General features: G+C 41.4%; 102 protein-coding genes, 1 tRNA gene and 1 pseudogene (2 of these 104 only partly in view). 34 read left to right on the top strand and 70 right to left on the bottom strand.

The features are described from left to right. On the top strand, positions 1-1,030 hold the 3' portion of the coding sequence (locus tag ACQ2HE_RS15305) for a UDP-N-acetylmuramoyl-tripeptide--D-alanyl-D-alanine ligase (protein WP_430901101.1). It extends 248 nt beyond the left edge of the window; only the last 1,030 of its 1,278 coding nucleotides appear in the window; its start codon lies off the left edge, out of view; it ends in the stop codon at positions 1,028-1,030. 153 nt (positions 1,031-1,183) lie between these two features. On the opposite strand, the gene ACQ2HE_RS15300 is transcribed toward ACQ2HE_RS15305, so the two are convergent. The 7 genes from ACQ2HE_RS15300 to ACQ2HE_RS15270 form a co-directional block, all read right to left on the bottom strand. Next, positions 1,184-1,876: a pirin family protein gene (locus tag ACQ2HE_RS15300; RefSeq protein ID WP_430901102.1), complete on the bottom strand. Its 693-nt coding sequence runs from the start codon at positions 1,874-1,876 to the stop codon at positions 1,184-1,186. Continuing rightward, on the bottom strand, positions 1,821-2,372 hold the full coding sequence (locus tag ACQ2HE_RS15295; protein ID WP_430901104.1) for a hypothetical protein: 552 nt from the start codon (positions 2,370-2,372) through the stop codon (positions 1,821-1,823). Before ACQ2HE_RS15295 ends, ACQ2HE_RS15300 begins: the two co-directional genes overlap by 56 nt. 10 nt (positions 2,373-2,382) lie before the next feature. Continuing rightward, positions 2,383-3,111, bottom strand: a complete 729-nt coding sequence (locus ACQ2HE_RS15290) for a dioxygenase family protein (protein ID WP_430901106.1) — start codon at positions 3,109-3,111, stop codon at positions 2,383-2,385. Between the two features lie 161 nt (positions 3,112-3,272). Continuing rightward, entirely contained in the window at positions 3,273-3,908 is a 636-nt protein-coding gene (locus tag ACQ2HE_RS15285; protein ID WP_430901108.1) for a hypothetical protein, read from the bottom strand. A 363-nt stretch (positions 3,909-4,271) separates the two neighbouring features. After that, entirely contained in the window at positions 4,272-5,234 is a 963-nt protein-coding gene (locus ACQ2HE_RS15280) for an MlaD family protein (RefSeq protein WP_430901110.1), read from the bottom strand. Between the two features lie 12 nt (positions 5,235-5,246). Beyond that, positions 5,247-5,996, bottom strand: coding sequence for an ABC transporter ATP-binding protein (locus ACQ2HE_RS15275; protein ID WP_430901112.1), 750 nt, complete (start codon positions 5,994-5,996; stop codon positions 5,247-5,249). A gap of 10 nt (positions 5,997-6,006) precedes the next feature. After that, positions 6,007-6,774 carry an MlaE family ABC transporter permease gene (locus tag ACQ2HE_RS15270; protein ID WP_430901114.1) on the bottom strand — a complete coding sequence of 256 codons (768 nt, stop codon included), beginning with the start codon at positions 6,772-6,774 and terminating at the stop codon, positions 6,007-6,009. 152 nt (positions 6,775-6,926) lie between these two features. Between ACQ2HE_RS15270 and ACQ2HE_RS15265 the strand changes: the two genes are divergently transcribed. Continuing rightward, the gene (locus ACQ2HE_RS15265; RefSeq protein WP_430901116.1) at positions 6,927-7,751 is read left to right on the top strand and encodes a universal stress protein; all 825 of its coding nucleotides are present in this window, start codon (positions 6,927-6,929) and stop codon (positions 7,749-7,751) included. Positions 7,752-7,755: 4 nt separating this feature from the next. After that, positions 7,756-8,766, top strand: coding sequence for a metal-dependent hydrolase (locus ACQ2HE_RS15260; protein ID WP_430901118.1), 1,011 nt, complete (start codon positions 7,756-7,758; stop codon positions 8,764-8,766). Here ACQ2HE_RS15260 and ACQ2HE_RS15255 read toward each other — a convergent pair. Continuing rightward, entirely contained in the window at positions 8,763-9,908 is a 1,146-nt protein-coding gene (locus ACQ2HE_RS15255; protein ID WP_430901120.1) for a phospholipase D-like domain-containing protein, read from the bottom strand. The genes ACQ2HE_RS15260 and ACQ2HE_RS15255 overlap by 4 nt on opposite strands. Before the next feature lie 99 nt (positions 9,909-10,007). Here ACQ2HE_RS15255 and ACQ2HE_RS15250 point away from each other — a divergent pair, with 99 nt between their 5' ends. From ACQ2HE_RS15250 to ACQ2HE_RS15235, 4 genes are all read left to right on the top strand, one after another. Continuing rightward, positions 10,008-11,093, top strand: coding sequence for a baeRF3 domain-containing protein (locus ACQ2HE_RS15250; protein WP_430901122.1), 1,086 nt, complete (start codon positions 10,008-10,010; stop codon positions 11,091-11,093). 57 nt (positions 11,094-11,150) lie between these two features. Then, positions 11,151-11,513 carry a DoxX family protein gene (locus ACQ2HE_RS15245; protein ID WP_430901124.1) on the top strand — a complete coding sequence of 121 codons (363 nt, stop codon included), beginning with the start codon at positions 11,151-11,153 and terminating at the stop codon, positions 11,511-11,513. A 122-nt stretch (positions 11,514-11,635) separates the two neighbouring features. Next, positions 11,636-12,103, top strand: coding sequence for an IS200/IS605 family transposase (gene tnpA, locus ACQ2HE_RS15240; RefSeq protein ID WP_430901126.1), 468 nt, complete (start codon positions 11,636-11,638; stop codon positions 12,101-12,103). Positions 12,104-12,934: 831 nt separating this feature from the next. Further along, entirely contained in the window at positions 12,935-13,069 is a 135-nt protein-coding gene (locus ACQ2HE_RS15235; protein ID WP_430901128.1) for a hypothetical protein, read from the top strand. Between the two features lie 294 nt (positions 13,070-13,363). On the opposite strand, the gene ACQ2HE_RS15230 is transcribed toward ACQ2HE_RS15235, so the two are convergent. Continuing rightward, a complete protein-coding gene (locus ACQ2HE_RS15230) occupies positions 13,364-13,540 on the bottom strand; it encodes a hypothetical protein (RefSeq protein WP_430901130.1) in 177 nt (58 codons plus the stop codon). A 235-nt stretch (positions 13,541-13,775) separates the two neighbouring features. Here ACQ2HE_RS15230 and ACQ2HE_RS15225 point away from each other — a divergent pair, with 235 nt between their 5' ends. After that, positions 13,776-15,080 carry an AAA family ATPase gene (locus ACQ2HE_RS15225; protein ID WP_430901132.1) on the top strand — a complete coding sequence of 435 codons (1,305 nt, stop codon included), beginning with the start codon at positions 13,776-13,778 and terminating at the stop codon, positions 15,078-15,080. A gap of 6 nt (positions 15,081-15,086) precedes the next feature. Then, positions 15,087-16,331 (top strand): tetratricopeptide repeat protein, encoded by a 1,245-nt coding sequence (locus tag ACQ2HE_RS15220; protein ID WP_430901134.1) that lies wholly within the window; start codon positions 15,087-15,089, stop codon positions 16,329-16,331. 42 nt (positions 16,332-16,373) lie between these two features. Here the strand turns inward: ACQ2HE_RS15220 and ACQ2HE_RS15215 are convergent. Beyond that, positions 16,374-16,460, bottom strand: a tRNA-Ser gene (locus tag ACQ2HE_RS15215). Positions 16,461-16,503: 43 nt separating this feature from the next. Further along, positions 16,504-17,277 carry a TatD family hydrolase gene (locus ACQ2HE_RS15210; protein ID WP_430901136.1) on the bottom strand — a complete coding sequence of 258 codons (774 nt, stop codon included), beginning with the start codon at positions 17,275-17,277 and terminating at the stop codon, positions 16,504-16,506. A gap of 100 nt (positions 17,278-17,377) precedes the next feature. Here ACQ2HE_RS15210 and ACQ2HE_RS15205 point away from each other — a divergent pair, with 100 nt between their 5' ends. Further along, positions 17,378-18,295, top strand: coding sequence for a hypothetical protein (locus ACQ2HE_RS15205; RefSeq protein ID WP_430901138.1), 918 nt, complete (start codon positions 17,378-17,380; stop codon positions 18,293-18,295). A gap of 121 nt (positions 18,296-18,416) precedes the next feature. Here the strand turns inward: ACQ2HE_RS15205 and ACQ2HE_RS15200 are convergent, their stop codons facing one another. Further along, complete coding sequence (locus ACQ2HE_RS15200; RefSeq protein WP_430901140.1) at positions 18,417-19,046, bottom strand: polysaccharide deacetylase family protein; 630 nt, start codon at positions 19,044-19,046, stop codon at positions 18,417-18,419. 22 nt (positions 19,047-19,068) lie between these two features. Beyond that, positions 19,069-19,995, bottom strand: coding sequence for an ARPP-1 family domain-containing protein (locus ACQ2HE_RS15195; RefSeq protein WP_430901142.1), 927 nt, complete (start codon positions 19,993-19,995; stop codon positions 19,069-19,071). Between the two features lie 93 nt (positions 19,996-20,088). Here ACQ2HE_RS15195 and gltX point away from each other — a divergent pair, with 93 nt between their 5' ends. Then, positions 20,089-21,675: a glutamate--tRNA ligase gene (gene gltX / locus ACQ2HE_RS15190; RefSeq protein ID WP_430901144.1), complete on the top strand. Its 1,587-nt coding sequence runs from the start codon at positions 20,089-20,091 to the stop codon at positions 21,673-21,675. 22 nt (positions 21,676-21,697) lie between these two features. Here gltX and ACQ2HE_RS15185 read toward each other — a convergent pair whose 3' ends face one another. From ACQ2HE_RS15185 to ACQ2HE_RS15105, 17 genes are all read right to left on the bottom strand, one after another. Next, positions 21,698-22,384 carry a hypothetical protein gene (locus ACQ2HE_RS15185; protein ID WP_430901146.1) on the bottom strand — a complete coding sequence of 229 codons (687 nt, stop codon included), beginning with the start codon at positions 22,382-22,384 and terminating at the stop codon, positions 21,698-21,700. A 68-nt stretch (positions 22,385-22,452) separates the two neighbouring features. Continuing rightward, entirely contained in the window at positions 22,453-23,229 is a 777-nt protein-coding gene (locus ACQ2HE_RS15180; protein ID WP_430901148.1) for an enoyl-CoA hydratase/isomerase family protein, read from the bottom strand. Between the two features lie 9 nt (positions 23,230-23,238). Then, positions 23,239-23,646: a cobalamin B12-binding domain-containing protein gene (locus tag ACQ2HE_RS15175; protein ID WP_430901150.1), complete on the bottom strand. Its 408-nt coding sequence runs from the start codon at positions 23,644-23,646 to the stop codon at positions 23,239-23,241. A gap of 118 nt (positions 23,647-23,764) precedes the next feature. Next, positions 23,765-24,349, bottom strand: coding sequence for a YceI family protein (locus tag ACQ2HE_RS15170; RefSeq protein ID WP_430901152.1), 585 nt, complete (start codon positions 24,347-24,349; stop codon positions 23,765-23,767). Positions 24,350-24,850: 501 nt separating this feature from the next. Next, positions 24,851-25,651: a metallophosphoesterase family protein gene (locus tag ACQ2HE_RS15165; protein ID WP_430901154.1), complete on the bottom strand. Its 801-nt coding sequence runs from the start codon at positions 25,649-25,651 to the stop codon at positions 24,851-24,853. Between the two features lie 5 nt (positions 25,652-25,656). Then, positions 25,657-27,936: a glycosyl hydrolase family 95 catalytic domain-containing protein gene (locus ACQ2HE_RS15160; protein WP_430901156.1), complete on the bottom strand. Its 2,280-nt coding sequence runs from the start codon at positions 27,934-27,936 to the stop codon at positions 25,657-25,659. 6 nt (positions 27,937-27,942) lie between these two features. Continuing rightward, complete coding sequence (locus ACQ2HE_RS15155) at positions 27,943-29,325, bottom strand: c-type cytochrome domain-containing protein (RefSeq protein ID WP_430901158.1); 1,383 nt, start codon at positions 29,323-29,325, stop codon at positions 27,943-27,945. Position 29,326: 1 nt separating this feature from the next. After that, positions 29,327-30,250 carry a sugar phosphate isomerase/epimerase family protein gene (locus ACQ2HE_RS15150; RefSeq protein WP_430901160.1) on the bottom strand — a complete coding sequence of 308 codons (924 nt, stop codon included), beginning with the start codon at positions 30,248-30,250 and terminating at the stop codon, positions 29,327-29,329. Between the two features lie 10 nt (positions 30,251-30,260). Next, positions 30,261-31,772 (bottom strand): DUF1501 domain-containing protein, encoded by a 1,512-nt coding sequence (locus ACQ2HE_RS15145; RefSeq protein WP_430901162.1) that lies wholly within the window; start codon positions 31,770-31,772, stop codon positions 30,261-30,263. Positions 31,773-31,782: 10 nt separating this feature from the next. Beyond that, complete coding sequence (locus ACQ2HE_RS15140) at positions 31,783-34,509, bottom strand: DUF1553 domain-containing protein (protein WP_430901164.1); 2,727 nt, start codon at positions 34,507-34,509, stop codon at positions 31,783-31,785. 59 nt (positions 34,510-34,568) lie between these two features. Further along, a complete protein-coding gene (locus ACQ2HE_RS15135; protein WP_430901166.1) occupies positions 34,569-35,417 on the bottom strand; it encodes an MBL fold metallo-hydrolase in 849 nt (282 codons plus the stop codon). Position 35,418: 1 nt separating this feature from the next. Next, positions 35,419-36,444: a hypothetical protein gene (locus ACQ2HE_RS15130; RefSeq protein ID WP_430901167.1), complete on the bottom strand. Its 1,026-nt coding sequence runs from the start codon at positions 36,442-36,444 to the stop codon at positions 35,419-35,421. Positions 36,445-36,449: 5 nt separating this feature from the next. Then, positions 36,450-37,235 (bottom strand): sugar isomerase domain-containing protein, encoded by a 786-nt coding sequence (locus ACQ2HE_RS15125; RefSeq protein WP_430901169.1) that lies wholly within the window; start codon positions 37,233-37,235, stop codon positions 36,450-36,452. An 8-nt stretch (positions 37,236-37,243) separates the two neighbouring features. Continuing rightward, entirely contained in the window at positions 37,244-38,131 is an 888-nt protein-coding gene (locus ACQ2HE_RS15120; RefSeq protein ID WP_430901171.1) for an ROK family protein, read from the bottom strand. A 2-nt stretch (positions 38,132-38,133) separates the two neighbouring features. Beyond that, positions 38,134-38,895 (bottom strand): SDR family NAD(P)-dependent oxidoreductase, encoded by a 762-nt coding sequence (locus ACQ2HE_RS15115; protein ID WP_430901173.1) that lies wholly within the window; start codon positions 38,893-38,895, stop codon positions 38,134-38,136. Between the two features lie 2 nt (positions 38,896-38,897). After that, positions 38,898-41,048, bottom strand: a complete 2,151-nt coding sequence (locus ACQ2HE_RS15110) for an alpha-L-fucosidase (protein WP_430901175.1) — start codon at positions 41,046-41,048, stop codon at positions 38,898-38,900. 13 nt (positions 41,049-41,061) lie between these two features. Then, positions 41,062-43,221 carry an alpha-galactosidase gene (locus ACQ2HE_RS15105; RefSeq protein WP_430901177.1) on the bottom strand — a complete coding sequence of 720 codons (2,160 nt, stop codon included), beginning with the start codon at positions 43,219-43,221 and terminating at the stop codon, positions 41,062-41,064. 217 nt (positions 43,222-43,438) lie between these two features. On the opposite strand from ACQ2HE_RS15105, the gene ACQ2HE_RS15100 reads away from it, so the two are divergent. Further along, positions 43,439-44,464, top strand: coding sequence for a LacI family DNA-binding transcriptional regulator (locus tag ACQ2HE_RS15100; protein ID WP_430901179.1), 1,026 nt, complete (start codon positions 43,439-43,441; stop codon positions 44,462-44,464). 288 nt (positions 44,465-44,752) lie between these two features. On the opposite strand, the gene fumC is transcribed toward ACQ2HE_RS15100, so the two are convergent. From fumC to ACQ2HE_RS15055, 9 genes are all read right to left on the bottom strand, one after another. Continuing rightward, on the bottom strand, positions 44,753-46,153 hold the full coding sequence (gene fumC / locus ACQ2HE_RS15095) for a class II fumarate hydratase (RefSeq protein WP_430901181.1): 1,401 nt from the start codon (positions 46,151-46,153) through the stop codon (positions 44,753-44,755). A gap of 31 nt (positions 46,154-46,184) precedes the next feature. Beyond that, positions 46,185-46,883, bottom strand: coding sequence for a lipoprotein signal peptidase (locus tag ACQ2HE_RS15090; protein WP_430901183.1), 699 nt, complete (start codon positions 46,881-46,883; stop codon positions 46,185-46,187). An 80-nt stretch (positions 46,884-46,963) separates the two neighbouring features. Then, positions 46,964-49,555: a bifunctional UDP-N-acetylmuramoyl-tripeptide:D-alanyl-D-alanine ligase/alanine racemase gene (locus ACQ2HE_RS15085; RefSeq protein ID WP_430901185.1), complete on the bottom strand. Its 2,592-nt coding sequence runs from the start codon at positions 49,553-49,555 to the stop codon at positions 46,964-46,966. Positions 49,556-49,561: 6 nt separating this feature from the next. Continuing rightward, entirely contained in the window at positions 49,562-50,533 is a 972-nt protein-coding gene (locus tag ACQ2HE_RS15080) for a TerC/Alx family metal homeostasis membrane protein (protein WP_430901187.1), read from the bottom strand. 21 nt (positions 50,534-50,554) lie between these two features. Next, positions 50,555-52,258: a gliding motility-associated ABC transporter substrate-binding protein GldG gene (gene gldG, locus ACQ2HE_RS15075; RefSeq protein ID WP_430901189.1), complete on the bottom strand. Its 1,704-nt coding sequence runs from the start codon at positions 52,256-52,258 to the stop codon at positions 50,555-50,557. A gap of 7 nt (positions 52,259-52,265) precedes the next feature. Continuing rightward, positions 52,266-52,988, bottom strand: coding sequence for a gliding motility-associated ABC transporter permease subunit GldF (gene gldF, locus ACQ2HE_RS15070; RefSeq protein ID WP_430901191.1), 723 nt, complete (start codon positions 52,986-52,988; stop codon positions 52,266-52,268). Between the two features lie 887 nt (positions 52,989-53,875). After that, on the bottom strand, positions 53,876-54,229 hold the full coding sequence (locus tag ACQ2HE_RS15065; protein ID WP_430901193.1) for a HesB/IscA family protein: 354 nt from the start codon (positions 54,227-54,229) through the stop codon (positions 53,876-53,878). 22 nt (positions 54,230-54,251) lie between these two features. Continuing rightward, a complete protein-coding gene (gene iscU, locus ACQ2HE_RS15060) occupies positions 54,252-54,671 on the bottom strand; it encodes a Fe-S cluster assembly scaffold IscU (protein WP_430901195.1) in 420 nt (139 codons plus the stop codon). A 75-nt stretch (positions 54,672-54,746) separates the two neighbouring features. Beyond that, the gene (locus ACQ2HE_RS15055) at positions 54,747-55,964 is read right to left on the bottom strand and encodes an IscS subfamily cysteine desulfurase (protein WP_430901197.1); all 1,218 of its coding nucleotides are present in this window, start codon (positions 55,962-55,964) and stop codon (positions 54,747-54,749) included. A gap of 138 nt (positions 55,965-56,102) precedes the next feature. Here ACQ2HE_RS15055 and mce point away from each other — a divergent pair, with 138 nt between their 5' ends. Then, positions 56,103-56,504 (top strand): methylmalonyl-CoA epimerase, encoded by a 402-nt coding sequence (mce, locus tag ACQ2HE_RS15050; protein ID WP_430901199.1) that lies wholly within the window; start codon positions 56,103-56,105, stop codon positions 56,502-56,504. 63 nt (positions 56,505-56,567) lie between these two features. Here mce and ACQ2HE_RS15045 read toward each other — a convergent pair whose 3' ends face one another. The 6 genes from ACQ2HE_RS15045 to ACQ2HE_RS15020 form a co-directional block, all read right to left on the bottom strand. Further along, positions 56,568-57,557 carry a G8 domain-containing protein gene (locus tag ACQ2HE_RS15045; RefSeq protein WP_430901201.1) on the bottom strand — a complete coding sequence of 330 codons (990 nt, stop codon included), beginning with the start codon at positions 57,555-57,557 and terminating at the stop codon, positions 56,568-56,570. A gap of 238 nt (positions 57,558-57,795) precedes the next feature. Next, positions 57,796-58,992: a T9SS type A sorting domain-containing protein gene (locus ACQ2HE_RS15040; protein WP_430901203.1), complete on the bottom strand. Its 1,197-nt coding sequence runs from the start codon at positions 58,990-58,992 to the stop codon at positions 57,796-57,798. Between the two features lie 1,220 nt (positions 58,993-60,212). Further along, on the bottom strand, positions 60,213-61,400 hold the full coding sequence (locus ACQ2HE_RS15035) for a T9SS type A sorting domain-containing protein (protein ID WP_430899986.1): 1,188 nt from the start codon (positions 61,398-61,400) through the stop codon (positions 60,213-60,215). A gap of 284 nt (positions 61,401-61,684) precedes the next feature. Further along, a complete protein-coding gene (rnc, locus tag ACQ2HE_RS15030; RefSeq protein ID WP_430899988.1) occupies positions 61,685-62,422 on the bottom strand; it encodes a ribonuclease III in 738 nt (245 codons plus the stop codon). Positions 62,423-62,514: 92 nt separating this feature from the next. Continuing rightward, a complete protein-coding gene (gene fabF / locus ACQ2HE_RS15025) occupies positions 62,515-63,768 on the bottom strand; it encodes a beta-ketoacyl-ACP synthase II (RefSeq protein ID WP_430899990.1) in 1,254 nt (417 codons plus the stop codon). Positions 63,769-63,879: 111 nt separating this feature from the next. Next, on the bottom strand, positions 63,880-64,116 hold the full coding sequence (locus tag ACQ2HE_RS15020) for an acyl carrier protein (protein ID WP_430899992.1): 237 nt from the start codon (positions 64,114-64,116) through the stop codon (positions 63,880-63,882). Between the two features lie 229 nt (positions 64,117-64,345). Between ACQ2HE_RS15020 and ACQ2HE_RS15015 the strand changes: the two genes are divergently transcribed. Together ACQ2HE_RS15015 and ACQ2HE_RS15010 are read left to right on the top strand one after the other, a co-directional pair. Beyond that, complete coding sequence (locus ACQ2HE_RS15015) at positions 64,346-64,774, top strand: GNAT family N-acetyltransferase (RefSeq protein WP_430899994.1); 429 nt, start codon at positions 64,346-64,348, stop codon at positions 64,772-64,774. Between the two features lie 49 nt (positions 64,775-64,823). Further along, positions 64,824-65,810 carry a hypothetical protein gene (locus ACQ2HE_RS15010; protein WP_430899996.1) on the top strand — a complete coding sequence of 329 codons (987 nt, stop codon included), beginning with the start codon at positions 64,824-64,826 and terminating at the stop codon, positions 65,808-65,810. Between the two features lie 954 nt (positions 65,811-66,764). Here the strand turns inward: ACQ2HE_RS15010 and mfd are convergent. Continuing rightward, complete coding sequence (mfd, locus tag ACQ2HE_RS15005) at positions 66,765-70,133, bottom strand: transcription-repair coupling factor (protein WP_430899998.1); 3,369 nt, start codon at positions 70,131-70,133, stop codon at positions 66,765-66,767. A gap of 147 nt (positions 70,134-70,280) precedes the next feature. Continuing rightward, the gene (locus ACQ2HE_RS15000) at positions 70,281-70,745 is read right to left on the bottom strand and encodes a carboxypeptidase-like regulatory domain-containing protein (RefSeq protein ID WP_430900000.1); all 465 of its coding nucleotides are present in this window, start codon (positions 70,743-70,745) and stop codon (positions 70,281-70,283) included. An 81-nt stretch (positions 70,746-70,826) separates the two neighbouring features. On the opposite strand from ACQ2HE_RS15000, the gene ACQ2HE_RS14995 reads away from it, so the two are divergent. Continuing rightward, entirely contained in the window at positions 70,827-74,600 is a 3,774-nt protein-coding gene (locus ACQ2HE_RS14995; RefSeq protein ID WP_430900002.1) for a S8 family serine peptidase, read from the top strand. 189 nt (positions 74,601-74,789) lie between these two features. Beyond that, on the top strand, positions 74,790-75,512 hold the full coding sequence (locus tag ACQ2HE_RS14990) for a ferredoxin--NADP reductase (protein ID WP_430900004.1): 723 nt from the start codon (positions 74,790-74,792) through the stop codon (positions 75,510-75,512). A gap of 54 nt (positions 75,513-75,566) precedes the next feature. On the opposite strand, the gene ACQ2HE_RS14985 is transcribed toward ACQ2HE_RS14990, so the two are convergent. The 4 genes from ACQ2HE_RS14985 to dtd all read right to left on the bottom strand — a co-directional run bounded on the left by ACQ2HE_RS14985 (position 75,567) and on the right by dtd (position 78,353). Continuing rightward, positions 75,567-75,836, bottom strand: a complete 270-nt coding sequence (locus ACQ2HE_RS14985) for a hypothetical protein (protein ID WP_430900006.1) — start codon at positions 75,834-75,836, stop codon at positions 75,567-75,569. 89 nt (positions 75,837-75,925) lie between these two features. After that, positions 75,926-77,374 (bottom strand): glycine--tRNA ligase, encoded by a 1,449-nt coding sequence (locus ACQ2HE_RS14980; RefSeq protein ID WP_430900008.1) that lies wholly within the window; start codon positions 77,372-77,374, stop codon positions 75,926-75,928. Positions 77,375-77,568: 194 nt separating this feature from the next. Then, the gene (locus tag ACQ2HE_RS14975) at positions 77,569-77,901 is read right to left on the bottom strand and encodes a nucleotide pyrophosphohydrolase (protein ID WP_430900010.1); all 333 of its coding nucleotides are present in this window, start codon (positions 77,899-77,901) and stop codon (positions 77,569-77,571) included. Then, a complete protein-coding gene (dtd, locus tag ACQ2HE_RS14970; RefSeq protein WP_430900013.1) occupies positions 77,901-78,353 on the bottom strand; it encodes a D-aminoacyl-tRNA deacylase in 453 nt (150 codons plus the stop codon). The genes ACQ2HE_RS14975 and dtd overlap by 1 nt, the downstream gene beginning before the upstream one ends. 17 nt (positions 78,354-78,370) lie before the next feature. Here dtd and arfB point away from each other — a divergent pair. The 3 genes and pseudogenes from arfB to ACQ2HE_RS14955 form a co-directional block, all read left to right on the top strand. After that, positions 78,371-78,778: pseudogene (arfB, locus tag ACQ2HE_RS14965) on the top strand (alternative ribosome rescue aminoacyl-tRNA hydrolase ArfB); the annotation flags it as partial. Position 78,779: 1 nt separating this feature from the next. Then, positions 78,780-79,541, top strand: coding sequence for an MbnP family protein (locus ACQ2HE_RS14960; RefSeq protein WP_430900015.1), 762 nt, complete (start codon positions 78,780-78,782; stop codon positions 79,539-79,541). After that, positions 79,541-80,584 carry a cytochrome-c peroxidase gene (locus ACQ2HE_RS14955; RefSeq protein ID WP_430900017.1) on the top strand — a complete coding sequence of 348 codons (1,044 nt, stop codon included), beginning with the start codon at positions 79,541-79,543 and terminating at the stop codon, positions 80,582-80,584. The genes ACQ2HE_RS14960 and ACQ2HE_RS14955 overlap by 1 nt, the downstream gene beginning before the upstream one ends. Here the strand turns inward: ACQ2HE_RS14955 and ACQ2HE_RS14950 are convergent. After that, entirely contained in the window at positions 80,581-81,243 is a 663-nt protein-coding gene (locus tag ACQ2HE_RS14950; RefSeq protein WP_430900018.1) for a hypothetical protein, read from the bottom strand. The two genes, ACQ2HE_RS14955 and ACQ2HE_RS14950, sit on opposite strands and share 4 nt — an antisense overlap. Positions 81,244-81,342: 99 nt before the next feature. On the opposite strand from ACQ2HE_RS14950, the gene ACQ2HE_RS14945 reads away from it, so the two are divergent. Next, on the top strand, positions 81,343-82,857 hold the full coding sequence (locus ACQ2HE_RS14945; RefSeq protein ID WP_430900020.1) for a lipopolysaccharide biosynthesis protein: 1,515 nt from the start codon (positions 81,343-81,345) through the stop codon (positions 82,855-82,857). On the opposite strand, the gene ACQ2HE_RS14940 is transcribed toward ACQ2HE_RS14945, so the two are convergent. Then, the gene (locus ACQ2HE_RS14940; RefSeq protein ID WP_430900022.1) at positions 82,854-83,504 is read right to left on the bottom strand and encodes an MBL fold metallo-hydrolase; all 651 of its coding nucleotides are present in this window, start codon (positions 83,502-83,504) and stop codon (positions 82,854-82,856) included. The genes ACQ2HE_RS14945 and ACQ2HE_RS14940 overlap by 4 nt on opposite strands. Before the next feature lie 79 nt (positions 83,505-83,583). Between ACQ2HE_RS14940 and ACQ2HE_RS14935 the strand changes: the two genes are divergently transcribed. Next, positions 83,584-87,060: a BamA/TamA family outer membrane protein gene (locus ACQ2HE_RS14935; RefSeq protein ID WP_430900024.1), complete on the top strand. Its 3,477-nt coding sequence runs from the start codon at positions 83,584-83,586 to the stop codon at positions 87,058-87,060. A gap of 45 nt (positions 87,061-87,105) precedes the next feature. On the opposite strand, the gene ACQ2HE_RS14930 is transcribed toward ACQ2HE_RS14935, so the two are convergent. From ACQ2HE_RS14930 to ACQ2HE_RS14900, 7 genes are read right to left on the bottom strand one after another with little or no spacing between them, the layout of a single operon-like run. Beyond that, a complete protein-coding gene (locus ACQ2HE_RS14930) occupies positions 87,106-87,780 on the bottom strand; it encodes a DUF1361 domain-containing protein (protein WP_430900026.1) in 675 nt (224 codons plus the stop codon). Further along, on the bottom strand, positions 87,777-88,142 hold the full coding sequence (locus tag ACQ2HE_RS14925; protein WP_430900028.1) for a diacylglycerol kinase family protein: 366 nt from the start codon (positions 88,140-88,142) through the stop codon (positions 87,777-87,779). Before ACQ2HE_RS14925 ends, ACQ2HE_RS14930 begins: the two co-directional genes overlap by 4 nt. An 8-nt stretch (positions 88,143-88,150) precedes the next feature. Further along, the gene (locus ACQ2HE_RS14920; protein ID WP_430900030.1) at positions 88,151-88,378 is read right to left on the bottom strand and encodes a hypothetical protein; all 228 of its coding nucleotides are present in this window, start codon (positions 88,376-88,378) and stop codon (positions 88,151-88,153) included. Positions 88,379-88,388: 10 nt separating this feature from the next. Continuing rightward, entirely contained in the window at positions 88,389-89,693 is a 1,305-nt protein-coding gene (gene xrtN, locus ACQ2HE_RS14915) for an exosortase N (RefSeq protein ID WP_430900032.1), read from the bottom strand. A gap of 9 nt (positions 89,694-89,702) precedes the next feature. After that, complete coding sequence (locus ACQ2HE_RS14910) at positions 89,703-92,147, bottom strand: XrtN system VIT domain-containing protein (protein WP_430900034.1); 2,445 nt, start codon at positions 92,145-92,147, stop codon at positions 89,703-89,705. A gap of 53 nt (positions 92,148-92,200) precedes the next feature. Then, entirely contained in the window at positions 92,201-92,500 is a 300-nt protein-coding gene (locus ACQ2HE_RS14905; RefSeq protein ID WP_430900036.1) for a winged helix-turn-helix domain-containing protein, read from the bottom strand. Between the two features lie 9 nt (positions 92,501-92,509). Beyond that, complete coding sequence (locus ACQ2HE_RS14900; RefSeq protein ID WP_430900038.1) at positions 92,510-93,163, bottom strand: hypothetical protein; 654 nt, start codon at positions 93,161-93,163, stop codon at positions 92,510-92,512. Between the two features lie 124 nt (positions 93,164-93,287). Here ACQ2HE_RS14900 and ACQ2HE_RS14895 point away from each other — a divergent pair, with 124 nt between their 5' ends. From ACQ2HE_RS14895 to ACQ2HE_RS14875, 5 genes are all read left to right on the top strand, one after another. Beyond that, entirely contained in the window at positions 93,288-95,810 is a 2,523-nt protein-coding gene (locus ACQ2HE_RS14895) for a DUF5686 family protein (protein WP_430900040.1), read from the top strand. A 60-nt stretch (positions 95,811-95,870) separates the two neighbouring features. Further along, on the top strand, positions 95,871-97,373 hold the full coding sequence (gene glpK, locus ACQ2HE_RS14890) for a glycerol kinase GlpK (RefSeq protein WP_430900042.1): 1,503 nt from the start codon (positions 95,871-95,873) through the stop codon (positions 97,371-97,373). An 86-nt stretch (positions 97,374-97,459) separates the two neighbouring features. After that, on the top strand, positions 97,460-99,013 hold the full coding sequence (locus ACQ2HE_RS14885; RefSeq protein ID WP_430900044.1) for a glycerol-3-phosphate dehydrogenase/oxidase: 1,554 nt from the start codon (positions 97,460-97,462) through the stop codon (positions 99,011-99,013). Positions 99,014-99,025: 12 nt separating this feature from the next. After that, positions 99,026-99,739 carry an MIP/aquaporin family protein gene (locus tag ACQ2HE_RS14880; RefSeq protein WP_430900046.1) on the top strand — a complete coding sequence of 238 codons (714 nt, stop codon included), beginning with the start codon at positions 99,026-99,028 and terminating at the stop codon, positions 99,737-99,739. 3 nt (positions 99,740-99,742) lie between these two features. Beyond that, positions 99,743-100,258: a RidA family protein gene (locus ACQ2HE_RS14875; RefSeq protein WP_430900048.1), complete on the top strand. Its 516-nt coding sequence runs from the start codon at positions 99,743-99,745 to the stop codon at positions 100,256-100,258. Between the two features lie 76 nt (positions 100,259-100,334). Here the strand turns inward: ACQ2HE_RS14875 and ACQ2HE_RS14870 are convergent, their stop codons facing one another. Next, complete coding sequence (locus ACQ2HE_RS14870; RefSeq protein ID WP_430900050.1) at positions 100,335-100,796, bottom strand: TM2 domain-containing protein; 462 nt, start codon at positions 100,794-100,796, stop codon at positions 100,335-100,337. 362 nt (positions 100,797-101,158) lie between these two features. Next, complete coding sequence (locus ACQ2HE_RS14865; protein WP_430900052.1) at positions 101,159-101,527, bottom strand: cupin domain-containing protein; 369 nt, start codon at positions 101,525-101,527, stop codon at positions 101,159-101,161. Between the two features lie 122 nt (positions 101,528-101,649). Here ACQ2HE_RS14865 and tnpA (ACQ2HE_RS14860) point away from each other — a divergent pair, with 122 nt between their 5' ends. After that, positions 101,650-102,108 carry an IS200/IS605 family transposase gene (gene tnpA / locus ACQ2HE_RS14860; RefSeq protein ID WP_430900054.1) on the top strand — a complete coding sequence of 153 codons (459 nt, stop codon included), beginning with the start codon at positions 101,650-101,652 and terminating at the stop codon, positions 102,106-102,108. Between the two features lie 619 nt (positions 102,109-102,727). Here tnpA (ACQ2HE_RS14860) and ACQ2HE_RS14855 read toward each other — a convergent pair. Continuing rightward, a complete protein-coding gene (locus ACQ2HE_RS14855) occupies positions 102,728-103,912 on the bottom strand; it encodes an aspartate aminotransferase family protein (RefSeq protein WP_430900056.1) in 1,185 nt (394 codons plus the stop codon). Positions 103,913-103,998: 86 nt separating this feature from the next. On the opposite strand from ACQ2HE_RS14855, the gene ACQ2HE_RS14850 reads away from it, so the two are divergent. From ACQ2HE_RS14850 to ACQ2HE_RS14840, 3 genes are all read left to right on the top strand, one after another. Continuing rightward, positions 103,999-104,520 carry a gamma carbonic anhydrase family protein gene (locus tag ACQ2HE_RS14850; protein ID WP_430900058.1) on the top strand — a complete coding sequence of 174 codons (522 nt, stop codon included), beginning with the start codon at positions 103,999-104,001 and terminating at the stop codon, positions 104,518-104,520. An 82-nt stretch (positions 104,521-104,602) separates the two neighbouring features. After that, the gene (locus ACQ2HE_RS14845; RefSeq protein ID WP_430900060.1) at positions 104,603-104,788 is read left to right on the top strand and encodes a hypothetical protein; all 186 of its coding nucleotides are present in this window, start codon (positions 104,603-104,605) and stop codon (positions 104,786-104,788) included. A gap of 47 nt (positions 104,789-104,835) precedes the next feature. Continuing rightward, a complete protein-coding gene (locus ACQ2HE_RS14840; RefSeq protein WP_430900062.1) occupies positions 104,836-105,168 on the top strand; it encodes a DUF3630 family protein in 333 nt (110 codons plus the stop codon). A 40-nt stretch (positions 105,169-105,208) separates the two neighbouring features. On the opposite strand, the gene rsgA is transcribed toward ACQ2HE_RS14840, so the two are convergent. From rsgA to ACQ2HE_RS14815, 5 genes are all read right to left on the bottom strand, one after another. Then, positions 105,209-106,150, bottom strand: coding sequence for a ribosome small subunit-dependent GTPase A (gene rsgA / locus ACQ2HE_RS14835; RefSeq protein ID WP_430900064.1), 942 nt, complete (start codon positions 106,148-106,150; stop codon positions 105,209-105,211). Positions 106,151-106,326: 176 nt separating this feature from the next. Then, complete coding sequence (locus tag ACQ2HE_RS14830; RefSeq protein ID WP_430900066.1) at positions 106,327-107,271, bottom strand: vWA domain-containing protein; 945 nt, start codon at positions 107,269-107,271, stop codon at positions 106,327-106,329. A gap of 2 nt (positions 107,272-107,273) precedes the next feature. After that, positions 107,274-108,161 carry a hypothetical protein gene (locus tag ACQ2HE_RS14825; protein WP_430900068.1) on the bottom strand — a complete coding sequence of 296 codons (888 nt, stop codon included), beginning with the start codon at positions 108,159-108,161 and terminating at the stop codon, positions 107,274-107,276. Between the two features lies 1 nt (position 108,162). Continuing rightward, the gene (locus tag ACQ2HE_RS14820; RefSeq protein ID WP_430900070.1) at positions 108,163-109,035 is read right to left on the bottom strand and encodes a DUF58 domain-containing protein; all 873 of its coding nucleotides are present in this window, start codon (positions 109,033-109,035) and stop codon (positions 108,163-108,165) included. A 25-nt stretch (positions 109,036-109,060) separates the two neighbouring features. Continuing rightward, entirely contained in the window at positions 109,061-110,062 is a 1,002-nt protein-coding gene (locus ACQ2HE_RS14815; protein ID WP_430900072.1) for an AAA family ATPase, read from the bottom strand. Positions 110,063-110,327: 265 nt separating this feature from the next. On the opposite strand from ACQ2HE_RS14815, the gene ACQ2HE_RS14810 reads away from it, so the two are divergent. Then, complete coding sequence (locus tag ACQ2HE_RS14810; protein WP_430900073.1) at positions 110,328-110,783, top strand: hypothetical protein; 456 nt, start codon at positions 110,328-110,330, stop codon at positions 110,781-110,783. A gap of 36 nt (positions 110,784-110,819) precedes the next feature. On the opposite strand, the gene ACQ2HE_RS14805 is transcribed toward ACQ2HE_RS14810, so the two are convergent. Beyond that, positions 110,820-112,532, bottom strand: coding sequence for an NAD+ synthase (locus tag ACQ2HE_RS14805; RefSeq protein WP_430900074.1), 1,713 nt, complete (start codon positions 112,530-112,532; stop codon positions 110,820-110,822). A 78-nt stretch (positions 112,533-112,610) separates the two neighbouring features. On the opposite strand from ACQ2HE_RS14805, the gene gldB reads away from it, so the two are divergent. Beyond that, entirely contained in the window at positions 112,611-113,651 is a 1,041-nt protein-coding gene (gldB, locus tag ACQ2HE_RS14800; protein WP_430900075.1) for a gliding motility lipoprotein GldB, read from the top strand. A 163-nt stretch (positions 113,652-113,814) separates the two neighbouring features. After that, positions 113,815-114,900 carry a fatty acid desaturase family protein gene (locus tag ACQ2HE_RS14795; protein ID WP_430900077.1) on the top strand — a complete coding sequence of 362 codons (1,086 nt, stop codon included), beginning with the start codon at positions 113,815-113,817 and terminating at the stop codon, positions 114,898-114,900. 2 nt (positions 114,901-114,902) lie between these two features. Here ACQ2HE_RS14795 and ACQ2HE_RS14790 read toward each other — a convergent pair whose 3' ends face one another. After that, positions 114,903-115,343 carry the 3' portion of a YcxB family protein gene (locus ACQ2HE_RS14790; RefSeq protein WP_430900079.1) on the bottom strand. Its footprint extends 36 nt past the window's final position, so 441 of the gene's 477 nt are visible here — the last part of the coding sequence; the start codon falls outside the window, past its right edge — the gene reads right to left on this strand; its stop codon occupies positions 114,903-114,905.

Raw genomic sequence — 115,343 nt, 5'->3', positions numbered from 1 at the left:
TCACCGAGAACAATTCACAATTCCATTTATTGCAATTACCGGTAGTAATGGAAAAACCACTACTAAAGAACTCATTCATACCGTGCTTTCAGGGAAGTACAAAACTTATACAACAGAAGGAAACTTAAACAATCATATCGGCATCCCACTCACTATTCTTAAAGTTAGAAAAGATGCAGAAATCGCTGTTATTGAAATGGGTGCCAATCACCAGAAGGAAATACAAGGTTATTGTACCTACACCTTACCAACACATGCCGTAATTACCAACTGCGGGAAAGCCCATTTAGAAGGATTTGGCGGCGTTGAAGGCGTTCGAAAAGGAAAGGGCGAACTCTACGATTTCATTCGTGCAAATAATGGAACCGCCTTTGTAATGTGGGATTACGACTATTTACAAACGATGAGTAAAGGCATCAGAGAAGTGATCACTTATGGAACGGCCAATGCTCAATTAAATGGTCATTTAATTCAAAGCGATCCATTCCTAGAAGTAGGCATTGACGGAGAAACTCCCTTTTCCATACAAACACATTTGGTGGGCTCTTATAATTTACCCAATGTGTTGGTTGCCGTTTCCATTGGCAAATACTTTAAAGTAGCAGATGAAGTAATAAAAAATCAAATTGAACAGTACATTCCTTCAAACAGTCGATCTCAATTAGTTAAAAGAGGGAGCAACTCATTTATTCTTGATGCGTACAATGCCAATCCAAGCAGTATGAAATTAGCCATCGAAAATTTCGCCGGCTTGCCAGGAGATAAAAAAGTATTGTTATTGGGTTCGATGGCCGAATTGGGAGAAGAGTCGGCTGCTGAACACGATGCCATCATTGCTTTGATCGGGAAATACAAATGGGAAGAAGTTGTTTTAGTAGGACCCGGATTTCAAACGGCTAAACATGCTTACAAGAAATTCGCAAACAGTGAAGAGGCTGCTCAATGGTTCAACAACGAAAGCTTTGAAAACACCCAATTTCTAGTGAAAGGCTCCAGATCTACGAAGATGGAAAAAGTGATCGGGGCTTAAAAATGCACGGTCCCGAGATCGGGACCGTCTTGCCAACTCAACTGCTATTTGTTGTATTTGAGAGAGACTGCTAAATACGATACGAAGATAACAGTGGTGGCAGGACCCATTTTATGACCATTGTAAGATTGATGACTGATTTTTATCAGGTATTTATTTTTTTACTTCTAGTAAAAGGATGATCGCATTTTCACTTAGGGCCTCTAAGTCCAGTTCTTCTAAATTCCACAAGGCAAGTCCGTCGCCTTTTTCCAACAAACGATATTGTACTTCAAAAGCTCCTTGAATAACAAAGCAAAACACTCCTTTTGAAGAACTGCTTATTGGAACCAAAGCTTCACTTCTACCTGAAAATTTACCTATTGAAACTTGCAGGGCTGCTTGTTCGGATGTTAACTTAACCAGCTCATCCATTCGATCATTGATGGCCACATTAACGGTTTGGGGAATAGCGTTGGTTTCAATTTCTTCAATAGCAACCACTACTTGAAGGTATTGCGCCAATGAATCGTCTTCATATGGATTGAACACACAAAGCGAAGCTCCCTTTTTCACTTCTTGTTTGAACATAGAACCGGGTTCAAGGTAATGCACATTGGCATTAGCGTCGGTGATCTCAATAGTGCCCACCAATGGAATCCAATAATATTCACTATCTTCTGCTACATACCAAGCACGCTCCGATTGAGCAGCCAATGTATTTTCTTCGAATACAAGAATGGATTGCCAATGAGGCGGAATGCGATCAGATGCTGCCTCAAGCGACTTCAAGGCTCGAAACGCAGCATTTTCATGATGAATACGATCTTGATTCAAATAGATGATGCCCGGTGTTTGCTTGATCATGATCAAAAGGTTTAAAAGAATCGATGCTTAAGTTCGATCCCAGTGAAATCAATGCTGTTTTGTACTCTCCTGTTTCTGATACGGGTGCCACTAATAGTTTTTCACCAATGGTTTCTATCCAAACCAAGGGCTCTGATAAGAAGTAAATACTGATATTATGAACAGACAGATCGCTCAAATGAGAGTCGATCAACTGAAAACGATAGTTTTTAAAAGGAAGCGCCGGAAGCCCAAGGTTATTTGAGACGAAGGGCATTTTACCTCCCAAATTTCTCAAATAACCTAACATACCGGCGCTCACCAAATGAGGCAGACGTTCAGCCTTTGGCTGCACTTTTAGCAGGGCCGAATATTGAGGAAACTCTTTCGATTCTGCAAAGTTTTGAACTTGCAGTTTGTATTCGAAATGAGTAGACTCCCACACCGCCTTCGCCCATGCGTCGGTAGTATTTCGATCTATCTTCAACGTATACCCTATTTGAATGATACCTTTCATAACTTATATATTAAGCACTAACTACAATCGTGTGAGTAAGGGTGTAACCCGCTGAAACGGACCCTGTAACTGTTGCCAATTCGTTGGCTATTGAATCGGAGAACACAGTATCTGCAGCATTTGAAGTATCCTGCGTACCCTTTGTGTAATAGTTTGTTGCAGTAGTATACACAGTATTACATACATCTGTAGGAAATGCAATTTGAGTAACCAACAGTGAAGTACCGGATGCATTGTAGATGTGTACGTGAATATGTGGCGCACGTGATGAATACCAGCCGGGGAAAATGGATTTGAAAGTAACCAAGCCATTTGAGTCGGTGGTTTGACGACCTCTTAAGAAGTGAACAGAGGTAAAGTCAACAGATTGCATTGAAGTGCCGCCGTATTCTGAATAGTAGCCATCTCTATCGCAATGCCAAATATCAACAATAGCATTGGCCAGTGCAGCGCAACTATTGTTTTTGTTTTGAATGGTGATTTTAATGGTGAAGGGCACACCGGTTCTGTCGCTGGTTATATCAGTAATTACCAATGAAGACGGCGACTTTGTTGGGAATGGACCTTCGGTTTCAGACGATGTAGAAGTACAGGTTCCGGTAGTTCCTCCTGAGCCTGTATCCGTACCTGAACTAGATCCAGATCCGGTATCTTTTTTACAAGAGCTGGCGAGTGGTGCCACAAAAGCAGCAATACCTAATGCCGATATTCCGCTGCGTAAGAAATCTTTTCTTTCCATACATGTAGATTTAATTGACATTCTGATGCAAAGGAATATCCAAAGTTTAGTCGAACCCTATAGTGCAGGGTCAAGAATCGACGAATTCGGCTAATGCACCGACGAATGGATGTCTCAAAAAATCTTCGCAGCCTGAAAAAATTGTGAGGTCGTTATAAATGTTAATTTTTTAACAGTTTTATTACACCATCTTTCACCATGCTTTCTACAATTTTCTTTCCATAGTTGTGGCTGAGTGCTTCTAAACTGAGCGGATCAAAGGCTTGTGTTTGAATTGAATATTGAAGTGTTTTTGATTTCAAATCATAGAGATTGCTTTCCCAGAAATACCTCGTGTCAACAGAATAGTAACCCGGTTCATAAATTCTATTGTACATCGTTCCATAATACCCCCAGAAATTATTCTGATAAACAGCATAGGGCGAATACATTACACGGGCGGGAATATAATATTGCTCGCGCTTTTTATCGAGCAACACAACCGTTAAAACTCCATCTATTCCTGCTGTTTCAAATAACCGAAGCACCTGTATTTCATTCATCCCCTTAAAGGATGTTGGCCCCATTAATTTATAGGAACTAACTGCTTTAAGGCCTAAACGCGATAAATCGCCCACAATATGTTCTTCCATTCGTTCTCTTAAATTCCCCTCCGATTCGAATTTCGTAAGCGCCACAACTACTATGTTTTCATAAGTACGACCCACTGCCGTGGTATTCGTCCAAGTGGACGTAATTTTCATTGGTGCGCAGGATGCTATAAACAAGATTCCCACAACAGCACTAATTTTTTTCATACTAAAAATTTTACGTTTCAATTTTGCCGGTAGTTGTAAAAAAGCGGAATTGAAACTGGTTCTGATAATATATTCAATTAAAAAATGGTTCACCAAAGTTGAAAGCAAATTTCATAACAGCAGAAGGACAACAACCGCGACCGAAAGTGTATCATTTCGAGCATCTGATCTGAAAAACAAAAAAATGAAACCAAGGGCAACACTTGTGATAACTGGGCCTAATAACAAATTCATGCACACCTCGAATGACGTGAACAATTGGTTAAGTTGAATGAATTTATTGCTAGTAAGTTCGTTCATCAGCGCATGCGATAATTATGATTCCGGATTTATAGCACCATGATCCTACTCATATTAGAACGCTTACTCTTTGTTCCTTTTAAAATAGCCCCTAAACAAGAAACTTTTTTGCAATGCTGTTGACAGATCCTGAATCTGCTTACTGCTTCTATTGATTTGACGAAGCGTACTGTCTACTTGTATTTTCCAACTGGAATCTATAAAAGCGGCGGGAACAACCCCTTTTCCCTGAAGTAACGTTGAATCAACCTTAGTTAACAGTACTTGGGCGGCATTCAAAGTTTGACGTGCATCTGATCCGGCTCGTTTGAATTCTTGCATCAAAGAAAGCAATGACTGATAGGCGGCACTATCTTTAAAAAGCTTACCCAGGTTCCCCTCGCCTTTTTGTACACCACTAATCAATACCTCAATTTCTTCTGCCGTAAGCGATGTTTTCTCTGTAAGCTTTTTGAAGTTCGAAATACTCTCTCGAATTATAGTAAATAATTTCGGGTCGTTCGTGAGAGACCAAAGCGGTTTCGACTGATTTAGTTTTGAAAAACTGGCAGTTGCAGTATCAGCCAATCCTTTTATAGACTTCACTGTACTCAAAAAGGAATGAATGATTTCGTCTGTGTCGATGGGTGCTTTGGTTTTCAACAAATCGTTATCAATGGCATAAGCAGCATCCGGACTCGTAGGCATTATTAAAACCACCTTATTACCAACGAATCCATCCATGCCAATAGAAACCTGTGCGTTTTTGCGAATGAACTTCTTCATGTTTGCTTTAACGAGCATCGATACTTCAACCGTAGTATCATCGATCATCTCAATCGATTTTACAGTGCCAATATCAATTCCTGAATAGCGCACATTATTTCCCTTTTGCAATCCTTGTACATTCTGAAAACGGGCTTTTAAGATATAGTTTGAACCGAAATACGACTTATTGACTCCAATAAAATAAAGCAACACAATAAGAAATATGAGACCGGCCAGTACAAAAATGCCCAGTTTTATATAGTTAAAAAATTTCTCCATTTTTTTATTGAGTTAGTTAAAGTAAGGAACTATCAGTTCGTCTTTTGAGTGCAGGAGATTAGAATAGGAATCTTCTGCATAACAAGTGCCATTGATGAGCATGACCACTGAATCTGAACATTCGCGCACAACATTCATATCGTGTGAAATAATCAGCGAGGCGGTTCCGTGTGTTTTTTGAATGGATGTAATCAAAGACATTATTTCTTTGGATGTAATGGGATCCAGGCCCGTTGTAGGCTCATCATAAAGTATGATTTGAGGTTTCAAGATTATGGTTCTTGCCAGGGCGATTCTCTTTTTCATGCCTCCGGAAAGTTCAGCAGGCATCATATTCCCTGTATGCTCCAGTCCAACTTCTCTCAGGGCTTCCTGCATCAATAGGGACTGATCCTTTGAAGAAAGAGTGCGTTTCAATCTACGTAAAGGAAAGGCCAAGTTTTCATAAACAGTCATAGAGTCGTATAGCGCATTGCTTTGAAACAGAAAACCAACATTTTTTCGAACGAGGTTCCAATCGGGAGTTCCAAATTCCGGAATCGGCTGTCCGAGAATTTGAATGCTTCCTTCGTCGATAGGAAGCAATCCGATTATGCATTTAATTAAAACGGATTTACCGGAACCGGATCTTCCAAGTATCACTTTATTTTCTCCTTTGAACAAATCGAGGTTCACATTGTCTAATACTTTATTCGATCCAAAAGATTTATGCAATCCTCGGATCGAAAGAAGTGGCTGAGTTGTATGAATATTAAGATCCATAAGCATCAAATTAAAGTAGACTGAATACATCTGTAATTTGAACAACGATTAAATCGATCACAAACACCAATACTGATGATACCACCACTGCAGCATTGGCGCTGATTCCAACACCTTGGGTTCCCTTCTCACAATTAAATCCTTTGTACGATCCAATAATACCCACAGCGAAACCAAACAAGTATGATTTAAAGTAAGCCGGAAGTACATCGTAAAAAGAAAGGTTTTCAAACACCTGATTCCAGAACAATTGACTACTGGTGCTACTGTGTACATTAACACCGATATAAGAACCATAAAGTGAGATCGCATCACTCAACAATACCAATACCGGTAACATTAAAGTGGATGCCAGCACACGCGATACTACCAGATAATTGAACGGCTTTGTACCGCTCACTTCCATGGCGTCTATTTGCTCGGTTACTTTCATGGATCCCAATTCAGCACCGATACTACTTCCGATTTTTCCTGCAAAAATGAGGGCCGTGATTACGGGTCCAACCTCGCGAATAATGGCAATAGCAACAATGGCGGGTAATTGGGAGGCTACGCCGTAGTCGACCATAGAAGGCCGAAGTTGCATGGTGAGCACCAATCCCATAATAAATCCGGTAAGTCCAATAAGAGGTAATGATCGGTAACCGATGGTGTAACATTGCATCAGGAAAGCTTCGCCTTCAAACCGTGAACGACCCAATTCCCGAAAGAATTGAAAAACAAACTGAGCTACTCCTCCGGCTTCATTTAAGAATTGCTTCCAAACTGGCAACTTCATGTTAGAATTGATTTTAGTAAGCAAGGAAGACATTGTGATAACTTAGGTAAGGTACACCTAATAAATCCGGAAAAGGTTGATTCTTTTCGGGCCCGGCATGATTATAATCATAGTTAGCCCTGTACTAACCAGCGTACCTTGAAAGGAAAAAGATGAAAAAAATACTATTGGCTTTCGAGAGATCCAGTTTCTCCAGAGCAGCCATGCAAATGGCAGTAGAGATTCACAAATCGTCTCCAATAATGCTCACAGCAGCATTTCTACCCGAAACACATATACCGAATATTTGGGCTGAATTGGCCATTCCGGTAAGCAATGGATATACCGATACCATTGTTGAACAAGAAAGCAGTGCCGCTGTGAAAAAAAGTATTCAACTGTTCAATCGAACATGTGAACGTTATCGCATCGAACACAGCATTCACTCGCATTCCGGAGAAACAGGATTATCGGAACTAATAAAAGAATCACGTTTCGCCGACTTGTTGATACTAGGTACAGATCAATTCACTCCAACTCAAAATACGGGTATTCGATTGAGTAACTATCTTGATTCGCTTTTACACAGCGCTGAATGTCCGGTTCTCCTAGTACCCAACAAAGCTACCCTTCCAACCAATACGATATTGTGCTATGATGGCAGTGGTGCCTCATCTTTTGCCATCAAACAATTTGCATATTTGTTTCCTGAACTTTGCAACAATCCCGCGATGTTGGTTCACATGAGCAAAGAAGAAGAACTGCCTTTGAATTTGTTAGTTCAGGAATTGCTGCAGGCTCATTTTCCCGACATTTCAATTGAAACCATTGATCCAAAGGAAAAAGACTATTTCAGTAATTGGATCAGTAGCAAAAAAGGTGTGGTGTTAGTGGCAGGTGCCTTTGAGCGTTCAGAAATTTCGAGGGTCTTTAAAAGAAGTTTCATCGCATCTATGATGGAAGCCCATCAATTGCCTATATTTATTGCTCATAGATAGGTGAATGGATTCTATAACGCATATTGCTATTGGTGCTTGCTTAGGTGACGCCATTGCCGGAAAACAGTTTGGCAAAAAAGCCATGCTTTGGGGAGCATTGGCTCATAGCTTCCCCGATATCGATTTTCTAGCCTCTTTCTGGTTGGACACGGCTAGCGACCTTTTAGCACATAGAGGATTTACCCACTCTATTTTGGGTGTAGTTATAGCATCGGCTTTATTAAGCTTTGTAGCAACACGTGTTCACCCCCATCCAAGCTTTCAATTAGGCAAGTGGTTTCAATTCTTCTTGATCCTTATTGGACTGCATATCTTTCTAGATGCCTTTAACAACTATGGAGTTGGCTGGTTCGAACCATTTTCACATCGCCGAATCAGTTTCAACATACTATATGTAGCAGATCCATTCTTTTCTTTGGTTCCAATTGTAGCCGCAGTAGTAATCGCTTTTCTGCCTACTAACTCATCGAAAAGAAGCAATTGGATCAAGCTTTCGATGATTACAGCAAGCATGTATTTAGTGTTTGCTATTTGGAATAAATACAGAATCAATTCAAAAGTGATGGCGGCTTTTGAGAAAGAGCATATTCCCCATGATCACTATTTTACCACTCCTGCGCCGCTACAAAATTGGCTTTGGTATACCGTTGCCGGTGACGAAAAAGGATTCTATGTAGCATTCACTTCCCTCTTAGACAGTAGCGATCGCATCAACTGGAATTACTATCCAAAACAAGACTCTTTACTTACCCCCTTTCGTAATACTGAAGACCTGCAGCATTTGATTCGATTTTCTCAAGGATTCTATACCGTTGAAAAAAGAAAAGATACCGTTCTGTTCAATGATCTTCGATTTGGTCAGGTCTTTGGATGGCAGCAACCCAAAGCACCTTTCGTATTCTATTTCTATCTCACCCATCCCTCGGAAAACAATATGATTGTTCAGAGAGGAAGATTTAAAGGTTGGACCTGGGAGAACTTTGTATTCTTTGTGGATCGAGTGCGCGGTCACTAACGGCTGCGTTTAAAATAGAACGTGAATAAGTACAGCACTACTCGAATGAGTTCATAAGAAAACCAGCGAAAGAACTGTCGGAATATGTTTATTTTTTGGAGGGGATGATCGGTGGTAATAGCCGAACAATCGTGCAAAATAATAGACTCTAAAATAGTACGCCATTGTATTGCAAGTTCAGGGCTCAGCACATCTACATTTGCTTCAATACTTGCATGGGCACTGATATCGTTTACATTGTAAGAACCAATAGTGAAAAAACAGTCGTCTACTACTGCCACTTTTCCATGAAGCACATTGGGCTGATACTCATAAATTTCAATTTTGTTCCGAAGCATCCAATCGTACCAAAAACGTTCTGCCGCTTTTGAGAAAGGAACATCAGAAAAACTCCCAACAATTACCTTCACTTTCACGCCGCGTTTTACAGCTGCTGATAAAGCCGCACGAATCACCCTACCCGGTAAAAAATAACTACAAAGGATGAAAATCTCTTTTTTGGCTTGTTTACAAATGGAGAGATAGCTACTTGAAATTTGAACCTTCCCTCTTAGCCAGTCGTTCCGGCGCAATCGGGCTGATACAGCATTTGCGTTGAATTGAGTGGAGGTGCAAGGAAGAGGTTTGAAACTTGGGCTGTATCCATTCCATGTTTTTGAACAAAGCACGCATACTTCATTTGCCAAAGGGCCTTCAATCAAAATCGCAAAATCGAGCCATGGTTTAACTCCATCTATTTCATTGTATCGGTCTGCTATATTGATTCCGCCTACTAAGGCGCATTTACTATCAAAAACGGCAATTTTATGATGAAGGCGACGGCCAATATAAAAATCAGAACCGGAAAAAAGAGCTTTAAAAAATCGAAACTGAATACCTGCTTCTTTCATTTTCGGGGCAAGCGAGTTAGCCAGTATTCTTGACGCGTAGCCATCTACCAGCACATACACTTTCACACCTCTTGCTGCAGCTTTTATCAAGGCGGAAGCGATGAGGTGTCCGGTGGTATCGTCTAGGAAAATATAGGTTTGAATTTGAATGACGGATTTTGATGCCTCAATTTGATGCACCAATTCCTTGAAAAAGGGGGAACCTCCCATCACTATCTCAATCTTCTCTTGTTGCTGCAGACCGATGACCATGGGAACTCATAAAAAGGATGAAAATCAATACACATTGAATGTACGTTCTTTTTCTAAGATTCCTCTTGAGAAGAATCATAACTCAAATTGAATGACCTCATGGGATTGGTTGGTATAGAAGACAGAACTTACAACAAAACAACCTTTATGCTAAAAGACTATTATCCCGAACTAAAGGAAATGATGCATCAATCTGAATCAACTCCTTGTGTAAGTGTAACCATAAAACTAGAAAAGGAATGGATAGGGCTAGATGACTTAAAAAAGAAAATCGAAGTGCAGCGATTAAACACGCTACATAAGGTAGAAGAACACTACAAGCAATTGATTTCAGATAGGTTCGAACAGATTATCGCAAGTTTGGCAGTTCCTCTACACAAAAAAACCCTGGTTATTTATATATCGCCAAGCTTAGCCAGCCATTATTACCTAGACCTTGAATTTGAAAATAGTTTGGTGATTGACCGTTATTTTCATGTCAATCCCATGCTTCAAAACAAGCAGGAAATATTGCAGTATCTATTTGTGCTTTTGAACAGCAAGGATTTAAAAATATATCTTGGCGGGTTGAATAAGTTGGAAGAGATACAACATGAAATAAGCGATCAAATAGAGGATTTTGATACTGACTTTGGAGAAAAAGTTTCGAACTTTTCTGAGACCAGTAAATATCATGAAACACGTTTGAAAAAGTATTTAGCGGTGGTTGACCAAAAGCTGCAGGTGCTGGTTCATCACTATGGAATGCCGTGTATTGTTTCTGGTTCGGAGAAAACCATTGGATTGTTTAGAACAATTGCAAAGTCGAATCAATATTACAAAGACTTTATTTCCGGTAATTACCATGATGCCAATAAGGAAACGCTTTTAAAAATAATACAGCCGGTGCTAGCGAGTTGGCGCGGGCAGAAAGAGATGGAATACAAGCGAAAAATTGAGGAGGCGATTCATGCGAAAAAATTCGTGACAGGTCCGGCCAGTATTACGCAGCACCTCAATAATAAACAAGGGAAAACCCTATTAATAAGTATGGAGGAGGAGAGCGGCAATGCTCCTTTTGAAAGTAATGATGATGTAAAAAATGAGTTGGCGTTTCAGATGATGAAACAGGGGGGCGAGGTCATATTCTTGAAAAAGGGTTCTTTGCCGGAGCAAACGGAGCTTGCTCTAATTGATTACTACTAGAGCGAGGTTTTTTTAAACAATTCAAGTAACTTGTTTATTCAACCAACACCTGCTATTATGAATAAACTTAAAGTGTTTTACTGGATTGCTACGGCACTCTTTTCAGCAGCGATGATTGCCACTGCTGTACCTAATGTAATTAAAGACGAAGAAAGCATCAAGTTCATCACCGGATTGGGTTATCCGGAATATTTTGTACCGTTTATTGGTGCTGCGAAGATTGTTGGATCGGTTGTAATTCTTATACCCGGATTAAAAACATTGAAAGAATGGGCTTATGCCGGATTGTTTTTTGATTTATCGAGTGCTGTGTTTTCGATTGTTGCCTTGTACGGTGTAAAGCCAGACATGGCGCCTATGCTTGTTTTCTTTGGATTGTTTGCGGCCTCGTATATCTTATGGAAAAAGCAACCGGCATAAACGTCTTGTAATTTTTTCTTGAAGGCCCGCAATGCGGGTCTTTTTTTGTTGTATGCTACAACGAAAAACAGAAGCATGTGGATTTCGATTTTTAAATCGTTGGAAATTTGTAAAAAAATTATATGCCAGGAGTTTATTCGGAATTGCATGCGCAAATTGTATTTGCAACAAAGTACCGTGAAGCACTATTAGATCCTAGTTGGGAAGAGCGTATTTATAAATACATATGCAAAACAACTGAAAACAAGAATCAGAAAATTTTGAGCATCAATGGTCATTGGGATCATGTGCATCTTTTATTGGGATTCCGCCCAAATGTTTGTATTTCAGATCTTGTGAGAGACATCAAACGTTCCAGTTCTTTATTCATCAACGAATTGCAGTTAACCAAATCACGGTTTGCATGGCAAGACGGATTTGGTGCATTTAGTTATTCTAAAAAAGATATTGACGCGGTTGCGAAATACATTCTAAATCAAAAAGAGCATCATCGAAAAACCACTTTCAAAGATGAATACATCCAATTTCTCGAAAATTTCGAGATAGAATTTGATGAAAGATACTTGTTTGATTTTTCATTACTAGGTTAGAAAAGTGCAACCCCTTCAGGGTTGTATTTACCACTCTCTCCCTCTTTCTACCAAGCTGCAACCCCTTGCGGGGTTGAGCTTGCATCTTTTGGATGCATTAGTTTTAAATGACCCGCTTAATAAGATAAAAAAGTAAGGTTTCATTGTTGGAGCATTTAACCAGCCGATACAGTAGACGATCCCGTTTAGGATTCAACGATCCATTTACATCAGTAAACTATTTGCCTCCAAATAATCAACCGATGTAAATAAGATAGACAACGATTTCAATTCTCAAAGCAATCCATTTGTGTCTTTTCGAAAACCCAACCCCGAAGGGGTTACAGCTTGGTAGACCAACAAAGGTTTAATGACGTTCAACCCCAAAGGGGTTGCACTTTCATTCAATTCAAATAAAACCATTGTTCAGTGGTATTCCCCCTAGAGATGTTCAAAATAGAATTTGATGAAAAACACTTGTTTGATTTTACATCACTAGGTTAGAAAAGTGCAACCCCTTCAGGGTTGCTTTTACCACTCTCCCATCTTTCGACCAAGCTGCAACCCCTTGCGGGGTTGAGCTTGCATCTTTTGCATGCATTAGTTTTAAATGACCCGCTTAATAAGATAAAAAAGTAAGGTTTCATTGCTGGAGCATTTAACCAGCCAATATGTTAAATGATCCCGTTTAGTATTCAACGACCCATTTACATCAGTACATTATTTGCCTCCAAATAATCAAACGATGTAAATAAGATAGACAACGATTTCAATTCTCAATGCAATCCACTTCCGTCTTTTCAAAAACCCAACCCCGAAGGGGTTACAGCTTGGTAGCCAAACAAAGATTCAATGGCATTCAACCCCGAAGGGGTTGCACTTTCATACGATTCGAATAAAACCATTGTTCAGTGGTATTCCACCCTAGAGATGTTCAAAATAGAATTTGATGAAAAACAATTGTTTGATTTTACAACATTAGGTTAGAAAAGTGCAACCCCTTCAGGGTTGCATTTACCACACTCCACTTCTTTCTACCAAGCTGCAACCCCTTACGGGGTTGAACTTGCATCTGCCGCATGCATTGATCTTAAATGAACCACTTAAAAAGATAAGGAAAAAGAAAAAACTCTATTATTGGAGCATTTAATCAACTTAGACAACGATTTTAATTCTCAAAGCAATCCATTTGTGTCTTTTCGAAAACCCAACCCCGAAGGGGTTACAGCTTGGTAGACAACCAAAGATTGAATGGCATTCAACCCCGAAGGGATTGCACATTCATTCGATTCGAATAAAACCATCGCGATAATCCAATTTCATCCGCAATCGCATTTCACCCGTGTGGCCCATCATTATTGTTTCATTCGGCGAAGCAAGCCACATGATTTTTTTCAGGAAACCCAACCCCGAAGGGGTTACAGCTTGGTAGCCAAACAAAGATTCAATGGCATTCAACCCCGAAGGGGTTGCACTTTCATATATAATGAAACAAATCGATTACTACCATTGAATGCACACAGCATCAATTCCCCAATATCTAAAACCATCACAAATTCTGCCCCAATCCCCTAAACAACCTGCGAAAAACACTTATTTCAACCTCCACATCATTCTTTCTTTTCTTGCAATTCTGCCGTTATTTTGTACTTTCGACGCTTGCGATTGACCTACGCATTCGAAACATAAAATCATGAACGAACAAACTGTAAATAGCCTACGAGAAGCACTCAAACTCTCCCCCGACAATGTGCCCCTGCGAATGCTTCTCGCAGAAACCCTCATCATGCTCAACAAACTTGATGAAGCCGAAAAAGAATACACCGAAGCACTCAATTATACCCAAGACACGAAAATAAAACTGGGGTTGGCCAACGTTTTCTACAAAAAAGAAAATTACTCGGCCTGCAACGTTATTCTAGAGTCCTTGATCGATGCCGGATCCCTAGATGCCGCAGTGCTTACCCTACACGCAAAAGCCTTACTCAAAGAAAATGAACGAGGCAAAGCAATGGAAGCCTACCAACACTTGCTCGAACTCTACCCTAACAACTCCGATCAAGAACTCGACGAAGAATTGCGCATGCGCGCCGCTCACTTCGAAGAAGAACAAGACTGGACCGATAGCCGCTTTCTGGAAAAACCCGATGTTAAATTCGAAAACGTTGGCGGTATGCAAGGCGTAAAAAAAGAAATCGATCTTAAAATCATAAAACCGCTCCTACACCCTGAACTTTACAAAGCCTACGGAAAAAAAATAGGAGGCGGTATCTTGCTTTATGGACCTCCCGGATGCGGTAAAACTTTTATCGCCAAAGCTACCGCGGGTGAAGTGAACGCCAAATTCATCAATGTTGGATTGAATGACATCCTCGACATGTGGGTGGGTAACAGCGAAAAAAACCTACACGATATTTTCGAACTGGCTCGAAACAATACCCCTTGTGTAATTTTTATCGATGAAATTGATGCTCTCGGCGCCAGCAGATCTGATATGAAACAATCTGCTAGCAGGCACCTCATTAACCAATTCCTACAAGAACTCGATGGCATCTCCAACAACAACGAAGGGGTGCTCATCCTCGGAGCTACCAATACACCCTGGAACCTAGACCCGGCCTTTAGAAGACCCGGTCGTTTTGATCGCATTGTATTTGTTCCACCTCCCGATGAGGCCTCAAGAGAAGCCATCTTCAAACTTAAATTGGCAGCTAAGCCAACCGAAGGGATCGATTACTCGCAATTGGCAAAAAAGACAGAACATTGTTCCGGGGCCGATATCGACGCCATCATCGACCTCGCAATTGAGGAAAAATTAGAAGCCTCTTTCGATAGCGGTGTCCCTACACCCCTTCAAACAAAAGATTTGTTGAATGCGATAAAAAAGCACCGTCCAAGCACGCAAGAATGGTTTGCCTCTGCGAAAAATTTCGCATTGTTCGCCAATGATTCCGGACTTTACGATGATATTTTAGCTTACTTAAAAATTAAGAAATAAGAACGAATGCTCAGTGACCCAAGAATTGCGCAGGCTCACCTGCTCATTCAACAACAACGCTATACCGATGCAAAACGCATCTTAAAAAATATTCTCGCAGAATACCCTAACGATTTGGTGAGTTTGATTTTCATGGCAGAAATCAGTTTACAAGAAGACAACTACCAAGAAGCCGGAAGCTTTATCGACCGCGCTATGGTTGTTGACCCAACAGACTCGAGATTGTATTACATGAAATCCAGAATTGCTCTGGCGCAAAACAACTATTCAGAAGCGCGTTACTTTGTTGGAGAAGCAATTAATGCCGATCCAACAATTGCCGCTTACTTTACTTTACAAGCAAATATTGCACTTGTTGAGAAAAAATACGAACTAGCCTTGGAAAATGCCGACCGTGCATTAGAACTAGATCCTGAGAACGTAGGCGCATTGAACGTACGCAGCACTTCCTTACTTAAGCTGAATAGAAAAGAAGAAAGTTTTCAGACCATTCATGGCGCATTAAGAGAAGACCCAAATAACGCTTATACACATGCGAATTATGGCTGGGGGCTTTTGGAAAAAGGTGACCATCAAAAAGCCAAAGAGCATTTTAAAGAAGCGCTGAAGATTGATCCGGGTTTTGAGCACGCACAGCATGGAATGAAAGAAGCGCTGAAAGCCAGCAATCTTATCTATCGCCTTTATTTGAAGTATTCATTCTTCATGGCGAACCTAAGTTCTAAATACCAATGGGGCATCATTTTAGGTTTCTATTTTGGAACCCGCCTCTTAAGAACTCTTGCAGAAAAAAACCCTACGCTGGATAAGTACCTCACTCCCCTCATTATTCTTTTAGCGTTGTTTGCGATCTCTACTTGGATCATGAAACCTTTTGGAATCATGTTGCTGCGTATTAATAAGTACGGCAAATACATGCTGAATTCAAAAGAGAAACTCTGTGGAAACTTAGTTGGAATCAGCTTTTTGTTGTTTCTAGTTGGTTTAATTGGTGCCATTGCCACCAATATAGAATGGTATGCGGCGTTGGCTTTGTTCGGATTCACCATGATGGTGCCTCTGGGAAATCTGGCATCTACCAGTAAATACAAATATTTCTATCCGGCGTATGCTGCAGGTATGGCACTTATCGGAATCGGTGCTTTAGCGCTCGCATTCAACGGCTCCTTAGACAATCTACTGTCATTCATTTACATTATAGCTTTTGTAGGCTATCAATGGATCTCCAACATTATAATTATGAAAAGCTGATAAATAAAAAAGAGCTGTTTGAATCAGCTCTTTTTTTATTTGCGGAAGAGAAGGGATTCGAACCCTTGATACGGTTTCCCGTATACACACTTTCCAGGCGTGCCAGTTCAACCACTCCTGCACTCTTCCGTACTTGGGTTGAAATAAGGGCAGCAAAAATACAATTGCAAGGTCAGATTGCGAATATTTTTTTCGCATTCCTGTTTGTATGTTCCGCCACTGTTTCTAAGCTCAGCTCCTTCACATCAGCCACCATTTGAGCAATATAGGTCAAGTAACTGCTTTCATTTCTTTTACCTCTGAAAGGAACAGGTGGCAAATAAGGCGCATCCGTCTCTAATACCAACCACTCCAATGGTAATTGCTTAACGGCATCGGCCAATCCCGACTTTTTATAGGTAATTACTCCCCCAATTCCCAGAAAGAAACCCATTTCGATGATCTCCAACCCGGTAGCGGCATCGTCGGAAAAACAATGAAAGATACCCCGAACAGTGCCTTTGGGGAACTCTTTGATAATTTCCATGCAATCGCGCGTAGCATTTCTGCTATGGATCACAATTGGAAGATTCTTTTCTATGGACCATTGAATTTGTGTACGAAAGGCCTCTTTTTGCTGTTCTTGGAAACTTAAGTCCCAGTAATAGTCGAGCCCAATTTCTCCCACGGCAATAAAATCTTTGGTATCGAGCCATTTTTTAGCGATTTCCAACTCTTCTTTCCAATCTGCCGTAATTGAACAAGGGTGCACACCCATCATAGGTTTGCAGTTTTCGGGGTATTGGTCGGCTAGTTTCAAGAGGGCTTGGTGCTCGTCTTTATCGATGGCGGGCAAACAAAAGGTGGAAACACCCGCTTCCACGGCTCGCTGAATCATAGCGGCTCGATCATCGGAAAATGCACCTACGTATAAATGGGCATGAGTATCAATCAGTTGTGTTTTCATCGACGCAAAATTCCCAAAAAAAATTAAGAAAGCGTTAAACTATGAGAAATGGAACTGGTCTGATATTCGTTATTTCCCTGTGAACAATTAAATCATTATCATGAAAACGATCCCGCAAATTACCAGACTTACCAGTATTGCACTTTTATCAGGAATCCTAGTATTCAGTGCATGTAAAAAAGAAAGCTCTTCAGATAGCGCAGCCGACAAAGAAACCTATGCTGCCGCCACCGGCCAAGCGCAATCGGAAGCCGATATTGTGTTTGACGATGTATTCAACAATGTTGTTGGTGTTGACTCAGAAGTGGGTGTTGGAGCAGGTGTAGGCGTATTCAGCAGTTCAAACACCACAGATGGAGCAGTTGAAACAAACGGAGTAAATGGAGTTGACTCAACTCGCTGTTTTACAGTAACTTATACCCAATTAGCAGCCCCTGCTCGTTTCCCTCTTCAAATTACTCTTGATTTTGGAGCAGGTTGTACCGCACGCGATGGTCGTACTAGAAAAGGAAAGATCATTACTGTGTATACCGGTCCGTTAATTGTTCCGGGCAATAGCAGTACTACAACTTTTGATGGTTATCAAGTAGATAGCATCAAAGTTCAGGGAACGCACAAGGTTCAAAACGTTAGTACTTCAAATAACAGAGCCTTCAAGATAACCGTTACGGGTGCCAAATTGACCAAGCCGAACGGTAACTATTCAGAGTGGAACAGTGAGAAAACAATCACTCAAACAGAAGGTAACGGAACTCCTCTATTACCACTCGATGATGTATTCAGTGTAAGCGGTGCGTCCAACGGTTCTGTACTAAAGAATGGCCAATTGTTCCAATGGTCAACCGAAATCACCAATCCTTTAATTAAGAAATTCCTCTGCCGTTGGTTCGTTCAAGGAACCGTGGTTTTGAGAAAAAGCAATAGCCCTGTAGCTGAACTGAATTATGGTACCGGAACCTGCGATAACAAAGCAACCCTCACGGTAAATGGGGTGGTTCGGGAAATTACTTTGCCGTAATTAAAAAAGTATTTACCTTTAAATCAGTTTTCATAGGGTACGGATTAAAAACGGGCCAGGGTGTCTACCCAGGCCCAACTTTTTTTAAGGACAAACTGATCAAAAAATACCACTCTGTTTATCAATCAATTACTTCAAAACGGTATCCTTCTTTCTTTAAAAACTGCATCACTTTCGGCAATGCTTTCTCTAATCTTGGAAATGCTTTTTCTGAATCATGAAATACGATAACTGATCCATTGCTTACATTTTGTATTACATTCTCCGCACAAGTAATGTCATCAATTTGAAAATCAAAGTCACCACTCAACACATCCCACATAATCACTTTCATTTCAGGAAACGCTTTTTTCAACAATCGCCACTGACTTTTTTTCATGCGACCATAAGGAGGCCGAAATACATTTGATGGAATTAATTGGGAAGCTTCACGAATGTTGTTGAGGTAAGTTTCGTCATCCGTTTTCCACCCGTTCAAGTGATTAAACGTATGATTTCCAACTACATGATTTCGATCAATAATCTGCCGAAAAATTTGCGGAAATTTTCGCACATTGTCACCAATACAAAAGAAGGTAGCTTTTGCATTGTATTCCTCCAACACAGACAACACAAAGGGTGTAATGGTAGGATGCGGGCCATCGTCGAAACTGAGGTAAACTACCTTGCCGCTTTTAGCTGGATTTCGCCAAAACCCGCTAGGATAAAGCACTCTAAGCCACCAAGGTGTTTTTACCAAATAGTTCCGCATGAATTAAAGATAGCTATTTTCTCTATTGACTGAACAGCGTTAATCGAAAGGGTTTCAATTGATAATAAGTCAATTTCCCATGTGTTTTTAGATACTGTTGTTGCGATGCTTCACTGATGAGTGCGGGATCTATATATTGAGCTATTTCTTCATCTGTTTTTGCAAGCTTCGACCCAAAACTCACCGCTTCTTCTATGAAAGCATCCAGCAAATACGAACTGTTTTGATAAAACAATTCTTTGGTCAAAAAAGCTTCTAACCCCAACACACGATTTCCTGAAACAGCGATCATTCCAACCCAATTACTATCCCTTTTTGAAATAACCCGATCCATGTAATTTCTATATTGAGCCATTTCTTGCATTAGGAGCTTATCACTTCGCTCACTTGTATACGTTAGTGTAGGTGATGGAATTTTCAAACTATCGAGTTGGCCGTAAATTTCTTTCCATATCAACACTTGATTATGTGTTGTTTCCAAAATTTTTCGAAGAGAAGGATTTGCATAACTGAAGTAAGAGAACTTTTTTTCTTTCTCACTCCAACGGTCTTCTTCAATGCACATTACTGAAATATATTGGTCTGCACCACCTGCCGGCATGAGAATAGTATCTCGTGTAACCATCCTGTCTTGACGGCCTCCAACCAAAATTTCACCCCCTGCTACGTAAATTGGATGTGTTGAAGTATTGTTAATTCTAACCCAGTGAACATTTTCTGTAGAGGCAGTACCCCGCTCCGTTATGGTAGCCCATCCTTTTTTCATTGCATAGGATAAACTAACTAGAGGAATATTTCCCCCACCCCCACCACGGTAAATGGGTATTATTTTTAGGTTTTTGTAAGTGATCGCACTGTCGTAGTCTACCACCAAACTACTGTAAGTAAACTGAGCCGTAGCAACAACGGACGTCAGTAACAATAAGCAAAACAGTAGCACACTACGCATATGAGTGAAACGAATTTGAGTGGATGTTAGTACAAACCAACAAGTGATAACACTTATTTTTTCTCAGAAAGCAGCTAAAACAACAGGTTAAGTATGCGGTCATTTGATGCATTGAGATACCATCAAATTCACGGTTTGATTGTACCTTTGCCGCCTATGAGTAATCGAGTTAGAGTACGTTTTGCCCCCAGTCCTACAGGCGGGCTCCATTTAGGTGGTGTTAGAACCGTTTTGTACAATTATCTCTTTGCCAAGAAAATGGGAGGCGATTTTGTACTTCGTATCGAAGATACCGATCAAACCCGATTTGTGCCAGGCGCAGAGGACTATATTTTTAATTGTTTGGAATGGTGCGGATTGGTTCCCGACGAAAGCCCCAAACATGGCGGCGCCTTCGGTCCCTATCGCCAAAGTGAACGTAAACCCATGTACCGTCAGTATGCCGAGCAATTGGTAGCTGCCGGAAAAGCCTATTATGCATTCGATACCCCCGAGGAATTGGAGGCCATGCGTCAACAATACAAAACGCCGGAACTTCCTTCGCCTCAGTACGATCATACCCTCCGCCTCAACATGCGGAATTCTTTGAGTTTGTCGGAGTCAGAGACCAAAGCCCTTTTGGAATCCGGTGCCCGCCACGTGATTCGGATTAAAATGCCGGAAACAGGCACAGTGAGTTTTACCGACATGATCCGCGGGGAGGTAAGTTTTGAAACCGCTGTGGTAGACGATAAGGTTCTTCTTAAAGCAGATGGTATGCCTACCTACCATTTGGCAGTAGTTGTTGACGATTATTTGATGAAGATCACCCATGCGTTCCGCGGAGAAGAATGGCTTCCCAGCGCACCGGTACACGTGTTGTTGTGGGAGTATTTATTTGGAAAAGAGAACATGCCTCAATGGGCACACTTGCCTTTGATTCTCGGCCCCAGCGGAAAACTCAGCAAAAGAGATGGAGCGAAATATGGATTCCCTGTATTTGCTATGAACTGGACCGATCCTAAAACCGGAGAATTAACGGAAGGATTTAAAGAGAAGGGCTTTTTACCTGAAGCCTTTATCAATTTGCTTGCATTGTTAGGTTGGAATGATGGAACGGAAACCGAATTATTCAGCAAAGACGAATTGATCGCTGCCTTTTCAATGGAACGAGTACACAGTGGAGGTGCTAAGTTTGACTATGAAAAAGCAAAATGGTTCAACCACGAATGGATCAAAAAAGCAAGTGCCGAAAGTTTGATCTCAATGGTAAAAGAACAATTGGAAAAAGCTGGTACTACAAATGTCAATAACGAGTTACTAAACAAAGTAATTCCTTTGGTAAAAGACCGTTGTACCTTGCTCACCGATTTTGTTCAGCAAACACAGTTCTTCTTTGAAAGTCCGAAAACTTGGGACCTTGATGCCATCAAACCCAAGTGGAATGCCGATAAACAAGCTTTCTTCGAAGCATATATTGAAAGTTTGAAAACAGCCCATCCAACTGATGCGGTTACTGCAGAAGCGCAATTCAAAGAATTAGCAGCTGCTAAAAACATAAAGCCCGGAGAATTGCAACTACCCCTTCGCGTAATGTTGGTAGGTGGTAAATTCGGACCCCCGGTATTCGATATTCTATTGCTAATTGGAATTGAAAATGGAGTGGAGAGAATTCAAAGTTGTTTAACGCAATTGAATTAATATAGATTAGTCTGGACCCATATTAAGAAATAGGGTCCGGACTAACTAAACAGAATTCTTTATCTATAGAAAGTCCTGAAAACCCCTCCGTCACAAGAGCTTCATACAAATGCTCCGAGACATATATCCCTGTATTATTGTTGAACTTAGCCAAACAAAAAAGGTCAACTTGTAGATTAGGCTTTAGTTGAGTTTGTGAAATATGGTAGACTGTTAAATCGCGTAGAGTAGGATCAGAATAGTCTAAAAGATTAGTTGTTTCTTCGATATTCTCAGGTTGAATAGTTGCCACGGAATTTTTCTTCATTAAATCTGCGAACTGAACAATTCTTGTCTTTTCAATATCGATTAAATCATATCCCTTATCGATGGGAATAGCATACCAATAGGGATAACTATTGCCTCTTTGCTGAATACTTGTTGGCACGAACGTGATACCTCTTAACCTATACTTCTCTAAAAAAAGTTTAACTCGATCACTGACTAGTAAGCCGAAAATCGCTGCCGAGTCTGAAATAAAATCAGTCCGCTTTGCCTTCATCGAAAGAAAGCCAATAGGCACCTTGTATTTAAGAGGTAACGGATGAAATGGTTGATCTAAGACGCAATTCAAATCATTGTCATTACCAGCATAATCATGAGTTTGAATTTGTGGGAAATCTCCAACTCTCAACAATTCAATACATCTCGTCAAACGGTAATAAATCATAGATCACTTCTTGCAGTTTTAACTTCTTTGCGTTTACTCAGCGCCTCAAAATTCTCTGCGTCTCCCCCCTATTTCCCTTCAAACTTCGCCGCCCTCTTCTCCAAAAACGCAGTAGTACCTTCAATTCTGTCTGCAGTATTGAATGCAGCACCGAATAAATTGGCTTCTAGTAAATACCCGTTTTTAGATTCGTCCATGGCGGCATTGGCAGCAGTTATACAACCCGCTACCGCTAAAGGTGCCTTTGTATTAATTAAGGTTAGAATTTCAATGGCTTTGGGCAAAAGAGCTTCCGGCTCTACTACATAGTTAACAAGTCCCCACGATAATGCATCGGCAGCACTCAACATCTGTGCACTCATCAATAGCTCCAACGCCTTACCTTTTCCAATTAATTGCACCAAACGTTGCGTACCACCGTAACCGGGCACCAATCCGAGGTTCACCTCAGGTTGACCAAATTTGGCATTGCTACTGGCAATTCTAAAATGACAGGCCATGGCTAACTCACAACCTCCACCCAAAGCAAATCCATTCACGGCAGCCACAATTGGTTTGGCGTTGTTCTCTATTTTGAAAAAAGTGTCTTGACCAGAAATAGAAAGAGAAGTAGCAGCTTGTTGATCAAGACTGCTGAACTCCGAAATGTCGGCACCAGCTACAAATGCTTTTGGGCCGGCACCTGTTAAGATAACGGAGCGCACTTCAGGTTTGATAACCTCGTTTTCAAGAACATGATTCAAATCGGCAAATACTTGCTGATTGAGGGCATTCATTTTATCGGGGCGATTGATTGTAATGGTTAAAATACCATTGTCGATAGAAGTAAGTAAGGTGGCGTACATAAATAGGAATTAGAAATTACGATTGGTTTTTACCCATTCTGTGATATAAGCTACGATATCGGTGGTGGCAGTACCGGGTGCGAAGAGTTTGCCCACTCCCATTTCTTGGAGGGTTTTCATATCATCGTCGGGGATGATGCCTCCGCCTGTCAGCAGCACATCGTTCATGCTTTTTTCCTTCATTAAGTTGATCAATTTTGGAAACACGGTATTGTGAGCACCGCTTAAAATGCTCACTCCAATAGCATCCACATCTTCTTGAAGAGCAGCATTCACTACCATTTCCGGGGTTTGGCGAAGACCGGTATAGATCACTTCCATTCCGGCATCACGAAGGGCCGTTGCAATTACTTTGGCTCCACGATCGTGGCCGTCTAATCCAACTTTTGCAACAAGTACACGAATAGGTCTATTCATATGGAAAAATGTTCCACAAAATAACACAAAAAATGAACAAGTGTTAGCGATGTTAGGGAGAATCACATTAAAAAAGGGGCCCTGTTGGGGCCCCCAGAAAAAACTCCTATTCGAAAAATTATTTAGACAATCCGAATTCGAGGTTCAAAGTGATTTCTACATCTTTACCTACTACAGCACCACCTGCTTCAGTTACGGTATTCCATTTCAAATTGTAATCGAAACGGTTGATAGAACCTTTTACTTTGAAACCTGCTTTGGTATTACCCCAAGGATCTTTTACAGTTCCACCATAAGTAACATCAAATTTCACACGCTTTGTAATGTCGCGGATGGTCAAATCACCTTCCAAAACGTATTTGTTACCACTTACTTTTTTGAAAGAAACGCTTTTGAAAGTCATTTTAGGGAATTTCTCAGCATTGAAGAAATCATCAGATTTCAAATGCTTGTCGCGCATTTCATTGTCAGTATTGATGCTCGCTACATCAACCGTAAAGTCGATTGAAGCATCAGAAAAATCAGCTTTTGTGGTTTTTATAGTACCGTCGAAAGTCTTGAAAAGACCATCCACTTCACTTACCACGAGGTGAGTTACTGTAAATTTCACGTTTGAGTGTGAGGCATCTGTCTTCCATGTGCCTTGTGCGCTAGCTCCTAAGCTAATAACGAGAGCAGCAAGAGCGAATAATGTTTTCTTCATTGTTGTGTAATTTTCAATTGTGAAACAAAATTGGCTCCATTCTGTTCACAAAAAATTGATCTATGATAATAATTAAATGGAGGGATGTTAAAAGATGTTAATATTTCCTATTGAAATAGTAGAGTATTGGCTGAGAAGTTTTGTGTACTTGGCCTTGGGTTATTAGGCTTTAGGTTATTAGGCCTTAGTTTTTAGTTTTGAGTAGTAAGCTATGAGTATTGGTGCGTGTAAGTAGAACATAAAGCTTTTTAACCGCAGCGGCGCGGCGTTCGCAGCGGTAACGCAGCGGAAGCTTATTCACATAATCTATTCGTATGCTTTTATACAGAAGCCCAGCCCCGTAGGGGCGGAATGATTGTAGAAACATGAAACACAGGATTCCGCATTTTTAGCCCCAGGGGGGCGACATAAATAATGAAATACCTCTATTGCAATTTCGTAGAACTCAACGCCAATAGCCTAAAGCCTAAAGCCTAACACCCAAAGCCTAACACCCCACACCTAAACAACAACTTTCGCTCCGGCCGCTACCGGATTCATCATATAAGTATGAACCGAACCGTCTTGCAAGAGTTCTACTACCCGAAAACCACGATAACTGGTACCCCAGCTTCCGCCGATATGAGCATCAAAAATAAAAGGAATGTCGCCGGACTTTTTCACATCGTCCATGTCGTGATCGTGTCCATTGAAAACAGCTTTCACATTTTTATGCTGTTTCAAGAGTTCAAGCAAAGGCTGACAATCGACCGAGTTCGCCGTTTGCTTGGCAGAGTTAATATGAATAAATAAGAAGACTTGTCTCTTTTTACTGAACTTCTCCAATTCTGTTTTGATAAAATTCAGATCGGGACAAGTATAGGTTCCTTTCTCATCCGAACTAGTGGCCAGGATAAATCCGTACTCTTTCTCGCTGAAGGAATAATTCATAGGCATCTTCCAAATCGATTGCCAGAGTTCGGGAGTGGCATGATCATGATTACCCTGAGTTACATAGTATTTGGTTGGCAACTGATCCAAAGCCGCTTTAGCTCCTGCAAAATGCTTTGGATCATCGTGAATAATATCGCCGTTGAAAACCGTAAAAGCTACCTTATTTTTCGAATGAAAGGAATTAGCCGCACCTACAAATTCTTTGAAGAATTGCTCGTATTCGGTTTTGGGCTGACCATAGTGTCCATCGGAAGCTACAATAAAGCGTAGCTTCACTTCTTCTTTTAAGAATTCTGCACTGGCCCATTTACCTGAGCTTAGCAAAAGTGCTGCACTGGCAATATTTTTTACAAAGACTCTTCTTTCCATAAAAATCAATTTCCGATGAATGTATAGGTCCCCCCCTTCTTTGCATCAACTGTTACCAAGAGCCAATTTCCTAGAGGTTCCGATTGGAAAGTTACACCCTTCGTTTGATACTGAGCAGGCGGTAACAATAACTTCATTTTCCCGGTGGTTTTTGATGTTACCGTCACTGTTATCTTACGATTCTTGATGGAAGCGTCTACTCGATATCCTCCCTCTGCTATTAAATTTTCAAACGCTACTTCTTTCCAAGACGCCGGCAACGCCGGAAACACATGTATCATTCCGTTTTTGCATTGTAACAATAATTCATGGACCCCTTGAGCAAAAGCAAAATTTCCCTCAAGTGTGAAAGGACGATAGGTGAAGCTAGAATATTGCCCACCTTTTTGATCTCCATTCAGATGAAAACTATTGGGAGCACAAAAATTCGTTGAAAAAATGCGAAGCTGCTCCAAAGCTTTTTCAGCATCAAAAGCTCTTGCATATATGCAAGCCATCCAACTAAAGGAATATCCGCACCAAGCACGTGTGCCAATTTTTTCAATCTGCGTTAATGAAGCATCAATTACTTTTTTATCCTTTTCGTTGAGCGCATCTAATTGCATCATGGGATAAATGGCCATCAATTGAGCGTGGTGACGATGAGATGCATCTAAGTTCTGTCCATTCGCAATAGTCAGCCCTGTTTCATTCACATCAAAATCACCTACCTGTTTCAGTCCTTCTTCTAATAAAGCTTCCGGCAAATGCAGGTTCTTGTACTGAGGAAAACTTCGCTGTAGTTGTAACTGCAATTGTATTGCATACTTATACAAACTCTTATCATAATTTGTATAAGATCGAAACCAGGCTTTTATTGAATTGTCATGATATTCAGGACTGGAACTGATGATGAACCCTTGCTGTTTGTCTTGTTTCAATTTACTCAGCAGAAAAACAGTTGCTTCTTTAATGTATGGGAAGGCTCGATCTTTCAAGAATGCGGTATCTTGAGTATACACCCATTGCCAATAAAAGTGTTGCGCCACCCATGCTACGGTTGTTGGACTCATAGAATACTGAATCCATCCTCCCATTTCCTTCCCACTTATAGTTGTAACACCGGGTACAGCCAATCCATTCATTCCAAAATACTGCTTGGTCCAACGCAGGTTTTCAGCCTTGATTTTCCAGAGCCAACTTGTATAGCCCTGCGTTAATTCCAGATGATTGGAAGTATAACCGGGCCAGTAACTTAGTTGTGTATTCAAATCATGATGAAAATCGCCTTTCCACGGTGGCAGGTTCCCGTTATCTGCAGTCCAAATAGCTTGCAAGGCAATGGGCGGTGTAGTTGCTCGAGCCACGCAAGCGAATTTGTATTGTTCTCGGTAATACTGGGTTTCGATGAGTGGATCAGGAATACTAATGAAAGATTTACTCCAAAACTGATTCCACCATTCAATGTGAGTATCCCAATATGTAGGTTCTTTAGTACGGAGATCAAGAGGAGGCAATTCAGCTTTTTTATTTTTACTGATCGTCCATTGTCCAATTATCGATCCTTGTTTGCTGTATTTCCAATTCACGGCTACTTCGTAGTAGTCGGTTCCCCTTGTTGGTTGATGGTACAAAATAGATTCTTGCAATTGTTGGATATTGCCTTTTGCGTAACCCAATTGTTCAAGCCCCAACCCCTCAACACTGGAACCACCGGCACCTTTCTTCCCAGTATTGTAATTAGGCATTTGTAAAGCAGGTTTCAATTGCTTCATGAATTGCTCCGGATCGATGGTTTTTGGTAACTGCTCAATACTAAAATATCCGGTGTTGCGCATGGCATGCACGTATTGATGCATGATAATTCCATTGGAAAAACGAATTGTTAGCAATCCATCTTTTAGAGAAAGTGAAACTTCTTTTACGGTACCGAACGGATTCAAATCGAACTCCAAAGCTGCGCCTGGAATTTTAGTGGGGGCAGGCGATGCCTCATAAGGATCATCTCCCAATTTCTGAACCGTATCGTACTTGCCTTTCAATACTTGTTGTTGTACCCAACTAAACTTTAGTTTGTTTATTTTAGGCATTGGGCGGTCGTCCCACAGATCAATTCGGTCTAAACTCATTCTTAGCTTATCGCCTTTTTTCCAAACCAACGCTCCGATCCAACCGTTCCCCATGGGCATTCCATCATCCCAACGTGTAGGTAAATCCGAGAACTTAAAATCGTGCGAAGGCTTTAGCTGTGCACTAGCGCAAAAACATACCAATACAAAAAGAGAACCGAGCACTGTTTTTTTCATGATGCTTTATTTAGCAGGGGGAAGTTTCACTTCAGAGGTATCGCCTTCAAGCATGGGCAATCGATAATCACCAATTACGATTGTTGCCTTTGGCATTATTTTTTTAAGAGCTACACTATCGGAAGAACTCAACTTTGTTTTGAAGAAGTAGAGCGACCGGAGGCTTTCCCATTTCTCGAAATTCGAAACAACGGCGCTGTTTAAATCGTTATTCGAAAGGTTGAGATATACCAATTGTTTAAGCGGTCTTAGTTCCTTCACGAGTTCATTGTTGAGATTGCACCCTTCTAGATAGAGTTTTCGGAGCGTGTTCAACTGAGCAATTTTCTGAATTTGCTCCTTTGAAAGAGCATGTCTATTTAAGTTCAATGAAACCAATTGATCCTTAATGGTCAATAGCTTCTCGATATCTGCAGTAGTAATAGAATCTTTTGCAATAGCTGATATCGAAATGTATGCGCTGTTCTGAGCAAGCGTAGAAACGGCAAATCCTGCTTTTTTCAAGTCTTGAATAACCACTTCGGATGCAGGTTTCACTGCTTCTTTGGGCCACCAATCTTCCGTTGATTTCTCTACAACCGTATTCCAAGTCTTAACTTTCTGAAGAATAGAATCAGGCGCTTCTTTTTCTTTGAACGAACCTGTAAAGGAAGCCCCCGATTGCATCCACCAACTCAACAAACTCATTTCAGCGGCTGTTAACTGGGGTTCTTTCTCAGGAGGCATGTGATCCTCATCTTTCAGCGGCAAGTGAATGCGATTCCATAGTTCTGAAGAAGAACCGGCACCCTTTATAATTTCTCCCGATTTGCCACCTTTTTTAATCGCAGCACTGTCGTCTAATCGAAGTCCGCCTTTTTGTTTTGATTTATTATGACAAACAGCACATTTTTCTAGTAGAATTGGTTGTACCACTTGATTGAACACACTTGCGTTGGGAATATCTGAGATTGCTTTTCGCGCAGGTGCTTTGTACTGAGAACCACCAAAGGAAAGGTATTCTTCACCGTGAGTAATGCTTCCACCCAAATGACCCGTTATAGCGATCATTGCAATGGTTGACCACACACTCAATTCATATTTCCATCCCGATTGTTTGGTAAACTGAGTATAGATCCAGCCCAAGCTCACCACAGTAGTCAACAATGCGCTGTTTTGATGTGCGCCTAATTTACCCTCACCGTATCCATCATTCAAACTGAGCACATAACCTGTGATAACAGAGAAGAGTGCTGAAACAAACCCCGCTACAACCATTATAGAAATAGCCAAAGAAAGCCCTTCCATATTTGGTCGCTTCTTCAACAAATGAAACAACGCAGCAGCTATGAAAAAGCCGATGGGAAGGTGCACCAATAAGGGATGAAGATGTCCTATAAATTGAAGCATATTAACGGTAGCGGTTTTTGATGAACTGAAGCATATAGGCATTAATAGCCCATTGATCACTCACAGGTTTTCTGGTATGAGGTTCTGTCCACATATAATCGGGCGGTCCGAATTCGGTTAAGACGGTCATCGCTTCCCCTCGTTCTTTTTTTCCTTTTATCACTTGATCCCACCAAGCCAAGTGAGCATTCACAGCTCCCTCCCATTCCTTCGCACGTGGGTCAGAAACTTGAGGCCCTTCGGGGTGACCGATTCTTGCATGAATATGATCAGTACGTTGAAGCGCCAGTTGAACAGCATCCGGTTGATCGGCCAGTAAACTTTCGTGAACATTGCACCAGTGTGAAATATCTAGGGTGATGCGCATGTCTTTATTTCGCTGTAATAATGGTGCAGTAGTATGAGCTGCAAACAACATGCGCGAGCGATGCGTTTCATGCAATACTTTTATTCCCGATGATTTGGCTTCTTTAATTGTAAGATCAATAAAAGCTTGCTTTTGTTCATCAGAGAAGTAATCGCGGGCTGAATGACAATTTACATACAATGGTCGTTGATTCTTATTTGCTAAAGCCGCTTGTAAGTTCAACTCAAAGGTTTTATAGTGTTCCTTGAAATCAGATTGCCAACCACCTACAAGGAATCCTACTTCCAATTGATATTTTTTCAAGGCATCAAAGAGTGCTTTTTGATCGGATTCTGATCCGGGCCACCAAACTTCCATTCCATCGTATCCTTCCTTTTTGATAGCAGCAGCAAAGGCGTCCATGCTTCCTTCATAACCCCAATTGGTTGCCAACACTTTTAAACTATATCCGGAAGTGTATGCCAACCGAAAAGGATGAGCCGAGGCAAATGAATCTAGAGAAGCCATCATGGCCAAGCTAGCCGTCGACAAAAATTTTCTTCTATTTTGAAAAAGCATGGGGGAATGTTTAAGCGATGATATCCGTTAATACACGACCACTTACGTCTGTTAAACGGAATGGACGTCCTTGAAATTCATAAGTAAATTGTTCGTGATCGAAACCAAGTTGTTGCAGTATGGTAGCTTGTATGTCAAACGCTTCTACTTTTCCATTTACTACACTGTAACCTATTTCATCTGTTTCTCCATAAGTTGTACCCCCTTTGATTCCGCCTCCCGCCATCCACATACTGAATGCTTCTACATGGTGATCGCGGCCTTTGAATGGCAATGGCTTTCCTTCTCTGTTCTCTTGCATAGGTGTTCTTCCAAATTCAGCACCCCACACTATCAGGGTTTCTTCAAACAATCCTCTTTGCTTCAAATCGAGAATCAATGCCGTAATGGCTTTGTCTACTTTTCTACATTTATTGATAAAACCTATATCGAGTGCGGTGCTAGTATCAGTACCATGACTATCCCAACCCCAATCGAATAATTGCACAAACCGAACTCCATTCTCCACTAGCTTCCGAGCCAGTAGTACATTGTTTGAAAAACTGTTCTTTCCTTCTTCAACTCCATACATCTCTTTTATATAGTCTGGTTCATCATTAATATTCATCACTTCCGGCGCAGTGATCTGCATCTTAAATGCCATTTCGTATTGTGCTATACGTGCAATGGTTTCGGGATCTTGATACAACTCATGTTGTTCTTGATTGATGGCATTGATAGCATCAATTGAAGCTTTTCGAAGATCACGAGGCATTCCATTCGGATCATTCAAAAACAAAACAGGATCGCCCGCACTTCTACATTGTACCCCTTGATACACACTTGGCAGGAATCCGCTTCCCCAAACCGATTTGCCTGCATCAGGATCGCTTCCACCCGAAGTAAGTACCACAAACCCCGGCAAGTTTTGATTTTCTGTGCCTAATCCGTAAGTAACCCATGACCCCAGGCTTGGCCTTCCTAAACGAGGAGCTCCTGTGTGAAACAACAACTGCGCTGGCGCGTGATTGAATTGATCAGTAGTTACCGTATTCATTAAAGCAATATCATCTGCTACCGTTGCTAAATGTGGCAAGTGATCACTCATCCACATTCCACTCTGACCTCTTTGTTTGAAAACGGCTTGAGGACCTAACATTTTAGGAACGCCACGTATGAATGCAAACTTCTTTCCTTCCAATAAACTCTGTGGGCAATCTTGTCCATCTAATTTCATTAGATCGGGACGATAATTGAATAATTCCAATTGCGAAGGAGCGCCGGCCATGTGCAAATAGATCACCGATTTCGCTTTTCCGGGAAACATGGGAGCGCGAGGCAACAAGGGTCTTGCAGGATCTATTTCAATTGGCTTGTAGGTATTTGCTGCAGATGATCCACAGGAAGGCAGCAAAGAACCTAATGCCAAAGCACCAAATCCCATGGCGGCTTCTTGCAAAAAATGCCTTCTGGTAACGTGGTGCAATACCCGCTGTTCGGCTTCCTTTACCAATCTTTGATTATTCAATTCTTTTTGAGTCATTTCAATTCGTTTAATATTTAGTAATGACCTCGTCTAAATTCATAATTGCATTCGCTACTACAACCATAGCAGCAGTTGGTGGATTGTTATGTTCGTCCATCACACCAATCATTTCACAGGTTCTCTCTTTGTCTGCTTTAAAAGAAGCGAGACTTTTATTATAAAGCGTCAAAAGTACTTGCAGACTTTTATCGGAAATCTTTTGACCGGTAGCTCGTTGATATCCATATGAAATTTGAGCATTCAAATCCTTTCCTGCACTCATAATCTTATAGGCAAACTTTCTTGTCATATCCAAATAAGCAGGATCGTTCATCAGCGTAAGCGCCTGCAATGGTGTATTGGTTCGAATACGGCGAGCCGTGCACACTTGGCGGCCGGGTCCATCAAAAGCAACGGTAGAAGGATAGGCAGCAGAACGCTTCCAGTAGGTGTACAATGCCCTTCTATATTGATCTTCTCCTTTGCTTTGAATCCATTGTGCCCCATTGTAAGGAGAATTCCAAATACCGTCGGGTTGGTATGGCATCACACCGGGACCATACATTTTATTGCTTAATACGCCACTAATAAACAAAGCTTGATCTCTGATTTGCTCTGCACTCAATCGCATGCGTGGCCCTCTCGCATAATACCGATTGTATGGATCCTTTTTATAAGCTTCGGTTGATAGCGCAGAAGATTGACGATAGGTGGCAGATAATACGATCCTTCTTACTAATTTCTTAATGCTCCAAGCATCCTTGGTCATGAATTGATAACTCATCCAGTTTAACAATTCAGGATGTGTGGGTGTGGTTCCTTGTGTACCAAGATCTTCCAATGTTTCTACAATGCCGGTTCCAAACAGTTGTTCCCAAATTCGATTCACAAATGTGCGAGAGGTAAGCGGATTGCGTTGATCGGTAAGCCAAAGCGCCAAGCCCATTCTATTATTAGGTGCATTCGTTGGTAATGGATTGAAAACGGCAGGCACCGCAGCCGCAACTTCTTTCCCTTTTACCAACCAATTTCCACGTTCAAAAACTTGCGTCTTTCTGAACTGAGCATTGTTATTTTCAATTAAGATCGGAGTGGTTTGAACTGATGCTTCTAACAATTTTTGATAATTCGCAAAAGCGGTTTCGTATCCGGGCTTACCTGCTCCGGGAAAAGGATCTGATAATCGGAACCACTCAAACAACACACCGGTTTCTTCAAAACTTTTCATCGCCGAATTAGCATACTGATAATACAATGTATGCTTGCCTTGCAATTGCGGAAAATTGATGGTTTTGATTTTCCACGATCCATTGGTGTTTTCTAAAGGAACGGTGGCCAGAATCTTTCCATTTAAACTGTCTAACCTTATCGTCCATACTCCACCGTTTTTCCAAGTAATGTATCGGTATTGTAGTTGCGGTTGTTGATTGAACTGGATGTCTTTCAATCGACAGGAACCATCTTTTCGGATACCTGCATACCAACTGCTTACCAAGGCCGCATTTTCAAATTTATCGCAGAGCAATGAGTTGATTGTGGGTTGCCAGGTTTTCAAAAACAAATTCCATTCCTTCGCTTTTGCTTCGCCTGATGTTTGTTGAATCCAACTGCGTACTTGTTCCAGTTTCAAACTATCTTCTGACGCATATTGACGAAGTAGTGGATACTCAGCTTCAGTGTCTTCATCACGAGAATTATTTAGGAAGGCCATGAATTTATAATACTCGTCATGACGAATAGGATCGTAAGGGTGGCTATGACATTGAACACAAGAAAAGCTCGTTCCTAAAATGCCCGTCCAAGTAGTATTGATTCGATCCATCACAGCGGCGGTTCTAAATTCTTCGTTATCGGTACCACCTTCATCGTTGGTCATAGCGTTTCGATGAAATGCAGTGGCGATGTATTGATCATCGGTTGCATTAGGCATGAGATCGCCTGCCATTTGCTCGATGAGAAACTGGTTATAGGGTTTATCGGCATTGAAAGCTTTGATCACCCAGTCGCGGTACTTCCAAATGGTTCTTCCTCTATCTGCTTCGTAGCCTCTCGTATCGGCATAGCGAGCAAGGTCTAACCACATAGTTGTCCATTTCTCTCCATACTGCGGAAGCGCTAGCAATTGGTCAACCAATCGTTCAAACGCCCTATCATCGCTTGCTTTAAGAAAGGAGTTTGCTATGGAATCGGGTGCTGGCATGCCGATAATATCAAGTGAAACACGACGCAGCAATTGTTCTTTGGTAGCTTCTGGTGAAGCCGATAAATCTAATTTCTCCCATCCTTTGATGATGAATCGATCGATTTCATTTTTAGCCCAAGCATTTTCTTCGGGAAGTGGAATTTCTTTTAAAGGTTGGTAGGCCCAGTGAATGCCCCATTCTGCACCTTGATCGATCCAAGTTTCCAATGTTTTGATTTCTTCGTCGGAAAGTGGTGGGTGTTTATAAGGCATCCGATCCTCCGGATCGGTAGCTTTGATTCTTCGAATCATTTCGCTTCCTGAACCATCTCCCGGAATAATAGCAGGTTTACCCGATTTGGTGGGTGCCAGCGCTTCTTCTCGAAATAATACACTAAAGCCGCCTTTGGCTTTTACGCCGCCATGACAGGAAATGCATTTTTTATTGAGAATGGGTTTTACTTCGGTATTGTAGTCAACTTTTGGCGCAGGAGAAAACAGGCAGAAGGCTGCACCGAGAACTACCAGTATAGCCAACACAAGATACCATTTCTTGTAGAGCAAGCCTTTCATAATCGCAGTAGATTGATCCTTTTAAAGATACTGAAAAAGGAATGCGGTTCCATTGATTTTTACAGAAAATTGCGACTGTTCCAATAGCCTCCCAATGGCAATATTGAAAAAGAAATACGGGCTTTTGTTGCGGTTGATTCAAACAGTGCTGTTGAAACAGTATTGAATGCAAACAGATCATAATGTCCTGGAATCACATGCTTGAAACCGGCTTCCAATGCAAGTTGTACGGCTTCTTTCCCATCGAGGTTACCGGCTACACCTCTTGAGGGTTCGTTTCCATTGATAGGTAAAAATGCCAGATCGATCTTAAATTTTTTTAGAAGTTGCGGCAATTCTTCATAATACAAAGTATCGCCACTGTGATAAACGGTAAAGGAACCAATGGTGAATACATATCCCATGCATTTGCAAGCGCCGTTTTCATCGCGTTCAATCTCATTGTGTTTCGCAGGCACCCCATAAACTCCAATACCATTTACGTCGATTGCTTCTCCATCCCTTAAACAGATCAATGCTTCTTCAGATACTTTCAATCGCTCTGCCGACTGTTGCCTTAACGCTGTAGGCACCAATACTTTCATCAAGGGATTCTGTTCCCATATTGGAAGAATAGTGGCTGCATCCAAATGGTCGGTATGAAAATGACTTGCCGTTAGCAATTGAATATTTTTTAAAAGCGAAGGCTCTACCACCAATTCGCTGATGCGAACATGGGGCTTGTTAGTAGCAGCGTATTTTTTTGTGAGTGTGTCTGATAAATACGGATCAATAAGAAGTCGTACACTTTTGTATTGAATCAAATAACCGCTTTGACCCAACCACCATACTTGCAATTCCTCTTGATCATTTTGTTCTTGATCAATTTGCTGAATCAAAGCTTCGTTTTGCAATACCGGTTTTATCATACTATAAAGTGGCTCTCACCAGTTTTGCTCCTTTTACCATATTGATTAATTTCTGACGAGAGGCCCATCGTGCGGTTTGACTCAACCCACAATCCGGTGCTACCGACAGCTTTTCAGCAGGTACAAATTGCAAGCATTTGCGAATGCGACTCACTACATCGTCTACTGTTTCGATGTAATAGTTTTTCACATCAATTATACCAACGGCCACATTCATTGCTTCAGCAAATGGTGCCAGCAATTCAATCTCAGCAAATTCACGATTGGCCATTTCAATATGAATTTCATTCACTTTCATGTCGAGAAAATCGGGAAGCATGGGTTTGATGCTTCTAAAGCCAACCGGTCTTCCTTTAAAATTTCCAAAACAGAGGTGCGTACTTAAATTACACTTGCCTACAACACCTGCTACGGTTCTATTGAAAATATCAACAAAGCGTTTGGTGTCTTCTTTATAAGCATAACAACTCATCGACGGCTCATCTACTGTAATTTCTTTACAACCGGCTGCCACCAAGTCTTCCAACTCTTTTCGAACAAATGGCAACAAGGCTTCTGTAATTTCATAGCGATCTTTGTATTGAGCATTGGGCATCAAACGTCCGCTAAGTGTATAGGGGCCGGGAACACTTGCTTTAAGTGTTGGACCCGCGGGTGCCAATTTTTTCAAACGTTCGTATTCCTTCACAGCACCCAAACCATTGGGGGCTGTCAAAGTTTCAACGATGGAGTGCTTTCCACGTTGATCGTGGGCTGGTGGTCCGAACTTCCGCGTTTCAGATTCGTTGTTTTGAATTCCTCTGATATATCCGTAAAAAGAGAGGTTAAAATCAAGGCGCGTTTGTTCTCCGTCTGTGATCACATCCAATCCGGCCGTAACTTGATCATGAATGGCAGCAATAACGGCGTCCTCAATCATTTCTTCTTTATCGGCTGCGCCAAATTCATTCAAATGAGAAGTAGCAAACTCGAGCCATCCGGGAAAGGGATAACTGCCTACTACGGTTGTGCGAATAGGAATACTCATATAGTTCAATCGTTTAATCCTGTTTTAGAATATACTTTTGCCATGCGATGCGCGTGCTCATCATAAGCTGCTTCAAACAATTCAGTGGCCATGGCATTGCCAACTACGGCTCCCGCAGCCAACACTTTTGGCACAAAGCCTGCGTTCACCAATTTTTCAGCAACTGCTGCTTTAATACAATTGATAATGGCCACGCCGCCCAAAGTAGAGCCGGGTGCAACGGGCGTTATCATTCCGGGAATGGTAATCATGGCATCTCCTACCGGAGCACCTGTATCTAGAATCAAGTCAGCAAAATCAGTCAATTTCTTCCCATCTGCTCGTTTCGAGGTACTAGCCGCACTATGCGCAGATGAAACCAGGGCTACAACTTTCACCCCCAATTTTTGAAAACCCTCAGCCATTTCAATAGGAACGATATTGGTTCCGCTTGATGAAACAATTAATGCCGTATCTGTTTTTTGAATTCCGAAATTTCGAAGTATTTTCTCTGCCAAGCCCGATACATTTTCTAAATACATCGCTTGTCGCTGTCCGTTAGCCCCAACCACTGCATTATGAAAAGTGAGTGATAGTTCTACAATGGGGTTGAAGCCGGGAAAGGATCCATACCGCGGCCACATTTCTTCGATCATTATTCTACTATGTCCACTTCCAAACAAATGCACCATGCCACCGCCAAGTATAGTTGCACTAAACCAGTCGGCAGCCTTTGCAATCATTTCTTCTTGTGCAGCCACTGCATTCAATATTGAACTCGATTTATCTAAGTATTCTTTTATTACCGACATGTTAGTTTCTATTTTTTCATTGAGTAATAAGCAGCTCCAATGGCTCCGCTCATTTCATTCATTGTGGCGAATTTCAAGGCTACTTGATTGCCGCCCGCTCTCCATTCATATTGTTCCATGTATTTCTTCAAGGGATCCATCAGTACCGCTCCTGCCTGCGTAATGCCTCCTCCCAAAATAACTGCTTCCGGAGAAAGGATATTGGTTATGCTTGCAATTCCAATGGCCAGTTTGCGAACGGAACAAAGCCATACTTCTGTTGCGAAGGCATCGCCGTCAACATGTGCTTCCACTAAGGCTCTCGTAGAATTGAATGTACCGTTAGAGCGAATGCCCACTGTAGCATTGCCAATTGCATCCTCCAAACTACCGGGAATACCTGTTACATCGGGAGGCCCATCACTATCAATCACCATATGACCAATATGTCCCGCTTTACCGAAGGCACCTTGATAGGGTTTTCCATCAATTAAGATGGCTCCTCCTACTCCAGTACCCAATGTTAGCATCACGGCATTTTTATGCCCCTTTGCTGCACCAAAATGTGCTTCTGCGTACAATGCTGCAATTGCATCGTTCAATACATAGGTTGGGGTAGAAAAAGCCTCTTCCCATATCAACCCTTCTAAACCTAGAAGTCGACCCGGCATCACTGCTATGGCTGTATTCTCGGCATTGGGCAATCCGGGTGCAGCAATTCCAATTCTATAAACTTGATCTGCGATGCTCTTTCGAAGTTCTTTCACGGCTCCATGAACCGACTGCAACCACTCACCCGGCAAATGATCCTTGGTTTGAAACAATTGTTGGTGTAACAAACTTCCTTGTGGATCCAAGATTACCGATTTGATCTGCGTTCCACCGATGTCTAATCCTATGGTAAATGCTGCATTCATAATTAACTGATACTCCAGGCGCCATCAACACCTATTATTTGTCCTGTAATAAACGAGGCCGATTCGCTTAACAATAAGGTAGCCATTCCTGTTATATCGCCTACTGTTCCCATGGAGCCACTTAGTGGCTGTTTTGTTTTTAACAATGCTTGAATAGTAGCGTCACCTGCTGCGCGTTTCGACATCGGCGTTTCAATCAATCCCGGACTTAGCACATTTACTCGAATTCGATGAGCAGCATAATAGGCTGCAATTGATTTACTAAAGCCTTCGATCGCAGCTTTTGCGGCTGCATAAGCAGATGTTGTAAAGTGAGGAGCATAAGGATGATTCGCCAAAACGGAGCCCATATTCACAATCGATCCATGCGTACCCGATTGCATCCAATATTGAACCGCAGCTCTATTGGAATACATCACCGATGTTAAATTCAATTGCAAGGTTTGCTCCCATCCCTCATCACTAAGTTCATGCAAAGGCCCGTCGCCCCATTTTCTTCCACTGCCACCTGCTACATGGAACAGTCCATCGAAATGCCCCCAAGAATCTACACAAGATTTTACCGCCATTTTTGCGGTATGAGGATTTGTTGCATCTTCTAAAATATACTGCAAATGCGGACCATTCTCGTAATCAGTTCCATCGGGCAAACCAACCACCAACACTTTAGCACCGGCTTCTAAAAAGGACTTCACCGCAGCTTGCCCCATGCCGGTTGTTCCGCCAATTACAACAATTGCTTTGTTATGTAAGTTAATTGCCATTATTAGTGAGTAAATGCAGTGGTAGGTACCACTTGCTTTTTAATTGTACTGCTGCTGTATTTCAGCCAAAGATCCTGTCCACCGGTTCCTTGAAAATAACGTACTTCAATTCGATGCGCGCCTTTTTTCAATGCAATGCTTCCTTTCTTTTCATCATTGCCATGAAAACCGTCGTGATTCACTACTTCTTCTCCATCGATCCATACACTGCTACCATCATCTGACGCAATGTAGAATTCGTAGATCGCAGCAGTTGGTACTGTAATGTATCCGGTAAATACCAGTCCGAAATATTCTTTTCGTTCTTGCTTACTTAGGTCAATTGTTGATGCAATTCCACTCGTTTTTGCTTGCATGTTGGGCAATTCGTTTACCGATGCCGGCTTACCTTCAAAATAAGCATAGTTTAATCCGGCTGCGCCACCACCACTTACCGCTTTTTTCCATTCGTAGGTTTTAACCGGCACTTCTACCACTGCACTATTAAGCGCCCCGGCTTTCTCAGCAATCGCTTTCACAGGTGTACTCGTTTTCATCACAAATGGTGCTGAATATACAGGAGAACTGATCGTTGGTTCCGTGCCATCAACAGTATAGTGAACAATATCGCCGTCTTCTGCTTGAATGGTTATATCGGGTTGCAATGCACCTGGCTTAAAGTTCACATTTACTTTAGGTTTAGCAGCGAAACGTCCATAGTTACTGATCTTGATTGCATACGTGTATGGAACCTTTGCGATTTCAGCATTGAATGCAGGCAACTGAACCACTACATCGTTTCCTTGCTGTTTCCAAGAACAGGGTTCTTTGGTGCTAAGGAAACTGATTACAGTGCCCGCAGGCAATGTAGTATTGCGAAGAATCATTTGATTGTTCTTAGGATAAGATGGGAACAATCCATACAAGCTATTGGTAGTAGCATTATAAGTAAAGAAGAGTTCTTTCACTGCATAACCCGGATCAGGATCCACTGTTAACTTCAACATCACATCACCACCGGTTTTCCAGTCTTCCGTATTGTGTTCGTTTTTGAATTTGTAATCTCTTTTTCCTTCACTCCATTGAACCGGTGTTTTCCAACGAGAGGTTCCATAAATTGCTTCTCCATTTACTTTCATCCACTCTCCCATTTGCAACAAACGTTCTTGCATAATGGGTGGAATTTTCCCATGTTCATCGGGACCGATGTCTAATAAAAAGTTTCCGCCACGACTTACCTTATCAATTAAAGCGATCACCAAACTTTGCGTACTGTTATAATCCCATGCATCTTCTTCTCTATTATAGCCGTAGCTATATCCCATACCGCGGCTCTCTTCCCAATAATGATCTTCAAAATCTAAATCGGGTTGATATTCCGGTGTATATATACCGGCATGTTTAAATCGAATCCCTGATCCCCAACGATCATTTACGACTATCTTTTCTTTCACCGGACTTTCATTGTACAACCAACTAAGAAACTCTTGACTTTTCCAGGTTTCTGCTGAAGCATCCCAATCACCATCGGTCCAAAACACATCGGGTTGATAAGTATTGATCAAGTCCTTCATTTGAGGCCAAGTGTGTTGCTGTGCAAAAGCAGCGGGATCCTTTTTCCAAAGTGGATTGAACCATTCGTATAGAGAATAATACATTCCTGCATGAACGGAGGTTTTTCTTACTGCTTTAAAAAGATCGCCCAATAAATCTCTTTTAGGACCAACTGCAACCGCATTCCATGGAAATCCCCAAGTTCTATCGGCATCCTTACTAGGCCACAGCGTATATCCATCGTGATGTTTAGATGTTAGCACAATGTATTTCGCGCCTGATCTTTCAAAAAGCTTGGCCCATTCATCGGGATTGAATAATTCAGCTTTGAAATCATCTGCGAGTTGATAATAGGTTTTATCTCCAAACTTAGCTTTGTGAAATCTTTGACGAGCCGTATCAGTGGTTTGCAATCCTTGTTGATACCATTCCGCATAGTTCCCTTTGGTACTCCAACCGGGAACAGCATATACACCCCAGTGAATGAAAATTCCAAATTTTGCGTCTTTAAACCATTGTGGTGTAGGGCGAGCATCGAGTGATTCCCAATTGGCTTCGTATTTCTGGGCGCTCGCTGTAAAAGTTGCCAAAAGCAATGCAACTGTTAGTACCTTTTTCATATCAGTGTTTGGTTTACTTGGTTTGTTTTTGAATTGTCCACCAACTGTAAGAAAGGGGGGCCAATTCAATTTCCATTTCAATTTCGCTATTTTTATTGATCGAATACAATTTTGACGACTTCCCTTCTTTGCTCACTATTGCGGTTGCTTGCAATCCGGTATAATAAAGCGGAATTTTAATTTTTTTCTTCATTGGAGTGGATGTTGGATTGAACAGGAGCACTATTCCGCGAGTATAACCGGAACTTTGCACATGCATCCAACCATCCCAATCTCTGCCATCTGCTCTTCGCAAATGAACAATATCTTGATTCAACAGGTCTCGGTATTTCTTATACCAAGCTATCATTTCGGCCACCACTTTTCGAGTGGTATCAGTATCGTATAAGCGAGGACCGCGATAACAGGCTTGCACTCCGGCACCATAATACTGAAACATAAGTTGTTTATAGTCGGCTAGATGCTCACTCAAGGGTTCTAAGATAGCCTCCGGTCCGCCACCCTGGTAGCGTGTGAGAGGAACAAATCCCCAACCCATGGCCGGTGTTTTTTCGAAAGTGCCGTCATTGATGTTTTGGCGGTTCAATATTTTCTGTTGTTCTCTCGACAATGAAAAATTCACTTCTCGGTAACCGATGGCAATTTTATGAGTGCCGTCCATGAAATACCAATCGGGGGCATTGATGTAAACCCCTTTTTCATTGAGCCAACGGTACAATTCCTTTTGAATTTCCATTTGGCGCCATTGTGAGTCCTCTAAATTTTTATGCCCGGGGTGAACGGTACTGGCGCACTGATCGCCCGGATAAGGTCCATCATTCTCCCAAATATCAAATCCCGTATACTTGAAAAAGTTTTTTATTTTATCGCGATAAGCAAGCCCCCATTTACTTCCAAAGCAAGGTGCGTTGCCGAAAAATGCACCACCCGGCTTGCCGGTTTTGGCATCAATTACATCGTCTTCATCGCTGATTCTTCTGCTGCTGAACAAAGAATAACCACCTAACGCAATTCCCTTTTGATGAGCATAGTCGGCCAAGCTTTTCCATCGATTCAAATTGGCAGCACTGGTATCTTCCATATTCAAATGAGAGCCAAAACTGAGAATAACGGCTTCATATCCGGTAGCTAGGCATTGGTCGATGGCTGTTTTTACTTGTTCGTCGTTGGAACTTACAAGATGCATGAAAATGGGATTCATTTGTGTCCACGGAGCCACCGTGCGATACATCTTACGAATGGCCATTCCTCTTCGTTCCCGATCGTATCCGTCCATTAGCAATTCATGGGTGCGCACCGATTCAAAACGTTCTCCTTTTGCAAGCGTAATACCGGGTGCTTTTTCCGGATATACTTCCAACAAACAAGGTGTTTCATAATTGTAGTTCACTTGTGAAGTATAAGTAGAATCAATGTTCCAGTGTGTAGTTTGATCACTAATATCATACCTCATCGCATTATTAAAAGCATAGTTGGTTTCTAAATAGATTCCATGCTGCTTCTTCATTTCTGTTGGTTTGCCCACTACGGCGCTTTCTTCTTCTACTAATCCCAACACTTCGTTCTCTACTCTATTCAAGTAAACTTGATTATCAGAATTATTCTCGATGCCAATCCATTTTACAATCAATGGTGCACCGTCGAACAATTCATAATGCACCACAACCTCTAACCCTGCGAATTGTGGATGTGAATAGCTGAACTTCACGTGTATTCCTTTGTAGGGCAACACGGCGCCGCTCCAAAATCGGTACTTGGTCTTAATTCGAGGTGTAAGTGGTTCGGTTTCAACTTTGGTAAAAATGAAATCGTTGGTTCCTGCTTTTAAAGAAGACAACCATTCTGGCTGCAGATAGGCTTTTTCAGACTGCCCTTGCAATCCACCCACCGCATATCGTATTCCATTGATGTATAAAATAGCTTCAGGACTAATGGCTCTTAATAACTCTTGATTCGTAGTTAAGTTTAGGTATCCTACGCAAGCCATATTAGGACCTTTGTAGAAACTGCGCTTTACCAATCCATTGGATAGGGTGTATTGTTGTGTTCGAGGATCGTATTGGAAGAACGATTTATAGGGCGCTCCATCAAGCAGCCAATCGGTTTGTGCATTCATTTCCAAGCTACTCAGCAAGCAAAAGAGGAAGGATAAGAAAAGGCCTTTATTTTTCATATTCAGGAATCATTAAAAAAGAAGCCGGAATCAATGTTCCGGCTACTACCATTGTTTATATCTGCTACTAGCTGTCAGCTCTCTAAATTTAATGAAAGTCTTTTGAATTGTTGTTTCAAAATCTTTTAAAAAGTGGAAAACCGCTGATTATTGGTCCTTTTCAAATCAAGCAACCGTTTGCATCATTTTTTTAGCGGCTATTTCTTAATATCGCAGTATGGAAAAGAAGCTGCCTACTATAAAGGAGATTGCGCAACGATTAAATATTTCAGTTTCAACTGTTTCTCGTGCTTTGCACGATCACCCCAGTATTGGCTTGCGTACCAAAATGCAAGTAAAAAAACTGGCGGAAGAACTGCATTATGTTCCCAATCAAACCGCGATCTTTTTCAAGCAGCGCAAGACTTATACCATCGGGGTCATTTTACCCAATCTCCGGGAAGAGTTCTTTTCGTTGGCTACCAGTGGCATTGAAGACAAGGCATTTGAGAACAATTATATCGCGCTGATGGGTCAAAGCCACGACAGCATTGACCGTGAAAAGACCTTGGTAGAAACCATGCAGAAACACCGTGTAGACGGGCTTTTGGTATCCATCTCCAAGAACACCTCAAATGTGGATCATTTTCAAAGTTTATTGCAATTCAATATTCCGGTAGTGTTTTTCGACCGTGTTCCCGACGTGCCGAATATTCATTCTGTTTGGTGCAGCCTGTATCACAGTTCCATGGAAGCCATTGATTTTTTGATCAAGAAAGGGCATAAAAGAATTGGTTACATACAGGGGCCCGATACACTCAGCATTAAAAACGAGCGCCTTCAAGGATACTTAAACGGACTAAAAAAGAACAAGATCGTTCATGATCCTTCTTTAGTGGTAAGTTCCGATTTCTCTGCAGAAGGAACGCAAAAAGCCATGGACCAGCTACTAGCCTTGAAAAACAAGCCAACAGCCATTATAACGTTTAACGACTATGTGGCGCTCGATGCCATGCAGTATGTAAGAAAGAAAAAATTAAAGATCAATAAAGACTTGGCCTTCGTTAGCTATGCGAACCTTCCTATTACGCATTACTTAGAAACACCACCTTTGGCTTCTGTGGAACAATTCCCCTACGATCAAGGTGCCCGCGCCGCAGAATTACTTTTCAAGTTGATAGATCAAAAAGAATCAAGCGAGAGCCATCCCTTTGAGAATGTGGTTCTGAATAGTGAGCTGGTGATTATTGGTCAAGGTAAATAAAGCGGCCAATTAAACTGTAAACTGAACTCGAGGTTGTTCGTCGATACATCCCACTGATTGGTCGACTAGGATTTCCTGTCTCTTATCAATCTCTTATTTTAGCCTTTAGTATAATGGCAATTCGAACTTTCAACATTGTTACACTCATCCACGCTAAAGTGTTTTATTCACCTTAGTTGGATTAATTCTGATTGTATCCGGCTTTGTTTTTACTGAGCCGGATTTTTTTTGGACACAAAAAAAGAAGGCCGAAGCCTTCTTTACTTATAAGGAATAACATAAAACTTCTTACTTGATCTCTCCCACCATGTTTGCAGGATCAACCCACTCATCAAATTGCTCCGGCGTAACATAACCCAACTTCACAGCCATTTCTTTCAGCGTTGTTCCTTCTTTGTGCGCTTTCTGTGCAATTTCAGCCGCTTTGTAATAACCAATTTTTGTATTCAAAGAAGTCACCAGCATCAATGAATTGTCTACGTGCTTTTTGATATTGGCTTCAATAGGTTCAATACCCACTGCGCACTTATCATTAAAGCTTACGCAACCGTCTCCAATTAAACGAGCACTGTGCAAAAAATTGTAGATCATTACCGGTTTGAATACGTTCAATTCAAAGTGACCATTGGCACCTCCAATATTAATAGCAACATCATTACCCAGTACCTGCGCAGCAATCATTGTTAATGCTTCACACTGCGTTGGATTCACTTTCCCTGGCATGATCGAAGAACCGGGCTCATTATCAGGAATGAACAATTCACCAATACCACTTCTCGGACCTGAAGACAACATGCGAATATCGTTTGCTATTTTCATCAAACTTACTGCTACTGTTTTCAATGCACCGTGTGCTTCTACTATCGCATCATGTGCAGCCAATGCTTCAAATTTATTTGGAGCCGTTACAAAGGGCAACCCAGTTAATGCAGCAATATGCTTGGCAACATTCGGAGCATAATCTTTAGGAGTGTTGATACCGGTACCTACTGCTGTTCCACCCAAAGCCAATTCACTAAGGTGAGCCAAGCTGTTTTTAATGGCGCGCAAACCATGATTCAACTGAGCAACATAACCACTGAACTCTTGCCCTACTGTTAAAGGCGTAGCGTCCATAAAATGGGTTCTACCAATTTTAACCACGTGCATAAATGCAGCGCTTTTGGCAGCAAGCGTATCTCTCAATTTTTCAATACCGGGAATTGTAGTTTCTACTAAAATCTTATAGGCTGCAATGTGCATCGCAGTTGGAAAGGTATCGTTTGAAGATTGAGACTTGTTCACATCATCGTTCGGATGAAGGAATTTTTCTTTATCGGTCAATGCACCGCCTTTCAATACGTGACCACGATATGCCACCACTTCGTTCACATTCATATTGCTTTGGGTACCGCTTCCGGTTTGCCAAACCACCAATGGGAAATATGCATCGAGGCTACCGGTCAAAATTTCATCACATACAGTTCCAATTAAATCACACTTTTCCTTCGGTAAAACACCTGCTTCAAAATTGGTTATAGCTGCGGCTTTCTTCAAATATGCAAAAGCACGAATGATTTCTTTTGGCATCCGGTTGATGTCTTGAGCAATTTTGAAGTTGTCGATACTACGTTGTGTTTGGGCACCATAAATCGCATCCACAGGTACTTTTACTTCGCCCATGGTATCCTTTTCTATTCTGTATTCCATCGATTATGAATTGAAGATTAAAGATTCGATTTTATAAAACATGCTTCTCGTCCGATTCCACCGCGTTGGTTTCAACGGTAGGCGTGGCGGTTGCAGGCACTTCTTTGAAGAATCGCTTTTGGAAAATCAAGATGGCAATTACCCCAACACTTATAGCAGCATCTGCCAAATTAAAAATAGGGGAGAAAAATGTGAAGCTTTGTCCACCAATGAAAGGTACCCAACCGGGCATAATTTTGTTTTCAATGATGGGAACGTAGAGCATGTCTACCACATTGCCGTGTAAGAATGACCCGTATCCTTTGAAATTCATGGTGGCTAGGCCAACGTATCCCATATTATCGCCAGTGAGTTTATCGATGGTCATTCCTTTGTCGAAAATGAGCCCGTAAAACATACTGTCGATCAAATTTCCCAATGCTCCTGCAAAGATCAAAGCAACGCAAATAATGAAGCCTCTATGATATTCCTTTTTAACGATACTCTTAATATAAAACACCCCGAAAATAACGGCTACCAAGCGAAACAAGGTGAGAGCTAATTTCCCGAAGTCACCTCCAAATTTCCAGCCCCAGGCCATGCCTGCATTCTCGATGAAATACAAACGAAACCAATCTTTGAAGATGGTAATATGACCTCCGTAGTACATGGATGTTTTCACCCAAATTTTAAGAGCCTGATCCGCAAAAATTACCAACAAAATCACCAAAACAACCGTACGTAGTTTCACCGCTAAAAATTTAGGTTACAAATATACTTTTAGTGCATCAGTTTTGAAAGCCGTTAAGGGTAAAAACCCTGAAAGGCTTGTTATTCTTCGTAATACAGCCTTCTAACACGTTGCGAAACACCGGAAATGAGCTCGTAAGGGATGGTATCGGCCCATTTGGCCACTTCTTTCACTGAAAGTGGACCACCGAATACAATCACTTCATCCCCTTCTTTTACCCCGGGAATATGGCTAATGTCTACCATGGTCATGTCCATGCATATCCACCCAACCACGGGAGCCAGCTGCCCTTTGATCATCACTTTTCCTTTTCCATTGCTCAAGGCTCTTGAGTAGCCATCGGCATATCCTATCCGAATAGTTGCTATTGTTCCCGCTCTGCTAATTTCTCCTAAGGCTTTCTGCTGTTCTTCGAAACTGCAAGGCTTTTCGCCCCCTTGTTCCAACTCATTTCTTCTCTTTCCCTCCCTCTCAATTTCTTCATTTTGCAATATTCCCTTTCTTCCGTAGCCGACGGTCTCTCCCGGTTCCAATTGCTTGATCTGTGCTATGGAAGTTTTTAACGTTGACGCCTCTCTAATATGGGTATTTCCCGATTCTACTCCATACAACCCAATTCCCAGTCGTACCATATCAAACTGCAAATCCGGAAATCTTGCGATCCCCGATGTATTTGAAAGGTGACGCAATACCGGATAACTAAGCTTGGCCGATAACCGATCACACATCTTCACAAACAAAGCCCCTTGCTGACGTGTAAACCCATCAAAAGCCGGGCTTTCACTGGCTACTAAATGACTAAAGAAAGCTTGCACTTTTAGAACCGTTGTATCCAATACTGTTTCCAAAACACTTAGTTCCTTTTCATTGAAGCCAAGACGATTCATCCCGGTTTCCAATTCAATATGTACCGGAAAATGTTCAATGCCTTGCTTTTTCAGATAGTCTACCAATTCATTCAATAGTGAAACAGAATATACATCAGGTTCCAAATGAAATTGAACGAGCTGATCAAAACTACTGGCATCGGGGTTCATCACCATTATAGGTAGTTGAATGCCTCGCTTTCGGAGCGCTACCCCTTCATCGGTATAGGCAACCGCCAAATAGTCTACCTTATGATATTGTAACAAACGAGCAATTTCATAGGAACCACTACCATAAGCAAAGGCTTTCACCATTGCCATAATACGTGTACCCGGTTTTAATTGCTCTTGATACCATTTTAAATTGTGAACCAGCGCGTTTAAATTAATCTCCATCACCGTTTGATGACGTTGCTCTTCTAAACGCTGATTGATCAACTCAAATTCAAACACCCTAGCTCCCTTTAATAGAATTACTTCTTCCCGAAAAGTTAACTGAGGAAAATCAGAGAGAAAAGATTCCGTACTCTTGTAAAATTTGGTCTCCAAATTGGGGAGTTGTTGAAACAAATTTTGGTAGGCATAAAGTTTTTCGCCAATACCTATGAAGCGATGTACCTCACGTTGTTTCAACGCATCAGAAACCTCTTGATACAACTCTCTTTCAGGCTTACCACTCTGTAAGATATCTGAAAGAATGACGGTTCTCTTGGGCTGTTGTTGCTGTTGCACCAAGAAATCCAACGCTATTTTTAAAGAATTGATATCTGTGTTGTAGCTATCATTGATAACTGAACAATGATTTACCCCTTGCTTTAGTTCCAAGCGCATTGCAATGGCTTCTAATTGCTTCATGCGTTTGCTGATCTCTTTGGGTTTCACATCCAAATGAAGCATTACACACCAACAATGAATCGCGTTTTCAACAGATGCATCATCGGTAAAAGGAATTTCAATTTGAATGGTTTGACCTTTATAGTTAGCAGAAATCAAACTCTTTCCATTGTCCTTAAAAATGGTAAGAATTTGAAGGGTTGCATCAGAAACCGTACTCCAGTTGAAGAGTGTGAAATCATTAGAGTCGTCGCGATGCAATTGTTGCCACAATCCTGCTACTGCAGTATGAACCTGCGGATCGTCTTTACAATAGATCAATGTTTTTACATGGGTAAAAAGACGCAGCTTTTCATTCACTTTTTGGCGAATGTTCAAGAATCCTTCACTGTGTGCTTCTCCAATATTAGTGAACACCCCAATGGTTGGCTGGATAATTTTTTGAAGTTTATCCATTTCACCACTTTGAGAAATTCCCGCTTCAAACAATGCCAATTGATGATGCTCCATCATTGGCCACACACTTAAGGGAACTCCAATTTGAGAGTTGTAACTTTTGGGACTTCTAACAATAGAAAAAGAATCCTGTAGCAATTGATACAACCACTCTTTTACAATTGTCTTACCGTTACTTCCGGTGATTCCAATAACCGGAATATTGAATTGCTTGCGATGATGCGCAGCTAATAACTGCAAGGCGCTCAGCGTATCGGATACTTCTATAAAGGAGGCTTCCGGAGCTAGTTCTTGAAAGCCCGACTCGCTTACCACAAATGCTCGTACTCCTTTATCGTACAATTCCTTCACAAACGCGTGACCATTGTTACGAGGACCTTTCAAGGCAAAGAACAAAGTAGTAGGCGCATGCACCAATTTTCGACTGTCGATCAATAAATAATTGATCAATTGTTCCGAACTGATTTCAGATTTGCTTTTAAGGATCTTGGCTATATGTTGAAGGGTGTACGACACGTATCCTTATGATTTTACTGATTCATCCACTTCATCTTTTGGCAATCCTTTTTTCTGCATAAAAATCGAATAGAAAATCGATCCCGATATACATAGTACGATTACACCCAGAGAAATAAAGACGAGATTATTTTTTGAGATATATGGTTCAATCCAATGTTCTACCAGCATCTTTACGCCAATAAAAATCAATACAATTGCAATCCCTTGTTGCAAGTAATCAAACTTGCTCACGGCCCCTCTTAACAAGAAGAACAAAGAGCGCAAGCCGAGTACGGCAAAGATATTAGAGGTATAAATCACCAATTTATCTCGTGAAATACCCATTACTGCAGGAATGGAATCTAATGCAAAAACCAGATCAATAGCCGCTAACATCATCACTACTACAAACAAGGTCGTATACACCGGTTTTCCATTTTCTCTTACTACGTATTTCCCGTTTCCATCGTGCGTAGTGAGCGGCAGGAACTTTCTCAAGAAGCGATATATCTTGGAGTCGTGAGGGTCGAAAGCTTCATCTTCATCAGCCGTAAACATTTTGTAACCGGTGTACAACAAGAATGCTCCAAAAAGATACAATAGGAATTCAAATTTATTCACCAAAGCTACCCCCACCGTAATAAAAAGAATGCGAAATACAATGGCCATCAATATTCCGATTAATAACACCCTTCCAAAAAATTGTTCTTTTACTTTGAAAGAAGTGAAAATGAGAATAAACACGAAAATGTTATCAATACTCAAACTCCACTCCATTAAGTAAGCACTCAAGTATTCCAACGCCGGTTGCTGCCCTTTCTCAATCCACATAAATACAAAAAAGCTGAGCGCCAACGCAACCCAGAAAAAGGTTTGCTTCAAGGCCTGTTTTATTGATACTACTTGATTTTTTTTACTCAAGAGTCCTAGGTCGAACACGAGCGCAACTACCAAAACGAGCCCAAAAACGATATACGTGATCTGATCAACTGACATGATAATGATGTATATGAAAAATTAACGTTGATATTTGCGCTTACGCAAAGATTGAAATATAAACCCGAATAATATTATAATTACAACCGGTCCTGCAATGTTTAACAATTGCCAAGTTGTTCTTTCTTCTTCCACCTTTTTGGGATCCAACAATCGTAGTGTGAAATCTTTTGCTCTGGTTTCAAGAATACCACTTGGGTTTACCAAATACTCCATGCAATTCAAAAGAAAATCTTTGTTAGCATATTGCATTTTAGTGAACTGATTCATACCAACCGGTAACGGACCCTCCTTCTGAGTAACAACATTGGTGGCAATGTCAGCATCAGAAATTACGATCATCTTGTTTTGAATCGAGTGCGACTGGAAAGGCAGTTTCATCGCCGCCAAGGTATCGAGAATGGCTTTGGGAAGACGGTTATTGTACAACGAAGTAAACTTACCCTCCAACAACATCGCAATGGGTATGTGCTTTTTGGTAAAAGTTTTTACATCCTCTTCCGTTTTCACACTGTTCAAACTCACAATGGCTGGCGTACTCAAGGTTCTTGCATTCGCAGAAGTTGCCAATAACACTGTTTTCTTCACTTCAGGTGTTGCAACAGTATCAATTGAATTTGGAAAGATGGACAAAACTTGATTCAAGTTTTTTGAAATAGAATTATTCGTGTACGAACTCAGCACCGGAAAATAAGGCCAGTCTACTAATTCCATTTGAGGTTGATCGCCAACACTACCAACAACTAACGGAAACTTATCACTTTGCAAATCTTGAACCAGATCGGGATTGATTCTCACTCCATATCGGAACAGCTGATCCTCCAAATTAAGATTGCGGTCAAATGCAATGAAATCCGATTGCGTTCTCAATAAACTGTCCATCTCAGCATACAAACGATCAATTAACCACAGCACTTTACCACCATTCATAATGTATTGATCGATCTTTATCTTTTGTTGATCATTGAATGGTTTTGTAGGCTTCATTACAACCAACGCATCGTATTCTTGAGAAACAAAACCTACACTGTCAATAGGTAAGAAATCGGTTTGGTAGTTCTGCATCAATACTTCTCGCACCAAACTGTTTACATTTGGATTGAAAGTTTCTCCATTTCCCAATAAATAACCAACCAGAGGTGTTCTTTCTTCTGTTGCTTTTTGAATGGCTTGCCCAAACTTGTATTCCAAAAGCGCTTCAGTGCTATTGATAACAGCTTGATCGAGCGAAGAAGATTGTTGTCCTGAAAGTAGGTTTATAGCTTTAACAATACCTTTTGTTTCTATAATGGCACCGGGTACCACCAATCGCTCTTCATTGGCATCGCCCTCTTTCGCCTGCACTTTAATATTGTAGGGCTTAATACCCAAGCGCACCATTGAATCGAGGTAGATATCTTTATCGGTTCCTTCTAAGCCTTCGCCAATCTTTTCGAATTTGAATTGAATTTTAGAACCGCCGTATTCTTTGAATTCTTCCAATAATTCGCGGCTGCTATTTGCTAGCTTTTTGAATCCGGATGGCAAATCTCCTTCTAAAAACACGGTTATTTTTACAGGCTCTTTCAAGCCTTTTAATAATTTCTTTGTAGGAGCAGAAAGGGTATACCGATTTTCAGAAGTTAAATCAATTCTGAAATGCCAAAAGGCTGAAAGGATGTTGAGTCCAATCAAAACCAACAACACTACAATCCAATCGAATTTACTATTGAGTAGTTTTTTCATAGATCAACTATCGTTTAAACAGGTTTTTATAGGTTATATGGAGAAGAAAAGCGATCACACTTAGGAAATAGATCACGTCGATACTATCCACCACGCCTCTGCTGATACTTCTATAGTGAAAGTCGATACCAAGCATCTCGATATAATAATCGGCTCCCGCCTGAAAAGCCGGTATTCTACTGATGGCATTGAATCCACTGTACAGTAAAAAGCAGGCGAATGAGCTGATGATGAAAGCGACTACAGAGTTGGAGGTGAAGCTGCTGCAACAAACTCCTATGGAAACGAATACGGCAGCCAAGAAGAAGAGTCCAATATAGGAGCCAATGGTAGCGCCAATATCGATACCTCCTTCGGAAGAAAGCATTTGAACACTTATCGCATAAACCAAGGTTGGAATCAAGGCGATCCAAACCACCATCAAAGCACCGAGGTATTTCCCCAACACAATGGCTCTAGGGTGAAGTGGTCTGGTTTGCAGCAGTTCAAAAGTGCCACCTTTGTATTCATCAGAAAAACTTCTCATGGTGATCGCCGGCACCAATAGCAACATGATCCAAGGCGCCATTTCAAAGAATTTCTCCAAACTGGCATACCCAAAATCGAGCAAATTGGAATCCGGAAATACGAACAGGAACAAGCCATTCAATAGCAAAAAAACCGCTATGGCAATATAACCGGTCAGACTGCTGAAGAACTGCCGGAACTCTTTCTTACATAATGACCACATGGGTACGAAAATACTGCATTATTGGGAAGTACAGAAAGAACGGAAGCAAGGGGTATTAATAATTAAGAATTAAGGGTTAAGAATGGGACCGAAGCGCAGGCTTTATTCTTCACCGCAAAGCACGCGAAGCCCGCTAAGCATTCGTAAAGATTCGTTCTCTGCCTACCTCTTTCCTCCCTCCTCGTTTACTGTTCTCCTCGTTCCTCGTCTCCTGTTTTCCTCGCTTCCTGTATTCCCCTGTTCTTTTTCACCGCAGCGGCGCAGCGACCGCAGCGTTTTCGCAGCGTCCCTCTTCTTTCTTTATATTTCACTCCCGCATTATCAAACCACCGCATTCTCAAATTCTCCTCCCTCTTCGTCTCCTGTTTTCCTCGCTTCCTGTATTCCCCTGTTCTTTTTCACCGCAGCGGCACAGCGAATGCAGCGTTTTCGCAGCGTCCCTCTTCTTTCTTTGTATTTCAGTTCCCTATTATCAAACCATCACATATTCAAATTCTCCTCCCTCTTCGTCTCCTGTTTTCCTCGCTTCCTGTATTCCCCTGTTCTTTTTCACCGCAGCGGCGCAGCGTTTTCGCAGTGTCCCTCTTCTTTCTTTGTATTTCATTTCGGCATTATCAAACCATCACATTCTCAAATTACCCTCTCTTCTTTAATTTTTTATTAACTCTTTGCTCTTTGTATTCAATCATTCCTTAAATTCGAGTCCCAATTACAAATCCTATACAAGATCATTATACGGTTTCTGGCGATTGCTATACCAAATTATACGTTCCAAAACCTACTGCACAACCCGCTCCAAAAGAGCGGGATTTTTTTTGGATCTAGCGCAAAAAAAATCCCGACCTAATTAGATCGGGACTTCTATATTACCAGTTCAAATGAAATCTCTAAACGGAGAAACTGTCGCCACAACCGCAAGTACGGCTGGCATTGGGGTTGTTGAAAAAGAATCCTTTTCCGTTCAACCCATCGCTGAAGTCCAACATAGTGTTTACCAAATAAAGGAAACTTTTGAGGTCGGTTACCAATTTCACTCCATTGTCTTCAAACACTTGATCAGTAGGACGGGTTTCGTTGTCGAAATCGAGTTTGTAGCTCAACCCTGAACAGCCACCACCTACTACCCCAACGCGGAGGAAATAGTCGGAATTGTCATCAATTCCGGCATCAGCCTTCAACTTCGCCAATTTTTCTTTGGCTTTATCACTCACATATATTCCATTGTCTAATGCAACACTCATATCACAGGATTTTACAGTTCAATTAATGAACGCCTTTCTCTTCAAACTGAATCGCTTCCAAACCGTTTTTAACGCGGTAGTCATTGATAGCAGCTTTGATTGCGTCTTCGGCCAATACAGAGCAGTGAATTTTCACCGGAGGAAGGTTCAATTCTTCCACGATATCCATATTGTCGATTGTTAAGGCTTGTTCTACTGTTTTACCTTTTAACCACTCAGTTGCTACTGAAGAAGAAGCGATAGCGCTTCCACAACCGAAGGTCTTGAATTTAGCGTCGGTGATGGTTCCGGTAGCATCGTCTACCTCAATTTGCAAACGCATTACGTCGCCGCACTCAGGTGCACCTACTAAACCGGTACCTACTGTTTTCTTTGATTTATCGAGAGTACCAACATTCTTAGGATTTTGGTAGTGGTCGATCAATTTATCTGAATATGCCATAGTTGTATGATTTTATTCGTTCCTATTAATTGTTATTTACTAATTCTTAATTATTAATTGTTAATTATTAATTAACTAGTGGTGCGCCCATTCAATAGAATTCAAATCAATTCCTTCTTTGAACATCTCCCACAGTGGGCTCATTTCACGCAATTTGGTTACGGTTTCAGAAACAGCCTTGATGGTATAATCAATTTGTTCTTCCGTAGTGAACTTACCCAATCCGAAACGAAGTGAGCTGTGCGCCAAATCATCTCCCAATCCCAATGCCTTCAATACGTAGCTTGGTTCCAAAGAAGCCGAAGTACAAGCAGATCCTGAAGACAAGGCAATGTTTTTATTAAAGCCCATCATCAAACCTTCTCCTTCTACGTATTTGAATGAAATATTGGTAGTGTGAGGCAAACGGTGCTCGCGGCTACCATTTACATACGCTTCTTCTAATTGCATCAAAGCAGACTCTAATTTATCGCGCAATTTGCTTAAACGAATGGCTTCTGATTCCATTTCTTGCATAGCTATTTCGCATGCTTTACCGAATCCTACGATACCGGTTACATTCAAAGTACCACTGCGCATTCCACGTTCGTGACCGCCACCGTCCATTTGAGCGGTAACTTTTACGCGTGGGTTTTTGCGACGAACGTACAAGGCACCAACACCTTTTGGACCGTACATTTTATGAGCTGAAATTGCCATTAAGTCAATTCCATCTTTGTTTACATCTACCGGAATTTTACCTACCGCTTGTGTAGCATCTGTGAAAAACAATACGCCATGTTTTCTGGCAATGGCACTGATTTCCTTCACAGGCATCACTACTCCGGTTTCGTTGTTCGCATACATGATAGCGATCAAGATCGTTTTTGGAGTAATAGCAGCTTCTAAAGCAGCTAAATCAATCAACCCTTCTCCGTCAACCGGCATATAGGTTACTTCTCCGCCTACTTTCTCAATATGCTTACAGGTGTCCAATACCGCCTTGTGTTCGGTAACCACTGTAATGATGTGATTTCCTTTGCTGGCGTACATGTCGAACACACCTTTGATAGCCAAATTATCTGATTCAGTTGCTCCTGAAGTAAAAATGATTTCTTTAGGATCGGCTCCAATCAGTTTTGCCACTTGTTCGCGTGCATAATCAACGGCTTCTTCCGCAGCCCATCCGAACGGGTGGTTACGGCTGGCAGCGTTTCCGTAGTGGCTTGAAAAATACGGCAACATTGCCTCTACTACTCGAGGGTCACAGGGAGTAGTAGCATTATGATCTAAGTAAATTGGTAAATTCAGCATGTCAAATTCTATTTAAGTCTCTCTATTTAAACACAAATTTACCTCAAATGGTTCTATTTTTAAGCGATAGCGCAACATTAAACTCTTATTTTACCGATTTCGTAAACAAGTTGTCATTAATTTAGCTAAACTATTGATATGCAAAACGTTGAACATATTGGAATTGCTGTGAAAAGCCTGGATGTTTCCATTCCCTTGTACGAGGTTCTTTTGAATGCGCCTTGCTATAAAACGGAAACCGTTGAATCTGAAAAAGTAGCCACTGCTTTTTTCAAGACCGGGCCCACAAAAATTGAACTATTAGAAAGCACCGACCCTAATGGAGTGATTTCCAAGTTTATAGAGAAGAAAGGGGAGGGAATTCATCACATTGCTTTTGGCGTAACCGATATTGAAGCGGAAATGAAACGACTTCGGGAAGCCGGTTTTACCTTGTTGAATGAAACGCCCAAACAAGGAGCCGATAATAAATTGGTCTGCTTTGTTCACCCCAAAAACACAAATGGCGTATTGGTTGAACTTTGCATGGAGAAGCCATAAAAAACCCCTTATCCCGGCTTCCGGCGATAAGGGGCTACCCTTGAAATTATCCTATTCTGAAAACTAAAACACTATTTTTTGAAGGTGCACACAACCGGAAGCTTCTCTTACTTTCACTACCAATACCCCTGCACTGTTTAAAGGCAACTCAATTTGTGTGCGGTTAGAAGCTGAATTTATTTTCTTTTGAGCTACTTGCTGTCCATTCATACCTACTACCGTTACATCTAAATTTACACCGGCATCTTCAAACCAATCGATGGCAATGGTGGAGGCACTCGACTTAAAAATTTTTAAGTGCTTATTGGGCATTTCCATTTTAATCATGCGAACGTTTGAATATTTTACCGGAGTTCCGGCGTCAACTTGTGCAATTCTATAATAAACCTGCGGACGTGTTTCATTCTTGTCAAGGAATTTATAATTGTTTACCATTCCACCTTTTGCTTCTGCGAACAAGATCGCAATAGTAGTCCACTCAAATCCATCCAAGCTTTTCTCGATTTCATAATGTTCGCCATCAATTTCTTCTGCCGTTGACCAAACAATGGTATTTCCTTCATCATTATGCGCAACTGAAAAATTCAGAAATTGCAGCGGAAGTAAGAAATTAGAGCTGAAACCGACAGGCGATACCCCTGTAGAAGCGTTTGCGAACATGATACCGCGAATATTGTAGGGCGAAATTTCATCGTATTTTTTTACTCCATTGATTGTGATGACTTCTTCATTTGGCTTGGCTCCGAACCTACGGACCAAACCATTCTGTCCTACAAGTATATACGAAGTTGAACCAAGCGCGAGTCCCTTTTTAATTTCCAAAGTCCCTTGAACATTTATGTATAGATCACTGTAAGAAGCATTGCTCAATTCCATTACCACTCCATAACCTGCAGGAATTACAACTGAATCACCTGATCGAGGAGCACGATTCAAACTCCAACTAGACTTGTTCGACCAATCGCCCCACCATGAGATACACGTATTCAACGTACGGGCTGAAGCAGTTACACTTAACAATGAGGCGATAAAAAGGGTAAAGATTGTTTTCATAAATATTTTGATTCTGGGTACAACCTTAAGTTTCAATACACATACCAATTGGTGCCAATGAATGAATAATTAAGAATTTATAATTCATAATAAATTGGAATTCAGCATCATAAGACTATAATTTCAATAACGGACATTTAGATATCTAAAAGAAAAAGCGCCTCTCTACTCCCAAGAAGGGAAAGAGAGAGGCGCTTTTGGGAAACCTGTTTTAGGCTTCTAAGGGTATCTTATTAGATTATTGAACGATCAATTTTTCCAATTGCTTTTCGCCATTCGCTTGACGAATCTGCACCCAGTAGGTTCCGGGTTTCAGCGAAGACACATTCAAACGAACTACATTGGTTCCGCTAATTCCTTGTTTTAACTGTACCAGTTGACCGGCTGTATTGAATACACTTACATTGAAGCTGGTATTGGCCAAACTGTTTACCAAAATGGTTACAGTTCCGGAAGCAGGATTGGGATAGATTCCCACTTTGCTTTCTAAGCTCATACGAACTGCGCGTATTGGGGAAATGCTATAAGTTGCATCTACATCAATCATGCGCAAGCGGTAGTAGTTCACTCCAGGAGCCGGAAAAGGATCAACGATGGAATAGGATTTCGGTGTAGTGCTGTTTCCGTTAACGGCTATCGCAGAAACTTCTGTCCATGTTTTAGTATCGTTACTTCTTTCAACGATGTAAGCTTTTAAGTTCGACTCTTGCTGAGTGGTCCAAGTTACGGCAACCTTACTTTGTTGCTTGGTAGCAGTGAAAACAGTGAGAGTTGCAGGCAGGGCACCCAAGCGCTGAAATCCTCCAAAATTATTTCCAACAGCACCCATTTCCCAAGTATTGGTAGCAAAAGCTACTGAACCAATTCCTTCGTCAACGCCGCCGTTTCCTTTTTGTTGAACATTGTCAACATTCGATGTATTGATAGCTTTGGTTACTCCACCCATCACAAGGCGTGTATAATTTGCTGCGATATCGGCTCCCAATCTTTCTTGCAAGCGAAAAACGGCATCGCCTCCAATACTAAAAATAGCTGTTGGGTTCGACATGGTGAAGGTAACCCCGGCTTTAATATCGAAGGTTTGCGCATAATCGTACACATCCGGGGCTTCGCCCAGCATAATGATTCGAACATTCGACCCAAGGGTCATAGTAGCAGCAACTTTCAATCTTCTGTGTTCGATGAAAAGAGTATCGGCCGCTGTAACTGTATTGAATCCCGCGCCGAGTGTGCTAATGGCTGTAAAAGTACCGCTAGTGTTCTTAATGTACCAGTCGTTGGGATCTACAAACTGCGTTGCAGACGCAATTTCATACGCGGTGTTAATGGGGGAATTTGCTTTCCAGTAAAGTCGACGAGGAGTAGAAACCGGTTGTGCCGTGGCAAATTCGGCACATAGAACTGCCAACACTACTACTAAGTAGAGCTTTCTCATGTGATCAGAGTTTAAATTAAACAATACGATAGTTCCGTTCAGGGGGAGGTCTGAGGTCTGTTAATAGGATAAGTGAACGAAGGTGTTTTGGCAGGCCAATTTTCAGAGGGGCGAAATGATGGGTCAAAAGTACGGCTCCTGAAAACACCACACAAGAGAAGTTATTCACGTTTAAAAGGTTGCATGATAATTAAGAATTAAGAATTAAGAATTAATAATTCGGCTTCGGAGGGAGTGTGTGGTTTTACAATGGGAAGGCTACTCTGTAGGACGTTTGACGAAAAAATCAGAGAAGAACGACCCTGTAGGGGTCGCATATCAGTAGCAACAATAAACGTCGTACAATGCCAACGACCCTGTAGGGGTCGTACATCAGTAGCAACAATAAACGACATGCAATGCCAATCGACCCTGAAAGGGTCGCACATCAGTAGCAACATTAAGCGACATGCAATACCAACCGACCCTGTAGGGGTCGAACATCAGTAGCAACATTAAGCGACATGCAATACCAACCGACCCTGTAGGGGTCGAACATCAGTAGCAACATTAAACGACATGCAATACCAACCGACCCTGTAGGGGTCGAACATCAGTAGCAACAATAAACGACATGCAATGCCAATCGACCCTGTAGGGGTCGAACATCAGTAGCACCAATAAACGATATAAAATGCCAACCGACCCTGTAGGGGTCGAACATCAGTAGCAACAATAAACGACATGCAATGCCAACCGACCCTGTAGGGGTCGAACATCAGTAGCAACATTAAGCGACATGCAATACCAACCGACCCTGTAGGGGTCGAACATCAGTAGCAACAATAAACGACATGCAATGCCAATCGACCCTGTAGGGGTCGTACATCAGTAGCAACAATAAACGATATAAAATGCCAACCGACCCTGTAGGGGTCGAACATCAGTAGCAACAATAAACGATATAAAATGCCAACCGACCCTGTAGGGGTCGAACATCAGTAGCACCAATAAATGATGTACAATGCCAACCACCCTGTAGGGATCGTACATCAGTAGCACCAATAAACGATTTACAATGCATCCGACCCTGGAGGGGTCGCATATCAGTAGCAAGCATAGATCATGTAAGGCAACAACGACCCTGAAGGGGTCGCACAACATTCTGAATCAAGATTGAAAAAATAAAAAAGTCCCGCCGGAGGCGGGACTGTGTATGTATTTCGTAGAACGAAATGAGACTATTGTTTTACAACCATCATCTTAGATGTTTGGCGTGTTCCGTCTTGGAACTTCACATCAACGATGTATTCACCGGCTGAGTAAGCAAATACATCCAATGTAACTACGTTGGTATTTTGCAAACCTTGTTTAGCAGCAACCAATTGACCGTTTCTGTTGAATACTGATACGCTGAAGCTACCGCCGCTTTGAGCATTAACTAAGATGTTAGCAGTACCGCTAGCAGGGTTAGGATATACTCCTACTTTAGCAGCACCGTTTGCACGGATCGCACGTACAGGAGTTAAACCGAACTTACCATCAGCATCAATGATGCGAACACGGTAGTAGTTGATAGTAGCCAAAGGAGCAGCATCAGTGAATTTGTAAGACTTAGGAGTTGAAGAATAACCCGCAGCAGCTACTTCACCAATTGAAGACCATGATTGACCATCGTTGCTTCTTTCGATAGAGTATGACTTAGAATTGTATTCTTGTTGTGTACTCCAAGCCAAGGAAATAGTGCTTCCAGCTTTAGCTGCAGTGAAATTTACCAACACTACGGGAAGGGCGCCCAACTGAGCAAAACCACCAAATTGATTTGTTGTTGTGCCAATAGTCGCCGTTTGACTGGCATAGGCAACAGTTCCAATTCCTTCATTAGCACCACCATTTCCAATTTGTTGAATATTCGCTGTTGATCCATTAACCGCTTTGATAACACCACCCATAACTATACGTGTGTAATTTGCTGCGTTATTAGCCCCATTTCTTGATTGTAATCGTAAAACTGCATTTCCTCCAATTGAGAAAATAGCACTGGTATTAGACATCGTTAAGACAACCCCGTTGTTTAGATCCATTGTCTGAGAACCTGAAGCGGGAGCACCCAACATAATGATACGTACATTGGTAGGAAGCGTGATATTTGCATCAACATCCATTCTTCTGCCGTCAATGAATAAAGAATCTGTTGACAGAATCGCATTCTGACCGCTAGGCAAAGTACTGATCGCCGTGTAGGTATTGTTGGCATTCTTAATAAACCAATCTGCTGCCGCAGTAAAACCGGCTGGAGTGGTGATAGAGAATCCGCTGTTAACGGCGCTTGACATTTTCCAATATAAGCGTCTTCCGCTGACAGCTTGTGCATTTGCAACACCTGTTGCCAGCACAGCGAAAAGCATGGTTACATAAAACTTTCTCATTTTGTTCAGAGTTTATAAGTGATAATAAATAAATGACTAACCCGGTGGGTTCTCTGGAAATGGACGAAAGTTTTTAGAAAGGATGATGGGACGGATTGAGACTAGTCGACACAACGACGTAGTGCTAATTACAAACTAAGCTCTTTTGACGATTTTAAAGGGGGATAAGTCGATCAGATGATTTCAGTGGATAGAGGCGAATAGAGTGCTAAAATAGTAGGCGAAATTGAAATTTGCAAGCACTTATATGAAAAAATTTTAAGAGATTTTTGCGCTGAAGCGGACTAAGACCCGCTAAGTTCCTCATTTTCTTTGCCTAAGCCCAATTTTTCAATGGCCAAAGAAGCGGCAATTTGGCTGGCATCTTTTTTATTATAAGCCTTTCCTTCGGCAATAATGGCCCCGTCTACCACCGCTCCTATGGTGAACAAACGCCTGCCACCTTCCATTTTTTCATGAATTGTTTCGAATTCCAGGTTCTTCCCGTTCTTGTTGGCCCAGCCGTAGAGTTTGTTTTTATGGTTGATTTCCAGGTTTTCGAGGTCGTCCATAAATAAATGGGGAAGAATAATGGCCTCAAGTACCCATTTCTGCGTTTTCCGGAATCCTTTATCTAAATATATGGCACCCACCACTGCTTCCAAGGTGTTACCAAATATCTGACTCACTTTCAGCGAGTTATCGAACTTATTAAAGAAGGTGATTTTTTTGAGGCCCATTTTCAGGGCAATTTCGTTGAGTTTGTTGCGGTTTACCATCTTACTGCGCATTTCAGTAAGAAAGCCTTCTTCTTTGTAGGGGTATTTTTTGAAGAGATAGTCGGCCACGATACCACTGAGGATGGCATCCCCAAGGTATTCCAGACGCTCGTTGTTTTCATCTGCCGTGTCTCTCACGGAGCGATGTGTTAAGGCAGCACGGTAAAGCGCTACATTACTGGGTTTGAAACCCAACACATTCTTCAGATTTTTCTTGAAAGCGGCGTCGTCTTTATTGCCTTTAAAAATCTCGATTAATCCCACAAATATTCGATCTCTTGTTTAAAATGAACAAACAGCAAGATAAGGGTGCTTTTGAAGCCACCACTCCTTCAAACGAACGGATAGGGATAAAATTATGCAGAATACTTTTTCACGATTACACAGGCATTGTGACCTCCGAATCCGAAGGTATTACTCAGCGCTGCATTCACCGTACGTTCTTGAGCCTTGTGGAACGTGAAATTGAGTCGTGGATCCAATTCGGGATCATCCGTAAAATGGTTGATCGTAGGTGGAACCACATTGTGCACAACACTCATAATACAAGCGATCGCTTCAATAACGCCGGCAGCCCCTAAGCAGTGACCGGTCATTGATTTCGTTGAACTAATATTTAGATTAAAGGCATGTTCTCCAAACACGTCGGTGATGGCTTTTACTTCGGCCACATCGCCCAGCGGGGTTGAAGTTCCATGCGTATTGATATAGTCGATGTCTTTTGCAGTCATACCGGCATCATCCAGAGCCGACAGCATTACATTTTTAGCACCCAATCCTTCCGGATGTGGGGCAGTAATATGGTGTGCATCGGCAGTAGCACCGGCACCTGCGAGTTCACAATAAATATGAGCCCCTCTTTTGATGGCATGTTCCAATTCTTCCAAGATAACGCAACCACCGCCTTCGCCCATTACAAATCCATCGCGGTCTTTATCGTACGGACGGCTTGCAGAGCTTGGGTCATCGTTACGCTCACTCAAGGCCTTCATAGCATTAAAACCACCTACGCCGGCTTCACTCACCACACTTTCCGCACCGCCGGTTACAATTACATCGGCCTTACCCAAACGAATCAAGTTGAACGCTTCCATCATCGCATTGGTAGAAGAAGCGCAAGCACTTACTACAGCGAAGTTGGGACCACGAAATCCGTGGCGCATAGATATATGTCCTGCGGCAATGTCGAGGATCATTTTAGGAATGAAGAAAGGATTGAAACGAGGTGTTCCATCTCCTTTGGCGAAATTGGTTACTTCTTCTTGGAAGGTAATCAACCCACCAATACCGCTGGCAAATACAACGCCCACGCGGTCTTTGTTGATGTCTTCTCCGGATAATTTTGCATCAGCAACAGCTTCATCGGCGCATACTAGGGCAATCTGTGTGAAACGATCCACTTTGCGGGCTTCTTTACGATCCATGAATTGCAAAGGATCGAAATTCTTTAACTCACAGGCAAACTTCGTTTTGAATTTAGATGCGTCGAATAATGTAATAGGATTGGCACCGGACACTCCGGCTTTCAAGTTCGTCCAATAATCGTTGAGATTGTTCCCAATAGGCGTCAAAGCTCCTATACCGGTTACTACTACACGCTTTGTTTGCATAGCTTATATTTATCCGAGAAATGATTATAAGTAACAAATCCGCCTTTGCAGCAAAAGGCTAACAAAAGGCGGATTCAATTTTTTTATTGCATACCGAACTCCGTAAACGGATTACTTAGCATGTTCTTCTAAGTACGCAATTGCCTGACCAACGGTAGTGATGGTTTCAGCTTGCTCATCAGGAATTGAAATGTTGAATTCTTTTTCAAACTCCATGATCAGCTCTACGGTGTCCAGTGAATCGGCACCTAAATCATTGGTAAAAGAAGCCTCATTTGTAACTTCTGCTTCTTCAACTCCTAACTTATCTACAATGATCTTGTTAACTCTTGTTGCGATGTCTGACATTTTGGTAAAGTTTAGTTACGGCTGCAAAAATATGGTTTTTGATATATACCCACCAAATACTACCATATTTATTGATTCAGTCCCACCCCCCTTCCCTCTCCAAGTTCAATAAAATCCAATACAGTAGCGGCTTTCAACCGAAACTAACACGCGTTATTATTTGTCAAAAAAAAGCCATATTTCAACGTATATTTACTTAAATTGCAGAAAGCTAACATTTGCTCAGCCTATGGCACTTAAGATAATAGATCACGGTTCCAAAGAATACCAACTGATGGTTCAGCTCAGGACAGATATCCTGCGAAAACCTTTGGGCCTTCAGTTCAGCTCTGAAGAACTCGACGAAGAGAAAGGAAATGTGCTCATTGGAGCTTTCGAAGAAGACAAAATGCTCGGCTGTTGCATGTTGATTCGCAAATCGGACCAAGTGGTACACTTGCGTCAATTGGCGGTTCTCAATAATCTTCAAGGAAAAGGAATCGGAAAAGCCATCCTTCAGTTTGCAGAAAACATCGCCCGCGACCTCAAATACAAAAAAATCACCATGCATGCTCGTAGCGCCGTTTCACCTTTCTTTGAAAAACTGGGCTACCAAATTCAAGGTCCGGAATTTCAAAAGCTCGATCTTCCCCACGTGGAAATGGAAAAACAACTCTAAGATTTGTGATTTTAGCTGAAATTCGCATCTCTATTCAAACCAAGTTTTAATGAAGAAATTGTTGTGTGCGGTAAGCTGCTTTCTTTTCATGCACCTCAGTGCACTTGCATGTGGCAATGAATACTATTCCCCTGTAAAACTTCCGCTCAGAAATGATACGCTCGACCTTTCGCTCTTGTTAAAGGGTGCCTGGGAATTCGACTATCCGTATTGGCATTCTCAATGGGGTTCGAATATCATTGAAAGAAGAGATTCCATTAAAGCAGTGATTTTTAACAAATCCGGATTCAAATCATCTGTAGCATTGACCAACCCGGCTAGTTTAGAAACATTGCTAGCCGACAACGATTATAAATTACTTTCAGATTTTGCATGGCACGAGTTGCGAGTGGGGAACAGAAAAGTTTCTTTGGAGCTTTTAAAAAAGCTTTATGCGGCACACCCCGGCGAATACAATGTGGTGGTGAACTTAGGAACTGCTTATGAAGTGAATGGAGCACTCGACAGTGCTTTAAAATACATCTCATTGGCGGTGCGCATGAACCCGGGGTCTCACGAAGGCTCGGAATGGATCCATGTAAACATTCTTAAAGAACTAACTTCAAACAAACCCCATTTCGAAAACATTATCGGCTTGAAGAACCGTGATTTCCTGGAATGGATGCAAGACACTGAATACAAGTTTCCTCAGCCCTCCGAAGATCTGAAAAAACAGATTGCCTATCAATTGCATGAACGAATTCCTTTCTCCACAAAAAAGGATACCCTTGTAGGTCAGTTGATCGTTGACTTCGCCGACATCCTCACCAAAACAAAATATTACAAAGAAGCAGCACCCTTCTACCAATTTGCAAGCAATTATGCGGGTCCGGGTTTGACATCAACGATTGATAGCAGATTGGTATACTTAGAATCTGGTCAGAAAGAAGTAAAAGGTACTTTTCAATGGGCCGGCATCATTTGGCTCTTCCCCGCTTTATTAATGGTGTTCTTATTTGTTGCATGGATCAGAAACCGAAAGCAATTTGAAGAATAGAGTAGTTCAAAACAACTGCTCAACCATTCTTAATTAATTGATTCTTTTCGGGGTCAGTTAATAGACGAGGCCTTCTTGCCAAAATGCGATAAACTTCATTTTCACTGCGAGGCTCCCAATTATTAATTAACGCATTGTGCTATTGAAATAAACGGTCTCCAACATTTCATGACATACTATTTAATGAGCGATAACGCTTCGATAAAAGTGTACTCTTCTATCGAAGCGACTCCTCCCGCCGATATTTTGAGCGGACCCCACTAGGTCCCTGAGCGGACCGCAGGTCTAGCCGAAGGGCCGACGTGGGTGCCACGAAAAATATCGAATGTTTAATAAAAAATACGGCGTCATTCCGAACGACTGAGTTTGCAAAGCAAACGAAGAAGAGAGGAACCTCAAAACGCGTTGTTTAAAATGGACTTCTTTTAATGCGATTCTTTCTCAAAGCTCACCAATAAGTTTTTGAGCTGGGGCAATATACAAGTTACCGGTTTCATTCTGTGCTTTTACACAGTAGCATGAACTTGAGTATCATGTTTCAATAGTGTTGCAACTTAAGAACTTGAAAACTAAATAACTAAAAAACATCAGTGCATTAAGTGACAAAAACGCTTTCAAAGAAGTCGCTTCTCTAACAACGCGTTTTGAGGTTCCTCTCTCGCTGCGGCTGCTTCGCACCCTCGCTCGTTCGGAATGACGGGCTTGGGGTTAAAGGACCCAGATTTCTCGCATCCTTCTTCAGACCTGCGGCCTTGCGAAGCATGCTCGAAATGGCTTCGAACATCGTTTTCGGCAGAGAAGGACGAATGATACTTACAAAATGAAATCGTTTAAGATAAATAAAAAGTATGCAACGGAGTAAATGTAAGAGTAAGGAATCCTTCCTTTTGATACCATCAGTTTTTCTTGATTATCCAATAGCACAACGCGTTATTAACTATTAATTCTTAATTATTAATTATTAATTGCTTTCTCCATTCTCCTCAAAAACCGCAATAAACTCTCCATATTCTTAATATCCTCTACTACCAACAGGAACAATTTACCCACTTGTTTTAGTCTGGCTTGGCTGGTGCCTTTTTGAATGAAGTTTAGTAATTGTTTGAACACTTCCGATTCGAAATAAGGCGAATCGGGTTTATTGATGAAGTAACATTTCAAGGTGTCGTCTTTCAACAACATTTTTTCGAAGCCCAATTTGATCGCAATCTTTCTGCTTCGAACGGTATCAAACAAATCTTCTACTTGTTTGGGAACAGGACCGAAACGGTCTTTTAATTCAGCATGAAAGGCGATCAATTCTTCCTCCGTATCACAGTTATCGAGTCGACTGTACAAACTCAGTCGCTCAGTAATACTTTCTACATAAGAATCCGGTATGAGAATTTCAAGATCAGTATCGATGGTACAGTCTTGTACAAAATCTTCTTGCTTGGAAATTTCTTCTTTGAATAAGCTTCTAAATTCTGTACGCTTCAATTCTTTGATGGCTTCGTCCAAAATTTTCTGATACATTTCAAAACCTATCTCCGCCATGAAACCACTTTGTTCACCACCCAACATGTTTCCTGCCCCTCGAATATCCAAATCGCGCATCGCAATCTGGAATCCGCTGCCCAATTCACTGTGTTGCTCTAAGGTTTGCAAACGCTTTCTGGAATCGGTTGGCAAGGTGCTCATTGGTGGGGCTAGCAAATAAGCAAATGCTTTTTTATTGCTTCTACCCACTCGACCTCTCAACTGGTGCAAATCACTCAATCCGAACTGATGGGCATTGTTTACGATAATGGTATTCACATTCGGAATATCAACTCCACTCTCCACAATATTGGTACAAATGAGTACATCGTATTTCTTATCGATGAAATCGAATATACGTTCTTCCAATTCATGCCCTTCCATTTGACCGTGGGCGTATCCAATACTCAGATCCGGACAAAGACCTTGAATGAGTCCGGCCATTTCAGGCAATCCTTGCACCCTATTGTGAATGAAGAAAACTTGGCCTCCTCTTTCGGTTTCATAATAAATGGCATCCCGAATAAAATCTTCCTGAAACACGTGTACTTCGGTTTGAATGGGCTGACGGTTGGGTGGCGGTGTATTGATGATACTCAAATCTCTGGCACCCATCAAACTAAACTGCAAGGTTCTTGGGATAGGCGTTGCAGTAAGCGTTAAGCAATCAATATTGGTCCGTAAGGTTTTGATCTTTTCCTTATGTGCCACTCCAAATTTCTGTTCTTCATCAATAACCAAAATCCCAAGATCTTTGAACTTCACTTCTTTTCCCAAAATAGCGTGAGTTCCTACCAATATGTCGATCTTTCCTTCTGCAAGTTTTTGGAAGGTTTCTTTTTTCTCTTTGGAGGTTTTGAAACGATTGATAAAATCGACGGTTACCGGGAAGTCTTTCAATCGTTCTTTGAATGTTTTGTAGTGCTGGAACGCCAAGATGGTGGTTGGAACCAAAACAGCTGCTTGCTTCCCATCAATGCAGGCTTTAAAAGCAGCGCGTACAGCAATTTCAGTTTTACCAAAGCCAACATCACCGCACACCAGTCGATCCATCGGCGAAGGCGATTCCATATCTTTCTTCACATCGGCAGTAGCCTTGCTCTGATCGGGTGTGTCTTCATATATAAAGGAAGCTTCCAATTCGGTTTGCATGTAGTTGTCTGGCGTAAATGCAAAACCTTGTTCGGCTTTACGTTGTGCGTACAATTTGATCAAATCGAAAGCGATCTCTTTAACCTTGGTTTTCGTCTTTTCTTTCAATTTCGCCCAAGCGTCGCTACCTAACTTATTGACTCTGGGAACCTGCCCTTCTTTACCGGTATATTTAGAAATTTTGTGAAGCGAGTTAATGTTTACATAGAGGATATCGCTGTCTTTGTAAATAATTCTCACTGCTTCCTGAAGTTTTCCATTCGCTTCAATTTTTTGCAAGCCGCTGTAGACTCCTACGCCATGATCGATATGGGTTACATAATCGCCCGGCTGCAATTCACGCAAGGTTCGAAGGGTAAGCGCTTTGTTCTTATTGTAGGCTTGTTTAACCTTGTATTTGTGATAGCGTTGGAATATTTGGTGATCGGTATAGCAAACCAGTTGACGTTCTTCATCAATAAATCCCTCGTGAACTGAAATGGGGATCGGAGTAAACTGTATCTCTGCTTTCAGATCTTCAAATACACTGTACAAGCGCTCTAATTGGCGCGGGTTTTCAGCAAACAAGCAAAGAGTAAATCCTTTTGCGATCCACGATTTTAGATCCTTGATCAACAAATCGAACTGTCTATTGAAAGCCGGTTGTGCTTTTGTTTGAAAAGAGATGAACTCATGAGGACCCGTCACTTCCAAAGGTTTTGATTCGCCTTCGAAACTTTGACCGTAAGTAACTACAATCGATTTGGAAAGGAAATCAATTGCGGATTGAGTGGAAATAAAATCGTTTGTGGTTAGATCTGCTTTATGAATTTTATCGTCTTCTTCTACAAATTTTGACTTTCGACTAGAAGCAGCTTCTGTAGCTCGTTGGTCTTTTACTTCCAAGAAAATTTGTAAGTCCTCTTCTTGTTGCAACAAGCGATCGAAACTCAAGGAAGTGTTGGCAAACCAATAAATAGTTTGTTCCGGCAAGAAATCGAAGAGCGATGCTTTCTCACCCGAATCGAATTGGGTTTCAACATTCGGGATGATGGTTACTTGCAATAATTTCCGTTCACTGAGCTGCGTTTCAGGATCCACGATTCGAATGGAGTCTACATCGTTTCCAAACAATTCAATACGATACGGTTTCTCATTCCCGTAGGAATAGATATCCAAGATACCACCTCGCAAAGCGAATTGGCCGGGTTCGTATACAAAATCGGTTCGCTCAAATCCATAGTCCACCAATTGTTGCATTACTCCTTCCACATTCAACACATCGGCTTGTTTGATGTGAATCATGTTTTTACTCAGCGCACTCGGCAATACTACTTTTTCGAACAATGCTTCCGGATAGGTCACCAACATCCCAATTCTATTCCCTGTTTGTGTGGCAAATTTGGTCAATGCCTCTGTTCGAAGCATTACGTGAGAGGGATTGAGTAACTCAAAGTTCTTACGGTTTTTAAAACTGGAAGGGAAGTAAAAAATATTGAGTGCGTTGGTGATATTCTCCAACGAATTGTGCATGTAAGCCGCCGTTTCCGCATCTTCGCACACCACCACATGGTTCAATTGAGCACAAGAAGGATGATTGAAAATTCCTGATAAGGTGAAGGCGGGCGCGCTTCCTTGCAAATTTTTCAGCGTGATCTGTTGAGGCCCGGACATAGTTAGCCTGTCCGCCAGCTTAAAAAGGAGGGGTGATTGCTGATAATGCTGTAAAAGTTCGTCCAAACTCGTAACCACTTTCCGATCTGTAATTAGGCTGCAAAATTACGAGAAATTCGGGAAAGGAAAGGTAGAAAGCGTTGTGGTTTAGTAAACTGCTCCATCGTTCACTCGTATATTCAATTCAGACCACTTCTTTTTTATCACTACAACCGTATTAATGGCACCATGCTCGTTAAAAGAATTGGCATAGAGTAAACCGTTCTTTTCTACAAAAAGGGAATACTCACCCGGAGGCAACGTAACTTTAAAACGACCGGCGCTGTCTGTAGCAATTGTTTTGATCAATTTGGTAATAACAGAAGAATAGAAAGTAGGTTTCCCTGCTTCTTTGGTTTGAGACAAAAGCGTGCGCTCGTATATAAAAACTTTGGTTGGAAAAGGCGCAGGAGCAGAACGTTTGATATCTGGAGAGGGCATCTGATTTCCAGACACTTGCGTTACTATCCCTTGAATTCCTTGTTGTTTTTTACAGAAAAAAGACCGGAAGGAACTTGAAACAACCGAAATTGAAATCAAGATTACAAATAGTGTGATTTTTTTCGCCTTCATAGCTATCGTTTTTCTAAATTTATACGTATAATATAAGACGGTGTTACCGTTTTTTTGTTAGAATATCCAAATTAAGCCATTATGAGTCGAATTCGAGTGCTAGTTCTGTTGTTAGTGAGCCTTCCTTTTACGGTTTTTGCTCAGGTAACCACTCAAACTAAAATTTTACGGGAAGCCGCTCAAAAGCAAGCCGCCCTTGAAGCTAAGACGAAAGAAGAGTTGTTGAAGTTGGCAATTCAAAAGAATTGGCCTTTAACCATTCAAAATAGCAAAGGACAGTATGCCATCCTTGTGGGAACCGATTTTCAGGGTTACCCCATGTACACCACTACAACCAATAACACGGTGGCCGCTGCTACCATTGGAACCAACCAGTTATGGCCCGGTGGTTTAAGCGGACTCAACCTAAGTGGATCAGATAATAGTGTTAAAGGGAAACTCGGTATTTGGGATGGCGGAAAAGTGTTGGCTACCCACCAAGAATTTGGAACAAGAATTTCACAAGTAGATGCTCCTACCGATGTAAGCGACCATGCTACACACGTAGCCGGAACCATGATTGCCAGTGGATTGTATCCCTTGGCAAAAGGAATGGCTTTTGGTGCTCAGCAGTTAATGGCTTACGATTTTAATAATCATTTGTCTGAAATGTTCACCGCATCCGGTGGCCTACTTGTATCGAACCACTCCTATGGCTCGATCGCCGGTTGGAGGTACAACGATGCACAGAGCCGTTGGGAATTTTGGGGTCAAGCCAACACCAATGAAGATTACAAATTTGGATACTACTCAAATGAAGCGCAGGTATGGGATTCTATTGCCTACAACGCTCCTTACTATTTGATTGTAAAATCGGCCGGTAATAACCGTAGCGAAAATGGCCCCACGGTTGGTTCGCCTTATTGGCGCTATGATGCAAGCGGGAACATGGTTTCTTCGGGTAATCGACCTGCAGGCATCAGTGACAACGACGGATATGATATTATCCCCACTTACGGTGTGGCAAAAAACATTTTAACTGTAGGCGCAACGGAAGCATTGGAAACAGGTTACAGCAAGGCATCCGATGTATTGATTTCGGATTTCAGTAGCTGGGGACCTACCGATGATGGTCGTATTAAGCCCGATGTGGTTGCAGATGGCGTAAACCTATTGTCTACCTATGGTACTGCTAACAATGCTTATGCAATTTTAAGCGGTACATCTATGTCAACCCCTTCAGTTTCCGGTTCAATTTATCTATTGCAAGAATACTATGCTCGTTTGAAAGGCGGATCTTTTATGAGAGCGGCCACTTTGAAAGGGTTGGTAATTCATACAGCAAGTGAAGCCGGATCGGACCCCGGACCTGATTATGTGAATGGATGGGGCTTGGTAAACATCCCTGCTGCAGCTAACATCATTAAATCAAACAATACAAAACAATTAATAAGAGAAGAGGTATTGAACAACGGAGGCACGTTCACGCTACCGGTTGTGGTTTCCGGTGATGGTCCATTTGCAGCTACTATTAGTTGGACGGATCCAAAAGGGGCGGTTGAAACGGTTAGTTTGTTAGACAACCCGGCAATTAAGCTAATCAACGACTTGGATATTCGCATCAAAAAAGGAGCTACTACTTATCAACCATGGACATTGAATCCGGCAGCTCCTGCATCTGCAGCGGTAGCCGGTGATAATATTCGCGACAACGTTGAAAAAGTTGAAGTTTCAGATGCAGTTCCCGGAGCCACTTATACTATTGAAGTGAAACATAAGGGTACTTTAGAAAGAGGAACACAAGCATTTTCATTAATTGTATCGGGAGTGGGAGGAACAGCCTATTGTGCTTCTGCGCCAACAAGTACAACCGGTAGTCGTATAGACAGTGTGTCAATTGGTGCTACCCTTCGCAAAGGCAATCCTGCAGGTTGTACCGGATATACCGATTATACATCACAAACAGCAGAAATTGAAGCCAATTCTACACTGCCCTATTATGTGAAAGTTTCGAGCTGTGATGCCACTACCACCAATAAAGTGGTTAAAATTTTCATTGATTTGAACAGTGATGGCGATTTCGCAGATGCGAATGAATTGATTGCAACAAGTGCTGTTATCAATGGTAACGGGGTATTCTCCGGTAATGCCACCATTCCTTCAGGCATCACTACCAATAATGCGAGCATCATGCGCATCATTGTACAGGAAACATCTAATCCAGCCGCTGTAGTAGCTTGCGGCACTTATACCAATGGAGAAACACAAGATTACAAAGTGAAGTTTGTGACTTCATCGAAGGATGTTGGGGTATTTGATATCGTATCACCAAGTTCTGGTGATTGCGCTAGCGGATCACAATACATTGTGGCAACCATCAAAAATTTTGGTCGCGTTGCACAAACGAGCATTCCGCTTACAGCGGTTGTAAAAAATGGAGCAACTACCATTGCAACCATTACAGAAACCTATCCAAGCAGCATTGCTGATTTGTCTTCTGTTCGATATACCTTCCAAACACCATTCACTGCAGTTGCCGGTGCCACATACACTATTACAGTAACTACGGGATTAAGCGGCGACCAAAATGCTTCGAACGATATAGCTACTTCGTCTGTTACCATTTCATCTGTAGGCTCAGGATCTGCCGGAACAGGTGCGATCTGTTCGCCCACTCAGGCAATTCTAAAAGTAACCAATCCGGTATCGGGTAATTTGTATTCATGGTATGAAACAGCGAATGGCACTACTCCTTTAGGCGTGGGTAGTACTTTGAATACATCAACAATAACGGCAAATAAGACTTATTACCTGGCTACCAATGAACCCACAACTACTAAGGTAGGGCCGGCAAACAAAATGGTGTATACCGATGGAGGATACAATGCATTTGCTGGTAACTTTATTCGCTTTAGTAACAGCGTTCCGGTAATGATTCAATCGGCAAGATTGTATACGGGCAATGCCGGTCAAATTACCTTCATTGTGGCAAACCTTGTGAGCTTCAACGAGTCAACCGGTTCTTATTCTTATCAGCCTTTGGCATCAACAACTATTGATGTTTGGGCAACCGATCCAACTCCTCAAGCGGGTGCACAAACCGGAAATGACCCTGCCGACCTTGGAGCTGTATTTACATTGAACCTACCTGTTGAAACTACCGGAGATCATATAATAATTGTACAGTGTGCGAATGGTGCTACTTTGTTCAGAAACAATAATCTTACCACCAATCCTTATCCGTTTACAATTCCCGGAGTATTCTCAATAACCGGAAACAGTGCCACTTCAGCAACAGATGCAACTTTATATCAGAAGTTCTACTATTTCTTCTATGATATGAAGATTGCGCTCGGTGATTGCGCTACTTCAAGAACAGCTGTGGTTGCTACCAATGCAACTGCACCAACTATCAGTGCAAGTGGCAATACTTTGAGCAGCACTGTAGCCGGTTCGTACCAATGGTATCAAAACGGTACGTTGATCATTGGCGCCAACAATCAAACTTATACAGCTACTTCCAGTGGCACTTATAAGGTTGTGGTGAGTGATGCAGCTGGATGTAGCCTAACATCAAATGAAATCAGTTTAACAATTACTGCGGTTACTGAAATTGATGGATCTACTATTACATTGAAAGCAACACCGAACCCAAGCAATGGAGTGTTCAATGTTAGTTTCGAAATGAAGAAAAAAGGAACCACAGTAGTAAGCTTGTTGAATGCTACGGGTCAGGAATTGTATGAAAAATCATATCCTGATTTTATAGGTAAATACAATGAAACGCTCACGGTTCCCGGAAAATCAAAAGGAATCTACTTATTGAAAATTCAACAAGGAGATCGAATTTATTTGAAGAAAGTAATCGTTCAATAAACCATAATTGTCAAATGCCTCAAACCTCTCCAAATTTCATGGAGAGGTTTTTTTATTTTAATAGCACAATTGTACTTTTTATTGATTTTTTAGTTAGATTGCAGCAACGATTGCTAGCCATTAAGGCATGCTTATTTTTTCGAGGCCGTTTTCAACGGCCTCAACTATTTTTACGAAAAATAAGAAGATATGTTATTACCGTGGCGAACCGGAATTGTAGAGAAGTTTGAAAATTTAACCGCACACACGCGCCGCTTTTGGATTCGTGTTCCGGAACCGGAAAGTTTTGACTACAAAGCCGGACAATTTGTAACCTTCGATTTGCCCATACACGAGCGTCCGAACAAAAGACTGAGAAGTTATTCCATCGCTAATGCTGCTGATGGCTCCAATAGTTTTGAATTATTGATTGTTCAACTTCCCGATGGAGCAGGTTCAAAATATCTTTTTGAAGAAATTCAAATTGGTTCGGAGTTGAAATTCAGAGGACCACAGGGTGTTTTTCTTTTGCATCAACCCATCATCAAGCCAATTTATTTTATTTGCACCGGCACCGGCGTAGCACCGTTCCGAGCAATGCTACAAGAAATAAGACAAAAGGGACTTGAACATCATGATTTGCACCTCATTTTCGGCACCAGAACACAAGAAGATTTATTGTATAGAGCCGAATTTGAAAAAATGCAGCAAGAATGGCCTTCATTTCATTATCACCCTGTTTTATCGAGAGAAGAATGGTCGGGAAAAAAAGGATACGTACATGAGGTATATGAAGAATTGATCGCACAGTCTGAAAATAAAGAAGCAAGCTTCTATTTATGTGGTTGGAAGAACATGATTGATGAGGCCAGAACGAAGCTGGCAGCACTGGGATACGACAAGAAAGATGTTCATTTTGAAATCTATGGATAAAAAAAGAGGCTGTAAAAACAGCCTCACTTAGTTAAATATTACTTCAGGAAACAATTACTTTACCAACGCTCCCTGCTTCTTGGTCTTCTGTTCATCTTTGCCTTGTGCAATTGAAATAACCGGAATTCCGGGATTGTCTAATTGACGCAGCAATTCAATTTTCTCTCTCTGTAACTGCAGGATTTGATCGTGATTGCGCAGCAAGTCTGTTTCAACATCCTTGATACGTCTTTTCAGTTTGTTCTCATTACGGGTTCTAATGAAATAGCCAACTATTACAGCAAATAATAAAAGGCCGGCTCCAAGATAAGGACTAACGTACATAATTACATTTAGAAGGTTTAATATGGGGTTAGGATGATACCAAACTGTAATTCAATATCACATTGCAAAAGTACCCCAGCTTTTGGAGCCTAGAAAATTTCTTTATTAACCAATGTGAGTATCGAATCGATGGATATGCGTTCCTGTTGCATCGAATCTCTGTAACGAATGGTAACGGTATTGTCTTCCTTCGTTTGGTGATCAATGGTAACACAGAAAGGAGTTCCCAAAGCGTCCATTCTTCTATAGCGCTTACCGATGGTATCTTTCTCCTCATAGAAACAACGGAAATGCGGCTTGCAATTGTCCATGATTTGGCGTGCAATTTCCGGAAGTCCATCTTTCTTCGTGAGCGGCAACACGGCTAATTTTATCGGAGCCAGTTTCGCAGGAAATTTCAATACTACACGACTGTCTTGCTTCTCCGCAGTACTCAAATCTTGCTCTTCATATGCTTCGCTTAGTACCATCATTACGGTTCTATCTAAACCAATAGACGTTTCAATTACATATGGAACATAGTTTTGATTTATCTCGGTATCAAAATAGTTCATCTTCTTTTTGCTGTAAAGCTGGTGCTGACTTAAGTCAAAATCTCCTCTTGAGTGAATGCCTTCTACCTCTTTGAAACCGATCGGGAAATCGTACTCAATATCACAAGCGGCTTTGGCGTAGTGAGCCAGTTTAACGTGGTCGTGGAAACGATAGCGATCGGGTGAAATGCCTAAACTTAAATGCCATTTCATGCGTGCTTCTTTCCAGTATTCATACCATTCACCTTCTGTACCGGGGCGAACAAAGAATTGCATTTCCATTTGTTCAAATTCGCGCATGCGGAAAATGAACTGGCGAGCCACGATCTCGTTTCTAAAAGCTTTACCAATTTGAGCGATCCCAAACGGCACTTTCATTCTTCCCGTTTTCTGAACATTTAAAAAGTTCACGAAAATACCTTGAGCGGTTTCCGGACGGAGGTAAACTTTGTTATCGGCATCATCAGATGAAGCAGTAGAGCCAAACTCAGTTGCAAACATCAGGTTGAACTGACGCACGTCGGTCCAATTCACAGTTCCACTGATGGCGCAAGCTATTTTGTATTCTTCGATCAACGCTTTTAAACCGGCCAAATCATCTTGGGCTTGAAGGGCCTCCATTTTTGATATGAGGGTTGCGGCACCAGCTTCATCACCATTGGCTTTGAGTTGGTCGGCATACCCTTCAATCAAATGGTCTACACGATAGCGCTTTTTACTGTCTTTGTTATCGATCATTGGATCGTTGAAGTTGTCAACGTGTCCACTTGCTTTCCAGGTGGTTGGGTGCATAAAAATGGCTGCATCGATCCCTACAATGTTTTCATGCATTTGGGTCATGCTCTTCCACCAATAATCACGAATGTTTTTCTTCAATTCACTACCCATTTGGCCGTAGTCGTACACTGCTGCCAAACCATCATAAATCTCACTAGAGGGGAAAATAAATCCGTACTCTTTGCAATGTGAGATAATCGCCTGAAATTTATTTGTTTCTGTTGCCATAAGTGGTGCAAAAATAAGAAGGGGGAATAATTAAAAATTAATAATTAATAATTAATAATGAAACAGCCAAAGTCAGGATGATTGGGATTCCAGTCTATTTGAGGCGGTTGGGGTGAAAAGATATTATTTAAATGCATCAAAAGCCCAAAGCCTAAGACCTAATGCCTTTCTTTTAATTATTAATTGTTAACTACTTACAGCTTCGGATTGTTCTTATGCCTTTCCGCGTCGCGGGCTGTTTTTTTGGCCATGTTTTTCTCAAAAGCTTCTGTGAGGTTCACACCGGTTTGGTTGGCCAAACAAATGAGTACCCATAGTACATCGGCCATTTCATCGGGTAGTTGTTTGGCTTTTTCTTCGTTTTTAAAGCTTTGATCTCCGTAAGTGCGGGCCATAATTCGGGCCAATTCTCCCACTTCCTCGGTCAATATCGCCATATTGGTGAGTTCACTGAAATAGCGAACCCCAATGGTTTTGATCCATTCGTCTACTCTGTTCTGGGCTTCTTGGAGCGTAATATCCTGCATTATTCTTTGTTTTTGGAATCGATGATAATGGTTACGGGACCGTCGTTGATGAGAGCAACTTTCATATCGGCCCCGAATTCGCCTGTTCCAATTGGCTTTCCGAGATCGGTTTCAAGTTGCTTGATCATAGCCTCGTACAACGGAATGGCTATCGGGGGCTTTGAAGCCTTGATATAAGAAGGTCGGTTACCCTTTTTAGTGGCGGCATGTAAGGTAAATTGACTTACCAGAATAAGGTCGCCATTGATGTCTTTTAAGGAGAGATTCATGACGCCGGCCTCGTCGTCGAATATGCGTAACTGGGTGATTTTTTGGCTGAGCCACTCAATATCCTCCGTAGTATCCGCATCTTCAATTCCTACCAACACCAACAAACCCTTTCCAATGGCAGATCGTATTTCATTGTGGATGGTTACGGAGGCTTCTTTCACCCTTTGTATAACAACGCGCATAAATGTAACTTTGAAACATGAAGATAGATGTTTCCAAAGAAATCAGTTTTACCACCGCTAGAAGCGGAGGGAAAGGCGGACAAAACGTTAACAAGGTGGAAACCATGGTGTTGGGGTATTTTGATATTGTTAACAGCGCCCTATTGGATGCCGACCAAAAAAGTAGGATATTGGAGAAACTAGCTACCAAAATCTCTACTGATGGTATCCTGCAGGTTAAAAGTCAGGAATACAGAAGTCAATTAGAGAACAAAGAAGCGGTAATCAAGAAAGCCAATCAATTGATTGAAGCCGCTTTAAAACAACCCAAGAAAAGAATTGCCACCAAAGTGAGCAAGGCCGCGAAAGAAAAGCGACTCACAACCAAGAAAAAGCAATCTGAAAACAAACAACAAAGAAGAAAAATTGATCGTTCTGACTTTTGATATGCGTTTCTTCCAAAAACTACCAATATTGGTATTGATAGTAGTAAGTTTTTTGTGTTCTTGCCAAAAAGAACCCAAATCAACCCAAGGAACAACCAATCTTCAACTAAAGTTTGAAGCGAGGGTTGATGCCAATCCGTTCAGTTTTGGCACTACTTATACGAATGGGTTGGGAGAATCATATACCGTAAAAACCTTCAAGTTTTATATACACGACATTGTGCTGAAAACCGCTAATGGCGTTGAATTTCCAATTGGAAGTACGGTTCATTATTTCGTGAATTTCGCTGATACCGCCAGCTTGCGAATTCCTTTAAGTGTAACTGCAAAAGAATATACCTCTATTTCATTTAAAATAGGGGTAGACAGTACACGCAATTTCAGTGGGGCTCAAACAGGAGCATTGGATCCTACAAACGGCATGTTCTGGACTTGGAATACCGGCTATATTATGGCGAAGCTAGAGGGCAATTCGCCTGTTTCAACAGCAAGTAATAATGCATTCGAATACCACATCGGTGGCTATAAAGCTGGCGAGAATGTAATTCGTTCAACCACACTCGGTTTTCCTTCCGGTGCAGGTCTTAATGTTACTGAAAAAGGAAATTCAGTGATAACCATAAGCGCTAATATCAATAAATGGTTTAGTAGTGCTCATGCCTTGAAAATAGCCAGCAATCCACTGTGTACCACACCGGGTGCCTTGGCTATGTTGTATGCCGATAACTACCAACAATTGTTCACCGTAAGCAGTGCTCAATAATGACCATAAGATGGACCATACGAATTTCGGCATTACTGCTCATAGGGAGTTTACTCATTTATGCTTGTAGCAAAAAAGATACAGCACCCGCTACTACCCCCATTAGTTTTACGGTACCCGATGGCTTTCCAACGCCTGTATACAATTTTAGCACCAACCCATTAACAGAAGAGGGGTTTCAATTAGGAAAGAAATTGTTTTACGATGGAAAGCTTTCTAAAGACGGAAACTTCCCTTGTGCCTCTTGTCATCAGCAATTTGCCGGATTTGCTACTTTCGACCACGATCTTAGCCATGGATTCAATAATCAGTTTACCACTCGAAATGCTCCGGGCATTTTTAATATGGCCTGGCAAAAAGAATTGCATTGGGATGGAGGCGTAAACAACCTCGAAGTACAACCGCTTTCTCCCATCACTGCTCCCAATGAAATGGCGGAAGACATCGCAACAGTGGTAAAAAAATTAGAAGCAGACAGTACGTATCCTGAACTTTTCAGAAAAGCATTTGGCGACCGCAGTATTAACAGTCAACGCATATTGAAAGCCATCGCTCAATTTGTTGGGAGTATGGTTTCAGCCGATAGCAAATATGATAGAGTGCGAAAAGGAACGGCCATTTTCAGCGATGCTGAGGCCATGGGATATTCTATTTTCAAAGCAAAAAAATGCACCTCTTGTCACGTAGAGCCTCTGCTTACTGATAATAGCTACCGCAATATTGGAATGGCGCTTAACCCAACCATCAATGATTTGGGAAGAATGCGCATTACCGGCAAATCGACCGACTCGTTGAAATTCAAAGTACCCAGCTTACGAAATGTGATGCTGACCTTCCCCTATGGTCATGATGGTCGATTCTATTCAGTAAGAAATGTAATGGATCATTACAGTGATGGCGTAATAAATGGTCCTACCACAGATAGTTTGGTGGCCAATAAAATTCCCCTCACCGCATTGGATAAGTTCTATCTGACGCAATTCTTTTACACGCTAACAGATTCTACGCTTTTAAAGAACAAACGCTTTACGGAAGGATTTTAGGTCTTGCGTTTGTTACGCATGGCTTCCAACACCAATCGTTGCTTCGCCAATTCAGTTACTTGTTTCGATTTTTCCTTGGTAGCGTCTTGCAGTTTTTCCTCGAGATTTTTTATTCTTCGAACCAAACTGGTGGAATCGTCAGTGAGATCGTTGATCTTGTTTTGAATCTTAATGATGGCGTCTTCTTGTTTTTTGATCTCCACTTCCAAGTTGTAGGCTTCAATTTGAGGAAGAAGGTTATTGAGAAATTTCTTAGCTGCCTCAATTAAAGATGGGTCGGTTTCGTTGGTGGCGAAATCGGTGGCATTTTTTTGAATTACCAAGTAAACAGTAGATTCTGTTACATCGCGTTGGGTCTTTTGTTCGGTTTTGAAATAAAGATCTACCGGTTGGTCCCATTCCGGAAGTCGAGCTCCTTTGTAAACATAAAAATTGCTCTTGTTCAAATTGATCAAGCCTCGGCTTTCTTTTCCTTTGTTTCCCAACTGATCCATTTTCTGCTTAATAGCGCCCTCCACAATTTCTTGCGGATATTGGGTGAAGACGACCACGGCTTGTCGGTCCACTTTTTGCAATTCAATTCTTCCCAATTGGGCTTGTCCGAAAGAAATCAAACAGGCCAGGGAAGCAAAAACCGTAAAGTATAGTTTCTTTAACATAAGAAGGCTTTAAATGCGTTCAACAAATTTAAGGCAGCAGTATGTTAAGAAAGCTGATTTCTTACGGCCATCCATTAAATTTGTCAAAATATAGATGATTTGAGCGGCATAAAAAAATTAGCAGGGCAAACAGTATGGTACGGTCTACCCCGTATCATGGCCCGATTTCTAAATTTCGCGATTAGTTTACTCGGTTTCCAGTTATTTGATCCGAACGGGTCTTATGCCTATACCCAGATCTATTCCGTTATTCCCTTTTTAAATATTTTATTTACCTACGGCTTAGAAACCAGCTATTTCCGATTTGCACAGAATAAAGACAGAAGTGAATTGTACAATACCTTGATGGTATCAGTTCTTATTACCACCACAGTTCTTTCCTTGATTCTTTATTGGCTGCGTTCGCCTTTAGCCGACTTTATTGGAATGAGTGATCATCCGGAGTATATGTTGTGGATGATTGGGATCTTGTTTTTTGATACCCTTTATACCCTACCCATTTCCAAGCTTCGTTTGGAAGAAAGGCCCAGGAAATATGCTTTTGTAAACGTATTCAGTATTTTACTGAACATCGCCATTGTGTTGTTTTTCTATTATGTAGCAAAACCGGCGCATGAAAAAACACCTTATACGTTCTTAGGTCAATTGTATGATCCCAAAGTGGGTATCGGCTATTTTGTATTGGCGAATTTATTTGCCAGTGCTATTTCATTACTCTTACTCTACAAAGAATTTTCTGCTTTCAAGTTCCGATTCAATTGGGGATTATGGAAAGAAGTGATGAACTACTCTTATCCGCTGATCATTGTGGGATTTGGAGGTATGATCAATGAAATGCTGAGCAGGCTGGTGTATCAGCGCGTGCTTTCACTTCCCGTAAAACAAGAACAATTTGAACTGGGCGTTTTTGGGGCCTGTTATAAGTTGGCGGTACTGATCACCATCTTCATTCAGGTATTTCGATTGGCCGCGGAGCCCTTCTTCTTTAATCAATCGAAAAATGAAAATGCGCAGAAAACATATGCCCGAGTAATGAAGCTTTTCGTAATAGCCTGTTGCTTCATGTTTCTAACTGTGGTGCTATTCTTAGATGTTTGGAAGTATTTGATTGCGCGCACTCACCCCGAATACGCGCAGGGTATTTATATTGTTCCAATTCTTGCCATGGCGAGCGTATTCTTGGGTATTTATTACAACCTATCAGTGTGGTACAAACTCACCAACAAAAACATGTTTGGTGCATACATTACTGTGGCGGGAGCCATTATCACTATTGTGTTGAACATTCTCCTGATTCCGAAGTTCCATTACTACGGAGCCGCATGGGGCACTTTCGTATGTTACGCCTTCATGATGGTAGTGAGTTATACGCAGGGGCAGAAGTACTATCCGGTGCCTTATGCGAAGAAAAAGTTGATAGCGTACTTGGTGATTTGCACCCTCTTGTTCGCTGTTCATGAAGCCATTAAAGCATTCATGAATGCTAAATCGGGTTACTTCATGCCGGTTTATCTGGTTTCGGGGCTGGCTTTAATGAGTTTATTTGGATTACTCATTCTAACAGTAGAGCGACAAGAACTCAAAAAACTGCCCTATGTTGGCAGATTTCTCTAAAACAACCCTTCATTCACATAAGGATTGTATTGCTTTTCGTAGCCGATAGTGGTTATAGGGCCATGACCGGAGTACACTTGCACTTTGGGCGGCAGGGGCCATAATTTGGTGCGAATGCTGTTCAATAGCGTATCATGATCGCCCCCCGGCAAATCGGTTCGGCCAATGCTGTTTCTAAACAATACATCGCCCGATAGAATAAACTCTTGGTCTTCTTTGTAGAAGCCCACGCTACCGGGCGAATGTCCGGGCATGAGTAATACTTGTAGACGCTCTTCTCCCAATACCACCTCCTCACCTTCTTTCACGAAGGCCACTTCTCCTGAATACGCATCAAAAGGGACTCCCCATTTCACTCCTGCCTCACCTGCTCTTTGGAGCACAGGCAGCTCTAATTCGTGTAAGTGTGGAATCAAACCCCAGGTTTCATAAGTAAACTTATTGCCAAATACATGGTCTAAATGGCAGTGGGTATTTAACAAAAGTTTAGGGGTCAACTGATTATCTTGTATAAAGGCTTTCAGTTGGGCCTTTTCATAGTCAAAATAACAGCCCGGATCAACGATCGCGCACCAACCTTTATCATCATAAATTACGTATGTATTTTCCTGAAAGGGACTGAAAGTAAACTGTTGAATGTTCAGCATTTTTGCGATGGTTTCATCCTGTTAAAAATATACCGGAAAGGCCAATTTGTAGTACCTTTAAAATTATTAAAGACCGGATATGCAAGTTCAAAAGATTAAGTTAAGCGCACAACATTTTTTTGGGATTTTGATGCTTTTGTTTGTGTCAGCTACTGCTGTGGGTCAGGTGAATACTGTGGAGTTTGGAAAGAACCGGGTTCAATACCGCAAATTCAAGTGGCAATACCTTCAAACGTCTAATTTCAACACTTACTACTACGAAAACGGAAAGCCATTAGCCGATTTTGTAATGCAAGTAGCTGAAGAAGAATTACCCGGAATTGAGCAGTTTGTAGAATACGGTTTGCAACGCCGCGCCAACATCGTGATCTATAATAATTTCAACGAAATGGAGCAATCCAATATTGGATTGTCGATCGATTGGCAAACCACCGGTGGCGTTACAAAGCTGGTTAATAATAAGATGATCGTTTATTTCGATGGTGATCACGCCCATTTGCGCAAGCAAATTCGTCAGGGCATTGCTCGCATATTGGTTGAAAACATTCTTTTTGGAGACGACTTAGGCGAATTCGCTACCAACCAAGCCCTACTTGATCTTCCTAAATGGCTGGTAGATGGTTATGTACAATATGTGGCTGAGAATTGGAGCGCCGACCTTGACGATCAACTGAAATCAGCTATTCTAAGTGGCGAGTTTAAAAACTTCTATCAGTTCGCTTATAAAAAACCGGATTTAGCAGGACATGCTTTCTGGCATTATTTCGAACTAAAACACAAGAAAGAAAACGTTACCTACTTTTTATACCTCGCTCGCGTTTACAGAAACTTGAACAGTGCCTCTAGCCGTATTTGCAAAATGAAGTTTAAAGATTTCGTGAAGAATTTCATGAAATACTTTGAAGAACAATACGAATTGGATTTGAAAGGCAGAAGAGATATCCCAAAAGGGAATGTAACGCTGGTGGAAGAAGTGAAAGACAATCACGACTTCTTGAAGTTCACGCCCAATCCGGCGCCTAGAAGCCAGACCTATGCCGTAGTTGAATACATCAAGGGCCAATCATGTGTGGTGTTGTATGAAAACATGATCGACAGAAAAGTATTATTGAAAACAGGTATACGCACGCCTGATGGTGAAAAAAATCCAAACTATCCACTATTGGCATGGGATGGAAAAGGTACTCGCTTAGCGGTAGTGTATTGGGCAGAAGGAAAAGTGAAGTTGTTTGTATACGATGCCGTGGCCCGTTTTAAACGCATCAAAATTGACCTGCCTGAATTCGAGACGGTTCAAGACATGAAATACATGTTGAACGAAAACACCCTGTTGATGAGTGCCGTTCGCAAAGGCCAGTCAGATATTTTTATTTACAAACTTGATAAGAACACATTCGAACAAGTAACCAACGACGTATTTGCCGATCTTGATCCTAACTTTGTAGCTTTTCCAAACAAGCAAGGAATCATCTTCGTTTCTAACCGCCCTTCACCTTATGCAAAGAGTGCAGATACCACGGTACCCGGCGATCGTTACAATGTATTCTTGACTGATATCTACAATAAAAGCGAGTTCCGCCAAGTAAGTCAGCTTACCAATTTGAAATACGGCAATGCTCGCTATCCGATGCAGTACAATGTGAATCACTTCACGTTTGTAACAGATGAAAGTGGTATTGGAAACCGTTTTGCCGGCTTCTTTACTACTGAAAGAGCGGGCTTAGACAGCGTATATGTGGTAGGTGACGAACGCTTAAGAAATCCATCCGACAAAGAATTAGATTCTACTTTAAAAGCCTGGGGTAAAGATGCTCCGGATACAGTTTTTACTTATTCGGTAACCAACGACTCTACTTATGTATTCTCTTTAACCAATTATCAAAGCAGTTTAAAAGAAACAAAAATTGCCGGTGACAATGGAATGGTAAGTGAAGTGCGTCAGCAAGGAACTGCAAAATACTTATATCGATTGAAGGTAGACGAAGCTACATTGAAGCGCAGGAACGTGAATCCGCGTCCTACTGAATATCGAAAGAAAACAATAACGGAAAAACAATTACAAGAGGCTGAAAAAATAGAGTTTAGGGATGCGCCGGAAGGGCAGGATACTACTAAGAAATCGGGTAGTTTCTTCGATACCGGATTCGAGGAAGAAGAGGCTAAAGAAAAAACGGACGCAAAGAAAAACCCTGAACCCGCGGAAATTCCTTTGGTGAAGAAGGCAAAGCGTTTTGACTACAATTTGAAATTCTCTGCCGATAACTTTAGTGCCGCCTTGTTCAATAACGATGTATTGATCAACCGCCTTCAACCTTACACTGGTTCATTACCGGTAGTATTGCAAAGCGGTGGCAGCTTTAACAGTATGCTGAAAGCTTCTGTGTTCGACTTGTTTGAAGACATTCGTTTCACCGGTGGTTTACGTTTGCCGCTATTAAGTGGAAATGGAGCCGGAGTGAGTGTAGGCAGCGGCGGTGTAGGAACTAATTTCGTATCCATCAATCAATCGCTTTTTGACGGTGGTGGTGAATGGTTTGCGAGAATCGACTATTTGAAAAAGAGAATGGATTATTCTTTGGTCTATTATCGTCAAACCAATATTGGTCAAGTAACAGGTATCAACAATACTACCAAGCCTTACGAAGGAAAGCAATTCTCTAACTTGTATCAAGGTATCATCAAATATCCTTTCGATAAAGTAAGAAGCTTGAAGATTTCTGCCGGTATACGCTATGACAAGATTGTAGTTAGAGCTAGTGACTTTGACACTTCGGCTTTAACAACAAAAGATCTTAACAAGCAAACCTATGCATTGGCTCGATTGGAATACGTTCACGACAATGCCATTTTGAAAACGCAGAATATCTGGAACGGTATGCGCTTTAAAGTGTACGCCGATTTCATGAGCAGAATGAACGATCCAAAGAACAGTGTGAACCCTCCTAAAGGGCGCGTTTCGTTCAACTTTGGTACCGATTTCAGATACTACTACCCTATTTACCGCAACTTCATTTGGGCCGGTCGTGCAGCAGCTGATTTCAGTTGGGGCGATCAAAAGATCTTGTATTACTTGGGTGGTGTAGATGGTTGGATGTTCCCACGCTATAGCAGAGATCCTCAGCCATCGAATGATTACTATGCGTATCAATCATTGGCCGTAAACATGCGTGGTTTCAATCAAAACGTAGCGAACGGAAACAATGCAGTGGTATTCAATTCAGAATTCAGATTCCCTGTATTCCAAACCTTGTTTAACAAGCCTATCAATAATGCATTCTTGAGAAACTTCCAATTGGTGCAATTCATTGATATGGGTTCCGCTTGGAATGGCTCTTATGGAAGTATCAAAAGACCTGAGATCATTTATCCAAACACTGATGGTTCTACCGAGATCAGAATTAGAGCAGGTGGTATTGGACCCTTTGTTGGAGGATATGGTTTTGGTGCTAGAAGTATGCTGTTAGGATATTTCATGAAATTAGATGCAGGTTGGGATATGAGCGGATTCTTCAGAGGCAAACCATTGGTTTACTTCGCAATTGGAGTTGACTTCTAAAAAAACAAACTATAATAAAAAAGGCGTCTCGTTGAGACGCCTTTTTTATTTTTGGAACACCGAACTGGTCCGAATGCTTTTATATACAAGTCCAATAAAAACAGAAAACCCGGCGATCAATACCCAAGCCGATTTGTGTTGAAGCGGATGATTGAACAAGTCTAGCAAAGCTACTACCAACTGCATAGGCTCATGAATCACATCCCAACTATTGAATCGCAAAACCCTGCCTAAATAGATACCAATTGCATTCAGTACAATCATAATTGGCATGAACGCTCTTTTCCAGAATTGCCCCCAGTAACAGATAGTTAAGCTTTCCATTTGCAACATGCTTACGAATCCCACATAAATTCCAATCCATGCGAAAAGGATCAACATGATAAGATCGTACCACAATGATATTCCCGACACTTCACCTAGATGGTACATATCGGTTGCCAGATAAAAAGTATTGGGCACAAAGGCCAACCAAACTGCAAAAAAGAAAACAAATAAGGCTTTGTTGGAAGCTAATGCCGGCCTTAATTGCAGCCATTGCGAAACCCCATATGGAATCAAAGCGAGAAACAAATTCCACAGCAACATAGAATAGGCATTGCTAGTGGTATACCAAATCCGAAAAGCAACAAACAAAATGGCTACCACCACATTCCAAAATAGATTTCGAAAAACGGGTGTGGCCCAAAGGTCTTTAACGAAGTTTACTAGAAGATTCATAATTGCGATAAATAAGGTAGAAAAATAATCAGTGCTACTGCAATAGCAGCAAAAGCTGCAATCAGCACAGCACCTGCTGCCACATCTTTTATGAACTTCAGAATTGGCAATCGTTCATCTGAACAAAAATCAACCAGTTTCTCAATGGCTGTATTCAACATTTCGGTAGCCCATACCAACGCTATGGCAAATACAACAGCGATCCATTCTGCTTTTGTTATTTGAAAATAAAAGGACGCTGCTATAACAACGATTGTAGCTAAGAGATGAATTTTAGCTTGCCCCTCTTTCTTTACAAAGGCAAATAGTCCTTTAAAAGCCGGTCCGAAACTTTGAAATCTTGCCAAGATGAATTTTACCATATCCGAAATTAAGAAGTTCTTTTGGCAATCCATTGATACCAAAAAGCAGCGCAGGTAAATCCCACAAAAAAGTTGATCAAGGTATCACTGGCACTATGGGAGTTTTTATCTACCGCCATAAAATAGATGCCATTGAAAATCAGGACGGCAATTGCCACTACCATTCCTGCCAAATTAACGGGCAGAAACCCGAGGCCGGTTTCTTTAAACCAAGGACCATGAATGTTTAGTTTCATATACAACGTTTTAATTAAGTTCTTTTACTTGTTCAAATTTCAAGCAGGCAGCTTGCAAATCCGCTTCTCTTTTAACCGTTATATTGATTAAGTTAAAAGGCGGCGCTCCGGTAAATTGCTTCCACCGCCATTCGAATTGGCTCAAAGTGCGGTCTTTCTTATTTGAATACCACCATACGGTGTACATCAATTCAGCTCCCTTCTTCAGTACACCCTGATAGCATTTTTTCCCATTGATGGACACATACTTGATATCGCCAAGTACATACCCACTTGCTTTCCAACAAATTTGAGGATTGTGATCTGCTTGATACCAGTTGGGATTGGCTTTTACATACACCAAACTCAACTGATCCATTAATTCCAAAGTGGTGTTGTTAACGGAATTCACTTGGTACCCTTCAAAGCTCTTCGACGAAAGGGGATTTGGAATAGAAGCCTGCTGATCACGTTGAATCACTTTAACTGCCACTAAAATTAAAAAGAGCGGTAGAGCATAGTTAAGTGCATGGTGTGTAGGGCTACTTTTACTGGCTACCGAATTTGTTGGCTTTCTAAAACGAGCCATCCAAATCAATGGAAGCACCACATAAACAAGCAAACTAATCAGGCCAATTGCTTCATGATGCCAGGTGCCCGGCATCGACTTAAATAATACAATTGCAACAATGCGAAACAAATTCATCACCACATTACACACCATCAGTATCAAAAAATAAAGCCAGAATGGAAGGTGATGAAGTGGAGGCGATTTTCTTTGAAAACGAGCACCTAGACTCCATATCACAACACCTAACAATAGACTAACAACTACCATATTGAGTCCCATGCACACTTCATCAATCGAAAACTCTGCGCCGGAATTTGAGATCACATTTCCTTCTACCTTCAAATCTTTTATTAAGTGCTTCAGTATAGAACCCGCCCAGCTACTAAGCTGCAAGCGAATGGGAAAACTGAATACTTGTACCACGAATTGAAAAATGGGCGACATGAAAAAGAGAATCGGCAATAATAAAGGTGACTTCGGTCCGGTAACCATTGCCCAAAAGAATAGCACAGTAAATGACCAACTGAAAAAATACAAGGTCTTTACAGGTATAAACAGCGTCAGCAAAAGAGCAACGATCGCTAGAAGCGCATACTCGCGGACCCATCCCTTTTCTTTGGAGTTTGCTCCAACGATATAACAAGAGATTAGTCCAAGAATAGTGGAAGCACTCGTCCAACTCAAATAAATGTGCAGGATATACACAGATGGTATAGCAGACAAAAGTAGTATCCAACTCCACCCTTTTTTCCAAATGGTTTGCATAGAGATGAATTAGGCAGTTGTAATCTGTTTCTTTTTCCTGAAGTACCAGTAAACCAGGGTTCCACAGAAAAGAATGATCAGCAACCACTCTTCGGGTTCCGGGGCAGCCCCTTTTGATTGGATTCCTGCATTCCCGAGTCCCTTTTGATCGGTATCAATGCCCTGATCTTTATAATCTTGCGCCGACTCCAGAACTATTAAACTTGACACCGGACTTACTAAATTAGCTTTTTCAGCCCTTACAATAGCAGTAGAATCGGTTGCAGCACTTCGAAGTATTTGATTGTATTGAAACAGTCTATAAATATGATCAGTAGCCGCATGCTGAACAGGCAAACTGTCTTCTTGTATTTGAACCCCCAGTTCAGGGATCACAATTTTCTGATCCGACTCTTCGGATACTGCAAACTGCTTTTGAACTATCAATTCTTTCAAATCATCTGTATTCCCTATTTCAGGAATCAAATAGCGGCTATCAATCAGTGTTTTATAGTACCCGGACGATTGAGCATTCAACAAGAAACATCGTACCGGCTGACCATTGCTTCGATCTGCTTTCAACTTAATTGCATAATCGGATTCTTCTAGGTCTTCGATCGCAATATTTGCAAGAGCGGGCTTTGTAACAAGCAATGAATGCTCTCGATCTTTAATCAAGAAAAAAGGGAAACAACTGATCGTTTGTTGTCGCAATTGATTCAAGACCTTGTCTCCGTTTCTAGGCTCCCACTTCACCATTTCTTTTTGATACACGTAGATTGATTTATTTGCAAACAAGGTTTTCATGGCACTGATCTCTTGGTTGGTCCAACTGGCATTGATGTCTAAATAGATATCCTGGGGATCGAAGCTCATTCTTGAGGGCAGATAGTTACTAAGAACGTAGCGGTGTTTATCGTATGCAAATTCTGCTTGCAATTTTTCAGGAGCATCCATTTCGATAGTGATATTGGAAGAAGGCAACTCATCTACTTCATATTGATTCTTTGCTACCATCGAAGCATGTGCTACATGAACGTTTACCGGATCTTGTGCAAACAAAACACGAGTTTGATATCGAGTACTTTTCTTCACCGGGCCTTCCCAAGTAGATGGAAGATAGCTCCATCGCATTGCCTCCTTTTTCATGGGAGCTGTAATACCAATTTTGAAAACACGGCTTTCTTTATTGTTAACAGGAAACACCCTTACTGCCACTTTATTCCCTTCTCGCCATTCAACCCAAGATGGATCACGACCTTGAACCCCTACAATATTTTTATATGCTTCGGCGGCTTTTGATTTGGTAGTAAGAACACCCTTTTCTTCTTTTCCGTTGACCCAAAGACTCAAAGAAGTAACGGTGCCGCCTGAGGGTAATTGGAAAATATAGATCGCTTCATTCTGTCCTTGCCAACGCTCTTCTGAACCATTGGTTACTTGAAAAGTATGTTCTGTGTATTGAATGCCATTGTTAGGCCACAATTGAATGGACGTGGTAACAGCTTCAGTATAGAGATCCTTACCACTCCACAACCGAAGTTCTTGCACACCATCATATCCATAGATCGCCTTTAGAATATGAATTTTATCCGACTCCAGAAGAGGATCAGTTGAGAAAAGAGAAGCGATCATAATTAAGGGATTGTGAAGTTTCACGATTTGGTCGTTGAACCGTGGTTCACCCCAAAGTGAAAAACTATTCTTTGATACTTGGTATTCAATATCCATTTTCACGAAGTCTGAAAATAACCATTCATCTCGGTAATCTTTCACAACAGATATCCAAGCCGGAACTCCATCTTTAGCATAAGCCCTCGCCTCGCGAACGGTTCTGCCAATACTTTGACTCAGTAAATTCCATTGTATCACAAAAAGAACACATAACAAAACTACGGTGCTTGAAATAGACCACAACACAACCTGATACTGCTTTTCATTGAATCTGTTTTTTAATATGAACAAGGTTCGAATGAACAGTAAAATAGGAACGAAAATATGCAGCCCTAGCCCGAGCGCGACGATACCAATCAATCCGATCAAATAAAGTGGGGTAACATATACCGTCATATACAACCAACACAAAAGCGCCAATGACAATGTTATAAATTGAGCCCATTTCAACCAATTCGGAAATCGGTCGGCGAAGAAGTCAAGCAATAACGCAGCCACCCCTAAAAACTGAAGCGCCATAAACCAGGGTGTGCAATGATCGAAAACAATAAGCTCTCTATTAAAAGTATGCGCGCTGAAAAAGAAAAGGGCGATGAGTATGTTTTGGATCAATGATTTTTGGTCGGAGTCGCGCCCTGAAATCATGTAAATAGTCCAATAAATGCCGGTCAACCCGAAGTTTACAGTTACAAAACCTGATTGATCGGATTTAGCAAGATCTGTTCCTCCAACGATATACATCGTAATAGATACCAATAAGAAAAGAAAACCCACTAAAGCCGGTGTTTTTATCTGTTTCATGTTTTTTGATTTAAAAAGCTCTTTGTTTTTCAAAGTGAAATGACAAAAAAAATTTACTTTACTCCTTTGATCATGTTTTCAAGGGCTGTTAAATGGTCTTTAAATGCTTGTTGGCCGGCCTTTGTAGCAGTATAGGTAGTATTGGTTTTTCTACCTATGAAGCCCTTGGTTACTTGTATGAATCCCTGTTCTTCTAAAGTGGTAAGATGCGACGCGAGGTTGCCATCGGTTAGTTCCAACATCTGCTTTAGATCATTGAAATTAACAGACTCATTCACCATTAAGATGCTCATGACACCCAAACGGATCCTGCTCTCAAACACTTTGTTTAATTGTGAAATCGGATTCTTCATGTTTCTATTTTAATCGGCTCGCTCGTATTTCCACCACATAATAAAACCATATACAATATGCATCACTCCAAAACCTATGCTCCAACAAACCAAGCCCCATCCGGGATTCCAGAGATTGATCAAACCCAATACAATTTGCGCATAGCCCAACCAGCGAATTTCCCCTAAGGTATATTTAGAAGCATTCAACAAGGCCAATCCGTAAAAAATTAAACAGAGTGGAGCTACCAAAGTATAGGACTCTAAATATAGGACGCGCAAAATTACTATTCCTCCCACCAAAATTGGCAACAAAGCATTCCACACCATACGTTGCGACACGCTGTTCCAAATTGGCGTATTCTTAGACACACTTCTTCGATAGGTAAAAAAGAATGCTGTTACAAATGCTATCACAAACACTCCAATGGCAATTGCGATCAATTCTATCAATAGATCATAGTAGGAAGACTGATTTACTGCCATGCCTCTCAAACTATAATCCGATTGTTGGTTGCTCGGAATATAATAAGCCATTCGGCTATTGGCAATAAAAGCACCCGCTAAAGCAGCCAAACCGGCACTAATCCCGCTCCAGCCGCTCAAAGAAATAAAGCGAGAAGATCGCTCCATCATCTGTTTGATGTCTTGTAAAGCATCCAAAGAAGTCTGATTTTCTTGCATAAAAAGCACTTTGTGTTTCAAAGTAAGATAAATTGATTGATTCCACCAAATTTTCATCCATAGTTTCGGCCAATCCATCCATTTATTACCAACCTTTTAAGAAATCGAAGCGTATTTTTGTTCAATGGCAGGATCGTTACTTAAGAAAGTACTTATAGCATTTTTCATTATCCTTAACCTTCTCACAACCAAGAACTTATTCTCACAAAATAAAGTCTTAAAAGGTACAATCAAGGACGCGCACAGTGAAGAGCTGATTCCCTTCGCGTCTATGAAATTTAAAAATGGCACCGCCGGCCGTTTGAGCGACTCTGCAGGAGCTTTCACCTTCCGATTTCAAGAATGGCCCACCGATACCTTAGTCATTACCTATGTTGGGTATGAAGACTATTTCCTTGTCTTCGATTCAACCTTGCTCAGTAGAGTTAAAAACAATGTTCTCGACATATCTATCCATTTAGTGAGAGGAAAATTCACCAACGAAGTGGTGGTAAAGAAAAAAATTGATAGAGGTTTATTGATGTGGAGAAGAATTGTAAAAAAGAAACCACTCAACGATCGCTACAGATTCGAAAACTTCTCGTATGAACTCTATAACAAATTGGAAATAGACCTTAAGAATGTAAAACGTGAAAAATGGCAGAAATACCCGATTATTAAAAACTTCGGATTCGTATTCGACAATGTAGATACAACCGAAGAAGGCCGCCCTTTTCTACCTGTATATCTTACGGAAGCCATTTCTGATTACTACTATCAAAAAGACCCCAAGCGAAGAAGAGAAGTAATAAAAGGAACGAAAACTTTGGGAGTTTCCAATGAAAGTGTATTGCAGTTTCTGGGAGGTATGGACCAAAACGTAAACTTCTACAGCAATTTCATTCCGGTTTTCGATAAACTCTTTATTAGCCCCTTGAGTGATAATGGTGATAATTACTACCGCTACAAAGTGCTCGACAGTCAGTTTGTGAACAACCGTCGGCTTATTCATATGAGCTTTACACCAAAACGGGTGGGTGAAAATACTTTCGAAGGCGACTGTTGGGTTCATGATACTACTTGGGCTGTTCAAAAAATGAACCTGCGGCTATCAAAAGAAGCGAATATCAACTATGTTGACAAACTCAGCTTGATCCAAGAGTTCAAATTAATGCCCGATGGTACTTGGTTTCTCTCACGTGATAAATTTGTAGTTGATCTTTCTCTCACCGGCGAGAAAACACTTTCTGTTATCGGAAGAAAAACAACTACCTACGAAAACATTGTTTTCAACGACAGCTCCGTTGTAAACGAACTTGCCAAAAACAACCTGATTGAAGAAACCATTGTAACCGAAAACGCCAAACATACTCCGGATAGTTTTTGGGTTGAAGCAAGGCATGAACCCTTAACCGTTTCAGAGCAAAAGATCTATAAAACAATTGACACTTTACTATCGCTCCCTTCGTTCCAAAAAACTACCAAGCTACTAAACTTCTTAGCAACAGGCTATTTAAATACCGGTAATTACCAAATCGGTCCATGGCAAAACTGGATCTATGCCAACGTTTACGAAGGAATGCGTTTGCGTTGGGACTTGGGAACCAACTCCGGCTTTAACAAGCGATTGAACTTACATGGATACGTTGCTTATGGATTCAAAGACAAACAGTTTAAAGGCAAATTAGAAGCATTGTATATTCTCAAACGAAGCCCAAGGACTTCCCTATATGCTTCTTATAGTAAAGACTTCGACCGTGCACAAACCTATTATGATGAAATTAGTCAGGATAACATCTTTGCCTTAGCCATTCGAAAAACCGGAGTGCCCATCAAATTCTTAATGATGGAAGAAGGAAAGGCATCGATATACAAACAGTGGAAAAATGGTTTTAGTGTAACCTTGGGTGCAGATAGAAAGATCTACAATCCGGTGATGAACTTACCTGAAAAGTCATTATTCTCGGTAAAGTCAGGTGAGGCCTTGAATACTTTTGAAACAAGCATACAAGTGCGCTTTGCATACTTGGAAAAGTACCTTGAGAACACCTTCTTCAGAACAAGTTTGGGAAGTCCTTATCCAATATCGGAAATCAAACTCACGAAGGGAATGTCGGGAGTATTGAACAGTGCTTACAACTACACCAAAATTTCCGGTAGTGTTTCCGACTACATGAAGATCCCACCACTGGGTAGTATCTATTACAATGTATTTGCCGGCAAAACATATGGTACACTTCCTTATATGTTCTTGGATGTGGCACCAGGTAATGAAATTTACTATTACAATAAATACGCGTTTAGTTTGATGAACCGATTTGAATTTCTGCACGATCAATATGCAGGGATCAATTTCGAACACAATATTGGAAACGGCTTGTTCCGTTACATTCCATTGACTAGAAAATTAAAATTCCGCCAATTCTGGAATACCAAATTGTTATGGGGTAGCTTATCAGATGCCAATAAAGCATTGAACATGCCAGCCAATTCTGCCTATAAATTTTCAACCCTCGACGGGAAAACATATATGGAAATTGGAACGGGTGTAGACAATATCTTCAAAGTATTTAGAATGGATTTGGTATGGCGCGTGTTTCCAAGACCACTGCCGGTAGAAAAAGTAAGTCGCTTTGGAGTATTTTTCAGTTTCCGATTGGCCTTCTAATAATTCATCTTTAGTTTACACAAAAACTCATAACTTACTACTTCACAGAAAACGATTTCTATGCCTGCGAAGTATGTACTTTCTCTTGATCAGGGAACCACTAGTTCTCGTGCAATTTTGTTTGACGCACAAGGTGCAATTGTTAGTGTGGCTCAAAAAGAATTTCGACAAATTTTTCCGGAAAGTGGTTGGGTGGAACACGATGCCAATGAAATATGGAGTACACAATACGGTGTATTGGCAGAGGTATTAGCCAAAGCCAATTGTCAAACCTCCGATATCGCTGCCATTGGAATTACCAATCAACGCGAAACCACGGTTGTATGGAATCGAAAAACAGGAGAGCCCATATACAATGCTATTGTATGGCAAGACAGAAGAACCGCCGGATTCTGCGATAGACTGAAACAAGAGGGATACGCACCCTTGATACAACAAAAAACAGGTCTGGTATTAGACGCCTATTTTTCAGGAACCAAAGTGAAATGGATCCTCGACAATGTATCGGGTGCGCGTGCTGCGGCCCTTCGTGGCGAATTAGCTTTTGGAACCATTGATAGTTGGTTGGTATGGAAACTTACCGGGGGACAACTACACATCACCGATGTATCCAACGCATCAAGAACACTATTAATGAACATACACACCGGCGATTGGGATGAAGAATTATTGAAATTGTTTGATATTCCCGCGTCGATGCTGCCAACCATCAAAGCATCGAGTGAACAATATGGTGTAACCGATTCTATTGTAAAGAAAGCGCACATACCTATTTCGGGAATTGCGGGTGATCAGCAAGCAGCCTTGTTTGGGCAACAATGCACGCAAGCAGGAATGGTGAAGAACACGTATGGTACGGGCTGTTTCATGCTTATGAATACCGGCACGGAAGCAATTACTTCTTCAAATAATCTATTAACAACCATTGCATGGAAAATTGGCAATACAACAACCTATGCATTGGAAGGAAGTGTATTCATAGCGGGGGCGGTAGTGCAATGGTTAAGAGATGGTTTGCACATTATTCGGACCTCATCAGAAGTGGAGGCTTTGGCAAAGGAAGTAAGTAGTAGTGACGGCGTTTACATAGTGCCGGCTTTTGCAGGATTAGGCGCACCTTATTGGAATCAGTATGCACGAGGTACGATATTCGGACTAACAAGGGGCAGCACGAAAGCACATATTGCCAGAGCTGCACTTGATAGCATCGCCTATCAAACTATGGATGTATTGCAAGCTATGTCGGCAGATTCTAAAATAGCAATCAAAGAATTGCGTGTAGACGGTGGCGCTACTATCAATAATATGCTAATGCAATTTCAGGCCGACCTTCTTCAAACAACCGTAATTCGTCCGAAAGTGTATGAAACCACTGCGCTGGGCGCTGCTTATTTAGCCGGATTGGGCGTTGGTTTTTGGGAGAACACCGATCAATTGCAACATCAATGGCAGGCAGATGCGCATTTTCATCCTTTAATGCAAAGTAATGAAGCAAACAATCTCATAAAGGGTTGGCGTCGCGCAGTAAAAGCCAGTATAGCTTGGGCCGATGAAAACGAGTAAGAGAACAATTATTTCCACCTTTTTGTAAAAGCAATAGAACTGTGGTTTAATATTTGCACCAGTATCAGTATTGAATACTTTCTTTCATGGCACTATCAAGAACAGACCTTTGCAATCAATTAAGCAATTCGTTCGACATCATCATAATCGGAGGCGGAGCCACCGGCTTAGGAGCTGCAGTAGAAGCGGCTACTCGTGGGTATAGAACATTGTTAGTTGAAAAATATGATTTCGCAAAAGGTACTTCTTCTCGCTCAACAAAACTGGTGCACGGAGGTGTTCGCTATTTGCAACAAGGCAATATCAAGTTGGTGATGGAAGCGCTTCGCGAAAGAGGCATCCTCAAGCAAAACGCACCACACCTCGTAAAAAATCAGTCTTTTATTGTTCCAAACTATAAATGGTGGGAAGGCCCATTTTATGGATTGGGATTGAAGGTATACGATTGGATGAGTGGTCAGCTGGGCCTGGGTGAAAGCGAATGGCTGTCAACAGAAGAAGTGCAATACTATACCCCAACGCTTGATCCGGAAGGATTGAAAGGTGGAGTCTTATACCACGACGGTCAGTTCGACGATAGTAGGTTAGCGATCAACCTGGCTCAGACCGCCATAGAATCGGGCGCTGTAGTGTTGAATTATGCAGAAGTAACCGGACTCATCAAGCATCAAGAGAAAGTGATCGGCGTAAAACTGCGTGATACCATTCTCTATAGTGATTATGAAGTACAGGCAAAGGTAGTGATCAACGCAGCCGGTGTTTTTTCAGACAGCATACAACAAATGGATGATGCGGCACATGAAACCACCATTGCACCGAGTCAAGGGATACATATCGTACTCGACAAAGCCTTTCTTCCAGGTGATACTGCTATCATGATTCCACATACCGACGATGGACGCGTTTTATTTGCTGTGCCTTGGCATCAAAAAGTAATCATCGGTACAACTGATACTCCTGTTTCAACTATTGAAACCGAACCCAAGCCATTGGAAGAAGAGGTGAAATTTGTATTGAATCACGCTGCTCGCTATTTAACACAAGATCCTACCTACTCCGATATTAAAAGTATGTTTGCCGGCTTACGCCCCTTGGTGAAAGCATCAGCAAAAAATACTGCAGCACTTAGCCGAGATCATTCTGTAACCATTTCACCAACCGGATTGGTGAGTATCATTGGTGGAAAATGGACTACCTATCGAAAAATGGGTGAAGACGTGATCAATATTGCTGCTATTCAAGCAGGCCTGCCTTATGCGGAATCTGTAACACATAACCTATTAATTCACGGAGCTGACCCCGTTGATGATTTTAATTCGGATGATTACTACTACGGTAGTGATCGTCCGGCATTGCAAGATCTTGTTTTCAAATACCCGCAACTTCAGAAAAAAATCCACCCGGATCTACCTTATACAGAGGCCATGGTAGTATGGGCCGCAAGAGAAGAATATGCGCATACGGTAGAAGATGTATTGAGCAGAAGAACAAGAGCTTTGTTATTGGATGCGAAAGCATCTATAGAAGCCTCTCCCACTGTTGCTAAAATTCTCGCCAAAGAATTGAAAAAACCGCAAAATTGGATTGACGAACAAATTGTATCTTACACCATACTGGCAAAACAGTACTTACCCCTATAAACACGATTGCTTATGAATATTTTTCTCGCCGAATACATCGGCACCCTGCTCCTTATTCTAATAGGACAAGGAGTTGTTTGTAATGTAGTTCTTAAAGACACTAAAGGAAATGGTGGTGGTTTGATCAGCATTTGCTTTGCATGGGGCATTGCTGTTTTTGTAGGAGTGTATACGGCTACCAAATTAGGAAGCGGAGGTCATTTAAATCCAGCCGTTACCATTGCACAATTGGTCCTTGGAAACATCGATACCAATCTGGCCTTCTGGTATATAATAGCGCAGTTCGCTGGTGCTATTACCGGAGCCATTTTAGCTTGGTTGGCTTACAAACAACATTTTGATGTTACATCAAGTTCGGCAGATAAATTGGGTGTATTCGCAACAGGACCATCCATAAGAAGTTATGGGTACAATGTAATAACAGAAGCGATCGGCACTTTTGTTTTGGTATTTGGAGCTTTGATGATCAGCGCTCCAACCGCTACTTTAGGAAGTTTGGACGCGCTACCTGTAGCATTATTAGTATTGGGAATTGGATTGGGATTGGGTGGACCAACCGGTTGGGCTATAAACCCTGCCCGTGATCTGGGACCGCGCATCGCTCATTTCTTATTGCCGATTTCGGGGAAAGGGAGCAGTGATTGGTCTTACAGTTGGGTGCCTGTTGTGGGACCAATTATTGGGGGCGTTATTGCTGCCATTGTATTCAAAACCATTCAACCATAAATTATGAGAAAAGGAATTCTGTTTTTGATACTTATTGTTGGCGCTTTGCAAGCTTCAGCACAAACTCCTGAAGAACGCTTGGCTGCGAAGGGAATTACCCTACCTACTGTTTCAAAACCGGTAGCCACCTACGTAAATGTGGTACGTGTTGGGAATCTGTTGTATTTGTCGGGCAAAGGCCCGAAATCGGCTGATGGAAAAGACGTAACCGGAACCCTCGGAAAAGACATGACCATTGAACAAGGTTATGAAGCGGCTCAATCTGTGGCCTTGCAACATATAGCTGTTTTGAAAGACGAATTAGGATCCCTCAGCAAAGTAAAACGAATTGTAAAAGTGTTGGGAATGGTAAAATGCACCCAGGATTTCATCGACCAGCCGAAAGTAGTAAATGGTTACAGTGATATGATGGTCGCCGTTTTTGGTGAAAAAGGAAAACATGCTCGAAGTGCAGTAGGAATGTATGCACTCCCTTTTAATATTGCAATTGAAGTAGAAGTAATTGTTGAAGTAGAATAAGAAACAATAGAAACCTTAATAAAAAAAAGCCGATGATCAAATTCATCGGCTTTTCTATTAAATGTGTAATACAAAATTAGAATGAAGGATTGTATTGACCACCTTTAGGTTGCAAGCTTCCGGTAATGATGCGAATTAAATCGATCAAAGACCAAATTCCCAAGCCACCCAAAGTTAATAATTGAACCACGCCTTGCCATGTATAGCCAAGGTAAAAACGGTGAATTCCCAAACCGCCCACTAAAAGAACAAGAATCAAAGCTACCACTTGGCTTTTGTCGCCGCCAGCAGCCAGCATTTTCTTGCCTTGCTTTTGTGCAGCTTTGAGAGCGATAGATTTAGTGAATCCAAGTCTGTGACCAGTCAATTCCTTGTACTCCTTAGAAGTCATGGTCATTAACTGTTCAGGGCTAACACTCACACCGTATCCGATGTTAACTTGTTTAGCAGGAGCAGTTTTTGGCTCCGGATTCAAAGACGCAAAAGAGGAAACGGCGATCAATGTGCTCGCCATTAGGCTTAATAAAACTTTCTTCATAACAGTAGTTTTTAATGAAGTAAATATAAAAGATTGATTCAAATGCTGAAATTTTTATGACAACAATATTTACATATTTTAATCTGTCATATAATTCTTCGATCGCTAAAATAAAACGGAAATTAATACGGAAAGTACCACTTTGTGGTAAACTGCTGATTTTGTTGTATGAATTGCAAATCAGCCCCTTAAACCCGAAGTTTAAACAACAAATTTGACCACTCAGGCTATCTTTACTAGTGCATCCTTTTAGTAAACCTTGTACCTATGGAGCGTTGGCTGCTTCGGTTTAGGGTTTCAGTTAGCGAGTATAATTCATTGCATCTCAACAAAATGCCACTGTTAGAAACGATAGACCTGCTTTAAATTGAGTTGAGTTGATTCCGGGTTAATTCAGAAGTGGCTGCATCTCCGGTGTTTAGTGTTGTATCGGGCTCGAAAAGCAGTACTTGTACTTCTTCAGGGGCAACAGGCCGGTGTTCTGTACCCCTTGGAATTACAATGAATTCTCCTTCATTGATTCGAATGGTTTGATCCCGTAATTCCATATTAAAATAGCCTTTTACAACCAGAAAAAGTTCGTCTTCCGTTTCATGCTGATGCCACACAAACTCCCCTTGAAATTTTACCAGTTTAACGGATTGTCCATTCAACTGCGCAACTACTCGTGGGTTCCAATGATCGTGAAATAGGGAGAATTTATCTGAAAGGGATTTCTTTTGAATTTGCATAGCGATTGGTTTGTTGTAAGGTACGAAATAGTATGATTTGCAGTTGTACAACTGAAGTTTGAAAGAGGAGGTTGTACAGGTTCGAAAAGGCAAAAGAGGTTTATGAATTTTACAACAAAAACATGCCAAATGTATATTCTAGGATTTATCTGCAGCTCGTTTTTGCGGTTAAGAATCGTCAAGCATTGATTGAATCTGTTTGGAAGGATGAGCTGTGCAGATATGCTGCTTCCATTATCCAAAGCAAGGGGCACAAATCAATCATCACAAATGCTGTAAAAGATCATATTCATTTGCTTCTCGGATACAACCCGTCGAATCCGATTCCCGATTTGGTGCGAGAAATAAAATGCTATAGTTCGAAATTTATAAACGATCGTCATTTGTCTAGATTCAAATTTGAATGGCAAACGGGATACGGGGCCTTTAGCTATTCGAGGTCTGATATTGACAGAGTGTACCAATACATTCAAAATCAGGAACAGCATCATAAAATCAAAACATTCAAGGCAGAATATTTGGAATTGTTAGAAGAACATGAGATTGCTTATGATGAAAAATACCTGTTTGATTGGATTTAGGGGGCGACATAAATAAAACAACGTCATTTCAAATTATCGGAGAACGAAATTAGAATCACAGCAGACTATTGAGAGAATGGTTCGAATTAATCGTAAATGATCCCATCATGTCGCCCCGATGGGGCTGATAATTCTGGAATGAACCGAACATGTACTTTTCTACAATCATGCCGCCCCTAAAGGGGCTGGGATGTTAGCTGTACCAATATTATTGATTTGTTACAACCATGCCACACCTAGAGGGGCTGTGAACCCGGTATGAACAGCGCATTAGCCCAGATTATATTCTGCAAAATGAAATCAAGCTTTATGATTCAACGATAATATTCAACCATTGAAACGCTAGCCCCGCTAGGGGCGACATGATTGTAGGAACAAAAATTCATTCCGGCGCACGCATTCCTAGCCCCATCGGGGCGACATAAAAAAAATCCGGCTATTTCCATGCATAGGAAAACAAATTCAGACTCGTAGCAGATTGTAAGAATACCAAATCGTTCATAATTGTGATCAACGATTTCATCATGTCGCCCCGTTAGGGGCGGCATAATTGTAGCACCTATTGAGAGAATGGCTCGAATTAACATTCAATGATCGTATCGCTCCGATCGATGCTACATCACCCCACCAAATCACAACATTCCAAAATCACCGCACAGGCCTTTTTGATTTCCTTCTCGCTAATAATCAGAGGGGGTGCAATACGCATGCAATGGGGCGCAAACAAAAACCAATCGGTTACAACACCTTTTGAGATCGCCGCATCAATAATAGGTTTGTTGACATCAAAACTCTCGAACTCAACTGCCATCAATAAACCTTCGTTTCGAATCGCTTTAATTTTGGGATGCTTCAACAGTTCTTTAAACAAGGCAGCCTTGCTTGCCACTTGCGCTACCAACTCTTTCTCTAATAAATATTCAAACGCAGCAGCACCGGCCGCACAACAAAGCGGATGGCCACCGAATGTAGTAATATGACCCAGCACCGGATTCTCTGTAATCACATTCATCACTTCTCTACGCGCAATAAACGCCCCCATGGGCATTCCGCCTCCCAAGGCTTTTCCCAACATCAACACATCGGGCACCATGCCATAGCGCTCAAATGCCCATAATGATCCCGTTCTACCAAAACCGGTTTGAATTTCATCAAAAATCAACAAAGCTCCTACTTCATCACACTTTCTCCGAAGCGCTTGCATCCATGCTACCGTTGGCGCATATACGCCCCGCTCGGCTTGAACTGCTTCCAATACAACGCAGGCCGTTTTTGCTGAAATCACATCAATCGCCGCTTGCGTACCATATTCTTCATGGCGTACGTCGGGTAACAATGGTCTATATGCATTTCTCCAATATTCATCTCCCATGATACTCAATGCCCCTTGAGTGCTTCCATGGTAGCTCTGATGAAATGCAATGATCTCGGTTCTATTGGTATACCGCTTCGCCAATTTCATCGCACCTTCCACTGCTTCAGCACCCGAATTGGTAAAGTACACGGAATTAAGCTGTTCCGGCAAATTGCTTGCAAGCAAGTGCGCATACTTCACTTCAGGGCTTTCAATGAATTCTCCATACACCAACAAATGGAGGTATTGCTCCGATTGCTTGCGAATGGCCTTGATAACCTTTTTATTGCTATGGCCCACATTGGCCACACTAATACCCGCAATAAGATCAATATACTCCATACCCTCCTTGTCCCACATTTTACATCCCTTGGCCTTCACAATTTCCAAGGCCAAAGGAGCCGGAGAAGTTTGCGCTACATGTTTGAAAAACAACGCTCTATTATTCATTCCACTTCTGTTTTGCTGAATTCAAGATTCAAAATTGATACAAATTTCCGCAAAGAAAAACGATAAATTGCAGCAAATTTTTGACTATGCCGGTAATCATGCATGTAGACGGAGTATACCCTCAGAATGGCGAAAACTGTTTTATTGCGCCAAATGCAACCATAGTTGGTGACGTAATCATGGGAAACGACTGCAGCGTATGGTTCAATGCTGTGATCAGAGGCGATGTTAACAGCATCCGAATGGGCAATAAAGTTAACGTGCAAGACGGCGCAGTGATCCATTGTACCTACAAAAAAACCAAAGCCATCATCGGAAACAATGTTTCCATTGGTCACAACGCCCTGGTACATGGCTGCACCCTTCACGACAATGTGCTCGTTGGCATGGGGGCCATTGTTATGGACAATGCCGTAGTACATTCCAACACCATAATTGCCGCCGGAGCAGTTGTACTGGAAAATACGGTTTGCGAGCCTGCCAGCATCTATGCCGGCGTACCCGCCAAGAAGGTGAAAAGCATTGAGCCTGAACAAATAAGCGGTGAAATTGACCGAATTGCGAACAACTATGTTCGATACGCCGATTGGTTCCGCGATCAGGTATAATTAAGAAAAAGGCCGCCCCAACTTGCTTTTACGGAATAATAACTGTAGGTTTAAATACGTTAACCCTTGAAAAGTACCCTATATGCCCCGTAATCGAACACTCCTTAGCGCCCTGTTGCTAGTATCAATTTTCCTATCCGGATCTTCCTGTAGTTTATGGAATAAAGCGTTCGGACCCAAATATGGATGTCCGGCCGGTAGTGCTGTTGGTGCCGAAAAACTGCTGAGTGGGCAAAAAGTTCCCAAACAAAAAAAGTTTAAAGCATAAACAGCAGCAAAACGCTCCTGTTATTTCATCATCTAAATCCGACACATATGAGTCTTACCCTACGAAACGATTTTGGCTGTACAGAAGCTATTATTGACGATGATTGCGGATTGAAGCGTTTTTATGAAGTAGCAAACATTCTCAGCGATGATCTCGAAATCAAATTCACTAAAAAAGAAGATGATTTTGACACCCTCACCTGGTGCTTTGCTTATAAAAATCATGCACTAACCCTTCACTACAACATCTACACCGGTATCTCTATCTTCCCTCATAAATTTAGAGAAGCCCCTAGGAACGATAATGAAGCAGTAGTGGAAGTTGCCAAATTTCTAGAGAACAAATTACTGATACATACAGCAAAACGATTCTTGTCATAAGAAGTAAAAAATTAAAGTCAGCTATTTCTAGCTGACTTTTTTATTTCTTGTTGTATTTCTGCACCGGTTCTTCAATACTCTCTAGTATTCCATAGTAACTTACAAACCGGTCTTCACTTATTTTCCCATCTCGAACAGCCTGCTTCACCGAGCATCCGGGCTCGTTGATGTGCATGCAGTTATTAAATTGACATTCTTGAATCAAGGACCGCATCTCCGGAAAATAATGGGAAAGCTCTTGCTTGCTAATATCAACAATTCCAAACTCCCTCATACCCGGCGTATCAATCAATTTGCCGCCCCCCGGCACCTCATGCATTTCTGCAAATGTAGTAGTGTGCATACCCTTTCCACTCCAACCACTTACATCTTGCGTACGCACATCCAAATCGGGAATCACCACATTTATCAAACTCGATTTCCCAACTCCACTATGCCCGCTGAACAAGCTGATCTTATTGTGCAAACTGGCTTTCAACTCTTCCATTCCCTCGCCTGTTACTGTACTGGTTCTTATTACTTTGTAGCCAATTGATTCATACATGTCCTTATACGATTCAAACAGCTCTTCTTCTTTCTTTCTATACAAATCGGCCTTATTGAACACTACAATTGAAGGAACATGATAGGCTTCCGAAGCCACCAAAAAACGATCAATGAACCCTTGCGAAGTTCTTGGCTCGCGAAGCGTGGCAATCAAAAAACTTTGATCAAGATTTGCTGCTACAATATGATGCTGATGCTTTACCCTCGGGCTTTGACGATTGATATAATTTCTCCTTTCCTCAATCTTTGTAATCATCACCGTTTGCTCGAGGTCATTCTCCATTTCAATTTCCACCCAATCGCCCACAGCAATAGGATTGGTAGAAGTAATTCCATCAATCTTAAACACGCCCTTCATTCGGGCATGATATATATTACCTGCTTCGTCTTTTACAACGTACCAACTTCCGGTCGATTTGTATACCAAGGCTCTCATTATGGCAAAGCTAAGAAATAATATGAGGAGAAGAGGAGCGAGGAAAAGAGGAGCGAGGAGGCGAGGAAGGAGGAGAAGAGGGAAGAGGCTGAAATTAGTGAGTTAGTAGATTTGAGAATGAGGATGGTGGTGAGATAGGATAAAAGCAATTGTTGCCATTAAATGATAGGCAATGCTTATCCGGAAATTTTACGCAGCAATAGCCATCGGAACAGGAGTTCGAGCACCAGAAAAATGCCTGCTAGTAGGGCCCATGGATGAAAGCGTTCAATATAGCGCTTTAAAGTAGTTACTTCAACGCGTGATCGTTCCAACTGATCAATTTCATTGTATATTTTCTGAAGACCATCTTTATCGCGTGCCTTAAAATAGAGGCCACCGGTTTCTGAGGCAATGGAGCGCATCAAGGTTTCAGAGCTTTCTGCTCCTACCCCAATGGTGTACACCCGAACTCCGTAACTTTTTGCCATCATCCGGGCTTCCACCGGAGAAATTCGACCTCCTTGGTCGTCACCATCGGTTAACAAGATCACTACCTTACTCTTGGTAGCAGCGGCTTTCAAACGAGCCACACTAATACCCAAGCCGTCGCCAATGGCTGTGCCATCTTCTAATAGTCCTTTTTGAATGCCATTTATTTGCTGAAGCAATACCTCCTTGTCGGTAGTTAATGGCACTAGTGTAAAACTCTCACCCGAAAAAATAACGACTCCTATACGATCGGTTGCGCGGCTTTTCACAAAATTAGCGGCCACTTCTTTTGCCGCTTCTAAACGATTGGGGAGAAAATCTTCTTCCAACATACTACCACTTACGTCCATACACAAAACAATATCGATCCCCTCCCCTTCTTGTAAATTTTCATCGAATCGTGTTTGAGGGCGTGCCAAAGCAACAATTAGGGCACTTATGGCAAGAAGTCGAAACAAAAAAGGGAGATGTCGCATGGCCATTCGAAAACTACTTATTTTTCGAACAGATGGATTGATGGTTAATTCAAACGCGCCTGATAGTTTACGTTGCTTCCAAGCATACCAGAGAATCATCAACGGGAGTACGGCGAAACCCGCGAATGCCATCGGCCATGCAAAATGAATATGTTGGAACCAACTATACAACATGCTTATAAATTCTGATATGCTTTAATACTTATTTCTGTTACAAACCAACTCTTTTCCATTTCCTCTTTAGAAGGGATGTATTTCGCGAACTTTACAAAATCGGATAACCGCAGTGTTTGAATCAACAGTTCCAATTGTTCCTTCGGTAACAAACTGTGTTTCAAAAACTTAATCATTTCTTGATTCGTTTTATCTAATGAAGAAAATTCTTGTGTTTGTTGAACGTACCAACGGAAGATGCGATTCAATTCTCCATAAAAATCTCTGGCGCTTACTTCCTCACGTTCCCAGCCCTGCTTTAACTTGCGCAATTCATCCATGGCTTGTTCATAAGGCGATTTTGGAGGCACTTGGGGCTCAAGCTTTGGTTGTTTTTTCTTGCGAAGAATGAGATACAAAATCAAGATCAACACAAGTACCGATCCTACCACTAAAGCAATTAGTTCCTTGGTCCATTTAAAAGGAGGCGCGGGAACAATGGCCTTGATATCACGGTAGGCGTCTGTTTCGGACTGTTGCATGTACCCAATCAATAAACTAAGCTTATCTGTCAGATACTTTTTATTTTTTACTTGTACTTCGAAAGGCGGAATAACCTGAACGCCTGAATCGTAACTTAAGATCGTAATGACTTGGGTAAACTTCTTCCCGTCCATTTCATTTTCTTCCTTCAGTTCCGACTTATCGATGATCTCAAAATGAGGAATGGAATCCGGAATCTTGATCGAATAAGGAATTCCAAGTGGCAGTCTACCTTCAATGGTCACTTTCACCGGCGTTCCAATTCCAATAGAATCAGTATCCATAAATGATTTTACCAATACCTGTGCATTCAACACACCGGCACTTAGTAAAACCAAGCTTATTATGAATGTGATTCGTTTGAGCATATTATCGATTCCTTCCAATGAAAAATTTCTGAAGCACTTTTACATAATCTTCATCCGTTCTGATATGAAGTAAATCAGCACCAGCTTTTACAAAACATTGCTTGCACCATTCGGTGTGAGTAAAGAAAGCTTCTTGATATTGTTGACGTTGTTCGAAACTATTTGTATCCAACCAACTGCGCTTGGCGGTTTCCGGATCAACAATATCTACCAATCCAATTTCAGGAAGCTCCATATCCAACTTATCGTAAAGCTTAATACCAATTACATCATGCTTTCTTCCGGCTACTTTAATAGCATCCGCAAAGCTGGTGTCGATAAAATCACTTAAAACGAAGGTGATGGCTTGGTGCTTGGTTGCATTGTTCAATCGACGCAAGGCTTCTCCCAATTGGGTAGATTTATTCTTTGGCTTCGCCGTTAGCAATTCTCGAACCATGTACAAAACGTGATCGCGGCCTTTCTTAGGAGGAATGAATTTTTCAACAGTATCGCTATAGAAAATCATCCCTACTTTATCATTATTGCTAATTGCAGAAAAAGCCAATACAGCTGCGATCTCTGTAATAAGATCTTTTTTTCTAGCTTGCTGCGTGCCTAATAAGGTGCTGGCGCTGATGTCTACCAATAACATTACGCTCAACTCGCGCTCTTCTTCAAACAACTTGCTGAATGGCATATTAAAGCGAGCGGAAACGTTCCAATCGATGAAACGGATATCGTCACCGTGTTGGTATTCTCTCACCTCCTTGAACAACATACCCCTACCCTTAAACGCACTATGGTATTCACCCGTAAACAGGTGGCGCGTGAGCTTTTTGCTTTTAATTTCAAGCTCGCGAACCTTCTTTAATATGTCGCTGGTAGTAAGCATGTGCTGTATTGCAGTGGATGATCAATTAGGGCACCTGTACGGCTCCCAAAACAGCGTCTATTACTGCTTCTACAGTAACACTTTCCGCTTCGGCTTCATAAGTGAGGCCAATACGATGACGCAATACATCTTTGGCAATGCTGCGAACATCCTCCGGTATTACAAAACCTCTTCCTTGTAAAAAGGCTTGTGCTTTAGCAGCGAGTGCCAAGTTGATACTGGCACGAGGAGAGCCCCCGTAAGCAATAATGGGCACCAATTTCTCCAAACGGTAATCGGCAGGATAACGAGTAGCAAATACAATATCTAGAATATAGTTCTCTACTTTTTCGTCCATATAAATTTGGCGCGTCAACTCTTTCGCTGCTACTACTTCTTGCATCGACACCACTTGTTTCACTTCTCCGCCTTTAATGCCCAAAACATTTTGACGAATGATTTGTGCTTCCTCATGCTTTTGGGGATAGCCCACAATTACTTTCATGATAAAACGGTCTTGCTGGGCTTCCGGCAAAGGATAGGTACCTTCTTGTTCCAAGGGGTTTTGCGTTGCCAATACCAAGAAGGGCTCATCTAATTTGAAAGTAGTATCACCAATGGTAACTTGACGCTCTTGCATGGCTTCCAACAATGCACTCTGAACTTTCGCCGGAGCGCGGTTGATCTCATCTGCCAAAACGAAATTGGCGAAAATGGGACCTTTCCGAACCACGAACTCATTACGAGGCTGGTTGTATATCATGGTACCGAGTACATCGGCGGGCAATAAATCGGGGGTAAACTGAATCCGGCTGAATTTACCGGCCAGGGCTTGTGAAAGCGACTTAATGGAAAGGGTTTTTGCCAATCCGGGCACACCTTCCAACAGAACGTGGCCATTGCTGAGAAGACCAATTAATAGACGATCCAACATCTGATGTTGGCCAATTATCACCCTTCCTACTTCATCTCTCAATCGATCAACAAAAGCACTTTGATACTGGATCTTTTCATTTAACTGACGAATATCGTCGGCTGTTAACACCATAAAAACGGAGGTTTAGTGAGTTTTTCAGTTCTAACACCTTAATTGCCATAAAATTACGGCAACTAATACATAGGAAACGGATTCACGACCATCTTATTTGCAAGATGAGTGCCAAATGATGATTTTTTCTAAATTTTACCCCTTTTCAACCACCCCGGAAGCAATATTTTGAATGAAATTCAGTTTTGGAACTAAGGAATTTCCCCTATAAAACAGGCTATTAGGCCCTATTTTTGTAGCTATTAACAGAACCAATTTCCTTTTTATGAAAGCTATTTACTTTTCTGCACTGCTTGTTTTGGCTGCTTCATGTAGCAAGAGCGACAGTACCCCTGAAGATAAAACGAAGGTGATCACCACCGGTACTTGGAAATACGATCGTTCCGGTATGGATTTCAATTTAGATGGAGTGGCGGAATCGGATCTTCCACCCGGTTATCTTCAATCTTGCGATACCGATAACCTACTCACCTTTAATGCAGATAGTACCGGAGTGGTAGACGAAGGTCTTACCAAATGTGATGCAGCCGACCCACAAACCGTCAATTTCACCTGGAGTTTTAATGCCGATAAAACCGTTATTAATTTCCCAACGGCTGTTATTAGCAATGTTTCGGGAGACGTGACCGTGAAAAAATTAACGTCAACTGAATTAGACTTGCAAAAACAGATGACATACATGGGCACAAACGTGAACATCATCATCGAATTCAAGAAATAAATTCCTGCACCAACTGATTGATACGATGGTAGCCTATTACGATAAGTACTTGGCTACTATCGGCAATCTTCGTCCTACACCAAATGCTTTACAACTTACGCGAATGATGGGGCAAAATTGATTTCGTTTGTACTCATTCGTATTCACCAACTTAATCACTCGATTCACCAGCGCTTCATCTACGCCCATAGTGATAATTTCTTTCGGGCCTTTTCTTCTTTCAATGTATTGATACAAAACTTTATCGAGTAACGAATAATCAGGCAAACTATCACTGTCTTTCTGATTGGGTCGAAGTTCAGCAGAAGGTGGCTTTGTAATGATGTTCTCAGGAATGATCTCTTTGTTGCGATTGATATAACGAGCCAAGGCAAATACTTGCATTTTATATACATCACCCAAAACACTCAAGCCGCCGGCCATATCTCCATATAAAGTTCCATAACCGGTAGAAAGCTCACTTTTATTAGAAGTGTTCAGTAATATATAGCCGAACTTATTGGCAATTCCCATGAGCAAATTGCCTCGCGTTCTGCTTTGAATGTTTTCTTCGGCTAGGCTAAAGGGCAGGTCTTGAAAAATCGGTTTCAAGGTGCTCAAAAAATTCTCATAGATATCTTTGATAGCTACGATATCATATGGATTCCTCAAGTTCTCACTCAACTTTACTGCATCTGTTACAGAGTGCTCTGTTGAATAAGGCGAAGGCATTAAAATAGCTCTTACATTTTCAGCTCCCAAAGCATCACAAGCGATTGCCAAAGTAACGGCGCTATCAATCCCTCCCGAAGAACCAAGAATCGCTTTTGTAAAACCCATTTTTCTAAAATAATCTTTGATACCCAATACCAGGGCGTCGTAGATTTCTGCAATGTTTTTAGGCTCCGTAAGAAAATCAATGATCTTTTCGGGATCGTTCACTCTGCTCACCCGCATGTCTTTATCAAAACTTCTCAATGCCACAGTTTCCCCTTCAACAGGGCTCCATGCAATAGAACCCAAGTCTACCACTTGAAAATCTTCTTGGAAGTAAGCCAGCTCTTTAACGATCGCTCCATTGGCATCCATTACAACACTACCTCCATCGAATACAATTTCAGTTTGACTTCCCACCGTATTCACATACACCATGGGCATTTTGTATTTCAACACATTGGCACGCACCACTTCTTTGCGATCATCGGCATGATCGTAATCGAATGGAGAAGCTGAAATATTGATCATTAAATCGGGCGACTGAGGCATCAATTTATCCATTGGGCAAATACGGTACAAAGGATTATCGCCCAAATTCCAGATATCTTCACATATTGTAAGGGCAATTTTCTTGCCTTTGAACGGAATCACCTGCCATTGAAAGCCGGGTTCGAAATACCGGTATTCATCAAATACATCGTAGGTTGGCAACAAGGTTTTATATGCAGTACCCAATACTCTTCCTTCGTATAAAAACCAAGCTGCATTGAAAAGGTCCTTCCCCTCTTTCTCTGGATTGATGGCCGGTGCCCCAACGATGATGCCAATAGTATCGGAAGCAGCTTTCAATAGATCGATCGATTGATAGCAGCTGTTCACGAAATCATTGAATTCAAGAAAATCGCGGGGTGGGTACCCACAAACCGAGAGTTCAGTAAACACCACGAGATCGGCGCCTTCAGCTTTCGCCTTCCCGATGGCTTCTAGCATCAGTTTGGTATTGTACTCGAAATTTCCAATATGATAATTCTGTTGTGCCAGTGCTATTTTCATGGTACAAAGGTAATAAGACCAGTTTTCAATTTTAAGAGTACTTTTGCAACAAGCTTTAAAAAATTGCGTTCCAATCACATGAAACAACTGTTAAGTGTAGCTACCCTTTTTGTGCTGTTGGTAGCCTGTTCCTCTAAAAAAGGACCCGATGTGTCCAATATTAAAGTAGAATTTAAGGTAGTACGTTTTGAACAAGACTTTTTCGCTCTTGATACCAACAACCTCGAAAAAGGGCTGAAAGATCTTGCGCAAAAATACCCCCTCTTTCTGAACGACTACCTCATTCAAATTCTCGGATTGCCTCCCGTTAATGATAGTTCCGGCCAAGCACTCATGGCAATCAAACAATTCATTAGTGATTACAAGCCGGTGAAAGATTCGTCTGATAAAATTTTCGCCTCAACTAAAAAAATTGAAGAGGAGTTCATTGAGGCACTCAAACACTTGAAGTATTATTTCCCTACTTATCAGGCACCCAAAGAGTGGCTCACCTATATTGGACCCATGGATGCCTTTGTTCAAAGTGGCATGGGAACTTATAGTGATATCATTACAAAATCGGGATTGGCTACCGGATTGCAATTGCACTTAGGTGCTAATTTCTCGCTCTACAATTCGCAAATGGGATTGGCCCTGTATCCAAATTATATATCTCGCAAATTCAGTCCCGAAACCATCGTTGTAAACTCAATGAAAAACATCATTGATGAAATACAACCCGATAATAGTAAGGGATTCGTCTTGGTAGAACAAATGATTGAAAAAGGGAAGCGCTTGTATGTATTGGATCAATTGATGCCCGATGCGGCAGATACTTTGAAAATTGGGTACACGTCTTCGCAGTTGAAAGGATGTTATGAAAACGAAGGCCGCATTTGGAACTTTTTCGTAACCAATAATTATTTACTCAACAGCGATCCCGGAATTGTTCACAATTACATGAGTGATGGACCAAAAACGGATGAATTTGGTCAAGGAGCACCCGGTTTCATCGGCTTATTCGTTGGTTGGCAAATTGTAAAAAAATATATGGACGATCATAAAGAAATGTCTTTAACAGATCTTCTAAAACTTAATCCTCGAAAATTATTTGAAGACAGTAAATACCGTCCAAAATAGTTCGAATTGAAACTGTTTCTGTTGAACTAATTTGAAGCCATGTTAAACAAACATGGCTTCTTGATTTTCAGTAGAAAATAATTGAGTGGATTCCTCTATTTAACAGAAATAAAATCGTGCAGTTGCTATCATTTCCCTATCTTTCAGAACACGCAACAAACGAATGGCAAAAATCACTTTCAACAACAAAGACAGCGTCTTCTTTACAGCTCTCAAATCAGACGTAGATCAGTACTTCAAGGCAAACAATCTGAAAAAAACAGGGAATTGGAACTTGTATATTAAAACCCTGGTGTTAATTCCGCTTGCAATTACACTTTACTTGTACCTCCTTTTTGGAAATGGACCTGCAGTTATATCACTATTTGCTTGTGCAATACTTGGTTTCACGTTTGCCAGCATCGGATTCAATGTAATGCACGATGCCTGTCATGGAAGCTTTTCTTCAAAGAAATGGGTTAATGAAGTAATGAGCTTAACCTTGAATGCGCTTGGAGGAAATGCCTTCATTTGGAAATTCAAGCACAATATTATACATCATACTTATACCAACGTTGATGGTATTGACGACGATATCGCTAAAAGCCCGCTGATGCGTCAATGTGCGTCTCAACCTTGGGTGCCTGCACATCGCTACCAACATATTTATGTAATTCTAGTATATGCCATCTCTTCTTTTGCTTGGGTATTTTTGATGGACTTCAATAAGTACCTAAACAAACGAGTTTACAAAACAGCTATGACACGCATTACACCAATGGACCATTTCGTGTTTTGGTTGAGTAAGGCGCTTTACGTTGTGTTTTATGTAGTAATTCCTATTCAGTTATTAGGAGCTTCCAATTGGGCCATTGGCTTTACGGTAATGCATATTACCATGGGCCTCACTTTGGCATTGGTGTTTCAATTGGCACACGTAGTTGAAGGTGCTTCTTTCGAATTTGCTGGTGGAACAGACCGTTGTATCGAGAACGAATGGGCCATCCATCAAATTAAAACAACCGCCGATTTTTCAGCAAAGAATAAACTGGTTTCTTGGTTAGTAGGTGGGCTGAACTTCCAAATTGAACATCATCTATTTCCAAGAATTAGTCACGTTCATTACCCGGCCATTAGTGAGCTGGTAAAGAAGAATTGTGAGAAGTTCAATTTAGAATACAACTACTTCCCTACAGTTAGTTCAGCCATTGCTTCTCACTTTCGCATGATGAAAGAATTGGGCCAGAACCCTGTAGTTGCAGGAGCCTAGCACTATTTTTTAATGTGATCTTTCAGAAACTGTCTTGCTTCTTGTGTAGAAGGAAGATCGGGATACGCATCTTTTGGAATGAGGAAGAAGGAACGATTATCGAAGTAGAGATGAAAGAAATAATCGGTTTCCTGAAAGGTGCTAAATGCATCCCATTTCCACAAATGCGTTCCTCTTTCTGTTGAAAGGTGAACACCCTCCTCAGTTAAATTCAAACTGAATTCATCGCGAAAAGTTTGAGAACGCTTATAAATATTGCTTGGCAAAATATAGCGAACAGTGACCCATAAAATGATCCACATAATGGAGAAGATCAAAAAGCTGAGTGCTTGAATGATTTTGAGTCCTAATAGAATAGCCGAAATAATGGCAAATACATTGACCACAATCACCAATAATCGAATTTCTCTTCTCGTCAAAAAATGACTTCTTAAAGCATCTAA

It is taken from the genome of Endoryza foliicola, assembly GCF_050589245.1.
GTDB lineage: Bacteria > Bacteroidota > Bacteroidia > Chitinophagales > Chitinophagaceae > Endoryza > Endoryza foliicola.
The sequence above is the reverse complement of the archived record's forward strand: the minus strand, read 5'-3'. Positions and strand labels throughout refer to the sequence as shown.

Bases quoted from the DNA above. Each gene is read 5' to 3' on its own strand.
- ACQ2HE_RS15300 (WP_430901102.1), bottom strand. From the start codon at position 1,876: ATGATCAAGCAAACACCGGGCATCATCTATTTGAATCAAGATCGTATT.
- ACQ2HE_RS15295 (WP_430901104.1), bottom strand. From the start codon at position 2,372: ATGAAAGGTATCATTCAAATAGGGTATACGTTGAAGATAGATCGAAAT.
- ACQ2HE_RS15290 (WP_430901106.1), bottom strand. From the start codon at position 3,111: ATGGAAAGAAAAGATTTCTTACGCAGCGGAATATCGGCATTAGGTATT.
- ACQ2HE_RS15285 (WP_430901108.1), bottom strand. From the start codon at position 3,908: ATGAAAAAAATTAGTGCTGTTGTGGGAATCTTGTTTATAGCATCCTGC.
- ACQ2HE_RS15280 (WP_430901110.1), bottom strand. From the start codon at position 5,234: ATGGAGAAATTTTTTAACTATATAAAACTGGGCATTTTTGTACTGGCC.
- ACQ2HE_RS15275 (WP_430901112.1), bottom strand. From the start codon at position 5,996: ATGGATCTTAATATTCATACAACTCAGCCACTTCTTTCGATCCGAGGA.
- ACQ2HE_RS15270 (WP_430901114.1), bottom strand. From the start codon at position 6,774: ATGAAGTTGCCAGTTTGGAAGCAATTCTTAAATGAAGCCGGAGGAGTA.
- ACQ2HE_RS15265 (WP_430901116.1), top strand. From the start codon at position 6,927: ATGAAAAAAATACTATTGGCTTTCGAGAGATCCAGTTTCTCCAGAGCA.
- ACQ2HE_RS15260 (WP_430901118.1), top strand. From the start codon at position 7,756: ATGGATTCTATAACGCATATTGCTATTGGTGCTTGCTTAGGTGACGCC.
- ACQ2HE_RS15255 (WP_430901120.1), bottom strand. From the start codon at position 9,908: ATGGTCATCGGTCTGCAGCAACAAGAGAAGATTGAGATAGTGATGGGA.
- ACQ2HE_RS15250 (WP_430901122.1), top strand. From the start codon at position 10,008: ATGGGATTGGTTGGTATAGAAGACAGAACTTACAACAAAACAACCTTT.
- ACQ2HE_RS15245 (WP_430901124.1), top strand. From the start codon at position 11,151: ATGAATAAACTTAAAGTGTTTTACTGGATTGCTACGGCACTCTTTTCA.
- tnpA (WP_430901126.1), top strand. From the start codon at position 11,636: ATGCCAGGAGTTTATTCGGAATTGCATGCGCAAATTGTATTTGCAACA.
- ACQ2HE_RS15235 (WP_430901128.1), top strand. From the start codon at position 12,935: ATGGCATTCAACCCCGAAGGGGTTGCACTTTCATACGATTCGAATAAA.
- ACQ2HE_RS15225 (WP_430901132.1), top strand. From the start codon at position 13,776: ATGAACGAACAAACTGTAAATAGCCTACGAGAAGCACTCAAACTCTCC.
- ACQ2HE_RS15220 (WP_430901134.1), top strand. From the start codon at position 15,087: ATGCTCAGTGACCCAAGAATTGCGCAGGCTCACCTGCTCATTCAACAA.
- ACQ2HE_RS15210 (WP_430901136.1), bottom strand. From the start codon at position 17,277: ATGAAAACACAACTGATTGATACTCATGCCCATTTATACGTAGGTGCA.
- ACQ2HE_RS15205 (WP_430901138.1), top strand. From the start codon at position 17,378: ATGAAAACGATCCCGCAAATTACCAGACTTACCAGTATTGCACTTTTA.
- ACQ2HE_RS15200 (WP_430901140.1), bottom strand. From the start codon at position 19,046: ATGCGGAACTATTTGGTAAAAACACCTTGGTGGCTTAGAGTGCTTTAT.
- ACQ2HE_RS15195 (WP_430901142.1), bottom strand. From the start codon at position 19,995: ATGCGTAGTGTGCTACTGTTTTGCTTATTGTTACTGACGTCCGTTGTT.
- gltX (WP_430901144.1), top strand. From the start codon at position 20,089: ATGCGGTCATTTGATGCATTGAGATACCATCAAATTCACGGTTTGATT.
- ACQ2HE_RS15185 (WP_430901146.1), bottom strand. From the start codon at position 22,384: ATGATTTATTACCGTTTGACGAGATGTATTGAATTGTTGAGAGTTGGA.
- ACQ2HE_RS15180 (WP_430901148.1), bottom strand. From the start codon at position 23,229: ATGTACGCCACCTTACTTACTTCTATCGACAATGGTATTTTAACCATT.
- ACQ2HE_RS15175 (WP_430901150.1), bottom strand. From the start codon at position 23,646: ATGAATAGACCTATTCGTGTACTTGTTGCAAAAGTTGGATTAGACGGC.
- ACQ2HE_RS15170 (WP_430901152.1), bottom strand. From the start codon at position 24,349: ATGAAGAAAACATTATTCGCTCTTGCTGCTCTCGTTATTAGCTTAGGA.
- ACQ2HE_RS15165 (WP_430901154.1), bottom strand. From the start codon at position 25,651: ATGGAAAGAAGAGTCTTTGTAAAAAATATTGCCAGTGCAGCACTTTTG.
- ACQ2HE_RS15160 (WP_430901156.1), bottom strand. From the start codon at position 27,936: ATGAAAAAAACAGTGCTCGGTTCTCTTTTTGTATTGGTATGTTTTTGC.
- ACQ2HE_RS15155 (WP_430901158.1), bottom strand. From the start codon at position 29,325: ATGCTTCAATTTATAGGACATCTTCATCCCTTATTGGTGCACCTTCCC.
- ACQ2HE_RS15150 (WP_430901160.1), bottom strand. From the start codon at position 30,250: ATGCTTTTTCAAAATAGAAGAAAATTTTTGTCGACGGCTAGCTTGGCC.
- ACQ2HE_RS15145 (WP_430901162.1), bottom strand. From the start codon at position 31,772: ATGACTCAAAAAGAATTGAATAATCAAAGATTGGTAAAGGAAGCCGAA.
- ACQ2HE_RS15140 (WP_430901164.1), bottom strand. From the start codon at position 34,509: ATGAAAGGCTTGCTCTACAAGAAATGGTATCTTGTGTTGGCTATACTG.
- ACQ2HE_RS15135 (WP_430901166.1), bottom strand. From the start codon at position 35,417: ATGATAAAACCGGTATTGCAAAACGAAGCTTTGATTCAGCAAATTGAT.
- ACQ2HE_RS15130 (WP_430901167.1), bottom strand. From the start codon at position 36,444: ATGAGTATTCCTATTCGCACAACCGTAGTAGGCAGTTATCCCTTTCCC.
- ACQ2HE_RS15125 (WP_430901169.1), bottom strand. From the start codon at position 37,235: ATGTCGGTAATAAAAGAATACTTAGATAAATCGAGTTCAATATTGAAT.
- ACQ2HE_RS15120 (WP_430901171.1), bottom strand. From the start codon at position 38,131: ATGAATGCAGCATTTACCATAGGATTAGACATCGGTGGAACGCAGATC.
- ACQ2HE_RS15115 (WP_430901173.1), bottom strand. From the start codon at position 38,895: ATGGCAATTAACTTACATAACAAAGCAATTGTTGTAATTGGCGGAACA.
- ACQ2HE_RS15110 (WP_430901175.1), bottom strand. From the start codon at position 41,048: ATGAAAAAGGTACTAACAGTTGCATTGCTTTTGGCAACTTTTACAGCG.
- ACQ2HE_RS15105 (WP_430901177.1), bottom strand. From the start codon at position 43,221: ATGAAAAATAAAGGCCTTTTCTTATCCTTCCTCTTTTGCTTGCTGAGT.
- ACQ2HE_RS15100 (WP_430901179.1), top strand. From the start codon at position 43,439: ATGGAAAAGAAGCTGCCTACTATAAAGGAGATTGCGCAACGATTAAAT.
- fumC (WP_430901181.1), bottom strand. From the start codon at position 46,153: ATGGAATACAGAATAGAAAAGGATACCATGGGCGAAGTAAAAGTACCT.
- ACQ2HE_RS15080 (WP_430901187.1), bottom strand. From the start codon at position 50,533: ATGTCAGTTGATCAGATCACGTATATCGTTTTTGGGCTCGTTTTGGTA.
- gldG (WP_430901189.1), bottom strand. From the start codon at position 52,258: ATGAAAAAACTACTCAATAGTAAATTCGATTGGATTGTAGTGTTGTTG.
- gldF (WP_430901191.1), bottom strand. From the start codon at position 52,988: ATGTGGTCATTATGTAAGAAAGAGTTCCGGCAGTTCTTCAGCAGTCTG.
- ACQ2HE_RS15065 (WP_430901193.1), bottom strand. From the start codon at position 54,229: ATGAGTGTTGCATTAGACAATGGAATATATGTGAGTGATAAAGCCAAA.
- iscU (WP_430901195.1), bottom strand. From the start codon at position 54,671: ATGGCATATTCAGATAAATTGATCGACCACTACCAAAATCCTAAGAAT.
- ACQ2HE_RS15055 (WP_430901197.1), bottom strand. From the start codon at position 55,964: ATGCTGAATTTACCAATTTACTTAGATCATAATGCTACTACTCCCTGT.
- mce (WP_430901199.1), top strand. From the start codon at position 56,103: ATGCAAAACGTTGAACATATTGGAATTGCTGTGAAAAGCCTGGATGTT.
- ACQ2HE_RS15045 (WP_430901201.1), bottom strand. From the start codon at position 57,557: ATGAAAACAATCTTTACCCTTTTTATCGCCTCATTGTTAAGTGTAACT.
- ACQ2HE_RS15040 (WP_430901203.1), bottom strand. From the start codon at position 58,992: ATGAGAAAGCTCTACTTAGTAGTAGTGTTGGCAGTTCTATGTGCCGAA.
- ACQ2HE_RS15035 (WP_430899986.1), bottom strand. From the start codon at position 61,400: ATGAGAAAGTTTTATGTAACCATGCTTTTCGCTGTGCTGGCAACAGGT.
- fabF (WP_430899990.1), bottom strand. From the start codon at position 63,768: ATGCAAACAAAGCGTGTAGTAGTAACCGGTATAGGAGCTTTGACGCCT.
- ACQ2HE_RS15020 (WP_430899992.1), bottom strand. From the start codon at position 64,116: ATGTCAGACATCGCAACAAGAGTTAACAAGATCATTGTAGATAAGTTA.
- ACQ2HE_RS15015 (WP_430899994.1), top strand. From the start codon at position 64,346: ATGGCACTTAAGATAATAGATCACGGTTCCAAAGAATACCAACTGATG.
- ACQ2HE_RS15010 (WP_430899996.1), top strand. From the start codon at position 64,824: ATGAAGAAATTGTTGTGTGCGGTAAGCTGCTTTCTTTTCATGCACCTC.
- mfd (WP_430899998.1), bottom strand. From the start codon at position 70,133: ATGTCCGGGCCTCAACAGATCACGCTGAAAAATTTGCAAGGAAGCGCG.
- ACQ2HE_RS15000 (WP_430900000.1), bottom strand. From the start codon at position 70,745: ATGAAGGCGAAAAAAATCACACTATTTGTAATCTTGATTTCAATTTCG.
- ACQ2HE_RS14995 (WP_430900002.1), top strand. From the start codon at position 70,827: ATGAGTCGAATTCGAGTGCTAGTTCTGTTGTTAGTGAGCCTTCCTTTT.
- ACQ2HE_RS14990 (WP_430900004.1), top strand. From the start codon at position 74,790: ATGTTATTACCGTGGCGAACCGGAATTGTAGAGAAGTTTGAAAATTTA.
- ACQ2HE_RS14985 (WP_430900006.1), bottom strand. From the start codon at position 75,836: ATGTACGTTAGTCCTTATCTTGGAGCCGGCCTTTTATTATTTGCTGTA.
- ACQ2HE_RS14980 (WP_430900008.1), bottom strand. From the start codon at position 77,374: ATGGCAACAGAAACAAATAAATTTCAGGCGATTATCTCACATTGCAAA.
- ACQ2HE_RS14975 (WP_430900010.1), bottom strand. From the start codon at position 77,901: ATGCAGGATATTACGCTCCAAGAAGCCCAGAACAGAGTAGACGAATGG.
- dtd (WP_430900013.1), bottom strand. From the start codon at position 78,353: ATGCGCGTTGTTATACAAAGGGTGAAAGAAGCCTCCGTAACCATCCAC.
- ACQ2HE_RS14960 (WP_430900015.1), top strand. From the start codon at position 78,780: ATGCGTTTCTTCCAAAAACTACCAATATTGGTATTGATAGTAGTAAGT.
- ACQ2HE_RS14955 (WP_430900017.1), top strand. From the start codon at position 79,541: ATGACCATAAGATGGACCATACGAATTTCGGCATTACTGCTCATAGGG.
- ACQ2HE_RS14950 (WP_430900018.1), bottom strand. From the start codon at position 81,243: ATGTTAAAGAAACTATACTTTACGGTTTTTGCTTCCCTGGCCTGTTTG.
- ACQ2HE_RS14940 (WP_430900022.1), bottom strand. From the start codon at position 83,504: ATGCTGAACATTCAACAGTTTACTTTCAGTCCCTTTCAGGAAAATACA.
- ACQ2HE_RS14935 (WP_430900024.1), top strand. From the start codon at position 83,584: ATGCAAGTTCAAAAGATTAAGTTAAGCGCACAACATTTTTTTGGGATT.
- ACQ2HE_RS14930 (WP_430900026.1), bottom strand. From the start codon at position 87,780: ATGAATCTTCTAGTAAACTTCGTTAAAGACCTTTGGGCCACACCCGTT.
- ACQ2HE_RS14925 (WP_430900028.1), bottom strand. From the start codon at position 88,142: ATGGTAAAATTCATCTTGGCAAGATTTCAAAGTTTCGGACCGGCTTTT.
- ACQ2HE_RS14920 (WP_430900030.1), bottom strand. From the start codon at position 88,378: ATGAAACTAAACATTCATGGTCCTTGGTTTAAAGAAACCGGCCTCGGG.
- xrtN (WP_430900032.1), bottom strand. From the start codon at position 89,693: ATGCAAACCATTTGGAAAAAAGGGTGGAGTTGGATACTACTTTTGTCT.
- ACQ2HE_RS14910 (WP_430900034.1), bottom strand. From the start codon at position 92,147: ATGAAACAGATAAAAACACCGGCTTTAGTGGGTTTTCTTTTCTTATTG.
- ACQ2HE_RS14905 (WP_430900036.1), bottom strand. From the start codon at position 92,500: ATGAAGAATCCGATTTCACAATTAAACAAAGTGTTTGAGAGCAGGATC.
- ACQ2HE_RS14900 (WP_430900038.1), bottom strand. From the start codon at position 93,163: ATGCAAGAAAATCAGACTTCTTTGGATGCTTTACAAGACATCAAACAG.
- ACQ2HE_RS14895 (WP_430900040.1), top strand. From the start codon at position 93,288: ATGGCAGGATCGTTACTTAAGAAAGTACTTATAGCATTTTTCATTATC.
- glpK (WP_430900042.1), top strand. From the start codon at position 95,871: ATGCCTGCGAAGTATGTACTTTCTCTTGATCAGGGAACCACTAGTTCT.
- ACQ2HE_RS14885 (WP_430900044.1), top strand. From the start codon at position 97,460: ATGGCACTATCAAGAACAGACCTTTGCAATCAATTAAGCAATTCGTTC.
- ACQ2HE_RS14880 (WP_430900046.1), top strand. From the start codon at position 99,026: ATGAATATTTTTCTCGCCGAATACATCGGCACCCTGCTCCTTATTCTA.
- ACQ2HE_RS14875 (WP_430900048.1), top strand. From the start codon at position 99,743: ATGAGAAAAGGAATTCTGTTTTTGATACTTATTGTTGGCGCTTTGCAA.
- ACQ2HE_RS14870 (WP_430900050.1), bottom strand. From the start codon at position 100,796: ATGAAGAAAGTTTTATTAAGCCTAATGGCGAGCACATTGATCGCCGTT.
- ACQ2HE_RS14865 (WP_430900052.1), bottom strand. From the start codon at position 101,527: ATGCAAATTCAAAAGAAATCCCTTTCAGATAAATTCTCCCTATTTCAC.
- tnpA (WP_430900054.1), top strand. From the start codon at position 101,650: ATGCCAAATGTATATTCTAGGATTTATCTGCAGCTCGTTTTTGCGGTT.
- ACQ2HE_RS14855 (WP_430900056.1), bottom strand. From the start codon at position 103,912: ATGAATAATAGAGCGTTGTTTTTCAAACATGTAGCGCAAACTTCTCCG.
- ACQ2HE_RS14850 (WP_430900058.1), top strand. From the start codon at position 103,999: ATGCCGGTAATCATGCATGTAGACGGAGTATACCCTCAGAATGGCGAA.
- ACQ2HE_RS14845 (WP_430900060.1), top strand. From the start codon at position 104,603: ATGCCCCGTAATCGAACACTCCTTAGCGCCCTGTTGCTAGTATCAATT.
- ACQ2HE_RS14840 (WP_430900062.1), top strand. From the start codon at position 104,836: ATGAGTCTTACCCTACGAAACGATTTTGGCTGTACAGAAGCTATTATT.
- rsgA (WP_430900064.1), bottom strand. From the start codon at position 106,150: ATGAGAGCCTTGGTATACAAATCGACCGGAAGTTGGTACGTTGTAAAA.
- ACQ2HE_RS14830 (WP_430900066.1), bottom strand. From the start codon at position 107,271: ATGTTGTATAGTTGGTTCCAACATATTCATTTTGCATGGCCGATGGCA.
- ACQ2HE_RS14825 (WP_430900068.1), bottom strand. From the start codon at position 108,161: ATGCTCAAACGAATCACATTCATAATAAGCTTGGTTTTACTAAGTGCC.
- ACQ2HE_RS14820 (WP_430900070.1), bottom strand. From the start codon at position 109,035: ATGCTTACTACCAGCGACATATTAAAGAAGGTTCGCGAGCTTGAAATT.
- ACQ2HE_RS14815 (WP_430900072.1), bottom strand. From the start codon at position 110,062: ATGGTGTTAACAGCCGACGATATTCGTCAGTTAAATGAAAAGATCCAG.
- ACQ2HE_RS14810 (WP_430900073.1), top strand. From the start codon at position 110,328: ATGAAAGCTATTTACTTTTCTGCACTGCTTGTTTTGGCTGCTTCATGT.
- ACQ2HE_RS14805 (WP_430900074.1), bottom strand. From the start codon at position 112,532: ATGAAAATAGCACTGGCACAACAGAATTATCATATTGGAAATTTCGAG.
- gldB (WP_430900075.1), top strand. From the start codon at position 112,611: ATGAAACAACTGTTAAGTGTAGCTACCCTTTTTGTGCTGTTGGTAGCC.
- ACQ2HE_RS14795 (WP_430900077.1), top strand. From the start codon at position 113,815: ATGGCAAAAATCACTTTCAACAACAAAGACAGCGTCTTCTTTACAGCT.